The 115,343-nt window shown below is 54.5% G+C and carries 106 protein-coding genes, 2 tRNA genes, 1 pseudogene and 1 other annotated feature (1 of these 110 running past the window's edge); of the genes and pseudogenes, 88 read left to right on the top strand and 21 right to left on the bottom strand.

Annotation, left to right across the window (positions count from 1 at the left end; all coding sequences use genetic code 11):
* The 10 genes from P1S59_03965 to P1S59_03920 form a co-directional block, all read left to right on the top strand.
* Positions 1–947, top strand: the 3' portion of a protein-coding gene (locus P1S59_03965) for a sulfatase-like hydrolase/transferase (protein MDF1525413.1). 691 nt of this gene lie to the left of the window's left edge; 947 of the gene's 1,638 nt are visible here — the last part of the coding sequence; the start codon falls outside the window, past its left edge; its stop codon occupies positions 945–947.
* 276 nt (positions 948–1,223) lie between these two features.
* Positions 1,224–1,547: a metalloregulator ArsR/SmtB family transcription factor gene (locus P1S59_03960; GenBank protein MDF1525412.1), complete on the top strand. Its 324-nt coding sequence runs from the start codon at positions 1,224–1,226 to the stop codon at positions 1,545–1,547.
* A 175-nt stretch (positions 1,548–1,722) separates the two neighbouring features.
* Entirely contained in the window at positions 1,723–3,063 is a 1,341-nt protein-coding gene (locus P1S59_03955) for a permease (GenBank protein ID MDF1525411.1), read from the top strand.
* Between the two features lie 190 nt (positions 3,064–3,253).
* Positions 3,254–3,487, top strand: coding sequence for a thioredoxin family protein (locus tag P1S59_03950; GenBank protein MDF1525410.1), 234 nt, complete (start codon positions 3,254–3,256; stop codon positions 3,485–3,487).
* Positions 3,484–3,930, top strand: coding sequence for a nitrophenyl compound nitroreductase subunit ArsF family protein (locus tag P1S59_03945; GenBank protein ID MDF1525409.1), 447 nt, complete (start codon positions 3,484–3,486; stop codon positions 3,928–3,930). Before P1S59_03950 ends, P1S59_03945 begins: the two co-directional genes overlap by 4 nt.
* Positions 3,930–4,631, top strand: coding sequence for an aromatic aminobenezylarsenical efflux permease ArsG family transporter (locus tag P1S59_03940; GenBank protein ID MDF1525408.1), 702 nt, complete (start codon positions 3,930–3,932; stop codon positions 4,629–4,631). The genes P1S59_03945 and P1S59_03940 overlap by 1 nt, the downstream gene beginning before the upstream one ends.
* A 189-nt stretch (positions 4,632–4,820) precedes the next feature.
* Complete coding sequence (arsB, locus tag P1S59_03935) at positions 4,821–5,897, top strand: ACR3 family arsenite efflux transporter (GenBank protein ID MDF1525407.1); 1,077 nt, start codon at positions 4,821–4,823, stop codon at positions 5,895–5,897.
* A gap of 7 nt (positions 5,898–5,904) precedes the next feature.
* Positions 5,905–6,324 (top strand): arsenate reductase ArsC, encoded by a 420-nt coding sequence (locus P1S59_03930; protein MDF1525406.1) that lies wholly within the window; start codon positions 5,905–5,907, stop codon positions 6,322–6,324.
* A 177-nt stretch (positions 6,325–6,501) separates the two neighbouring features.
* On the top strand, positions 6,502–6,945 hold the full coding sequence (locus P1S59_03925) for a rhodanese-like domain-containing protein (protein MDF1525405.1): 444 nt from the start codon (positions 6,502–6,504) through the stop codon (positions 6,943–6,945).
* A gap of 42 nt (positions 6,946–6,987) precedes the next feature.
* The gene (locus tag P1S59_03920; GenBank protein ID MDF1525404.1) at positions 6,988–7,254 is read left to right on the top strand and encodes an aspartate/glutamate racemase family protein; all 267 of its coding nucleotides are present in this window, start codon (positions 6,988–6,990) and stop codon (positions 7,252–7,254) included.
* A gap of 117 nt (positions 7,255–7,371) precedes the next feature.
* On the opposite strand, the gene P1S59_03915 is transcribed toward P1S59_03920, so the two are convergent.
* The gene (locus tag P1S59_03915; protein ID MDF1525403.1) at positions 7,372–8,106 is read right to left on the bottom strand and encodes a response regulator; all 735 of its coding nucleotides are present in this window, start codon (positions 8,104–8,106) and stop codon (positions 7,372–7,374) included.
* A gap of 589 nt (positions 8,107–8,695) precedes the next feature.
* Here P1S59_03915 and P1S59_03910 point away from each other — a divergent pair.
* The 6 genes from P1S59_03910 (at position 8,696) to P1S59_03885 (ending at position 13,909) form a co-directional block, all read left to right on the top strand.
* A complete protein-coding gene (locus P1S59_03910; protein MDF1525402.1) occupies positions 8,696–9,094 on the top strand; it encodes a hypothetical protein in 399 nt (132 codons plus the stop codon).
* Positions 9,095–9,212: 118 nt separating this feature from the next.
* Positions 9,213–9,731 carry a hypothetical protein gene (locus P1S59_03905; GenBank protein MDF1525401.1) on the top strand — a complete coding sequence of 173 codons (519 nt, stop codon included), beginning with the start codon at positions 9,213–9,215 and terminating at the stop codon, positions 9,729–9,731.
* Positions 9,732–10,036: 305 nt separating this feature from the next.
* Positions 10,037–10,795 (top strand): response regulator transcription factor, encoded by a 759-nt coding sequence (locus tag P1S59_03900; protein ID MDF1525400.1) that lies wholly within the window; start codon positions 10,037–10,039, stop codon positions 10,793–10,795.
* A gap of 681 nt (positions 10,796–11,476) precedes the next feature.
* Entirely contained in the window at positions 11,477–12,829 is a 1,353-nt protein-coding gene (locus P1S59_03895; GenBank protein MDF1525399.1) for an ATP-binding protein, read from the top strand.
* A 251-nt stretch (positions 12,830–13,080) separates the two neighbouring features.
* Positions 13,081–13,515, top strand: coding sequence for a hypothetical protein (locus tag P1S59_03890; protein ID MDF1525398.1), 435 nt, complete (start codon positions 13,081–13,083; stop codon positions 13,513–13,515).
* 52 nt (positions 13,516–13,567) lie between these two features.
* Positions 13,568–13,909, top strand: coding sequence for a hypothetical protein (locus P1S59_03885; protein ID MDF1525397.1), 342 nt, complete (start codon positions 13,568–13,570; stop codon positions 13,907–13,909).
* Positions 13,910–14,110: 201 nt separating this feature from the next.
* Here the strand turns inward: P1S59_03885 and P1S59_03880 are convergent, their stop codons facing one another.
* The 11 genes from P1S59_03880 to P1S59_03830 form a co-directional block, all read right to left on the bottom strand.
* Positions 14,111–14,314 carry a DUF3185 family protein gene (locus tag P1S59_03880; protein MDF1525396.1) on the bottom strand — a complete coding sequence of 68 codons (204 nt, stop codon included), beginning with the start codon at positions 14,312–14,314 and terminating at the stop codon, positions 14,111–14,113.
* 70 nt (positions 14,315–14,384) lie between these two features.
* The gene (locus tag P1S59_03875) at positions 14,385–14,753 is read right to left on the bottom strand and encodes a response regulator (protein ID MDF1525395.1); all 369 of its coding nucleotides are present in this window, start codon (positions 14,751–14,753) and stop codon (positions 14,385–14,387) included.
* A 115-nt stretch (positions 14,754–14,868) separates the two neighbouring features.
* Complete coding sequence (locus tag P1S59_03870; protein ID MDF1525394.1) at positions 14,869–15,360, bottom strand: hypothetical protein; 492 nt, start codon at positions 15,358–15,360, stop codon at positions 14,869–14,871.
* A gap of 125 nt (positions 15,361–15,485) precedes the next feature.
* A complete protein-coding gene (locus P1S59_03865) occupies positions 15,486–16,226 on the bottom strand; it encodes a hypothetical protein (protein ID MDF1525393.1) in 741 nt (246 codons plus the stop codon).
* A gap of 211 nt (positions 16,227–16,437) precedes the next feature.
* On the bottom strand, positions 16,438–16,935 hold the full coding sequence (locus P1S59_03860; protein MDF1525392.1) for a hypothetical protein: 498 nt from the start codon (positions 16,933–16,935) through the stop codon (positions 16,438–16,440).
* Positions 16,936–17,218: 283 nt separating this feature from the next.
* Entirely contained in the window at positions 17,219–18,013 is a 795-nt protein-coding gene (locus P1S59_03855; GenBank protein ID MDF1525391.1) for an ABC transporter ATP-binding protein, read from the bottom strand.
* 192 nt (positions 18,014–18,205) lie between these two features.
* Positions 18,206–19,417: an ABC transporter substrate-binding protein gene (locus tag P1S59_03850; protein MDF1525390.1), complete on the bottom strand. Its 1,212-nt coding sequence runs from the start codon at positions 19,415–19,417 to the stop codon at positions 18,206–18,208.
* A 107-nt stretch (positions 19,418–19,524) separates the two neighbouring features.
* Positions 19,525–20,592, bottom strand: coding sequence for a branched-chain amino acid ABC transporter permease (locus P1S59_03845; GenBank protein ID MDF1525389.1), 1,068 nt, complete (start codon positions 20,590–20,592; stop codon positions 19,525–19,527).
* Positions 20,593–20,595: 3 nt separating this feature from the next.
* On the bottom strand, positions 20,596–21,480 hold the full coding sequence (locus P1S59_03840; protein ID MDF1525388.1) for a branched-chain amino acid ABC transporter permease: 885 nt from the start codon (positions 21,478–21,480) through the stop codon (positions 20,596–20,598).
* 9 nt (positions 21,481–21,489) lie between these two features.
* On the bottom strand, positions 21,490–23,457 hold the full coding sequence (locus P1S59_03835) for an AMP-binding protein (protein ID MDF1525387.1): 1,968 nt from the start codon (positions 23,455–23,457) through the stop codon (positions 21,490–21,492).
* Positions 23,458–23,560: 103 nt separating this feature from the next.
* Positions 23,561–24,331: an ABC transporter ATP-binding protein gene (locus P1S59_03830; protein MDF1525386.1), complete on the bottom strand. Its 771-nt coding sequence runs from the start codon at positions 24,329–24,331 to the stop codon at positions 23,561–23,563.
* Positions 24,332–24,692: 361 nt separating this feature from the next.
* On the opposite strand from P1S59_03830, the gene P1S59_03825 reads away from it, so the two are divergent.
* The 5 genes from P1S59_03825 (at position 24,693) to meaB (ending at position 28,308) form a co-directional block, all read left to right on the top strand.
* Positions 24,693–25,475 carry an enoyl-CoA hydratase-related protein gene (locus P1S59_03825; protein MDF1525385.1) on the top strand — a complete coding sequence of 261 codons (783 nt, stop codon included), beginning with the start codon at positions 24,693–24,695 and terminating at the stop codon, positions 25,473–25,475.
* 88 nt (positions 25,476–25,563) lie between these two features.
* Positions 25,564–26,097: a cob(I)yrinic acid a,c-diamide adenosyltransferase gene (locus P1S59_03820; protein MDF1525384.1), complete on the top strand. Its 534-nt coding sequence runs from the start codon at positions 25,564–25,566 to the stop codon at positions 26,095–26,097.
* Positions 26,098–26,212: 115 nt separating this feature from the next.
* Positions 26,213–26,608: a cobalamin B12-binding domain-containing protein gene (locus P1S59_03815; GenBank protein MDF1525383.1), complete on the top strand. Its 396-nt coding sequence runs from the start codon at positions 26,213–26,215 to the stop codon at positions 26,606–26,608.
* 3 nt (positions 26,609–26,611) lie between these two features.
* Positions 26,612–27,268 carry an enoyl-CoA hydratase/isomerase family protein gene (locus P1S59_03810; GenBank protein MDF1525382.1) on the top strand — a complete coding sequence of 219 codons (657 nt, stop codon included), beginning with the start codon at positions 26,612–26,614 and terminating at the stop codon, positions 27,266–27,268.
* A 77-nt stretch (positions 27,269–27,345) separates the two neighbouring features.
* On the top strand, positions 27,346–28,308 hold the full coding sequence (gene meaB / locus P1S59_03805; protein MDF1525381.1) for a methylmalonyl Co-A mutase-associated GTPase MeaB: 963 nt from the start codon (positions 27,346–27,348) through the stop codon (positions 28,306–28,308).
* Here the strand turns inward: meaB and P1S59_03800 are convergent.
* Positions 28,295–28,429 carry a hypothetical protein gene (locus P1S59_03800; GenBank protein MDF1525380.1) on the bottom strand — a complete coding sequence of 45 codons (135 nt, stop codon included), beginning with the start codon at positions 28,427–28,429 and terminating at the stop codon, positions 28,295–28,297. The genes meaB and P1S59_03800 overlap by 14 nt on opposite strands.
* 84 nt (positions 28,430–28,513) lie before the next feature.
* Between P1S59_03800 and P1S59_03795 the strand changes: the two genes are divergently transcribed.
* From P1S59_03795 to P1S59_03640, 32 genes and pseudogenes are all read left to right on the top strand, one after another.
* Positions 28,514–29,080, top strand: coding sequence for a nitroreductase family protein (locus P1S59_03795; protein MDF1525379.1), 567 nt, complete (start codon positions 28,514–28,516; stop codon positions 29,078–29,080).
* Between the two features lie 335 nt (positions 29,081–29,415).
* Complete coding sequence (locus tag P1S59_03790) at positions 29,416–31,104, top strand: hypothetical protein (GenBank protein MDF1525378.1); 1,689 nt, start codon at positions 29,416–29,418, stop codon at positions 31,102–31,104.
* A 136-nt stretch (positions 31,105–31,240) separates the two neighbouring features.
* Positions 31,241–32,455 carry a Xaa-Pro peptidase family protein gene (locus P1S59_03785; GenBank protein MDF1525377.1) on the top strand — a complete coding sequence of 405 codons (1,215 nt, stop codon included), beginning with the start codon at positions 31,241–31,243 and terminating at the stop codon, positions 32,453–32,455.
* A 733-nt stretch (positions 32,456–33,188) separates the two neighbouring features.
* Positions 33,189–34,562: an AMP-binding protein gene (locus P1S59_03780; protein MDF1525376.1), complete on the top strand. Its 1,374-nt coding sequence runs from the start codon at positions 33,189–33,191 to the stop codon at positions 34,560–34,562.
* A gap of 238 nt (positions 34,563–34,800) precedes the next feature.
* Positions 34,801–35,169 (top strand): hypothetical protein, encoded by a 369-nt coding sequence (locus tag P1S59_03775; GenBank protein MDF1525375.1) that lies wholly within the window; start codon positions 34,801–34,803, stop codon positions 35,167–35,169.
* 42 nt (positions 35,170–35,211) lie between these two features.
* Entirely contained in the window at positions 35,212–36,366 is a 1,155-nt protein-coding gene (locus P1S59_03770) for a hypothetical protein (protein MDF1525374.1), read from the top strand.
* Between the two features lie 40 nt (positions 36,367–36,406).
* On the top strand, positions 36,407–37,336 hold the full coding sequence (locus P1S59_03765) for a hypothetical protein (GenBank protein ID MDF1525373.1): 930 nt from the start codon (positions 36,407–36,409) through the stop codon (positions 37,334–37,336).
* A 171-nt stretch (positions 37,337–37,507) separates the two neighbouring features.
* Positions 37,508–37,807, top strand: a complete 300-nt coding sequence (locus P1S59_03760) for a hypothetical protein (protein MDF1525372.1) — start codon at positions 37,508–37,510, stop codon at positions 37,805–37,807.
* Positions 37,808–38,084: 277 nt separating this feature from the next.
* Complete coding sequence (locus tag P1S59_03755; GenBank protein MDF1525371.1) at positions 38,085–38,663, top strand: tetratricopeptide repeat protein; 579 nt, start codon at positions 38,085–38,087, stop codon at positions 38,661–38,663.
* A 129-nt stretch (positions 38,664–38,792) separates the two neighbouring features.
* The gene (locus tag P1S59_03750) at positions 38,793–39,590 is read left to right on the top strand and encodes an IclR family transcriptional regulator (protein ID MDF1525370.1); all 798 of its coding nucleotides are present in this window, start codon (positions 38,793–38,795) and stop codon (positions 39,588–39,590) included.
* Positions 39,591–40,041: 451 nt separating this feature from the next.
* Positions 40,042–40,848 (top strand): IclR family transcriptional regulator, encoded by an 807-nt coding sequence (locus P1S59_03745; GenBank protein ID MDF1525369.1) that lies wholly within the window; start codon positions 40,042–40,044, stop codon positions 40,846–40,848.
* 120 nt (positions 40,849–40,968) lie between these two features.
* Positions 40,969–41,523 carry a hydrolase gene (locus tag P1S59_03740; GenBank protein ID MDF1525368.1) on the top strand — a complete coding sequence of 185 codons (555 nt, stop codon included), beginning with the start codon at positions 40,969–40,971 and terminating at the stop codon, positions 41,521–41,523.
* 9 nt (positions 41,524–41,532) lie between these two features.
* Entirely contained in the window at positions 41,533–43,416 is a 1,884-nt protein-coding gene (locus tag P1S59_03735; GenBank protein MDF1525367.1) for an indolepyruvate ferredoxin oxidoreductase subunit alpha, read from the top strand.
* Entirely contained in the window at positions 43,406–43,999 is a 594-nt protein-coding gene (locus tag P1S59_03730; GenBank protein ID MDF1525366.1) for a 2-oxoacid:acceptor oxidoreductase family protein, read from the top strand. The genes P1S59_03735 and P1S59_03730 overlap by 11 nt, the downstream gene beginning before the upstream one ends.
* A gap of 532 nt (positions 44,000–44,531) precedes the next feature.
* Positions 44,532–44,933, top strand: a complete 402-nt coding sequence (locus P1S59_03725; protein MDF1525365.1) for an outer membrane beta-barrel protein — start codon at positions 44,532–44,534, stop codon at positions 44,931–44,933.
* A gap of 38 nt (positions 44,934–44,971) precedes the next feature.
* Positions 44,972–45,100 (top strand): hypothetical protein, encoded by a 129-nt coding sequence (locus tag P1S59_03720; GenBank protein ID MDF1525364.1) that lies wholly within the window; start codon positions 44,972–44,974, stop codon positions 45,098–45,100.
* A gap of 183 nt (positions 45,101–45,283) precedes the next feature.
* A complete protein-coding gene (locus P1S59_03715) occupies positions 45,284–46,834 on the top strand; it encodes an acyl-CoA carboxylase subunit beta (protein ID MDF1525363.1) in 1,551 nt (516 codons plus the stop codon).
* Positions 46,835–46,904: 70 nt separating this feature from the next.
* Entirely contained in the window at positions 46,905–48,404 is a 1,500-nt protein-coding gene (gene accC, locus P1S59_03710; protein ID MDF1525362.1) for an acetyl-CoA carboxylase biotin carboxylase subunit, read from the top strand.
* The gene (locus P1S59_03705; GenBank protein ID MDF1525361.1) at positions 48,392–48,892 is read left to right on the top strand and encodes a biotin/lipoyl-binding protein; all 501 of its coding nucleotides are present in this window, start codon (positions 48,392–48,394) and stop codon (positions 48,890–48,892) included. The genes accC and P1S59_03705 overlap by 13 nt, the downstream gene beginning before the upstream one ends.
* A 597-nt stretch (positions 48,893–49,489) precedes the next feature.
* Positions 49,490–49,835 (top strand): annotated as a pseudogene (locus tag P1S59_03700) (DUF559 domain-containing protein).
* A gap of 51 nt (positions 49,836–49,886) precedes the next feature.
* On the top strand, positions 49,887–51,545 hold the full coding sequence (locus P1S59_03695) for a methylmalonyl-CoA mutase family protein (GenBank protein MDF1525360.1): 1,659 nt from the start codon (positions 49,887–49,889) through the stop codon (positions 51,543–51,545).
* Between the two features lie 651 nt (positions 51,546–52,196).
* Positions 52,197–52,598, top strand: coding sequence for a methylmalonyl-CoA epimerase (gene mce, locus P1S59_03690; protein ID MDF1525359.1), 402 nt, complete (start codon positions 52,197–52,199; stop codon positions 52,596–52,598).
* A gap of 538 nt (positions 52,599–53,136) precedes the next feature.
* Positions 53,137–54,459, top strand: coding sequence for an AMP-binding protein (locus P1S59_03685; GenBank protein MDF1525358.1), 1,323 nt, complete (start codon positions 53,137–53,139; stop codon positions 54,457–54,459).
* 892 nt (positions 54,460–55,351) lie between these two features.
* The gene (locus P1S59_03680) at positions 55,352–56,440 is read left to right on the top strand and encodes a hypothetical protein (GenBank protein MDF1525357.1); all 1,089 of its coding nucleotides are present in this window, start codon (positions 55,352–55,354) and stop codon (positions 56,438–56,440) included.
* A gap of 932 nt (positions 56,441–57,372) precedes the next feature.
* Positions 57,373–58,128, top strand: coding sequence for a hypothetical protein (locus tag P1S59_03675; GenBank protein ID MDF1525356.1), 756 nt, complete (start codon positions 57,373–57,375; stop codon positions 58,126–58,128).
* Between the two features lie 71 nt (positions 58,129–58,199).
* The gene (locus tag P1S59_03670; GenBank protein MDF1525355.1) at positions 58,200–59,339 is read left to right on the top strand and encodes an alanine--glyoxylate aminotransferase family protein; all 1,140 of its coding nucleotides are present in this window, start codon (positions 58,200–58,202) and stop codon (positions 59,337–59,339) included.
* A gap of 179 nt (positions 59,340–59,518) precedes the next feature.
* Entirely contained in the window at positions 59,519–61,105 is a 1,587-nt protein-coding gene (gene serA, locus P1S59_03665; protein MDF1525354.1) for a phosphoglycerate dehydrogenase, read from the top strand.
* 68 nt (positions 61,106–61,173) lie between these two features.
* Entirely contained in the window at positions 61,174–62,430 is a 1,257-nt protein-coding gene (gene hisZ, locus P1S59_03660) for an ATP phosphoribosyltransferase regulatory subunit (protein ID MDF1525353.1), read from the top strand.
* A gap of 193 nt (positions 62,431–62,623) precedes the next feature.
* Entirely contained in the window at positions 62,624–63,916 is a 1,293-nt protein-coding gene (locus tag P1S59_03655) for an adenylosuccinate synthase (GenBank protein ID MDF1525352.1), read from the top strand.
* Positions 63,917–64,136: 220 nt separating this feature from the next.
* A tRNA-Lys gene (locus P1S59_03650) sits at positions 64,137–64,213 on the top strand.
* Positions 64,214–64,292: 79 nt separating this feature from the next.
* A tRNA-Glu gene (locus P1S59_03645) sits at positions 64,293–64,370 on the top strand.
* Between the two features lie 291 nt (positions 64,371–64,661).
* Complete coding sequence (locus tag P1S59_03640; protein ID MDF1525351.1) at positions 64,662–64,835, top strand: SEC-C metal-binding domain-containing protein; 174 nt, start codon at positions 64,662–64,664, stop codon at positions 64,833–64,835.
* 201 nt (positions 64,836–65,036) lie between these two features.
* On the opposite strand, the gene P1S59_03635 is transcribed toward P1S59_03640, so the two are convergent.
* The 5 genes from P1S59_03635 to P1S59_03615 all read right to left on the bottom strand — a co-directional run bounded on the left by P1S59_03635 (position 65,037) and on the right by P1S59_03615 (position 68,265).
* Entirely contained in the window at positions 65,037–65,891 is an 855-nt protein-coding gene (locus tag P1S59_03635) for a hypothetical protein (GenBank protein MDF1525350.1), read from the bottom strand.
* A gap of 90 nt (positions 65,892–65,981) precedes the next feature.
* The gene (locus tag P1S59_03630; protein ID MDF1525349.1) at positions 65,982–66,317 is read right to left on the bottom strand and encodes a glycosyltransferase family 39 protein; all 336 of its coding nucleotides are present in this window, start codon (positions 66,315–66,317) and stop codon (positions 65,982–65,984) included.
* Between the two features lie 45 nt (positions 66,318–66,362).
* Positions 66,363–66,530 carry a hypothetical protein gene (locus P1S59_03625; GenBank protein ID MDF1525348.1) on the bottom strand — a complete coding sequence of 56 codons (168 nt, stop codon included), beginning with the start codon at positions 66,528–66,530 and terminating at the stop codon, positions 66,363–66,365.
* Positions 66,531–66,712: 182 nt separating this feature from the next.
* Entirely contained in the window at positions 66,713–67,246 is a 534-nt protein-coding gene (locus P1S59_03620) for a DUF2148 domain-containing protein (protein ID MDF1525347.1), read from the bottom strand.
* A gap of 101 nt (positions 67,247–67,347) precedes the next feature.
* On the bottom strand, positions 67,348–68,265 hold the full coding sequence (locus P1S59_03615; GenBank protein ID MDF1525346.1) for an AEC family transporter: 918 nt from the start codon (positions 68,263–68,265) through the stop codon (positions 67,348–67,350).
* A 127-nt stretch (positions 68,266–68,392) separates the two neighbouring features.
* Between P1S59_03615 and P1S59_03610 the strand changes: the two genes are divergently transcribed.
* The 5 genes from P1S59_03610 to glnA all read left to right on the top strand — a co-directional run bounded on the left by P1S59_03610 (position 68,393) and on the right by glnA (position 74,603).
* The gene (locus tag P1S59_03610; protein MDF1525345.1) at positions 68,393–68,854 is read left to right on the top strand and encodes an Hsp20/alpha crystallin family protein; all 462 of its coding nucleotides are present in this window, start codon (positions 68,393–68,395) and stop codon (positions 68,852–68,854) included.
* 259 nt (positions 68,855–69,113) lie between these two features.
* Complete coding sequence (locus P1S59_03605; GenBank protein MDF1525344.1) at positions 69,114–71,777, top strand: ATP-dependent DNA helicase; 2,664 nt, start codon at positions 69,114–69,116, stop codon at positions 71,775–71,777.
* Positions 71,778–71,903: 126 nt separating this feature from the next.
* A complete protein-coding gene (gene greA / locus P1S59_03600; protein ID MDF1525343.1) occupies positions 71,904–72,377 on the top strand; it encodes a transcription elongation factor GreA in 474 nt (157 codons plus the stop codon).
* A 368-nt stretch (positions 72,378–72,745) separates the two neighbouring features.
* Positions 72,746–73,084 carry a P-II family nitrogen regulator gene (locus tag P1S59_03595; protein MDF1525342.1) on the top strand — a complete coding sequence of 113 codons (339 nt, stop codon included), beginning with the start codon at positions 72,746–72,748 and terminating at the stop codon, positions 73,082–73,084.
* Between the two features lie 100 nt (positions 73,085–73,184).
* The gene (glnA, locus tag P1S59_03590) at positions 73,185–74,603 is read left to right on the top strand and encodes a type I glutamate--ammonia ligase (protein ID MDF1525341.1); all 1,419 of its coding nucleotides are present in this window, start codon (positions 73,185–73,187) and stop codon (positions 74,601–74,603) included.
* Positions 74,604–74,997: 394 nt separating this feature from the next.
* On the opposite strand, the gene lgt is transcribed toward glnA, so the two are convergent.
* From lgt to ileS, 3 genes are read right to left on the bottom strand one after another with little or no spacing between them, the layout of a single operon-like run.
* Positions 74,998–75,789 (bottom strand): prolipoprotein diacylglyceryl transferase, encoded by a 792-nt coding sequence (lgt, locus tag P1S59_03585; protein ID MDF1525340.1) that lies wholly within the window; start codon positions 75,787–75,789, stop codon positions 74,998–75,000.
* On the bottom strand, positions 75,779–76,282 hold the full coding sequence (gene lspA, locus P1S59_03580; GenBank protein MDF1525339.1) for a signal peptidase II: 504 nt from the start codon (positions 76,280–76,282) through the stop codon (positions 75,779–75,781). The genes lgt and lspA overlap by 11 nt, the downstream gene beginning before the upstream one ends.
* The gene (gene ileS / locus P1S59_03575) at positions 76,279–79,086 is read right to left on the bottom strand and encodes an isoleucine--tRNA ligase (protein MDF1525338.1); all 2,808 of its coding nucleotides are present in this window, start codon (positions 79,084–79,086) and stop codon (positions 76,279–76,281) included. Before ileS ends, lspA begins: the two co-directional genes overlap by 4 nt.
* Before the next feature lie 211 nt (positions 79,087–79,297).
* Positions 79,298–79,526, bottom strand: a binding site (T-box leader).
* Between the two features lie 264 nt (positions 79,527–79,790).
* Here ileS and P1S59_03570 point away from each other — a divergent pair.
* The 30 genes from P1S59_03570 to P1S59_03425 all read left to right on the top strand — a co-directional run bounded on the left by P1S59_03570 (position 79,791) and on the right by P1S59_03425 (position 114,746).
* The gene (locus P1S59_03570; GenBank protein ID MDF1525337.1) at positions 79,791–80,756 is read left to right on the top strand and encodes a M48 family metallopeptidase; all 966 of its coding nucleotides are present in this window, start codon (positions 79,791–79,793) and stop codon (positions 80,754–80,756) included.
* A gap of 218 nt (positions 80,757–80,974) precedes the next feature.
* Positions 80,975–81,220, top strand: coding sequence for an exodeoxyribonuclease VII small subunit (gene xseB, locus P1S59_03565; GenBank protein ID MDF1525336.1), 246 nt, complete (start codon positions 80,975–80,977; stop codon positions 81,218–81,220).
* On the top strand, positions 81,217–82,110 hold the full coding sequence (locus P1S59_03560) for a polyprenyl synthetase family protein (GenBank protein MDF1525335.1): 894 nt from the start codon (positions 81,217–81,219) through the stop codon (positions 82,108–82,110). Before xseB ends, P1S59_03560 begins: the two co-directional genes overlap by 4 nt.
* A 3-nt stretch (positions 82,111–82,113) precedes the next feature.
* A complete protein-coding gene (gene dxs, locus P1S59_03555; GenBank protein MDF1525334.1) occupies positions 82,114–84,021 on the top strand; it encodes a 1-deoxy-D-xylulose-5-phosphate synthase in 1,908 nt (635 codons plus the stop codon).
* Positions 83,999–84,742 carry a TlyA family RNA methyltransferase gene (locus tag P1S59_03550; protein ID MDF1525333.1) on the top strand — a complete coding sequence of 248 codons (744 nt, stop codon included), beginning with the start codon at positions 83,999–84,001 and terminating at the stop codon, positions 84,740–84,742. Before dxs ends, P1S59_03550 begins: the two co-directional genes overlap by 23 nt.
* 196 nt (positions 84,743–84,938) lie before the next feature.
* Positions 84,939–85,805, top strand: coding sequence for an NAD(+)/NADH kinase (locus P1S59_03545; protein ID MDF1525332.1), 867 nt, complete (start codon positions 84,939–84,941; stop codon positions 85,803–85,805).
* A 169-nt stretch (positions 85,806–85,974) separates the two neighbouring features.
* A complete protein-coding gene (gene recN / locus P1S59_03540; protein MDF1525331.1) occupies positions 85,975–87,621 on the top strand; it encodes a DNA repair protein RecN in 1,647 nt (548 codons plus the stop codon).
* Positions 87,622–87,628: 7 nt separating this feature from the next.
* Positions 87,629–88,093, top strand: coding sequence for an N-acetyltransferase (locus P1S59_03535; protein ID MDF1525330.1), 465 nt, complete (start codon positions 87,629–87,631; stop codon positions 88,091–88,093).
* Positions 88,094–89,437 carry a TldD/PmbA family protein gene (locus tag P1S59_03530; GenBank protein ID MDF1525329.1) on the top strand — a complete coding sequence of 448 codons (1,344 nt, stop codon included), beginning with the start codon at positions 88,094–88,096 and terminating at the stop codon, positions 89,435–89,437.
* A gap of 209 nt (positions 89,438–89,646) precedes the next feature.
* Positions 89,647–90,558: a M23 family metallopeptidase gene (locus P1S59_03525; GenBank protein ID MDF1525328.1), complete on the top strand. Its 912-nt coding sequence runs from the start codon at positions 89,647–89,649 to the stop codon at positions 90,556–90,558.
* Positions 90,559–90,777: 219 nt separating this feature from the next.
* Positions 90,778–93,441 carry a preprotein translocase subunit SecA gene (gene secA, locus P1S59_03520; protein ID MDF1525327.1) on the top strand — a complete coding sequence of 888 codons (2,664 nt, stop codon included), beginning with the start codon at positions 90,778–90,780 and terminating at the stop codon, positions 93,439–93,441.
* 363 nt (positions 93,442–93,804) lie between these two features.
* Positions 93,805–95,553: a response regulator gene (locus P1S59_03515; protein ID MDF1525326.1), complete on the top strand. Its 1,749-nt coding sequence runs from the start codon at positions 93,805–93,807 to the stop codon at positions 95,551–95,553.
* Between the two features lie 2 nt (positions 95,554–95,555).
* On the top strand, positions 95,556–96,740 hold the full coding sequence (gene argJ, locus P1S59_03510; protein MDF1525325.1) for a bifunctional glutamate N-acetyltransferase/amino-acid acetyltransferase ArgJ: 1,185 nt from the start codon (positions 95,556–95,558) through the stop codon (positions 96,738–96,740).
* Positions 96,741–97,020: 280 nt separating this feature from the next.
* A complete protein-coding gene (locus tag P1S59_03505; GenBank protein MDF1525324.1) occupies positions 97,021–97,209 on the top strand; it encodes a hypothetical protein in 189 nt (62 codons plus the stop codon).
* A 139-nt stretch (positions 97,210–97,348) separates the two neighbouring features.
* A complete protein-coding gene (locus tag P1S59_03500; GenBank protein MDF1525323.1) occupies positions 97,349–97,567 on the top strand; it encodes a hypothetical protein in 219 nt (72 codons plus the stop codon).
* Between the two features lie 415 nt (positions 97,568–97,982).
* A complete protein-coding gene (locus P1S59_03495) occupies positions 97,983–98,423 on the top strand; it encodes a hypothetical protein (GenBank protein ID MDF1525322.1) in 441 nt (146 codons plus the stop codon).
* A gap of 65 nt (positions 98,424–98,488) precedes the next feature.
* A complete protein-coding gene (locus P1S59_03490; protein ID MDF1525321.1) occupies positions 98,489–99,541 on the top strand; it encodes a putative metal-binding motif-containing protein in 1,053 nt (350 codons plus the stop codon).
* Positions 99,477–99,881, top strand: coding sequence for a hypothetical protein (locus P1S59_03485; protein MDF1525320.1), 405 nt, complete (start codon positions 99,477–99,479; stop codon positions 99,879–99,881). Before P1S59_03490 ends, P1S59_03485 begins: the two co-directional genes overlap by 65 nt.
* A gap of 154 nt (positions 99,882–100,035) precedes the next feature.
* The gene (locus P1S59_03480) at positions 100,036–100,383 is read left to right on the top strand and encodes a CPBP family glutamic-type intramembrane protease (protein MDF1525319.1); all 348 of its coding nucleotides are present in this window, start codon (positions 100,036–100,038) and stop codon (positions 100,381–100,383) included.
* A gap of 194 nt (positions 100,384–100,577) precedes the next feature.
* Complete coding sequence (locus P1S59_03475; GenBank protein MDF1525318.1) at positions 100,578–104,837, top strand: acyl-CoA dehydratase activase; 4,260 nt, start codon at positions 100,578–100,580, stop codon at positions 104,835–104,837.
* A 361-nt stretch (positions 104,838–105,198) separates the two neighbouring features.
* A complete protein-coding gene (gene rpsB / locus P1S59_03470) occupies positions 105,199–106,074 on the top strand; it encodes a 30S ribosomal protein S2 (GenBank protein ID MDF1525317.1) in 876 nt (291 codons plus the stop codon).
* Positions 106,074–106,694 carry a translation elongation factor Ts gene (gene tsf / locus P1S59_03465; GenBank protein ID MDF1525316.1) on the top strand — a complete coding sequence of 207 codons (621 nt, stop codon included), beginning with the start codon at positions 106,074–106,076 and terminating at the stop codon, positions 106,692–106,694. The genes rpsB and tsf overlap by 1 nt, the downstream gene beginning before the upstream one ends.
* A 78-nt stretch (positions 106,695–106,772) precedes the next feature.
* On the top strand, positions 106,773–107,507 hold the full coding sequence (gene pyrH, locus P1S59_03460) for a UMP kinase (GenBank protein MDF1525315.1): 735 nt from the start codon (positions 106,773–106,775) through the stop codon (positions 107,505–107,507).
* A gap of 2 nt (positions 107,508–107,509) precedes the next feature.
* Positions 107,510–108,067 carry a ribosome recycling factor gene (frr, locus tag P1S59_03455; protein MDF1525314.1) on the top strand — a complete coding sequence of 186 codons (558 nt, stop codon included), beginning with the start codon at positions 107,510–107,512 and terminating at the stop codon, positions 108,065–108,067.
* 64 nt (positions 108,068–108,131) lie between these two features.
* Entirely contained in the window at positions 108,132–108,908 is a 777-nt protein-coding gene (locus tag P1S59_03450; GenBank protein ID MDF1525313.1) for an isoprenyl transferase, read from the top strand.
* Complete coding sequence (locus P1S59_03445) at positions 108,905–109,702, top strand: phosphatidate cytidylyltransferase (protein MDF1525312.1); 798 nt, start codon at positions 108,905–108,907, stop codon at positions 109,700–109,702. The genes P1S59_03450 and P1S59_03445 overlap by 4 nt, the downstream gene beginning before the upstream one ends.
* Positions 109,702–110,874: a 1-deoxy-D-xylulose-5-phosphate reductoisomerase gene (locus P1S59_03440; protein MDF1525311.1), complete on the top strand. Its 1,173-nt coding sequence runs from the start codon at positions 109,702–109,704 to the stop codon at positions 110,872–110,874. The genes P1S59_03445 and P1S59_03440 overlap by 1 nt, the downstream gene beginning before the upstream one ends.
* Complete coding sequence (gene rseP, locus P1S59_03435; GenBank protein ID MDF1525310.1) at positions 110,875–112,173, top strand: RIP metalloprotease RseP; 1,299 nt, start codon at positions 110,875–110,877, stop codon at positions 112,171–112,173.
* Between the two features lie 6 nt (positions 112,174–112,179).
* Entirely contained in the window at positions 112,180–113,262 is a 1,083-nt protein-coding gene (ispG, locus tag P1S59_03430) for a flavodoxin-dependent (E)-4-hydroxy-3-methylbut-2-enyl-diphosphate synthase (protein ID MDF1525309.1), read from the top strand.
* Between the two features lie 494 nt (positions 113,263–113,756).
* Positions 113,757–114,746: a WYL domain-containing protein gene (locus P1S59_03425; GenBank protein ID MDF1525308.1), complete on the top strand. Its 990-nt coding sequence runs from the start codon at positions 113,757–113,759 to the stop codon at positions 114,744–114,746.
* Positions 114,747–115,343 lie beyond the last annotated feature (597 nt).

The following is a 115,343-nucleotide window of genomic DNA, read 5'->3' as shown; positions in this document are numbered from 1 at the left end:
TTCTGATAGGTGAGAGTGTCACGCGGCTCAACTGGTCGATGTACGGCTATTCCCGGAAAACAACCCCTGAACTGGAATCCCTTGGTCCGCAGTTACTCCGTTTCTCTGATGTCGTCACGACTCTCGGTTCCACAGTGGGGGATATCAGACTGATGATTGGCCCCGCGACTCGCGAACGCCCCGAGCTGTATTCGGTAACGCCTGACATCCTCACCATGGCGAGTAAGGCTGGTTATAAGACCTTTTGGATAACCAATCACAGCACCGATATTTCAGGCTCGTTGGCCATTATTGCCGGCCATGCCGACGTGACGATCAACGTGAATCGGGGCGGCTCCCGAGGTGAGGGATCCCATGATGAAGTGATCTTTCCCGAGTTTTCAAAGGCGCTGGATGACCCGGCACCCCGAAAGTTTATCATTCTCCACCTGCTCCAGGCCCATCCCGCTTTCTACTTCCGCTACCCTGAGTCTTTCTCCCGGTTTAACGATGAGGATGATGTCGTTGCCAGGACTATGAGGTCTGACGGGCGCAGCCTTCGTGCCAGAAAAATGCGTAACTATTACGATAACGCCATGCTTTATTCCGATCACATCCTCAAGGCTACCATCGATCTGTGTGCGGCCCGCCCAGGCCAGCCCATCTCATGGTTGTTTGTACCAGATCATGGTGAGGACGTGGGCCACTATTCCAACTTCGTCGGGCACAACAACCGGGTCCCGGCCATGTTCGAGATTCCCTTCCTTTTCTGGAAGTCGGACCGCTTTCCCCTCGCCCTGCCGGAAAAGGACAACCTTCTTACCAGGGCCTACCAGACGGATCTTATCGACCACACTCTCCTGGGGTTGATGGAGATCGAAGGGGACTACTACGATCCTTCCCACAATGTCCTGTCGCCGGATTTTGAACCCACTCCAAGAACGATAGCCGGAAAACCTTACCCCTGAGAGACTCGTAAGTGCGTGAATGCGTGTGTGCGTTGAACCGTATATCGGTGAGTCTGTGGAGCCAAATGACCGTAAGTTCGAAGGCCGTAATTCCGTAAAGGCTTGATGCTTTAAGATCTTACGGACCCACGGACCCACAGACCCACTTACCCACAGACCCACGGACCCACAGACCCACAGACCCACCCTCACACAACACATTCATCTTGACATCCTTGGTTATTTGGCTATGTTGCCAAATAGTGCGATTTGATAGTTCATTCTGGAGGTAGGATCATGTTCAAGACGAACAGAACATATTATGAGAAGCGGTCCCAGGTCTTCAAAGCCCTGGCTCACCCGGCGCGTCTGTTTATGGTGGAGGAGCTGGCATCCGGGGAAAGGTGTGTGTGTGAACTCACCGCCATGCTGGGTCTTGACACCTCCACGGTATCGAAACATCTGTCGGTTCTCAAGAACGCGGGAGTTGTGTCTGACGAAAAACGAGGGCTGATGGTTTACTACAGCATCAAGATGACCTGTGTCCTGGGGTTTATCTCCTGTGTGCAAAAATCCCTTGATGAAGAGGCCAGGCGGCAATTGGCCGAAGTGGGAGGGTAAAAGCAGGTCCAACGTCCAATGTCCAACGGGTGAAAGAACTGGAAGTGCGATGCAAAAAGGTGATGGGCGGACTGATCAATGGAGCATGAATCAGCGCCCTGCATGACAAAGTGAAGCTTAATAAGAGATAAATTTTCGCGGACAGCGATCTGCGAGAGGGAAAGCGAAAATTTATATGGATTGGGAAAAAGAATTTCGGCCGCTGGCCTACATCCTGGGAGCCTTCCTGGTTTTCTTTTTCCTGCCTATCGAGTCGATCCGCCTTCAGGGTGCCATCGTTGAATCTTTCGCCCTGGCAAAATGGTACGCCAGGGAGCACGTGATCCTCTGCCTGGTGCCGGCTTTTTTTATTGCGGGAGCCATCACCGTTTTTGTCAGTCAGAACTCGGTGATGAAGTACCTGGGACCAGCGGCCAACAAGATCCTGGCTTACGGGGTTGCTGCCACCTCGGGGACCATTCTGGCGGTGTGTTCCTGTACAGTACTGCCCCTCTTTGCCGGGATCTACCGCATGGGGGCGGGTCTTGGGCCGGCGGCCGCTTTTCTCTATTCCGGACCGGCCATTAACATCCTTGCGATCATTCTCACTGCACGCATATTAGGACCGGGGTTAGGGATCGCCCGAGCTGTTGGTGCTATTGTTTTTGCTGTAGTGATCGGCCTCCTTATGCATTTTATCTTCCGCAAGGAGGAGGAGGAAAAAACCGCGGCTGCCGGACTTTCCCCGGATGAGGGCAGGCCCCTGTGGCAGACGGTTATCTTCATCGGGCTGCAGGTGGCCATTCTCATCTTCGCAACTTGGGGCAGACCGGATGGAGCCACTGGCCTGTGGGCAGCCATTTACAACGTGAAGTGGCCCCTTGTATCCCTGTTCACGGCGGGTCTGGGTATTGTACTTGTCCGATTCTACTCCATGAGTTGGTGGAAAATAGCTGTGGCCTTTGCGCCGGCAGCGGTTCTGATGATCATGGTCCCGGTGGCTTTATCAGTCGGGGGCGCCATCCAGGGTGTTGTGCAATCGCCTCTGTTCCCGATGCTGGTATTCACTATGGGTGTAGCAGGCCTGTCAGGTGCTCTTGCCGGAGGAGGCAGTGAAAGCAGGTATTGGCTGGAATCCACATGGACCCTTGCCAGGCAGATCATGCCCCTCCTGTTTATTGGAGTTCTCGCAGCCGGGTTTTTCCTGGGTCGCCCGGGTTTTGAAGGGATCATCCCCTCAGGTTGGGTTGCTTCGGCAGTCGGTGGCAACTCCCTGGGAGCCAACCTTTTCGCCTCAGTAGCCGGAGCGTTCATGTACTTTGCCACTCTCACCGAAGTGCCTATTCTCCAGGGTCTACTGGGAGCGGGCATGGGTAAGGGACCTGCCCTGGCACTTCTACTGGCTGGCCCGGCACTGTCTCTTCCAAATATGCTGGTGATCCGGAGTATCATGGGAACGAAAAAAACCGTGGTATTTGTCCTTCTGGTCATTATAATGGCCACGGTTTCGGGGCTCATTTTCGGGGGCCTCGTTTGAATCGACCAGGCGACGCGGAGACGCGGAGACACGGTAAGGGAGTGGGGGAGTATGGTGGAAGGTATCCAGGTATGTAGGTATGTAGGTGTGTACATACTTGGAAACGTAGACACGTAGTTACTTGGATACGTAGACACGTAGATACTTAGACACTTAGTGCTTAGACACAGCAATTTCAATGGAGGTATTCATGAAAAAATTGCAGATTTTAGGCACCGGCTGCCCCAAATGCAACGATTTGGCGGCAAAAACCGAAGAAGCAGCGAAAGAACTGGGAATAGATTACGAAATGGTCAAGGTCTCGGACATTAACGACATAATGGCTTTCGGTGTCATGATGACGCCGGCTCTCGCTGTTGATGGAGAGGTCAAGGTCTCAGGCAAAGTCCCCGGTATTGCTGAGATCAGGGAGCTTATCGGTTGATCAGCAGAAGGGATCCCGACATGCGACTGAAATATCTGGTGGTTGTTTTCATGGTGCTTGCCTTCCTGCTGCCCGTTTCAGGGCAGGCAGATAACGCAAGCGATTCTCCAAAATTCATCGCCACCTACTTCCTCACAAATGTCCGCTGCCCCTCATGCCTGACTATCGAGCGGTTAACGGCCCAAACCATCAAGGCGGAATTCGCCGGCAAGCTTGCTGCGGGTGTCCTTCAGTGGCGCACTATCAACATCGACGGGGAGGGTAATTACCACTTTGTCAAGGACTACAAACTCTACACTAAATCGGTGATCATCTCCGAGATCTCGGAAGGGAAAGAGGTCCGCTGGAAAAACCTGCCAAAGGTGTGGGAGCTCCTGGGAAACGAGGCAAAATTCAGCAGGTACCTCAAGGATGAAATAACCGCCTTTATGGCGGGTCCGTAATGGAAGGTTCTCTGGCCGCATTGGGGACTGCCGTCTGGCTGGGGATCCTTACCTCCATCAGCCCCTGTCCTTTAGCATCCAACATCGCGGCCCTGTCCTACCTCAGTAAAAACGTTCAATCGCGAGGTGCTATTCTGACCTCGGGCGCCTCCTACACGTTGGGCAGAGTGGTGGCCTATGTAGGGGTCAGCGCCATACTGGTTGCCGGTCTGCTCTCAATTTTTTCCCTGTCACACTTCCTTCAGACCTGGACGAACCGTATTATCGGGCCCGTTCTTATCCTGCTGGGGTTTGTGCTGCTTGAATGGATTCGTATCCCCATGCCCTCCATGGGATCGTCAGAACGTCTCGAACGCCTGTCTAAAGGTGGTTCTCCCGGTGCCGCTGCCCTGGGTTTTATTTTCGCCCTTTCCTTTTGCCCTATTTCCGCGGCCCTCTTCTTCGGGAGCCTGATCCCCCTTTCCGTTGAACAGGGTTCAAAGTTTCTCATTCCGTCCCTTTTCGGCATCGGTACCGCTGCCCCGGTGGCTGTCTTCGCTGTCATGATCGCCCTGGGCGCCAGGTCTATAGGAAGGACCTATGAACGGATTACTCTTTTCGCCAAGTGGGCCAAGCGGATAACGGCGATTGTCTTTTTTCTGGCGGGGCTCTATTATTTGCTGACCTACTGGCTGGGGGTGAGTGTCTGGACTGTAACGTAAGTCCCTAGGCCGTGGTTCCGTAGTACCATCAAAACGTTGTTTTGAGAGCCATGGGTCCGTGATTCCGTAAAGGAGCGATGCCTCAGGATTTTACGGACGCATGGACGAACGGATCCACCGATGCACGGACATACGGATGCACGGCCACACGGATACACGGACAAACGGCCCACGACAAGGAGTACTTACATGTCATCTGAAAGCAAACGAATGAACATCTTCGAACGCTACCTTACTGTATGGGTAGGTATCTGCATGGTGGCTGGTCTGGGGCTTGGAAAGGCAATGCCGGAGTTGACCGGTATCCTCTCCCGGATGGAGTTCGTAGGGGGAAGCCAGGTCAATGTTCCTATAGCTGTTCTCATCTGGCTCATGATCTTTCCCATGATGCTCAAGATCGACTTCGCCTCAATTCTCCAGGTGGGGAAAAGACCCAGGGGGCTGCTGATCACCCTGTTCGTCAACTGGGTGGTCAAGCCGTTTTCCATGGCCTTTCTGGGCTGGTTGTTCTTCCGGGTGATCTTCTCGGCCTGGATCAACCCTGAAATGGCCGATCAGTTTATGGCCGGTGTTATCATTCTGGCTGCGGCTCCCTGTACGGCAATGGTTTTCGTCTGGAGCCACCTCACCGATGGAGACCCAGCCTACACCCTGGTCCAGGTGGCAGTTAACGATCTCATCATGCTGGTCCTTTTCATCCCTATTGTGGGGCTGCTTCTGGGTGTTTCCGGAGTTCCGGTGGATTTTAAAGTCCTGCTCTATTCGGTTATTTTTTTCGTGGTGATCCCCCTTGTGACAGCCTATACCTTCCGTCGGTTTCTCATCGCTTCGAAAGGGGAGGGGTGGTTCAACGACAGGTTCATCGCGCTTTTCGCTCCTGTCACCGTAATCGCCCTCCTGGTGACCCTGATCCTCATCTTTGCATTTCAGGCAGAAAACATCACCCAGAAGGCGTTTTTCGTGGTCCTGATCGCCATCCCCATCCTTATCCAGGTGTACTTCAACTCTTCCCTCGTTTACGGCCTCATGAAGCTTTTCAAGGTGCCTCACAACGTGGCGGCTCCGGGTGCCCTCATCGGTGCAAGTAACTTTTTCGAATTGGCTGTGGCCACCTCCATTGCCCTGTACGGCCCGGGGTCCGGTGCGGCTTTAGCTACGGTGGTGGGAGTGCTTGTGGAGGTTCCTGTGATGCTTTCGGTGTGCGGCATCTGCAACAGGACCAGGCACTGGTTCCCGGAGGATGTTCGGGATCACGGAGATACGTAATCAGGCAATGAAACGCGTTCTATTTCTCTGCACAGGCAACTCGTGCCGCAGCCAGATGGCCGAAGGGTGGACAAGGCACCTTTACGGGGACCTCTACGAGATCTATTCCACCGGTACGGCTCCCCTCGGGATCGACCCGCGGGCAGTTGCCGTCATGGCCGAGTCCGGTGTGGATATTTCCGCCCAGACCTCCAACCACGTGGACGAATACCTGAACATCTTCTTCGACCTGGTGGTTACAGTTTGCGACAGCGCCAGAGAATCGTGCCCGGTTTTTCCCGGAGGAGGGGAAACTTTACACTATTCCTTTGACGATCCGCCTTTTCTGGCCAGGAATGCTCAGGAGGAAGAGGAGGCTTTGATCCACTACCGGCGGGTTCGGGATGAGATCAGGGAGTTTGTCGCCGGGATATCAGATCTGTTCTGATATGGGAAATCAGATCTCAATTCTCCTGTCTCCTGTCTCTGATCTCAAAGTTTCACCCTATCTAAACAAATAACATTCGTTATTTCGATCATAAGTATTGAAATATTGAATATGGGTGGTACATTACTGCTGTCCTCAATGAAACCCTGAAAAACTATTATTGTGGAGGTAGCAGTTATGACAAGGTGGAGTAATTTACTGTTCGTTCATCTGATCGTCCTGGTGGGAACTGTTGCGATGGCCGGAAATATCGTGGCGGCAGAGGATTACTTCAACTACATAACCCCTGAGAAGACAAAATCGAGGATCCAATCAGGGGAAGCCGTGACCCTTCTCGATATTCAGATCGAAGATGAGTACGCTCGGCACCACATCAGGGGATCCTTGGCGACATACGCCTATCCTGTGAAATCAGATGCCCAAAAGGCAAAACTGGACAGGGTCATCCCCAACCTGTCAGCCAACACCGATCCTATTGTTATCATTTGCCCCAGAGGTGGCGGTGGTGCCAAACGGACCTTTGAATACCTGGCCTCCAGAGGTATTGAAAGCAAGAGGATGTTCATCCTTGAAAAAGGGCAGAGCGGGTGGCCATACCCTCAGCTTGTTGCAAACAACTAGGCCCGGTTATCAAGACCGGGTTCCACGGGAGGGCGATATCTGATGTTCACCCTCTTTTTTTGCCCGGTGTATTGGTCTTTTATCCAGGATCCCTTCCTCTACGAAGAGCTTTGCCGGGGTGTTGTCGAGGACAGCTCAAAACACGCATATCTGAAGATTATGGATGAACTGGTTAGGAAAGGCGCTCAAGCCATCGTGTTGGGCTGCACCGAGATCGGCCTTCTTGTGGGGGAAGAGGACACGAAAATCCCCCTTTACGACACAGCCCGCCTTCATGCCGATGCGGCGGTGAAGTGGACGCTGGAGTGAACCAGAACGCAGCACGCAGAAGGAGGGCATTGAGATCTGAGACCGTTCTCAAACCTCAAATTCTTAACCCCAAACCTCAAACCCCAAACCCCAAACACCAAACCGCAAACTTCTTTTTTACCCTGTTTTCTTCACCGCCTGCTGCTCCCTCGGCAGGTTGTCGCTCAGGTAACTTTGTATATAGTTTGAGAGTATCGTTTTCGTCTGCGGATCCAGGTCCAGGAACTTGATCCCCATCCCCTGGGGATGCTTCTCCCTCTCCTCCTGCACAGAATAGACAACCTTGCCCTTTAGAGGCAGTGGTTCAACCAGACCCGGAAGAAGGAGCTGGGGCTCAATGATCTCTCCTTTCTCGCGAGGTTTGTCCGTTTCTATGAATATCCCGCCCTCCCCGATGCTGAGGGTTATGTAGGACCTGTAATGGGTGCCGTCCCTGCAGATGACACGACCTGCTATAGGAGCCCTGAGGTTTTTGCGCCCATTTTCAAAGGCAAGGTGTTTCTGCAGGGCATCGAAAAGGTCTCGAACAGAAACGGGTTTGGTCAGCGATTCGTTAAACAAGTTCTCCCCAAATCCGATCCTCTCACTGAATCTGCTGTCCACAGTTACGACGAGAACAGGGATCCGTCTGGTGCGTGGCCTGGTCTTGATCTCTCTGCAGAACTCCACTCCGTTCATATCTGGCAGCACCGCTTCGGTAATGATCAGGTCCGGGACACGTCCCTTAAGGATCTGGAGACCATCCCGTGCGCTTCTGGCTGTCATGCTTGTATATCCAAGGCGATCCAGCACCACTTCGACGTATTTGGTAAAAGATTGCGAAGAATCAACGATCAGAATATGCTTCAACATAACTCCTCCTTGGCAAAAAAGGTAACATTGGCATATTTGCAACATTAATGCCAAATATGACATACAGCGCTCCTATTGCAACCCACCGAAAAGTAAGGCCTTTTTAACTGCCGGGAAATGATGGATTTCAAGTTAAGATGGGAATCTGCAATTTATTCATACCTGGAGGCGGAAAAGGTCGGTGACGCGGAGAACAATTGGCCAAGAATTCAGGAGCCAGACCCCGGACCCCAGACGCGGCGACATCTCGCCTCTGGCGTGACAGGCTTCATACGCGGGGACACGACTGTATCTAGGTATCCAGGTATCGAAGTTTCTAAGTAAAAATTATCCGCATGCTGTGGAAAAAACGGCAGGTGAAAGTTTTACTTGGACAACTGAACACGCTTTGTGCTGACGTCTTTCGGGTTCCAACATCAAACCTCAAACCTGCTCTTTTTCTTTAGGACTTTGGTCATTGGACTGGTTTTTCTAGACCCCAAGCCTTCCTTCCATTAGAATAGGGCCGCTGTGAGTTCGCAGCGTAGTACATTTTGACAGAACGCAGCCAGATCAACCCCTGTTGCTCCGTGTCATCTGGAGGATTACGTTGGAGAAGCTCACCGGAAGAATAACGATCGCACTTAAGGCCCTGGGGACAGCCCAGATATTTTCAGGATTTGGCGCTTCCCTGGCCATTTTTCTTTTTGTCAGTCGCGAAACCCTGGAGATCGTTGGCGAAGAGATAATGATGCCCGGGAACGCTATCCAGTTCACAGCTTTCCTTATCATGTTCTCTGTCATTATCACCGGTGCGGTATCAGTATTTAAGGTTCGATGGGGATGGATACTGAGCTTTTCCGTCGCCACATTTGTTCTGGTCATGGCGCTCCTCATGGGGCCAGGTACGATCCCCGTGACGAAATGGTCTTTCCTGGGGCTGATGTTCCTTTCCCTGGTCAATTGGGCGGCTGCTGTGGTTTCTTATTATTACGATCTGTATACATAACAAATCAATGACTTACGGAGTGAGTCATTGATTTTGGCGCCCCGCGCGGGGCGCGTTGATGACTTTTTGCGAAGTCATCAACCTTGAATTCTGATTTTCTGCCAGGGAGGTCCATGTGATGCTTCTCAAAACCTTCGGTCCCGGGGAATCTTCCGGTGAAACGGAAGAGGTCTACCAATCCTTTATTGACGCCGTGGGTATGGTGCCCCCTCCCTTTCTGATGTACAGCGCGAGCCCCGGCATACAGTCAATACAGGCAAGGACCATCGGCTATTACAGAAAAAAGTCCAGCCTGAGCCCTTTGCTCATGGCTCTTATAAGGTATCTTACTGCCATAGCCTTCGAGATCGAACCGTGCGTTGAGTTCAACGCCAGAGCCCTGGAGGTACATGGGCTGACTAAAGAACAGATATCAGATCTTTTACTAAACCCGGCTGCCGCCCCCCTTGATGAAAAGGAAGGATGGCTGCTGGCTTTCGTCATCAAGGCCGTCCGTACCCCGCAGTCGGTCTCGGAGAACCACGTACAAAAACTCAAACAGCTGGGCTGGACCGACACAGATATTTTCGATGCGCTGTATATCTCCTGTATGATGGTGGGGATGGGAACGATGATGAAGGCGCTTAAATACGAGTAGAAAGTGGGATGTGGAAATAATAAACTTATTCGCAGCACGCAGCACGCAGCACGCAGCACACAGCACACAGCACACAGCACGCAGCACGCAGCACACAGCACACAGCACACAGCACGCAGCACGCAGCACGCAGATGGAAAGACTTTCTGATTGTCATCGCGAACCGTTGTCTGAGTGAAGCGATCCCGACAATCGAGATTGCCACGCCCGCGGGGAAAATACTGGGCTCGCAATGACAGAATGGGATCGTTACAAAACACGAGTCACAATTCCCTGCTCTTTCTGAGATATGAGATCTGAGATCCTTGTCCGCCATAGCTGAGCGATTGGCGTTAGCGGCGGCGGATGAGATAGGAGCTCTCTTGCCAGCAACCATTTTCATCATAGAGGACGACCCCAAGATCGCCAGGGTTGTCAAAGCCTATATCGAGGGTGCCGGGTTAACTGCTCGCCACTTCAGCGAGGGACTGCCCGCTCTTGAGGCGGCGCGGCGGCAGCTTCCCGACCTGGTGATCCTTGACCTGATGCTTCCCGACATTACCGGGGAGGAACTGTTTCAGGATCTGAAGGCTCTCGGGGATATCCCGGTCATTATGGTCACCTCAAAATCCTCCGAAGAGGAAAGGGTGGCTGGACTCGCCCTGGGTGCTGACGATTATGTGGTGAAACCGTTCAGTCCCCGGGAACTCGCTTTTCGGGTCCAGGCAGTACTCAAACGGTTTAAGGGCAGCGCTGACAGTTCTGGTCAGGTTCTGAGTTTCGACGGGGGCAAACTGATCATTGACGCACAGACCTTCGGTGTGAGCCTGGATGGTCGGTCGGTGACCTTGACTGCCTCGGAGTTTCGTATCCTGCGTGCCCTCGCTGCGCATCCCGACAGGATCTTCAACAGGGAGACCCTCATAGAAACGGCCCTTGATTATCACTTTGAAGGTTACGATCGCACGGTGGACGCCCACATCAAGAACATCCGTAAAAAGATCGAATCTGACCCCAGAAAACCGGAATATATTCAAACCGTTTATGGTGTTGGATACCGTTTTGGCGGCAGGAAGGATGTCTGATAAAGGGATCTCCTGGATAAGGCGAAATTGTTATAAAGGCGATGTTTTGAACCGGAGAGTTGCGCGGAGGTGATCATAAGAAACCATCGCAGAGTCACGCAGAGAAAGCCTTAAACTTGGGGTAGAGCGGTATCTAAGTATCTACGTGTCGAAGTATCCAGGATTTACAAATCACGAATCACGAGTCACGGTTTTATTACCACTGAGGGCACAGAGGACACAGAGAAGGACTTTAATCTGGGGTAAACAGCTCGTTATTCCGGGCAAGGATCCGGAATCCAGTGGCATTTCAATAATATACGATGTTTTTTACCACGGAGGCACGGAGAAAGTCGGAGAAAAGCTTAATCTGTAGGTAAATAACCATTTTCAAAAAAGTGTTGAAAGTCGTTTTAACACATCACAGCAACATGAAGTCTTCACCAATGTGTTTCGCAGGGTATGGAATATTTCCCTCACCTGACTTTTCTGAGCCTCTGCGGTTCTGTGTGAGACAGCTCATACAGTTTTTAAACAGGGTACATTGTTTACTCCGTGTCCTCCGTGCCTCCAGTGAGTCACTTTCCTGCAGTGAGTGACGAACGGGTGGTGAAAAAGAATTGAACCCAGTAATGTTGTAACCTGATTTAACCCAGTAATACCCAGTGGTGGATTAGTTTTGAGACTTTTGAAGAGGTAATTATGTTTAGAAGCCTATGGGCTAAATTTTTCATTCTACTCCTGGTTGTCTCCCTCATCGGGCTTTCGGCGGCCCTTTACATGCGCCAGATGATGCTGGGGGACTTCAAAGCCTATCTGGACGGTGAACGCCTTGACCGCGTCTACCTGGTCATGGCTAACCTGGAAGGTTCCCACGAAAGGAACAACGGCTGGGATCGAAGGGAACTCTCGCGCAGCGCTATTCAAGCATTGATGCTGGGCATGGAAGTGAAGGTGCAGGATGTCCGCGGTTCCATTGTCATGGACACCCAGCAGGCCCTGGAAGAGCTGCCTCCCTTCATGGCGCGCCGGGTTCTTTCTCGCATCGAGGGAGAACCTCTCACGGGGACTGGTGAGTTCTTTCGCTATCCCCTGTTCCTCGGTGGAAAACGTGTCGGCACCCTGGATGTGAAGATCCTCGCCCGCGATAGGGGGCTGCTTTTTGCCCAGCGCTCCACAAGGTTCATGATCATCTCCTTCCTGATGATGGGCGGTATCGCTATCTTTGCCAGCCTGTTCGTCTCCAGGAGGCTGACACTGCCCCTCAAACGGCTGGTTGAGCAGACACGGGCCATCAGGAGGGGGGAACTGGGGAGCCGGGCCGATATTGCCAGCAATGATGAGATCGGTAAGCTGTCCCACGCTTTTAACGAGATGGCCGATGACCTTGAACTACAGGAATCCCTGAGACGCAAGCTCATCGCCAACGTTGCCCATGAACTACGTACACCACTGGCTGCCATGAGGGGGGAGCTGGAGGGGATGATCGACGGAGTGCTGGCAGCAGACAAGGATCAGATGCGCTCCCTACACGAGGAAACGGGCCGACTTGGGACCATCCTGGATGGAATCGACGACCTGACCCAGGCCCAGGCAAGCTCCCTTACGCTTGAAAAGCGGGATGTGGAGTTGAAAACGTTCCTTGGAAATATCAGGGATCGATTCGGTGCCCGGGCGGAGGAGGGGGGGGTGAAGGTCGGGCTCGTCGTGGAAGATGGGGCGCTGGTGTGGGCCGATCCCGACCGCCTGAGCCAGATCGTCATCAATCTGCTCAGTAACGCCGTAAAAGCCACATCCGCTGGTGGTACTGTGACCCTGAAAGCGGGTACCGACGGGGACATGTCTTTCATCGAGGTCAGCGACAGCGGAAAAGGCATCAGCGATGAGGAATTACCTCATATTTTTGAGAGGTTCTTTCGGGGTACCGGGGGAGGCCTGGGTCTTGGCCTTACTATTGTCAGGGAACTTGTGGACGCCCACGGAGGCGAGATCTCTGTTCATAGCCGGGTAGGCGAGGGGACAAGTGTGAGGGTAACGCTGAGCGGGAGGAAGTAGACAAGGAGACCCACAGGTATCGGGGTGACGGAGTGTCGGAGTATCGGGGAAACGGCTTCGCTTCAGGGTCGATATCAGGTGATCGGGAACTTTGATCCTGAAGCTGATGGAATGTAGAAAAAAATCACTTTCAGATGAAGAAATAAATCGGTTCTTCATATTTCTTCATATTCTCTTCGAAATTCCTTCATAGGGTTCTGTTAGAAAGGATACAACAACAATTCTTCAGAACCTAACAGGAGGTAATCGAAATGAAGAAAAGAACATTGGTAGTATTAGGACTGGTCCTTTCCATGAGCATTATCGCCGCTGGCAGCGCGCTGGCTCGCCAGGGCGGAGGCTACGGCATGATGGGCAGCGGATATGATCGCGGTTACGGTGACTGTAATTGGGACGACGATGCCCGAACCGAGGTAACCCCCGAGACCATGGCAAAGTTCCAGAAAGAGACCTTGTCGATGAGGGATGAGCTGATCACCAAGAGGCTCGAGCTGAGCCAGGAGTACGATAAGGACACTCCTGATGCTGACCGCATCGCACAGCTTCGCAAAGACATGATCGATGTCCAGGCGAAGATCCAGAAGGTCGCTGACAAGTACGATATCAGTATGGGCGGCCAGGGTCGCCGTGGCTCAAGATGCGATAGAGGAAGAGGTAATGCCGATTGCAGCGGAGGCTGTAACTGATCCACACTTCCGGGGCCCGCGGGATCCGTCCCGCGGGCCTCAGGAGATGATCATGAAGAAAATTTTATTGATCACAGCGTTTCTTGCTTTGGCGTCATTTGCTGTACCGGATGACGTTCTTGCCATGATGCATGGCCAGGGCCGCCACATGGGTCCCTACGGCGGGTACTGCAAGGGACCAAGGTGGGGCTGGTACGGTGCGGGCCGCCAGGTGAAGACGGTGGAGGAGGTAAAGGAGCTTGTGGCAGAATTTTTAGGTGATACGGCTCTGACCACAGGCGAGATCCGGGATCAGGAGACCTACTTCGAAATTGAGATCAAGGACGAGGAAGAAAAAGTGATCGATCTTCTCATAGTGGATAAGCGAACCTGCAGGATAAGGTCGGCGTATTAAAGGCAGGAGCCAGTACCCGGGAGTCAGTAGCCAGTAGAGCCTTGGATGGAACGCAGAACACAGAACACAGAATTTGAACTCCCCAACCAAAACTCCAACATTAACTTGGATGCTCCAGATTCTTTTTTGACAACTTTTTACGAGGTAGCTCTGTTTTGATTTGACATGGAGTAGCGATCAAGGTTTCCTGTTCACGCTTCATCACCCTTTCTTCCCAAACAGTATCACCAGCCCCGTCATTAGCAGAACTGCCCCACCGATGAGGTAAGTCATGGTCTCGGTGGAATATCCGCCCGAGAACACCTTGGACAGCCCTCCCATGACGGACTGTGTTTTCCCGTATCCGAGGTAGAGCAGAATAGCTCCGAAGAAAACACACCCTATGGCAATGGATTTACGTGCCATGTTGATCTCCCTATTATCGGTTAATAGATTTTGTTCCTATATGGCCCCTATGTCCTTATTATCGTCATGCCTATAAGTTAACCGTTAACTGTTGATGACTTTGCAAAAAATCATCAATTTGTAAGGAAAGGGAAAACGATGCTTTTCCCTTTCCGTGGAGCGAAAAGTCCCGGACATTTTTAACACCCAGTGAAGTGAGCATGATGATGGGAACGTCGGATGCCAAATCAACCCGGATCTTCTCCGCCAGGATCAGGCCGCCCATGATCGGCATCACGATGTCTGTGACCACCAGATCATAAGTGTTGACCTTCAACTCTTCATAGGCCCTGGCGCCATTCTCCACTCCCATGATGATACAGGGAAAATTGATTTCCAAAGCGTCCTGGATGATTCTTTGAACGAGGACCGAATCCTCAACGACCAGGATTTTTTTCATAGGGCAGTTATCTCTCTTTCAGCTCCGGCCAATGCAGGGTTGTTCAGTTATTCATGAACTGCACACAAAAGGATACACCAAGTGGATAAAAAGGAAACTATCAAGGGGCGGGTTTTTAAAGGGGCAAAAGCTCCACCACTAGAGCGATATTTCGTGATTCCCGGTTGATGGTGAGCACCGTATTAAACGGGGCCAGCCCGGGGGCGGAAACGAGGAGGTCTGAGGAAAAGGAGGTGTTCTGGTCGTAGGGCTCCACGGTGCCCACGTCCTGCCCTCCACAGTCGGCAGAAAAGCCGGTGAGAAAGGAGGTGTCGTTCCAGAAAGCCTGACCTGCAGAGTTTGTTACACGGGTGTTGATGGAGTTAGAGGCACCGGTGTCGATATATACCGTGGCACCGGGTACCGGGCTGCTGTCGGCGTCCAGAAGGACTGTCACCTGGACTGTGACGATGTAGTCGCAGGGATCATCCTTATTTCCGCCAGAACATCCGAAGGCCGCAAAACCGTTGACATCCCCTGAACCGCAACCCACGAAGGTGGAACTGCTGGAACCCAGGGAGAGGAATAGTAATAGTATTAGTAATAGTAATAGTGAAGGGCGCATCATCGGTCAATGTTACCACAGAATAAATTGAAGATTACGAGTTGAGGTTTGGAAAAGAAATGAATCCGTAAGTGAACCGTGAATCGTGAAACGTGAACAGCTAAGCAAGGCAGTTCACCGTTTGCCCTTCACCTTTCACTGTTCACGTTCACGGCCTTTCTCACCGCCTCGGCGATCAGATCGCCAACCGTATCGATCTTTATACCCAGGGAGTTAAGAAGTACACCCCACGTTTTCTTCCCTTCCTTGACCTTCCTAAAAATGCTTTCCGGGGTCTGGTTCAACTGTCCAGCGAGATAGAGGCTCAGGGCTGTTTCAGCGATATTTGCCCCGGCATCCCGCATTTGGGCGAGGGTTGGTTCCGGAACAGTAAAGGCCTCTCCAAGGACAGGGTCGGCCAACGATCGGGCCATACCGTCGGCATCATCTGTTTTCCTGGCTGTCTGAAAAGCGGTTCCCAGTTTCCCGGAGTCCAGACCGACAGCATCAAAGGCAGCTGCCCAGGAAGAGCCTTTATCCCGCGCATCAAGAAGCTCATCGGCTGATCGATTGTCCACACGGGTGGACAGATAATTTGAGAGCCAGAGGTCCGTTTCGGTAGCTCCTGTCATTCTCTGTCTGACAACTGTCCCCTTGTCGATTCCCGCTGCTGCCGCCAGGAGGCTGTTTCGTGTCGTGGCAAGGATATAGGGGTCAGCCGACGCGGGCTGGGCAGGTTTGAAGCTCCGTTCCTTGAAACAGTGACAGGAGACGTTCCCATGTGCCTTCTGGGGCTGGATAGGTAACATTACCAGGAACAACAGGATCGGGACCCATCGAATGGAAGGTCTGGAATACTTTGTAAGGAATTGACACACCTTTGAACCCATAACGAATATCCCTGAATGCTTTTGATTGATAAAGCTTTAACGCAGAGGGCCGCAGTTAAACCCTAAATACATTTTTACATTATGTTGAAAAATCGCTCCGATGATAACTGCTCCTTATCCCGGATTCAGGTTCAACTGCGTAACCCCGCGGTGCAGCCTATAAATGGCTGCTCTGCGAAACCCTGCGTTAAGGCTTTCATCCCTATAATCCCTACTCCAGCAGTTCTCTTTTCTCCACGGACTCCCATTTCCCATCCACCTTCTCGAAACGAACCTGGAAGGCTCCTCCGCTGCCCTGTTCCCAAGGTTCGGAAAAGATCTGGGTGATACTCTCGGCCTGCCTGAAGAATAGATCGAACCTTGAACGGACCAGGAACGATCCATCCGTGTCTTCGGTGAAATAGTTGGGTATCTTATAAATTCGGTAAACCTGCCCCGGCACTTCGTGGCATTTGTGCCCGGCTCTATCAAACTCTGTCATGGGTTGTACTCCCGGAGGCTCGGCAAGGGTTGAGTCGCGGGTGCGGTATTCGGTGACCTGGAGAGTCTGAAAATAGGAGTTCACAGATTCTCGTAGGCCCTCCGGCCACGGTTGAGCTTCCCTGGCAGCACCGCTGACGGTAATGGGCGAGAGTGGGTTCAGGCACGCCATAAGCACTGCGGCTGCCAGCAACTTCCTTTGGGTTTTTCTCAGTTTCCTGATTAACATAACGTGACAAGGTTACCCTAATTGGGTGGTCGATAACAGTAGAGTGCTTCGGGAAAATGGAATTTCTTGATATTGGTCAAGAATGGAATGGACCGGGAAGGCAAAATCGATTGACGCGGGGAAGGGGGAACGCGGCGACGCGGGGTGCTCTTGTGACAACCATCCGACACAAGGAGGGGGGAAAAGAACTCCGAAGGTATCGGAGTGTCGGGGAAAGAATTAAATGCACTCTTGCACCAGTGCACTGATGCACATGAACCGGACCCTTATTGCTGTGTCCGGTTCAGCTTATCCATCTCTTCCTTCTGCGATAATGCTTCACGTCCCTGTAGCTTTTTTGGCCGCCCACCTTGCTCAGCCCCAGGTAGAACTCCTTCACGTCCTCGTTCTCCTTGAGCTTGTCCACGGGATCGTCCATGACGATCTTGCCATTCTCCATGATGTAGCCGTAGTCGGCAATGGAAAGGGCGATGCGCGCGTTCTGCTCAACCAGTAGGATGGTGGTGCCTTCCTCCTTGTTAATGCGGTTGATGATCCCGAAGATCTCCTTGACCAGCAGGGGAGCGAGCCCCAGGGACGGCTCGTCCAGAAGCATCAACTTTGGACGGGCCATGAGAGCGCGGCCGATAGCCAGCATCTGCTGCTCGCCGCCGGACAGGTAGCCGGCCAGGGAGTGCCGCCGTTCGATGAGTCGAGGGAAATAATCGAAAACCATCTGCATGTCTTTTTTGACATCGGCGCGGTGTTTTCTTGTATGGGCGCCTGCAATGAGGTTCTCGTCCACGTTCAGGTCGTCGAAGACCCTGCGGCCCTCCATCACCTGAAAAATCCCCATGCTGACACGATTTTCCGGGTCCACGCCGTCGATGGGTTGGCCCATATACGAGATGGAGCCGTCGGTAACCTCTCCCTCTTCGCCCTTGAGCAGTCCTGAGATGGCTTTTAATGTGGTGGATTTCCCGGCGCCGTTGGCCCCCAGCAGAGCCACGATCTGACCTGCGTGGACCTCCATAGACATGCCCTTGAGCACGAGGATCACGTCATCGTAGATGACCTCGACATTGTTGAGGGCGAGGATGGGCTGGGCTTTGTTTTTTTCAGCTGCGGGCTCGGTCATGGGTTTGCTCTATTCTACAATGATGTATCGGTGTGTCGGAGTGTCGGGAAAGATCGATCACAGCTTGGGCCCTTCCACCGTTACCCCGATACCCCCATATGCCTATACAAGGAAAAGCGCGGGAGAGCGGATCCTCTCCCGCACTTGTTGAGTTTACTGGCCGAGCCACTCAGGCCGGCGCTCAAGCGTCACGGACTTGACCGTAACGATCTTGCCTTCGGCGTCCATCTTGTTGATGTTGAGTGTCGTGTTGGGGCGGTGGTCTGTCGGTGTGTAGGTGACAGGTGCCGTCAGTCCGCCTGTGTCGAAATCCTTAATGGTCTCAATAGCGGCCTTCACGCTGGGGCCATCAAGAGATTTGGCCTTTTTCATGCCCTCCCACATGACCATCATGGAGCTCCATCCCTGGATATAGTGGACGGTGTGGGTGTCATCCGGGTGCTTGGATTTGTGCATCTCCATGGGCGCCTTCATGCCGGGCACATCGGCTCCCCACATGGCAAAGGGACCCATGCCGTAGGCTCTTTCCTTGACGGCGTCGCCGGCCAGTTTCTGCAGGTTCTCGTCAAAGCCCCACACGTTGATGAGGAACTTGGTGTCGAGACCCAGCTTGGCGGCGTCCTTGATGATGACCGCTGTGCTTGCAACAGTCCCGCCGATCCAGGCCCAGTCCGGGTTGAACTTCTTCATGTTGGTGAGCTGGCTTATGGCGTCCGTAGCGTTGAGGGCTACGAACTGGTCGGGGCCCACATCAAGGCCCAGCTCGGCGGCCATGGCCTTTCCTGCCGGGATGGGGTTCTTTCCGTAGGGGTGGTCGGGGTAGATGAAGACCACTTTAGTCTTTCCGGACTCCTTGACGAACTGCATGGCGCCCCTGATGGCTTCCCCGTAGGAGGCGCTGGCGTAGAAGTTGTAAGGGGTTTTGGCCGGATCGTTGATCAGCGAGTCGTAGGATGCGGATATATAGACGATCTCGTCCTTGGAAACGAGGGCCTTCAGCGCGTTGGTGTCGCCGGTGCCCCAGCCCATGATAAGGAAGATCCCCTTGTCCTTGTAGGTCTTGTAGAGCTCGACCGCTTTGTCAGGCTTGTAGGCGTAGTCGTTGGCGATAACCTCAACAGGCCGGCCGTTGATGCCGCCGTTGGCGTTGATGTAGTCCGCCGCGTCCACGACACCAACAGCGTAGTCCTGACCCACGTCGGATGTGGGGCCGGTGGTGTCGAAGATCCCGCCGATAACGATGGGCTCTTTGGAGACATCTGGAGCCTCTTCCTTCTTGGCACATCCCAGCGCGCCCAGGGCGACAACCAGCATCGCCACCGCGGCCAGAACGACCCATTTCGACCTGAAAATACTTCTTCTCATTTTTTCCTCCTTAAGCGAACTTTCACGTTCCCCCCTGGTTTTTGTTATTTGTTGTTTCCATCCCGTTTCCACCCGCCAGGTGAGGGTGCCGAGAGTGAACCCTAATCTTAATACGAGAAGGGCCAAAGCTTCCAGTAGTTTTTGATCGTGTGCCAGCGAGCCGCCAGCCCGTCAGGTTCGAAGATGAGGAACAGGATGATGATCAGGCCGAAAACCCCCTCCGTCAGGCTTTGGAAGATGGTGAAAACGCTCGGGTATATCTGGGTCAGGGCGTGTTCCGGGATGCGGAGAAGGATCGGCAGCATGGTCATGAAAATGGCACCGTAAATGGCCCCTAATACGGAGCCCATCCCCCCGATGATGATCATGGCCAGGTACTGGACCGAAAGCCAGATGCCGAATGCCTCATCGTTGACCACCAGAACGTAGTGTGCCCAGAGGCTTCCCGCGATGCCCACCAGGAATGAGGATATACCGAAGGAGAGGATCCGGTACAACCAGACGTTGACGCCGATGACCTCGGCGGCGAGATACCTGTCCCGGATGGCCACGAAAGCGCGTCCCGGACGAGTGCGGGTCAAGTTCTTGGTGTACAGGGTTGTGGCGATGACAAGGGTGTAGACGAGATAGTAGTAGGAGCGGTCAGTGTCCAGTTCGATACCGAAAAAATTCGGCGAACTTACCACGAGGCCGGTGCTCCCACCCGTCAGGGCGCTCCAGTTTCTCATGGCATAGCCGATAATGAATTGTGCCGCCAGTGTGGCGATGGCCAGATACAGCCCTTTGAGCCTCAGGGAGGGGATGCCGAACACCATGCCCACCAAGGCCGTTATCAGACCGGCCAGGGGCAGGGCGATCCAGAAGGGGATGCCGGCCTTAATGGTCAGTATTGCTGATGCGTAGGCCCCCACCCCCATGAAAGCGCCGTGCCCCAGGGATATCTGCCCGGTGAACCCGGTGAGGATGTTGAGCCCGTGGGCCCCGATAATGTAGATCCCGATGAGGTTCATCAGGTAGAGGGTGTTGGTGTTGAGTATGATGTTGAAGGGTTTGTTGATCCACGGGAACACAGCCAGGAAGATAAAGAACGCTACCATCCAGAACTTGAGGAAGGGAGTCTGGAAGATGGCCATGTCTTCCTTGTATGTCTCGTGGAATATTCCGCTTGGCTGCATGCCCTAGACCCTCTCGATTTCTTCAGTTCCAAAAAGGCCGTAAGGCTTGATCATGAGGATGACCACCAGGATCACGAAGGGGGCAACTTCCTTGACGCCCCCACCGAAGAAATGGTCCAGGTAACCACCCGACAGGTTCTCCAGGATGCCGATGATGAGTCCTCCGATCACCGCGCCCGGGATGGAATCCAGTCCCCCCAGGATCACGGCGGGGAACACCTTCAGGCCGACACTGCCCAGAGTGCTGTTCACACCGTTTATGTTACCGATGAGGATGCCCCCCACCGCCGAGACCACTGCGGCCACGCACCAGGAGATGGCGAAGACCTTTTTGACGCTTATTCCCATGGACAAAGCCACCTGGTTGCTGTTGGCCGTGGCCCGCATGGCGATACCCATGCGGGAGTACTTGAAGAAAAGGGCAAAGAGGAGGAGAAAGACCATGGATGCCAGAAAGGTGTAGATATACACCTGTGAGACCATGATCTCGCCCAACTTAATAGGTGTCTGAGGGAAGATAGGAGGAAACACCTTGATCTGAGTACCCCAGATAGCCGCGATGCTGGACTTGAGTACCAGGGAAAGGCCGATGGTGATCATGATGATGGAGATAGCCGGTTCTCCGATCATGGGCCGAAGCACCAGGCGTTCAATGACCAGGGCTAAAATCACTGAGAAGGCCATGGTCAGGAAGAAGGCGGCCCAGAACGGCACCTGGAAGGTGGTCAGAAGCACCAGACAGATGTAGGCGCCCACCATGAGCAGCTCACCCTGGGCGAAGTTGATGACGGAGGAGGCCTTGTAGATGAGAACGAAACCGAGGGCCACCAGGGCGTAAACGCTGCCGACGGCGAGCCCCTGAATAACCAGCTGTAGAAAGAACCATATCTCCTGCATTTAGTCGCCTTTCCCGTTGTCCAGTTGACGAATGATCACTGTTGTCTTGATGCAGGCTGTGCGCCCGTCCTGGTATTTGATGGTTGTGTCGATGGGGATATCACCGGCATCGGTGTACATGGCGTCGATAACCTCTTTGTACCTCTCGCTGATGAAACCCCGCCGGACCTTCTTGGTCCGCGTCAACTCGTCGTCGTCCGCATCCAGTTCCTTGTACAGGAGAACAAACTTCCTGATGATAGACGCTTCGTTAATGCGCATCAGGTCCTTATTGACCTTCAGCACCTCGGCCTCAATGAAATCGTAAACCTCCGGTTTGGCGGAGATATCGGTGTAGGTCGTGTAGTTGATACGGTTCTTTTCGGCCCATTTACCAACGATGGCCATGTCGATGTTAATGATGGCGGTAATGTAGGGGAGGTTGTTCCCGAGGCAGACCGCTTCCTTGATGTAAGGGGAAAATTTCAGTTTGTTCTCGATGAACTGAGGGGAGAACATGGTGCCATCGGCCATTTTCATGACGTCCTTTACCCTGTCGATGACTACCAGGTGACCGTCGTCGGTAAAGTGACCGGCATCCCCGGAGTAGAGCCATCCGTCCTTAAGGGTCTGTGTGGTGGCCTCCTGGTTCTTGTAGTATCCGAGAAAGACGCAGGGGCTCTTGGAGAGGATCTCCCCTTCATCGGAGATGATGATCTGAGTTTCCGGGATCGGTTTACCTACCGAGTCGAAATTGATGTCCCCGTCGTAGTGGATACAGGATATCCCGGAAATCTCCGTCTGGCCGTAGATCTGCTTGAGGTTGACACCCAACCCATGGAAAAACCTGAAGGTATCTGGACCCAAAGCCGCGCCTCCGGTGGAGGCAGACCGCAGGTTGGTAAAGCCCAGCCGGTCCTTCAGAGCACGGAATACAAAGATGTAGGCCCACAGGTACTGCAGCTTGAGCCAGAATGAGGGAGTCCGCTTCTCGAATTTGCAGTCTGCCATGAGGTAGCCGATGGGCAGCGCCGTGTCGAAGGCCTTGCGCTTGAGCCAGGAGGCGTCCATTACCCTTACCTGAATAGAGGCTGCCATGTTTTCCCATATCATGGGCGGGGAGAACATGACGTTGGGTGCGATCTCTCTCCGGTTTTCCGTTACGGTTTCCGGTTCCTCGGGAAAGTTGACCGTGAAGCCAACGAGGAGGGCAGAAGCCACACCCATCATTTGTTCACCGATCCAGGGCAAGGGAAGGAAGGAAACGAACTCGTCGTCCTCGAATTTCGGGTCCACCTGGATCAGGTTGTGGGCCATCCGGAGCATGTTGTTATGTGAGAGCATGGAACCCTTGGGGAAACCGGTTGTCCCTGAGGTGTAGGCGATGAGGGCAAGGTCCGCTCCGGTAGTCCGTTCCACCATCTCCTTGAAAAGCTCTGGCTGCCGGCTGTCCAGGTCTCTGCCCATGGCTTCGACATCCGTAAATTCGAGGAGCATCTCATCGTCGTAGTTTCTCATCCCTTTCGGGTCTGTATAGATGATTTTCAAGACCTTGGGGATGCTCTCCTTGAGCTCCAGGACCTTGTCTACCTGCTCCTGGTCTTCCGCCACTACAAACTTCGCATCGGAGTGGTCAATGATGAAACCCACCTCTTTGGAGGTGGAGTCCTGGTAGATCCCCAGGGGGACTGCCCCGCAGCTCTGGGCCGCCAGCTCCGCGAAGACCCATTCCGGCCGGTTATCTCCCACGATGGCGACCTTGTCGCCCTTTTCAAGTCCCAGGCTGACGAGGCCAAGGCAGAAATAGCGAACGTGGTCGATATAGTCCTGCCAGGAAAACGATTGCCAGAGTCCGAACTCTTTTTCCCGCAGGGCTACTTTGTTGTGGGTGAACCTTTGAGCGTTACGCACGAGCAGCTTGGGGAGAGTGTCGGAATCCACTATCGCGGGGAGGGGAATTTCTATGTTTTTATCCTTTTTAGAAAGCATAACTGTTGATTTCCGGGAATAGTGAAGGGGGAAGGAGGGAGGAGGAATAAAAAAGTCTGGTGCCTAATTCATCCTTCATCCTTCTTCATTCATCCTTCCGAATTCAGATCTCCTCATCCTCTCCAAGATAGGCGGCAATAACTTTCGGGTCGGCCTGGATCTCCTCAGGTTTGCCCATGGAGATACGTTCGCCGAAATCCAGTGTGCAGATACGGTCGGATATGTCCATGACAACACCCATGTCGTGCTCGATGAGGATGACGGTGATATCTCTCTCCTCGTTGATATCCAGGATGAAACGGGCCATGTCCTCTTTTTCCTCGGCGTTCATCCCGGCCATGGGTTCGTCCAGGAGCAGGACCTTCGGATCCAGTGCCAGGGCGCGTCCGAGCTCTACCCGTTTCTGAAAGCCGTAGGACAGGGTGCCAACCGGTTTTTTTCTGATTTCCTGGATCTCAAGAAAATCGATGATCTCCTCTACAACCTCCCGGTGCTTGATCTCCTCGCCCCTGGCCTTACCGAGCCAGAAGCCGCCCGTGAAGAGGTTGGTCCTCATATGTAGATGACGACCAAGCATGAGGTTATCGATGACAGTCATTCCCCGGAAAAGCTCAATGTTCTGGAAACTTCTTGCGAGTCCTAACTGTGCCCGTTTGGAGGGAGAAAGCCTGCTGATCTCCTTCCCTTTGAACAGGATCTCACCTTTGTCTGGTGAGTAGAGGCCGGAGATGCAGTTGAATATACTTGTTTTACCGGCGCCGTTAGGCCCGATAATGGCGAAGATCTCACCTTCCCGGACATCCAGGCTGACGCCGTTCAGGGCCATGATCCCACCGAAGTGAAGGTAAATGTCCTTGAGTTCCAGAATGGTCAAAAGTGTGGTCTCCCTTGTATCCGGGAAGAGTTAAAACGTCGTTTGATTTTATTGGACAAAAAAGACCTATACAGTTACTCTATTTGTCGGTTTTCTGTCAAGAAATAAGCCGTAAAAATAAATCAAGTTTTCCCGTATCCGCTATCTGTTCGTAACTCCATCGTGGTCGATACGTTGACACGGCTGATGGTGAGTTGGTAATAATCGAAATGCAGAATGCAGAATGCAGAACGCAGAATAACCAGCCGGATGCCGCCAATTTTAGACGACTTGGTTCTGCGCTTAAATGTCGATGTTCAAGATTTCACCCCGATACACCATTACTTCGATACCCCGTCGCATATTATGAGGAAGCGAACATATGAGTAAACCGAATATGGGCGAAGTCAGATATGAGGTAAGTGGCCAGATCGCTACCATTACCCTCGCCAGGCCGGGGAAGCGCAACTCCCTGACCCAGAAGATGTTCGACGATCTCAGTTCAGCGGTGGATAAAGCTGCCGAGGAAGAGGGTCTGCGGGTCCTTGTTATCAAAGGCGAAGGGAATACCTTTTGCGCCGGGGACGATCTTGCTGAACTCGTAGCAATGGACGTGGTCCAGGTGAGAGATTTCCTTATCAGGGCCCAGAGCACCTTTACCCGCCTTGAGGCCCTGCCCATTCCGGTTGTAGCCGCTGTCGAGGGCCATGCCCTTGGAGGCGGTCTTGAACTGGCGCTTGCTTGTGATCTGATCCTGGCGTCATCTGACGCTGTACTGGGACTGCCGGAGACCAACCTGGGAGTGATCCCGGGGCTGGGGGGAACCATCCGGCTGCCCCGAAGGGTAGGGTTTGGCCGGGCAAAAGAGATGGTCTATTCGGGCAGGATGGTTAAAGCCGATGAAGCTAAAAATATAGGACTTGTTGAAGCCGTTTATGCGACCCAGGAGTTCGAAATAAAGGTTATGGAGTTTGCGCGGTTCCTGGCTTCGAAGTCCCCCACGGCCCTCGCCCTTGCCAAATCCACCATCAACAGGGGTATGGATGCCAGTCTGGAATCAGGCCTGGCCCTGGAAAGGGAATCCTTCGCCTACTGTTTCGCCCTTCCGGATGCGAAAGAAGGGATTAACGCATTTCTCGAAAAACGGAAACCTGTTTTCGAATGAAAACAAATATGACGCGGCGACGCGGCGAGAAAGCATTTTCCCCGTGTCCCCGAGTCTCCCCATCTCCGTGTCTCGGGAGGCGAACGAAGTGAGCAGCATCGGACTCGGCTACATCCATGTCTATACCGGAGACGGCAAGGGTAAGACCACAGCCTCCCTGGGGCTGGCCCTGAGAGCTGTGGGCAATGGTCTGAAGGTGCTGGTCATTCAGTTCCTGAAGGGGTCTGAGATGACCGGTGAACGCCAGGCTGCCCTGAACCTTTCACCAGGTTTGGAAATAAGGCCCCTGGGTAGAAATGGGCTGCTGCATCCTGGGTTAATTATGGAAAGGGATCGTGTTCAGGCTGAAGCGGCCCTTGATGAGGCTATCGGCGAAATGACAAGCGGCCGATGGAACGTGCTGATCCTGGATGAGTTAAACACGGCCTGTTCCCTCGGAGTTGTGCCGGAGGAGCGTGTGCTCCAATTGATGGATCAAAAGCCCGATGGTATGGAACTTGTCCTTACGGGTCGGGGAGCGCCGGAAAAAGTGATCGAAAAGGCTGACCTTGTAACCGAAATGAGAGAGATCAAGCACTACTTCAAACAGGGAGTGCCAGCGAGGGAAGGTATAGAAAAATGAATGGAAGAGGAGAAGAGGGAAAAAGGGGAAGAGGGGTCGAAACCGAACTTTATGCAATGCTCCTCTTCTCCTTTTCCCCTTTTCCAGTTTGGCTGAGCGGGACGAGGAGTAATCAATGAAAAAGATCCGAGTTTTAATTGCGAAGCCAGGATTGGACGGTCACGATCGTGGGGCCAAAGTTGTGGCCCGCGCTCTCAGGGACCGTGGTTTCGAGGTTATTTACACCGGGCTTCACCAGACCCCGGAACAGATCGCCATAGCCGCCGTCCAGGAGGGGGTGGATGCGGTAGGCTTGTCCATCCTCTCCGGATCCCACGGTACTCTGGTACCGAGGGTCGTTGAACAGCTCAGGAAGGCAGGGGGTGACCGGATCCTGGTTTTCGTGGGCGGGATCATCCCTGCCGAGGACATTAAGCCCCTTAAGGATGCCGGCGTCATGGAGGTCTTTACACCGGGTTCTTCCACATCCCAGATCGCCGATGCCCTCATTCAGGCGGTGGAAAAGGTATAGAGCTTGCCCTTGACCAGCGTGACGGCTCAAAAAGGAGACGGTTGGGCACTCATCGAATTGTCCTCTTCTGCGGGTCTTAACAAACTCGGAACAGACACCCTCGTCCCACTCCTGGCTGAGATCAGGACAAATCTGTCCAACGGGTGCCGGTGCCTGGGCATCACAGGCGTTGGGGACTCTTTTGCAGTGGGAGCTGATTTGAGAGAGATCGCCGGACTGACTCCAGCCGCTGCCCGCAAGTTCTCCGATCTTGGAAACTCAATATTTCGACTTCTGGAAAATGCGGATACGATGATCGTGGCGGGGATCGACGGTTTCTGCCTGGGAGGCGGCCTTGACCTCGCTCTCGCTGCGGACTGGCGTCTTGCCACTTCCCGGTCTGTTTTTGGCCACCCGGGAGCAGACCTGGGCCTTATCACAGGTTTTGGGGGGACTCAACGCCTTCCAAGGCTCATTGGCGCCAAAAGAGCAGTCAAAATTTTATACACCTCCGAAAGGATTGGCGCCTGGGATGCCTACGCTGCGGGCCTTCTTCAGGAGGTATATTCCGAGGGTGAATTTCGGGATACCCTGAAGGAGCGGATTCGTAAATTTGCCGCTTTGTCACCGGAGTGGGTCAGGGATATAAAGCAGGGATTCAGATCTTTCATAGATGGCTGAGGCGATGAAAGGATGAGTGGTGATGATTTGGCAAAAAGTCACGAACGGACTTTTTGCGACCCTGATTAGGAGAGTATGTGTCAGAGCATGATGATCTTATAAGGGGCATCCTTCAGAAGGACCCCTGGTCTCTTGGAAGGCTGGCCCGCATGATCGATGACGGTCTTCCAGGGAAAAATGAAACCCTGACTCAGCTCCATGCCATGGGAGGACATTCCCGGGTTGTGGGCATAACCGGCCCCCCTGGCGCAGGCAAAAGCACCTTTATCAGCAATCTGGTCCGGGAGGGCAGGAAACGGGGTCGGACCATAGCCGTCCTCGCAGTCGATCCCACAAGCCCCTACTCAGGGGGAGCGGTTCTGGGTGACCGGGTGCGTATGCAGGAGCATGCCACCGATCCCGGTGTGTATATCCGGAGCCTCGCAACACGGGGCCATATGGGAGGGCTCAGCAGATCGGTCCAGCAGCTCGTAAGGCTTCTGGATGCGGCCGGTTTTGATCTCATTATTCTGGAAACGGTAGGTGTCGGTCAGGAGGAGGTCGAGATCAAGGACCTTGCCCAGACAGTAGTTTTCGTTACGGTTCCCGGTCTCGGTGACGGGATCCAGGCCATGAAAGCGGGGGTCCTGGAGATCGCTCACATTTATCTCGTCAACAAGGCGGACCAGCCCATGGTCGATTCCACCGTCAAGGACCTTCAGACCATGCTCTCAATGTCAGAGGTTAAGAACGCCTGGGTTCCTCCGGTGCTCACAAGCGTGGCAACGGAGGGAGCAGGTGTGGCTGAGGTCCTGGCTGAATTGGACCGGCACTTCAGGCATCTGGAGACCTCAGGGGGCCTGGAAACGTGGCGAAAGTCGGTTGCCCAATCCAGCGTTACCGAGGCGATCCGGGGGGGTATCGAGGAGTCTTTAGCCCAGCTCCTCGACGAGAGCTGTTCCAAGTTCGAGATGGACGTCGAGAGAGTCAGCCGGAAGGAGGAGGACCCGATGTCCGTAGCTCGCCGATGGCTCGCGAAGCTCGAATTCAACCAGGATTGAATTCGAGCGTATCGGGGTAACGGGGTATGGGGGTGTCGGCGTAACGGAGAAGTTCAATAGCCTCTGACTTCAGGCTCAGGTTATGGGTAACGGAGTGATGGGTAATGAGTAATACAAACATGACACCCGGCACTCCCATTCTCCCATATTCCCATACTGTCCCTTCCCCGATACGCCGATACAAATTACATCAAAGGAGGATATCGTGGACTTTTACGATGTCATAAAATCCCGCCGCAGTTGCCGGGTGTTCAGCGATCAGCCGGTGGAGCGGGATAAGCTCGAGCGCATCACCGAGGCTGCCACCTGGGCTCCCTCCGGGAAGAACCGGCAGAATTTCAGGGTCTTCGTTGTGGCGGGAGAAAAGAAAGAGGAACTTGTTGCCATCGCAGACAGGTCCTTTCCCCTCATCGAAAAGAGTCTGCAGGAAATGTACGACGAGAAGATCGTGAATTTCACCCGGAACTTCTTCAAAACCCTCGGGGGGGCGCCGGTACTACTGGTTTTTTACTCCGCCCCTACCGAAGAGGGGCAGTTCGTGGACACGCAGTCGGTGTCCGCTGCGGTCCAGAACGCCCTGCTTGCAGCCACCCACGAAGGCCTGGGAACCTGCTGGATGACCAACCCGGTGCATCTCAAGGATGAGGTCAACGAAATCCTGGGTGTGGAGGGTATGGATCTGATCGCTTTTGTGCCCATCGGTTACCTGGGCAAGGAACCGCCGACACCTCCGAGGAAAGAAGGGAGAGTTCAATGGGTTGGTTTCGAATGAAACCTCTCGAAACCAACCACTGGACACGGAGAAGGGGAGACACGGAGACACGGGGTGAAAATAGCAATTCAAATCCGATCCACAGTGAGAGCGTGCGTGAGTAATTGCGTAGGTGCGAAATTGTGCGGGTACGAATAAATCTTGCTTTTTCATTTCCTTTCGCATGTATGCAGTTACGCCCGACGCACACACGAGGGATCTAATCCAATCTGCCGTTGTTGCATTCATGAGTTAATGTTAAAATGGCCAAATACGTATTTATGTTAAAAGTAGATAGAATGATGATTTGCCTTTCGCACGTACGCTTTACGCAATTACGGACGCACGGCGGCTGTTTGCGGGAGCGCACCCACGAAATTTTTCAAGGTGAGGTGTTCGATCCCGGATTTCTTGGTTACCAGGATAGAGATTATGGCGTATCGGCACTGTACGCCCGCAAAGACCTGACCATAGACGCCTCAGACCTTCCTGGCGGTATTACCCTCAACTGGACGGGTGGCGAGGTTGACCCGGCCCGCGTACTGGCCGTGTACGGCGATCTGACCATGGCGAACGTTAACATCTCCTCCGGTGTCGCCAGCGCTGTATTCCTTACCGCCTGCTATCCCCTCGGGATGTGTTTCGATCAGGCTTTCACTCTCGCCCGGGGCGGCGGTGTTGCAACCTGGGGCGTGGCGCGCCTGACCAACTGCGAGATCAGCGGCAATATGCTCAAGGGTGAACCTCTTCACTGGCGGGATCAGGGCGCCTTCGGCGGCGGTATCTACGGTGACGTCCTCATTCTCGAGGATTGCGTCATCAGCGGCAACTCTGGCAAGGGGTACGGTGCGGCCGGCGGTGGCGTGTCTTCCACCGGGGGCTGGGATTCAACGTTGGACTTAAGCATCACGAGGTGCGCCGTCACCGGCAACAGGGTCGCCGGCCAGCACACCTACGGTGGGGGAATATATACCGATGGAGGGGGCCGCACCAATACGGAACCCATCACCATTACCAGCAGCACCATCGCCCGCAACAAGGTCATGCACAATCCGGATATCCCGGGCTTCGGAGATACAGACCCGAAGGAGCGTTACTACAGAGGCGGTGGCGTATATATGTCCAATGGTTACCTCAGGATCGACGGATGTACCATCGCTGAGAATGAAGTGACCGGTTATGCGGCCACCTTCCACGGGGAGCCCAACATGAGCGGGGGCGGCGTGGGGGCCACGGTTGGCGATGCCCACGTCGTTGAAGACATGCAGATCCAGCAGTCCATCATCGCCGGCAACACAGTGGATGGCGAGGCCAGCGATCTGTTTACCGGATCACTCATCTATTTTTACAGCTGGGGCTACAACCTCATCGGGAATCTGAATTTCGATTACATCCACGTGCCGGTCCCATGGTGGAGTTATTATCTCAGCCGGAAACACTATCCCAAGGAGGGGGATCAGGACGGTGTGCAGGTCTCGGACGTTCTTTTTCTGGGAACCATCCAGTACCATCCGACCATCCAGTCGGTGGGAGTGAGCCCCGGGCAAGACACGGTCCTTTGGTATCCCCCTGCGGGGGATGCTCTGGACGCCATACCGGACGCCGGATACATGGTGACATATATAGAGGCGGGCTTTTCCACCCAGATACCCTTTGGCGAGGGTGACGGTTTCCTCTTGGATGTTCTTAATGAGATCGATTCTCGATATGATCAGAATTACAGTGCCTTGTTCGATACCACGGCGCTGTCAGGGGTGACTTTCTATGGCCCGGTTGTCACCTGGCCGGACCCCGATGACCACCCTGAAAACCAGCCATGGATCACGTTCTGGAGGGATCTGGATGCCGCCATCGCCGCCAGCCCGGGACCTTTGGGTACCGAGAAACTCGCCGACGACTTCTGGGAACAGTTCTACGAGAGCGGTAACGGACCGACAGTTATAAGGAGAAGAACCAGCTCTGTAAGCCTAATCAACACTGATCAGCTGGGTAATACCCGCCCGGCGGGTGCCATGGGGGATATAGGGGCGATAGAGGTACCGTAAAAGACGTGTGTGCGTAAGTGTGTACGTGCGTGTGTGCGAAGGTCGGCAGGTCCATAGGTCGACCGGGAACTTACGGATTCACGCTCCACGCATACACGCGCGTACGAATCTTGAAATCTGTGAACGGAGAATTACCATGCCCGATTATGATTCAATAGCCCTAACGTATAATACTGTCCCTGAGGAAGAGATCCGTTCAAGGATTTCAAGATTCCAGTCCCTCCTCCAGCGCCAGGAGATCAAGGCTGCTCTCATCGTGCAGCTTATCGACCGGTTCTATTTCTCCGGCACGATCCAGGACGGCGTGCTTATAATCCCTGCCGAGGGAGATCCCCGCTACCTGTGCCGCAGATCGTTGGAAAGGGCAAAGGCAGAGACCCCCCTTCAGTTGATCCCGTTCAAGAGTTTCAAGGAGATACCTCTTTCACTTGAGGACCTCGATGCCCTGCACGCTACCAGGCTTGGTCTCGAGCTGGACGTGATCCCGGCTGCCCTGTACCAGCGCTTTTCCTCTATGGTGGAGGGAGCGGACTGGGTCGACCTGGGCCCTCTTGTCCGGGAGGTCCGGGCCATCAAATCTGCCTATGAAATAGAGAGGATAAGAGCGGCGGGTGTCCAGGTGGGAAAGGTCATCGACACGGCAAGGGAGACCCTGACGGAAGGGATGAGAGAGGTGGAGTTCGCCTCGATCCTGGAAAAGCGGGCCCGGGAGTTAGGCCACCAGGGGATCCTCCGAATGCGGGGTTTTAACCAGGAGCTTTTCTACGGTCACATCATCACAGGGGAACATTCGGCTCTTATGTCCCACATCGACGCACCCTCCGGCGGCAAAGGGGTCAACCCCTCCATCGCCCAGGGCGCCGGGTTCAGGACCATAAAGCGTAACGAGCCGGTGAGTGTGGACTTCGTAGGCAACGTTGGTGGTTACCTCATCGACCAGACGAGGTTGATGGTCATAGGTGATCTGGATGAAGGGCTGGAAGAGGGGTTCAACCAGGCTCGTGATATTCAGGGCCGGGTGGTCCTGGAAGCCCGGCCAGGGGCTGCCTGGAGCAGCCTGTACGATACCGCTGTTTCAGCTGCCGGGGAAATGGGGATCGCGGATCGCTTTATGGGTCCTCCGGGAGAGCAGGTTCGCTTCGTGGGCCACGGCGTTGGACTTGAAGTGGACGAATACCCTTTCCTGGCTCCCAGACTGGACTGCCCCCTCGCAGTCGGGATGGTTTTTGCTTTGGAACCCAAGGTCTTTCACCCGGGTAAAGGGATAACAGGAATTGAAGACACTTATCTGGTAACCGACGATGGGCTGGAGAGGCTTACCGTGACGGAGAGGGAAATAATAAAGGTCTAGAATGTAGAACTCAGAATGTAGAACTCAGATGAAGATCAAAAGCTGAAAATCACAACTAAAGGCTGAAGCTGGTTTATTATTCTACGTTCTACATTCTTCATTCTTCCCCAGTCCCTCCGGGATCTGGCCCAAATTCCGTTTTACTGCAATAAACGGATCTGAATAGTCCCCTAAAATAAAACATCGGTTATCAAAATGTTCGGCTGAAATCTCCCCACTCTGCATTTTGGCCGTTTTGGTCTGCAAACCGCTTGTGCGTGCAAAATAATGCACTCTGCAAAATAATGCACTCTAATGTCGCTCCAAAAGCCTCTTGGAAACCCCATAATATCTATTTTTTAGGTTATTATCCTTGTTGACTGAACCCCCAATAACGTTATTGAAACTGCTGGAATGTTCTTTTTTCCCCTTTTTTCTTGACACACTTAAAACGGTGTTATAAAACTCCGTTATATCGCACAGTAAAACAGCATATTAAATCATTGAATAGGCTGATTGAGGGGGTGGCGAAGAAGTTCACCCGCTTCTTTTTCTAGAAAAGTACACCTGAAAAGAACGTCAGTTTGTTCTTAATAACCAAACAGTTCGCCAATCTGCTCAAAGTCGCCCGAACGGGGGGGCAGATATCTGAAATAATGGGGCTTCATGCCCGGGCGTGACAACGGTTCCTTTAACCCGTGGGTTCTGGGGGCAGTTGGTCCGCTTTGATTACCAGGGAGGAGAAACAGGAGCTATGCAGGTCAAAACGAGAACTCAGGATCCTAAGAGCCCATACTTTCAGCCAGAGATCGAGACCATGCCGGTCGAGAAGCTCAAGAAGCTTCAGCTTGATCTCCTTAAAAAACAGGTAAGCTACATTTATAACACGAACCCTTATTTCAAGAAGGTCTACGATGACGCCGGTTTTAACCCGAGCGACCTGAAGACCCTTGACGACATCAGCAAGGTGCCTTTCATGGAGAAGGGGACCATCCGGGACGGTTATCCCACAAAGATCGTCACAGGCGACATGTCTGAGATGAGGGAGATGCACAGTACATCCGGAACCACAGGTAAGCCGGTTCTCATCTTTGCCAACGAGCACGATATCGACCTGTGGGCCGACCGGAACGCCCGGGAGCTCTGGATGGTTGGTGCCCGCCCGGGAGACATCTTCCTGAACTCCTTCGGGTACGGGCTTCCCACAGGCGGTTTCGGATTCCATTACGGCGCGCAGAGAATGGGCGCCGCACCCATACCGCTGTCCGGCGGCCAGTCGGACCGAATGGTAGACATCCTGGTGGACCTGCCGGTTCATTCATTCTGCGCCACACCGTCCTTCGCCCTTTACGTTGGACAGAAGGCTCAGGAGAAGGGTTTTGATCTGGCCAAGGACTCCACATGCAAGGTCAGCCTTCACGGTGCCGAGCCTTGGCCCTGGGCCACCCGCGTCAAGATCGAAGAACTGTTTGGCGTCAAGGCCTTTGATGAATTCGGTATGACCGAGTTTCTCGGGCCCGGCATGACCTGTGAGTGTGAAGCACGTACGGAGGATATGCCACAGAAGATGCACGCCTGGGCCGATCACCTCCTGGCTGAGTGCATCAACCCTGATACCGGGGAGCCTGTGGGCGACGGCGAGGATGGGGAAATGGTGTGGACCAACCTGGTTAACACGGGGACCCCTCTCATCCGCTACAGGAGCCGGGACCTTGCATCCCTGACCTGGAAAGTCTGTGCCTGTGGCAGGACCCATCCCAGGATGGCGGCCATCAAGGGGCGCTCCGATGACGCCGTGTCCATCTCCGGCCTCATTGTTTTCCCGAGCCAGGTTGAAGAGGCTCTGTCGCCCTTCCCCGAGATGGGGGCCAACTTCCGTATCGTCGTCGAGACCGACAAAAGGGGCATGGACTTTTTCACCCTGAGGATCGAGCTCAAGGACAAAGCGTTCCTCAGCGACAGCGCCCTTGTGGACCGCTTGAAGGTCGAGATGAAGAACGCTGTCAAGGGTGTCACCGATGTGAACCCCAAGGTCGTGGATCTGATCGGTCCCGACGAGCTGCCCCGTGCCACATCCGGAGAGGGAAAGACTGCCAGCGCCCGTGTTGATGACAGGCGCAAGAAGTAATATCAGAGCGTTGATGACTTCGTAAAAAGTCATCAACGCGCTCCAGTGGGGCGCCCAAATCAATGACCAGCAATGTCAGTCATTGATTTGTAGGGAAAACGGAAATGACACTTTTCGTTTTCCGTGGAGCAAAAAGCCGCGAATGGACTTTTTGCGACTCTATTAACAAATAGATTGATGCTCGAATCAGCACACTGAATGAAAAACAAAAAGTCCTATAACGGAAGGAGGTGTAAATATGGAGCAACGCAAACGCATGCGGGCCCAGATATCGGAAGAGGAATTTAAACTTTCTCCGAGTGTTGAGCCCAAGGAATCGTTGGAGACCTGGCAGAAGGTTATCTCCGCGGCATGGGACATGACTATTGTCGCCGTGGCCTACAACGACATGCGCATCCCTCTCAGGAGGGTGCCCGAGACTCTCGAGACGCTGGAGACGGAGATCAACAAGATCAGTGACAAGATGACGCTGGACGTTATTGAAGAAGAGATCAAGACCGGTATTCGTCATTTCTCCGACATCCTGGAACACTCCAGGAACAGCAGAGACCGGATGGACCGGATCCTTCGTGCGACCTGGAATCGCAGGTTGGAGCTCAAGAGTTAAACGGCTTTATCAGCCAAGATCAGGATGAAAGGAGAATAGGTTATGGCAGAGGCGACTATCCCCACTTTTATGAGGGGAAAAGACAAGATCATGTCCCTCTCTGATGCGGTCAAGACCTTCGTCAAGAAGGGAACCTGCATCTGCCCCGGCGGCTTCAGCTATACCAAGAAGCCAATGGCGCTGGCACGTGAGGTGATCCGTCAGGATATCAAGGACCTTTTCGTTACCATGAACGGCGGTGCCTCCATTTGTGAGTTCTGGGCCGCAGCCGGACTGGTTAAACTTCTGGACACGACGTATATCGGACTGGAAGGCATCCAGCCGGTGGCATACAGTGTCCGCCGCTCCATTCAGGACGGCACCATCGACGTAGAGGATTACTCCAACTACGGCTACGGTCTCCGGACGGTGGCGGGACGCTACGGCTGGCCCTTCGCTCCCTGTATGTCGGAGTTCGGGACCAGCATGATGGATAATGACACCTTCAAGAAAATGGGCCTCCGCGGCAAGAAGGCCGATGGGTCCTGGATCCATCCATCCGTCGCTCCCCATCGAATGGCAGTCATCGAAGATCCATTCGACGGGTGGGGCCTGCGCCCCCATGCCTTTGAAGACGGCGACGGTACTTCCAACAAGACCAACGCTCTCGATCTGATCCGCGAGTCAACCGCCTACACCGGCAACAAGGGTGTCAAGGTTATCCTGGTTCCGCCCATCCTTCCCGAGGTGACCATCATCCTCGCCCAGAGGGTCGGCGAGAAAGGTACTACCCGGATCGAAGGTATCCTGGGACCTGACGCCGAGCAGGCTATTTCAGCCAAGTACTGCGTTGTTCAGACTGAGAAGGTTGTTACGGAAGAAGAGCTCCGCGCTCAGCCGTATTCCAACACCATCGCCATGCAGTATATCGACGCCATCGTCGAAGTGCCCTACGGCGGTTTCCCCGGCCAGGTCCCGTATTACTACGACTACGACTGGGATTTCTGGAGAGCCTACACTCAGGTCAACCGGAAGGAAAAGGCCGAGGTCAACAAATACATTAAAGACTGGGTCATGGAAGACGAGTGGACCTTCCTGTCCACGCGCCCGGGTGACGGCTACCCCACGATCACCGGGACAAAAGGTCTCCAGAGGCTCTTCGAACTTCGTGCCGATTCTACGTATGGCTACAAGCCTGGTCTGGCCAGGCCTCTGTAAGGCTTTGGCTGAATCTTCTTGCCCAATGAGGAGGTAAGATATGTCCGTTATTAGACAATCCGATCCCAAGGCCTGGACTCATGTGGATGACACTGAGTATGAGGCGTATTGCAAGGAAAAGGGGATCGATCCAGAGAAGTATACGACAATGGAGCTGCTTTGCATCGCGGCTGCCCGGCAGACCTATGACTTTTCGTTCATCTTTGCCGGCACCGGTCTTCCCATGATCGGATGCATGATGGCCCAGCACACCTACGCCCCCAACGCCCTCATCATCATGGAGGCCGGGATCCTCGATCCCAAGCTTATCGAAGTCCCCATCTCCGTTTCCGAGGCCAGGGGTGGCTACATGTGTTCCACCCTCTCCAACATGGCCGATACCTTCGGCACCTTCGCCCAGCGCGGTTTCTGCACTTTCGGAATGCTGGGCGGGGCGGAGTGCGACAAGTACGGGAACCTGAACTCCACCGCCATGGGCGGCTACTACTCCAAGAGCGCCCGTGACGATGGCAAGACCGGTCCCGCAGTGCGCTTTGCCGGTTCCGGTGGCGCCAACAACATCGCCTCCTACGCCGACATGGGTCTCGCCATGATGGTTCAGGAGAAGAGGCGCTTCCCCGAGGTGAACGAGTACGTCACCTCAGTTACCGGAAGCAGGGGCCCCCTGGGCACCGCCGAGGACCGCTGGCACATGGGTCTTTTCCGCGGAAGCGGGACCACCATCGTGTCCGACCTGTGCATCTTCCGCTCCAGCCCTGAGACCGGCGAACTCGAGATGTCGGAGATCTACCCCGGCATCGACGAGTCCCTCGTTACGGAGAACGTAAGCTGGCAGCTCAAAAAAGCAAAGGACTTCAAGCCTTTCGCGGCTCCCTCTCACGAGGAGATCAAGATCGCGCGGATGGTTTGCGATCCGAACAGGATCTACCTTGGCCGTAAGACCAAGAGAGATCTGGCTGCAGAGAAATAAATTGCTTTACCGGCGGGAGGGGACATACCGTCCCCTCCCGTTTCCTTATCCTCCGCTCATTGTGCCCTGGGTATTTTTTGCGGATCATTGAAGAAAAGCATCCTTTCACCAAAGAAGCGTCGGTGGAATGCTGACACAGAACAGTTTACTGAATGAGGGGGCACCACAGCCATGTACGATGACTTTAGTTACAAAATATGTGAATTTGAAAAAGAGCAGAAATTGGACGAGATCAAAACCAAACTGGAAGCATGGAGTGATAAACCTGGTACTTACACCCTTTTGGGCGAGCGGGGAGCCAGGTTCAGCCCGGATAGCTGGGGCTTTCCAACGGTGTATTTTGCCATAGACGGGAAAACACTTGAGGTGGTGACCAAGGACTGCGACCTGGGCGATGTGGAAGACTACCTTTGCAGTCTTGCCCAGGTTCTGGGATGCAAAATTTTTACGGAGTATATTGAGTACAGCTAACTATGACAGGGTCGCAAAAAGTCCGTTATCGGCTTTTTGCTCGTCGGAAAGTGAAAAGCGTCGTTTCCCCTTTCCTCACGAATCAATGACTCATATACCACGCCATTGATTCGGGCGCCCCAAACGGGGGCGCGGTGATGGACTTTTTACGAGTCCACCAACTATAAACTCAACCTCAAATCGCAAATCGCAAATCTCAGAGATGCTGTGCAGAAGCTTTTTTGAGATTTGAGATCTTGGATCTGAGATTAGATTAATACCCGGGGGGGTACAGCATATGAAAGATCGATTTACGAGGAACCCCGCAGCGCACGACTACTGGGTCAAGGGGAACGAACTTTTCGACCAGGGCAAAATATTGCCGGCCATTGAATATTTCAAAAACGCCGTCAGGGCGGATTCTAATTTCGCGGAAGCTTACAGCAATATGGGTATTGCCTACTTCGACATGAAAGACTACAGCAACGCCCAGGATTGCTTTAAGAAGGCGGTTCTCATCAAACCTGATTTCGTGGAAGCGCTTCTCAACCTCGGTTCTGCCTTCCTTTTCGATGAGCAGCCGGTTAAGGGGTTGGAGGTGCTGACAAAAAAACCGAGGCTTCAGGATGCTGCCATGGCCTACGAACAGGTGATCCACCTGAAGCCGGAGATGGCAGAAGCCTATATGCATCTTGGCCTCGTTTACGAGCAGATGGATCGGACTGATGACGCCCTCAAAACGTACAAGCGCTTCAAAGAACTGTGGGACGGAACAGGGCGTTATCTTCACGCAGTTCAGGAAAGGATCGACCGATTGGGAATGGGTCGCAAATCAGGAATCGGTGAGGCGCCCCGTGACGAGAAGCTTGGTGAGTGAACTGACTGATAATCTTAAGGTTCCCAGCGATGGGAAAGGGGATGCTCCTCTGGTTTGCCCCCCCTCCTGGAGGGGCATCCCCGTTTTTTATAACAGAAAAGTATCGAACGCCATGATTTTGAGGTTAGGATGATCAAGAGGAAAAAAAGTGATTATATCATCCACTCCGTGGATCATGCGTTTGATGTTTTGGAGGCGTTCAGGGCTGATGAACCTGAACTTGGGGTGACGCAACTGGCCAAGCTGCTTAAACTGCATAAAAATAACGTTTTCCGTATTCTGGCTACCCTGGAGAGCCGTGACTACGTTGAGCAGAACCCTCGTACCGGAAACTATCGGCTGGGTCTCAAGGCTTTCGAGGCCGGGCAGGCCTACCTGAGGCACACCAGTCTGGTGTCTGTAACCCATCCGCAGATGGAGGCTCTCTCATCTGAACTAAGAGAGAACAGCTATCTGGCGGTTTTACGCGGTGGTTACGTTTTTTATCTGGATGAGGTTATTGCTGACCAGACGATCCAGGTAGTCTCACGCCTTGGAACCAGAGTGTCCCCCCATTGTACGGCCACCGGCAAGGTGTTTCTCGCCTTCCTGGGAAAACCCATGGTGGATGAACTGTTTGAGACCATGATCCTCGACAAAATGACACCACACACGATTACTGACGAACGTAAGCTGAAGACCGAGATCATCAAGGTAGGGGAGAGTGGGTACGCGGTAGACAATGAGGAGTGGACAATGGGGCTGAAGTGTGTCGCGGCTCCCATACTGGATTATTATGGAAAGATACAGGGTACCATATCTGTCAGCGGGCCGGCTGACAGGCTTCCTGAAGAGAAAATTGTTGAAGAGATTGTCCCTGCAGTTCTTGATCATTCCAAAAAGGTTTCAAGGAAAATGGGGTATCTCACAGGTAAGGGGCAAGAATAAATAAATCCCGTGGTAGAGCCCCGGGATTTATTTATCTGGGAAATTAATGGTCAAAGTACTGTTTTCCTTTCCTGAGGTGTCTCCCATCCGCATCTCATGGTTCTAAGCTACCTTCATACGCGAAATTCAGTGTGCACATATTTATTGAACAGTTTTTCACGATGGATTTCGCGTTCTTGACTTATCTTCCTGCCACCAATACAATTCCTGATTGTCAAATTATGATTTGATCCAAAGTTGATGGATTTAAAAAAAGTCCATCAAGCAGTCCTGCCGTCGGCGGGACCGGGGTGGGGGCCACGCCTGCGGCGTGGGACGGATTCACTTCGCTCCATTGATCCCGCCATCGGCGGGACTGGCAGGGGATCACACCTTAGGCGTGACCGCCCTTCAAAAGTTTCGAAGAGACTTCTTGCGAGGTTATGGATTTTGGTCCTGTACGGAGGCAGATATGACCCAGACCAAAAGGAAAAAAACCGATTACATTATCCAGTCGGTGGATCATGCTCTGGATGTCCTGGAAGCGTTCCACTCGGAAGCGGATGAACTGGGCATAACTGAACTGTCACGAAGACTAAAACTTCACAAAAACAACATTTTTCGTATTCTTGCGACCCTTGAGAGCAGGGGATATATCGATCAAAACATGGCAACGGACAACTATCGTCTGGGCCTCGGAACTTTGGAGTTGGGGCAGACCTATATCCGCCATACGGGCCTGCTGCGGGTAGCTCGATCTGTAATGGAGGAACTCAACAATAAGGTTAACGAGAATGTGTATATCGGGATATTGAAGGACCGGTACGCTTTCTACCTTGACGTGGTCGAATCCAACCACACTGTGCGTGTTCTCTCCCGCGTCGGGTGCCGTGTGCCCACCTACTGCGCCGCTATAGGAAAAGCGCAGTTAGCTTACGAGACATCGGAAACGATCAATGAGGTTCTGGGCAAAAAAGAGCTGAAAAAGTTCACGCCCAACACGATCGCCGATCGGAAAAAAATCCTGGAACACCTGGTCCTCGTCAAGGAACTCGGGTACGCGTTGGACGACGAGGAGTGGGATGAGGGTGTAAGGTGTGTCGGTGCTCCCATTTTCGACTATACACGCAAGGCTGTGGGAGGCATTTCCATATCAGGTCCCTCGGTCCGCATGAGTATGGAAAAGATAAGGAAAGATTACGTCCCCTTGATCAAGAGGGCGTGCGAGGAGATCTCCAACCGCCTTGGCTACGATTCACTTGAAGCGAAAAGCGAGTAAAAAATAGGTGTTTAGGATCTAGGGTCTGGTGTCTAGATTTTAAAACGCTAAAGCAATGATCTGGGATTTGAGGTCATTTCCGAATCACGAATTACGAATCACAAATCACGGGGTTTAACAATGATCGATAAAATGAGGTTCAAAGCGTCCGAAGCCGTTCTGGTAGTAGTCGATGTCCAGGAGAGGCTGGCCAGGGTAATGGATAGGCGTCAGCAGGTTGAGGCCGCTATCGGTGTTCTTATCCGCGCTGCAAAGCTGCACGATATTCCCATTATCCTGACCCAGCAGTACACGAAAGGTCTTGGCCCTACGGTAGAAGCTCTTGCATCAGAGCTTGCGGGTGTTGATCCGGTGGAAAAGATCCATTTCTCCTGTTGCGGCGAAGAACCGTTCACCCGCGCTCTCGATGCACTTGGCCGGCGCAAGGTTATCCTCACCGGCATGGAGGCTCATATCTGTGTGCTTCAGACCGCCACCGACTTGCTGGATATGGGCTACACCGTTCATCTACCATGGGATGCTGTCTGCTCCCGCATTGATGGAAACCGTGACGCTGCGATGAGGTTCATGGAGCGGGCGGGCGCCATTGTAACATCCTCTGAGACCGTCGCTTTTCAGATCCTTGAAAAGGCAGGAACAGCAGAGTTCAAGGAAATTTCCTCTCTTCTCAAGTAACCCTCTTATATGAAATCCTTCATCACCATTGACAGTCCAGGTACCGACGTTCTTTTCTCCGGGAATGAATCCATTGCACGTGGTTGTATCGAGGCAGGTGTTTCTCTCGTCACCGGGTATCCCGGTACTCCCACCACCCCGGTCATCGAGATCCTCAAGTCTGCCGATTCCCCGATCCGGGCCAGGTGGGCCATAAACGAAAAGGTTGCCTTTGATATTGCAACAGGCAATTCCTGGGCGGGCCTCAGATCTCTCGTTACCATGAAGATGTCAGGGCTGAACGTAGCCTCCGACTCAATCCTTTCGGTGGCTGCTTCCGGTACAGTCGGGGGGTTGGTCATCTACGTTGGTGATGATCCCAATGTCTATTACGGGATGGTTGAGCAGGACTCCAGATACTACGCTCTTCTGTCTTCAGCTCCCATGCTGGTTCCAGCTAATCCACAGGAACTGCTGGATTTTACCAGGTATGCTTTTGAGCTTTCGGAAGAGATAGGCGGCCCGGTTTTCCTTCGCAGTACGACGGTTTTGTCCAACACCTACAGCAAGGTGACCCTGGGCGAGGTCCGCCGCATGCGCCAGAAGGCCCACTTCGAATTCAATATTGATAAATACACCAAAGCGGGATCCATCAGGTGCCGGAAACAGCATCAGGAAGCTCTGGACCGGGTGGAGAAAACTGCCGCTGTCGCGGACCATCTCAATATCCTCACTGAAAAAGGGACCAGGGTAGGTGTTATTGCGTCCTCTCTTGCCTGGGACTACCTGATGGAGACCCTGGAAAAACATGACCTTGATCTGACACGTCTCAAGGTTTCAACGGCCCATCCGGCTCCCCTGGGCAAGATAATTAAGGCTCTGCAGAGTACTGAACGGATCCTGGTATTGGAAGAACTGGAACCCATCATTGAGAGAAGGGTCAGGGTCCAGGCAAGCATGATGGAGAACCCCCCTCGGGTGTTCGGCAAGGAAGACGGCCTGGTCTCCAGGGTGGGGGACCTCTCACCCGACCAGGTCCGTGAAGCACTTTCAGAGGTTCTCGGCGAGAAAATAGAGGCCTGCCACGGTCTGGATATTGATGAAAAGGCCGAGTCCCTTAAGGTCCATCGTCTGCTTACCTTTTGTGCCGGCTGCCCCCACCGCAACTCATACTACGCCATGATCAAGGCCATGAAGGAACTGGGGATGGATCCTTCCGAGATCGTGGTCACCGGAGACATCGGCTGCACTGTTCTTGGCATCAACGAACCGTTCTCTATCTGCTGGACGGAAGTTTCCATGGGCAACAGCATAGGTCTTGCGGAAGGTTTTATTGGGGCCGGCATGAAAAAACCGGTTGTCGCCACCATCGGCGATGGGACCTTCTATCACTCAGGTGTTTCCCCTTTGATCAACGCGGTGGCTACGGGGCAGGATCTGCCTGTTGTCGTCCTGGATAACAACTGGGCGGCTATGACCGGTTACCAGAGCAATATCGGCACCGTGGGCGGCGATGAGATCCGTATCCCCATCGAAAAGATCTCCCGGGGACTCGGCGTGAACTCTGTGAAGGTGGTCAACCCCTACAGGCTGAAAAAGTCTATTCGCGCATATAAAAAGATGTTAACCGGCCGTGGAGTGAACGTACTGATACTCCGGGGACCCTGTGTAGCCCGTCAGCCCCGAACCTGGGATCTTGCAATGCGCATCAATCCTAAAAAGTGCCCTGGATTTGAAGGGTGTGAACGTACCTGTATCGAAGCGTTGGCCTGTCCGGCCATAATCCGGGATGGTGACGATGTCAGGATCAACCAGGAGGACTGCCAGAGCTGCGGCCTGTGTGTCAACTTTTGTCCCAGCTCCGCGATCAGCAGTAATCCCCTGAAGATCAGGAGGAAGAGGTTTGGAATTTAACGTTGTTGCCGCCGGGATCGGTGGACAGGGGATCGTACTTTTTTCGGAGATCCTTGCCAAATCCATGCTGGCAGAAGGTCTTAACCCCAGCTTCTATGTCCACTCCGGGCTGGCTCAACTGGGGGGATCTGTGAGCAGCCACATCCGTGCCGGAGACCGTATCTGTCCCAAAATAACCCACGGCTGTGCCGATGTTATCCTTTCTCTGGAGCTTGGTGAGATCCTCCACACCGTGCCCTATCTGAAGAGGGACGGCAAGGTCCTTGTCAGCCAGGCAACCAGGATGCCTTATCATTCCACCATTGCGCCGGAAAAGTACCCCACCATCGATACCCTCACTGAACTGTTCAGGGAGGGGGGAGTGGAGCCTGTCTTCATACCTGCCGATACGATCGCGCGGGAAGTCGGGCATATACAGGCCCTGAACATGGTCATGCTGGGGGCTCTGGTAGCTGTTTCCAATATCGTTGATACGGAGTCTGCAGTCAGGACCATCCGGGAGACGATCGGGAAGGGGGCGGATATAAACGTAGAAGGCTTCTGGAAGGGGTATGAATTTATCTCCGGTAGGGATTACAACTGAAACCTTTTTTGGGGGAGGCTTCCAATAAGGGGTCATCTACTGCGTTATCGTCCTTCGGAAATCCTCACCGTATGTCCCATATACGCCTTCCGCCGTCGCTCTTCGAGCTATGGCGTGACAAGCTGGTCCCACCCTCCCTCGGGCCTTGCATTCACAAGACCCTGAGACTTGTCGAATGGGCTCACCCATTCTCCTGGGCCGATAAGCGCGGTCCATCCAGGTGCGACAATCTTCCACCTTCCACCTTCCACATTCCACCTTCACCGACGTATGCTCGTATCCGGCGCACTCTTGGCAGCCGATAAGCATTGTCCATCAAGTGCGACAACCTGCCCCGCAGATCACGGGATTATCGCCCCTTGGAAATCCGCGATGTATGTCATCGAAAACCGGTGCCTGGTACCTGGTTCAGGTGCCTGGAACAATCCAGGAACCAAAAACCAGGAACCTGGAACTTGGCACTGATTTTTCCTGCCTTCTTCTGCTATAATTCGCAGACAAGAATTTTTGGCCTATTTCAAAGGGGGATAAAATGAAAGCGCTGAAAGTTGGAACGATCCTGTTGGCCGTTCTGCTCCTGGCTTTTACTCTGCTTGCCGCAGTACCGGCCCAGGCAGGACAATGGTATGTGGGTGGCGGGATTAATACGGTTGATCTGGGCAAGGATTTCAGCGACATTGAATCGGGTCAGGGGCTGACCTTCAACTTCGGGTACTATTTTCAGCCGACCTTTGCCCTGGATTTTGTCCTCGGCTTCAGCGGTCATGAGGACCCCTTCGGTGACGACTTCTTATATTCCCGTTTTGACATAGGCGCCGAGTTCGCCTTTGGCACAGGGAGTGGACTGTCACCCTACCTGGTTGTGGGTCTGGGCAGTCACACCATGGACTATGACCTTTTCACAGACTCCTTTACCGGCACCTCTCTTTTTTAGGCGGAGGGTTTGATTACTATATCACCCCGGGGCACAGTGTGGATTTCGGGCTGCGTGTTCATGCCTGGGACATCGATGTGGAGTCGGGCGGAGTTAAATACCTGAATGTGGGTGACGCTACGACCACTGTGCTGAGCGTCATGTACAATTACCACTTCATCATGTAGCCAGGACCGGGAACCTGGAGCTTGAACCAGATCTCTTTATGAGTTCCACCTCTTGAAGCTTCATACCTGATACGTGATTAAATTTTCGCTGGTTATTGTCCAGCGGAGGTTTAATTTGTATACTGTGTTTTTCGCTCAATCCCAGTTCCAGGACAATAAAAGATATTAACCGGAGGATAGGTCATGTCCCTTGAAAAGAAGTTCGAACTGCTTAAAGAGAAGGATGCCCAGGCCGAGCTTGGCGGTGGTGAAACCCGCATAGCCAAGCAGCACGAAGCCGGTAAACTTACCGCCAGGGAGAGGGTCAACCTTTTTCTCGATGAGGGCAGCTTCGTGGAGATGGACAAGTTCGTGACTCACCGCTGCAACGATTTCGGGATGGAGAAGCAGAAGATCCCGGGTGACGGTGTCATTACGGGGTACGGGAAGGTCAACGGCCGCAAGGTGTTCGTCTTCGCCCAGGACTTTACCGTTTTCGGCGGGTCCCTCTCCGGCGCCTACGCGGAGAAAGTGGTCAAGATCATGGACCTGGCCATGAAGTACGGCTGCCCTGTGATCGGTTTCAACGATTCGGGCGGGGCGAGGATCCAGGAAGGGGTCGTCAGCCTTGGGGGTTACGCAGATATCTTCCTTCGCAACACCCTCGCCTCCGGGGTGGTTCCGCAGATCTCCCTCATTATGGGACCATGCGCGGGAGGGGCGGTTTACAGCCCGGCCATCACAGACTTCATCATCATGGTGAAGAACACGAGCTACATGTTCATTACCGGACCGGAGGTGATCAAGGCGGTGACCCACGAGGAGGTTACCAAGGAGGAATTGGGCGGCGCCGAGACCCACGCCTCGAAGAGCGGTGTGTGCCACCTGGCCGCAGAAGATGAGAAGGAAGCCCTCGGAATGGTTCGGGAGCTCCTGTCCTTCGCTCCCCAGAACAACGCCGAGGATCCGCCCTTCGTTCCCACGGAGGATGATCCCCTGAGGGAGGATGAGTCCCTGAATGACATCGTCCCTGACAACTCCAACAAACCTTACGACATCAAAGAGATCATCACCACAGTGGCCGACGACAACTACTTCTTCGAGATCCAGGAACACTATGCCGGGAACATTGTCATCGGCTTTATACGTCTGAACGGGCATTCGGTGGGAGTTGTGGCCAATCAGCCGGCGAACCTCGCGGGGGTTCTGGATATCAACGCCTCCATCAAGGCGGCCAGGTTCGTCAGATTCTGCGACGCGTTCAACATCCCCCTTGTGGTTTTCGAGGACGTCCCCGGGTTCCTCCCGGGGGTGGACCAGGAATACGGAGGGATCATCACCCATGGCGCCAAGCTTCTTTATGCCTTTTGCGAGGCCACCGTTCCCAAGCTCACCGTCATTACCCGGAAGGCTTACGGTGGCGCCTATTGCGTCATGAACTCCAAGCACATCAGGGCCGATTTTAACTTCGCTTATCCCACCGCGGAGATCGCCGTCATGGGACCGGATGGCGCGGTGAATATCATCTTCAGGAACGAGCTCAAAGAATCAGCCGATCCGGTGGCCCGAAAGACGGAACTTGTGGACCACTTCAAAGAAACCTTCGCCAACCCCTACAAGGCGGCGGAGCTGGGGTACATCGACGAGGTGATCTTGCCCCAGAAGACAAGACCCCGGCTCATCAAGGTTCTGGAGATGTGCCTGTCGAAGAGGGATGAGAATCCGCCCCGTAAACATGGGAATATTCCGCTTTAGAAATCTGGCAGGGAAACATCCAGATTTCTAAAGAAAGTTTTTTCAACGAGATCAGACGAGGGAAAAAACGATGTTTAAGAAAGTACTCATAGCAAATCGCGGTGAGATCGCTGTAAGGCTCATCCGGGCCTGCAAGGAGTTGGGGATCCCCTCCGTTGCCATTTACTCGGAGGCCGACCGCGATGCCCTTCATGTCAGGTGCGCCGACGAGGCCTACTGTGTCGGCCCGCCCCCTTCGGCCGAAAGCTACCTGGTGATGGATCGCATCATCGATGTGGCGAAAGTCGCCGGGGTGGACGCAATACACCCGGGATACGGTTTTCTGGCGGAGAATCCGGCCTTTGCCAAGATGTGCAACGCCAACGGGATCATCTTTATCGGTCCTTCGCCGGCCGCCATCGAGATGATGGGGCACAAAACGATAGCCCGCAAGACGATGATGGAGGCCGGGGTACCTGTAGTGCCCGGCACCGAGCTCATCGAGGATGACGCTGAGCTGGCCAGGAGAGCTCTTGAGATCGGGCTGCCGGTGATGATCAAGGCGGCAGCGGGCGGCGGTGGTAAAGGCATGCGGGTCGTAAACGAAGAGAAGGAGATCGAGGGATCCATCCGGGCGGCTCGCTCTGAGGCCCGATCCTCCTTTGGTGACGATGCCGTGTATATCGAGAAGTATGTCGAGGATCCCCGGCATATTGAGTTTCAGGTCCTCGCTGATCGTCACGGCAACGTGGTCCACCTCTTTGAACGTGAGTGCTCCATCCAGCGTCGCCATCAGAAGGTCATCGAGGAGGCCCCTTCCATGGCTCTTGACCAAGAGCTCAGGGAACGCATGGGCAAGGCGGCGGTGGATGCGGCCAGAGCAGCCGGTTACTGGAGCGCGGGAACGGTGGAGTTCCTTGTGGACCGGCACAAGAACTTTTTCTTCCTCGAGATGAATACACGCCTGCAGGTGGAACACCCGGTAACAGAGATGATCACCGGTGTGGATATTGCCAAGGAGATGTTCCGGATCGCCTCCGGTGAGAAGCTTTCGATCACCCAGGATGAGGTGAAGATGAACGGCTGGGCCCTCGAGTGCAGGATCTACGCGGAGGATCCCTATAACAACTTCCTGCCCTCCCCCGGGAAGATCCTCGCCCTGAGAGTTCCCAGCGGCCCCGGAGTCAGGGACGACTCGGGAGTCTATGCCGGGTACGAGGTCCCGCTCTTTTACGACCCCATGATCTCCAAGCTGTGCACCTGGGGGAGGGATCGGACGGAGGCTGTGAACCGCATGAAACGGGCTCTGGCTGAATATATTGTAAAAGGGATCAAGACCACCATTCCGTTCCATCTGAAGGTAATGGAAAATAAGGCGTTTCTCGACGGGAACATCACCACCGGTTTCATCGGGGATGCCTTTGTACTGGAGGCCGATGCGGAGAATAAAGAACTAAGGGATGTGGCCATCGTCGCGGCTGCACTGCAGACCGCCAGGCGAAAAAGGGAAACGGCAGCTCCCGAGGGGCAGGGGGGCGGCGCAACGGATCTTTGGAAGATGGCCGGCAGGAGGTCCAGATGGCTTACATAGCGATTATTGAGGGAGAGCAGAGCCCGGTCAGCATAGGTAAAGACAAAGAGGGCAGCACCACAGTCACTATCGGCGACAGGGAGCACGTGGTGGACCTCCGGTGGACCCAGAGTGATCTGTTGTCCATCCTGATAGATGGCCGTTCCTACCAGGTAGACATCCATAGCGACAAAGATGTCCACAAGGTGCTCATCGAAGGGGAACACTTTGATTTTGAACTTTTCGATGAACGGAAAGCGCTCCTTAAAAAGAGTGCAGCTATGGGCGTTGAAGGGGTCCAGGAGATCAAATCCTCCATGCCCGGCAAGATCGTCAAGATCCTGGTGGGAGAGGGGGACGAGGTCGAGCAAGGGCAAGGTCTTATCGTGGTCGAGGCCATGAAGATGGAGAACGAGATCAAATCGCCAAAGGCGGGTTTGATTAAAAAGATCGGAGTTGAAGAAGGGGCGACGGTTGAATCGGGAGCGCTCCTGGTGGTGGTGGAGTAGCGTGAAAACGGCTGCCAATAGCACATCATCTGTCCCGCTGATGGCGGGATTATCGCCCCTCGGCAATCCTCGACATACGATAAAAGCTTTAACGCAGAGTTCCGCAGAGCGGCCACCAAAAGGCCGCACCGCAAAGGGCCGCAAAGTAACCTTTAGTCCGGGGAAAAAGCGGTTAACAATACTTCCGTCATTCCGGACACGGCCGGACGCCGTGAGCCGGAATCCAGTCGCACTTACCTGCCACGGCGACTTGTCGCGGTGAAGCCAAAGGCGAAAAGGGAGGCTGAAAGCGAAGACCGGTCATTGCGAGGACCCTGAGTTTGTCGAAGGGGAAATAAATCAGACATGTTCCCAATTCTTCTTCCCCTCCCAGTAGTCCATTTCCTTACTCTCCCTCTCCCCTGGGGGGAGAGGGCAGGGGTGAGGGGGAAAGTGTTTACCGAGGGGGGAAGATCCGCCGTCGCTAAAGCTATGGCGGGACAAGCCGAGGTGGGGCATAAAATAAAACACTTTCAGTATTCTTCCTCCCCCTGCCTGGCACGGCGTAGCTTGATGCGAAGACGGCTTGAGGGAGGAGGATTGAGGTGGGGGTGAACTATAACAACCCACAAAACACCAAGATCAAGAACCCTTCGCAAAAACTTGACCGATGCCGAACAATGTCTTTGGTCACGCATACGATCACGTCAGATGTTGGGTCTGAAGTTCCGAAGACAACATCCTATTGGAAAATATATTGTGGACTTTAGTATGTCTGGATAAGAAACTCATCATTGAATTGGATGGTGGGCAGCATCTGGGCGATGAAAATGATAGAGTGCGAGATTCATGGCTCAAGGAAGAGGGTTGCATCGTCTTAAGGTACTGGAACAATCAGGCATTAAATGAAACCGAAGATGTGATTGAGGATATCATGCGAAATGCCGACTCACCCTCCCCTTGATCCCCTCCCCTCAAGGGAGGGGAGAATATATAATATTTGAGGTTCTTAATTATGAGTAAAGACATGAAAAAGCAGTTGGAACTCTGGGAATCAGAAACCTACCGTCCCGCCGTCGAAAAAAGGCCCGAGCGGAAAGATATCTTCACCACGATCTCCGGGCAGGAGGTCAAACCCCTCTACACTCCGGCGGACGTTCAGGACCTCGATTACACGACAGATCTCGGGTTCCCGGGGGAATTTCCTTTCACAAGGGGTGTGCGTCCAAGCATGTACCGGGGTCAGTTCTGGACCATGCGCCAGTACGCCGGTTTCGGGACGGCCCAGGAGTCGAACCTGCGTTACAGATACCTCCTTGACCAGGGCCAGACGGGGCTTTCCGTGGCTTTTGATCTTCCTACCCAGATGGGGTACGACTCGGACCACCCTATGGCGGAGGGAGAGGTGGGCCGGGTGGGTGTGGCCATCGATTCCCTTGACGATGTTGAGACCCTCTTTGACCAGATCCCCCTCGACAAAGTCAGTACCTCCATGACGATCAATTCAACGGCTTCGACCCTTCTATCCTTTTATGCGGAGGTTGGGGCGAAGCAGGGGGTGGCGTCGGCAAAGCTCAGGGGAACCATCCAGAACGACGTCCTCAAGGAATACATCGCCCGGGGTACCTACATCTTTCCTCCCGCCCCATCCATGAGGATCATCACCGATATCTTCGCCTACTGCATAGACCAGATGCCCCAGTTCAATACGATCAGTATAAGCGGTTATCATATGAGGGAGGCGGGCAGCACGGCAGCCCAGGAGGTTGCTTTTACCCTTGCCGACGGCATCGCCTACGTCCAGGCAGCCATTGAAAGCGGTCTTGATGTTGATCTTTTTGCCTCACGGCTGTCCTTTTTCTTCAACGTGCACAACGATTTTCTGGAGGAGGTGGCCAAGTTTCGGGCGGCCCGGCGCCTGTGGGCCGGCATCATGCGGGACCGGTTTGCCGCGAAGAACCCCAATTCGTGGATGCTCCGGTTTCACACCCAGACGGCAGGCTGTTCCCTCACCGCCCAGCAGCCGGAGAACAACGTGGTCCGGGTGGCCATCCAGGCCCTGGCCGCTGTCCTGGGCGGGACCCAATCCCTGCACACCAACTCCAGGGACGAGGCCCTGGCACTCCCCACCGAGGACTCGGTGCGAATCGCCCTCAGGACACAGCAGATCATCGCCAGTGAAAGCGGTGTCGCCAGCACCATCGACCCCCTTGCAGGTTCCTACGCCATTGAAGCCTTGACCGGCTCCATCGAGGCTCAGGCCGGACAGTACATTGAACGCATCGACCAGTTGGGCGGCGCGGTGAAGGCTATTGATGCCGGTTTCCAGGCCAGGGAGATCGAGGAGGCGGCCTACCGGTACCAGATGGAGATAGAATCAGGGGACCAGATCGTGGTAGGAGTCAACGCCTTTACTGTGAAGGAAGAGGGGTTCGCCGGTGAGCTTCTCAAGGTGGACCCGGAGCTGGAAAAATCCCAGGTGGAGAGGGTCCGGGCTGTGCGGAGCCGCCGGAACCAGGCGGAGGTGGATGCCAGGTTAAAAGCCCTGGAAGACGGGGCCAAAGGTCATTCCAACCTGATGCCCCTTATCCGGGAATCAGTGAGTGCCTATGCGACCCTGGGGGAGGTTTCTGATTCATTGCGGCGTGTTTTTGGAATCCATCGGCCGCAGTGAATCACAGGAAAAGGAGAAGAGGGGACAAGGGGAAAAGGAGAGATAAGGCTGTAACTAGGTATCTACGTATCTAGGTGTCGAGGTAATATCTGAAACCCGAAACCTGTAACATGGAACTTGGAACCTGAGGTGCGGTAGTGGCAAGCGTTCAACATTGATGACTTCGCAAAAAGTCCCGGATTGGATTTTTTGCGACTCTATCAACATTCAAAAGCAAAACATAAAGGCGAGTTTAACAGGGATGAAGGGAGTAAAGGGGATAAGGAAAACCCCAAACACTCCTCCGTCCTTCCGGGCCGAGTAGCTTGTCGCGGCATAGTCCTGAGTTGAATCGAAGGACGACGACGGAAAACGAGGATCCGGAATCCAACAGTGCTTGTCATCGCGAACCATAACCCATGTGAAGCGATCCCGGTTTCCATGTAAGCGGTTATTTTTACCACGGAGGCACGGAGACTGGCGGAGGGAGGTCTCAATCTGAACGAAGGCACGGTTAGGCGATGCTTTTTTACCACAGAGGTCAGTGAGGGCATTGAGAAAACCTTAGTCAAGGGGAACGGAGCGACGCTGAAAAAATTTTTCTCCGTATCCCCGGGCCTGAAGCCTGTCACGCCAGAGGCGTGATGTCCCCGTGTCATGTGCGAGGTGTTTATGAAAAAGCCCAAATTAGACCACATCGGCATAGCGGTAGAAGACCTTGAAGCCTCCATCGAGGTCTATCGGAACCTCGGTTTTGAGGTCGAGAGCGTTGACGACGTTCCCGGTTTCGGGGTGAAGGTGGGCTTCCTGCCCATGGAAACCGGCAGCGTGGAGCTGGTCCAGCCGGTCAAAGAGGACAGCGCCATGGCCAAATTCCTGGAGAAAAAGGGAGGGGGGATCCACCACCTGTGCTTCGAGGTCTACGACATCCGGGCGGAGCTCAAAAGGCTCGAGGCGGCTGGAGTTGAGCTGGTGGATAAGGTACCGAGGCACGGTGCCCACGGGACGCTGGTTGCGTTCCTGCATCCGAAGAGCACAGGAGGGGTGCTCATAGAATTAGCCCAGAAGGGCTAATTCTATGAGTCCAACGTCCAAAGTCCAAGGTCCAAGGTCCTTACTCTACACGCTGCACATTACACTTTGCACTGCCCTTTTTAAAAGGGATGAAGGGGATAACTGGGATAAGGAGTAGGTACTCCGCCTGCCACGGCGAAGTCCGACTTGTGAGGGCACAGCTATAGGCGACGCCCAAGGACGAAGACGGGTCATTCCGGGTAAGGCTGTGTCTACGTATCTATGTATCAACGTATCGAGGTGAGAACCTGGAACGTGTAACGACCTGGCACCAAGAAGTTCCTCGCACCTGGCAGATCTATCTCCGTGTCACCGCGTCCCCGCGTCCGCTCTCCCCCGCGTCCCCGCGTCTTAGTGTCGAGCGGTTTTTTTCACACCTTCACCGATATCCCGTTCCACCGGTATACCTGATACTGTATAATCAACTCCCGTGAAGCTGTTTCTGGCCAAGAGACTGGCTTCCTGTATCAGGCAGTTGGATAGCCCTGATCCTTAACCGTCACCTGTAAACTATAATTTATAAACTGGAAACTTCCTTATGCCCGACGGTACCTACTGGAACCAGGAAATAGAAACCATGCCCCGTGAGAGGCTCGAGGAGATCCAGGCCCGCCTGCTGCGGGACCTGGTGGACCGCGCTTACCACAACTGCCCCTTCTACCGGGATCTGTACCGTAAAGCGGGGGTCAGCCCCGGAGACATCCAGACCCTGGCCGATGTGAGGCACCTGCCCTTCGTGGACAAGCGCGTTCTGCAGGAAGCCTACCCCCATGGGCACCTCATGGCCCCTTATTCCATGGTCCGTGAGTTCCACGCCTCCACCACTCTTACGCGCCACATATTCCCAATATTCGCTACTGAAAAGGATATCGAGAGGTGGGGGGAGCGGTGCGCCCGGATCCTCTGGATGGCGGGATTGAGGTCCGGGGATATTGTGCAGAACGCCTTCCGGTTCGGCATGTCCACCGGAGGCTTCGGGTTCCACTACGGGGCCATGACCGCCGGAATGACCAGTATCCCGGCCAGCATAGGCAGTACTGATCGGCAGATCGACCTCATCCTGGATCTCGGGGTCACCGGACTCACCATGATGCCCTCCTACGCTTTCTACCTCGGGATGAGGGCCCACGAACGGGGGATCGATCTGGCCAAGGAGTCCCAGCTGCGGGTGGGTCTTTTCGGTGCCGAACCCACAGGCACCCAGATGAAGGAACGCCTCGGAGAGCTGCTTGGACTCAACGCCTTTGGCGAGTACGGCATGAACGAGTTCCTGGGTCCGGGCATGGCCTGCCAGTGCCGGGTGGAGAGGGGCATGCACTCCTGGGCCGACGATTTTCTGTTGGAGTGTGTGGACCAGGAAACGGGGGAACCTGTTGCCGAGGGGAACCAGGGGGAGCTTGTGTGGACCTGGCTGTCGGCCGAGGCCACCGCGGTCATCCGCTTCAGGAGTCACGACATGTCCCGTGTCACCTGGGACCGCTGCATGTGCGGACGCACCCACCCGAGAGTCCGCCGCATTTTTGGAAGGTCGGACGGCGCCCTTTCCATCGGCGGCTTTATTATCTATCCTTCCAGGATCCAGGACGTGATCCATCAGATGCCCGAACTGGGGCCCTTCCATGTCCTCCTGGACTCCCTCCGGGGGCTGGACCGGCTGCTCATCAAGGTGGAGGTCAAAGACGGGGTCCGCACACCTTCATCTGAACTCGCTCACCGTCTTACCAGCACCATCCGATCCTACCTCACCGTTACACCCATCGTGGAGATCATGCCTCCCGGCACTCTCGCTATGGGGGAGGGGACCTCCTACAGGATCCTCGACTACCGTCGGGGCAGCGGGCGCTATGGGGCAGCGGACTGAACGCGGCCTCAATGGGCAGGCATCTGTAACGGGGTGTCGGGGTAACGGGGTGTCGGGGAAGAAGTTGGGAAAGTCGCTGGACAGGGAGACACGGAGACGCGGGGACCCGCCTTTGCTGAAGCTACGGCGTGGCAAGCACGGGGACAGGGCGAGGGATGTGCCTGCGGGACAAAACGGGGAAGGGAAGAATCGGAGAGAGAATGATGATACGGTAGGACATTGGACCCCTGTTCAAGCCAGGGGCAGGCATTGGACATTGGACGTAGGGCGTAGGACTATTTTCCTCAAACCTCAAACCTCAAACAATTTCTACCGAACACCGGCAAGTGCCACTTTAAACTGGGCGGTTGGATCCCCAAACCCCGCCACCCACATTTTTAAATAAGGTTAGTTCTGGTCTGACAACCTTAACCACTTGATTTAAAACAGTTATTGTGGTTGTCAGACAGTTCTGGCCGAGGGGTAGAACCTGATAATAAAATAGCATTCTACCCACGCAAACCTCTTGCAAACAGTAGGGTCTGGTTGTATACTGCATGGCAGATACGACCTCCCCGAGGGACCCCCGCTCGCCCCTTAACCCTTGGGGAATAACGGAAAAACCGACAAAATCGGCTTGACAAGGGATGAGGTGTAGTGCTAACTTCTCACGAAATCAAGATGCGATAAGTGTCCACCGGGTAGGGAAAAGTCCAGGTTCCCACGCGGGATCCGCCTTTTGGTGTGGACGCCCGGTTTCAGTTATAGAGAAAGGAAACCAAAAGAAAGGAGGGGATATCCGCAGAATCATACCCTAGGTACCAGGTATTACCCGGAATAATTTTGGTTGCAATCGAATTGACTTTTTAACAAACTTTAACAACAAACCCTTAAGAAATTTAAGGAGGGAAAAATGAAGAAACTTTCAATCATTCTGCTGGCTCTGGCCCTTGCTCTTGTTTTCACCGTTCCGGCCATGGCCATCCACATCGGTGATGATGACTCCCCCGAGGGATCCATCGGCTTCACCGGTAGGTATCAGTTCGACGGCGAGTCAAGGGATTATAACGATGTCAAGAACGACTTTTTCGATGATGACCTTGATGTCTCCATTACCATGATACAGGGCGGCGTTAAGGGTTTTGTTGGCCTGGAGATCGCCGACACGCCTGACTTTGCGGGCAACAGCCACGTTAATGCTAACGTCAGCAACATTGTTGACAACTACTACGTTGAGTGGTCCGCTATGGATAATCTCAAGGTCAAGATCGGTGAGTACGGTCTTGCCTTTGGCCGCGCTATCGGTACCGACAGTGCAGGCGAGAGACAAATCCAGGTGACCTACAGCATGGACGCCGTTTCCATAAGCGGTGCCCTTATGAAGGCCGTTGATGGTGGCGAGGACGAGGATGACACGCTGTATCTTAAACTCAGCGCCAAGGAGGCCGGACCATTCACCAAGCTGGATGTGGTCAGCTACTCCGAGATGAACGATGTCACCGTTCCCGAAAACAGCTACACCGGTCTTGATCTTGCCGTTCCCGTCGGGCCCGTGGGCGTGGCCTTTGAGTACGGCGCTAACGGCGGCGACCTCGATGGTAACTTTATGCTCCTCGAGCTTGCTCTCGATGACTTGGTAGGTTTTGAGCTTGGCGTCAACTACTTTGCCTCCAGTGATGATTATAGTGCCGCCTACGACGGCAGCGACTGGTCGCCAGTGGCCATCTACGGTGACAACATCAACAGCGTATTGGCAGACGCCACCGCCCTCTGGCTGACCTTTGGCTACAGCGTAAACGACAAGCTGAGCCTCAACGCCGCTGCGCTCCTGATGACCGAGAACGATGTCGGCGACGACCTTGGTACAGAGTTTGACGTAGGGCTGAAGTACAAGCTCGCCGACAACGTCAGCTATGCGGCCAAATACGGCAGCTACACCGAAGGCGACGCTCCCATAGGTGATTGGACCGAAATGTGGCACCGCATTGAGTTCAAGTTCTAGGATCCTTTAGAGCTGAACAAGCAGTAAAGATCGCAAAAGGGCCTCCTTCGGGAGGCCCTTTTTTTTGGTCCCAAGCAAGGACCTAAAATCCAGCATTAAAACCGATGGAAGCTTAACCGCTGGGTAGGCAGCTCGGCCACCTGAAGGCCGCATCGCAGGGTAAATTCCCGAAACCTGGGGCAAGCACGATTACTATAAAGGGCGACGTCTTTTTAACCGCAGAGTACGCCAAGGAACGCAGAGGAAAGTGCGGTATCCAAGTGTCTAAGTATCTACGTGTCCAGGTGAATAGATACGCTTGGAATTCAGTCATGTTTGTCATCGCGAGCCGATACCATGCGAAGCTATCCCGGGTAAATCCCGATTTACATATAAATCATCTAAAGCTTTAACGCAGAGGGCCGCAGAGAAAATCACAAGTAACCATCGCAGGGTTACGCAGCGTAAAATATGCGCAGCCGTTTGAAACGAGACAGATTACGTGCATTATCTGCACGGTTATGCCTGGGATATAAATCAGTAGTTTTATTAAATTCAATTATAAAATCAAACACTTATGCGTTGTTTTCTGAGTTGGCACGGTGGTTGCTAATAAGGGAAGTGAAGGCTCCTTTCTCATCCCCGGTCGCCGGCAGCGGCAAACCCTTTCTCCCCTCCTTAACCCTGCCGGCGATCGGGACTTTTTATTTTAAAATAGCCGTCCCATTGTTGAAGCTACGGGTGGTTATTTTAAAATCTGTAAACTGAAATACCCTGGATCTGAATAATCCAACACTAACCAGATTCTAAAGGTTTTGTTATAGACTCGAAATTCGCCGGCGTTTTTTAGGTGAGTGAATTTCGAGTTTGACATCAGAACTCCCTTTCCCATAATTTCAAACTGCTGTATTCTGTCATCAATTATGGAGTGACATTATAAAAAGGAGGAACATATGGGCAAGGTGAGGGTTTATTTGTGCATTTCGGTAATGGCAGCGGTTCTTGCCGTGGGCGCCGGATCGGCTATGGCAGCTCCGCTGAAGACCAACCTGTACGGGCTCGACGGCCTGTTCATGGCCACAGGCGGAACGGTTATCCCGGCGGGTGCTCTGGCTGTGGGAGGTTCCGCACTTATTCTCAGTGATGACAACCGTGACATAACCAGCGTACCGGTGACTGTCACCTTCGGCGCCAGTTCGAAAGTTGAGATCGCAGCAGCCTTTGAAGTCTACAAGAGCGTCGACTACGGCGGAGGCGTCGACGACACCGGCACAGGTGACCTCTATCTGGCCGCGAAATACGCGCTTCTGGAAGAGGACGCGGATTATCCCGGCACCGCTGTGGGCCTTCGCATCAAACTGCCCATGGCTGATTATCCCCTCAGCTCGGAGGAGTCGGACGTCGCTATTTTCGGCGCCGCGGAACTGGATATGAAGGGTGTCCGGGGCATCCTCAACGTGGAATATCTCATGCCGGGGGGGGATGCAGATAACCAGATGATCTATGTAGTGGGTGTGGGGATCCCCTATTCGGACACCACGGAGTTCACCCTGGAGATCATGGACCAGTCCCTGGTCAATGATATTTTTGCCGCTGGCGCCACTTTTGATTTGGGTTCCTCCCTGAACTTCGGCGTGGCGGTCGGGTTCGGGCTCAATGATTTTTCAGCAGATTCTGCAGTTATGGGCAAACTGAATTTCATTTTCTGATAACCTCAGGGGCCGCCGCGGACGAAGTGGCCGCCTTTTTCACTTTTAACCACCCTGACAGGAGAGTGGCGATGATCAAGAAAAGGATCTATTCACCCGGCCCGGTAGATGTTTCTCCCTACACTTCTCTCGAAATGGCTCGGCCCATCCTGCACCACAGGACGAAAGAGTTTGAGGCCATCGTCGCGGAGGTGGTGGAGGGTCTCAGGTACGTATTTCAGACAAAAGGCGAGGTGCTTATATTCGCCTCGTCCGGGACTGGCGCGATGGAGGGGGCTGTCTGCAATATCCTGAACCCCGGTGACAAGGCCATCTGCGTGCGGGGCGGCAAGTTCGGCGAGCGCTGGTCTCAACTGGTGGCAAAGTTCGGCGGTCAGCCCATAGACATCGACGTCCCGTGGGGACAGGCTGTGGATCCTTCTATTATCGCCGAAAAGCTTAAAGCCGATCCCTCCATACGGGCGGTCTACATGCAGGCCAGCGAAACCTCCACCGGGGTTGCGGGTCCTGTCAAAGAGGTGGCCGATATCGTCAAGAAATACGATGACACCATCATCGTAGTAGACGGTATCACCGGTGTCGGGGTCATGAACCTCCCGGTGGACGAGTGGGGGCTGGATATCGTTGTAGGAGGCTCACAGAAGGCGTGGCGCCTGCCGCCGGGCCTTGCCTTCGCGTCGGTGAGTGAAAAGGCATGGGGCTTTGTGGAAAAGTGCACCCAGCCGAGGTACTATTTTGATTGGAACAAGGAGAGAAAGGCCCTGGGCAAGAACACAACAGCCTATACACCGGCCGTTTCCCTCATCGTTGGTCTCAGGCAGGTCCTTTCCGAGATCCGTGAGGAAGGCCTTGAGGCGCTTTTTGCCAGGTCCGCTTCCTACGCTGATGCTTTCCGCGCGGGTATGAAGGCACTGGGACTCAGGCTTTTCGCACCTGATTCACCGTCGGATTCCGTCAGTGCGGTCATGGGACCGGATGGGATGGATGCCGGCCTTATCGTCAAGCATCTGGCGACCAGGTACGGGATCACCATCGCTGGCGGTCAGGACGATGCCAAAGGCAAGATCTTTCGTGTTTCCCACATGGGTTACCTGGACGCACTGGACATGATCACTGTAGTGGCGGCCATCGAGATGACCTTGAAAGAGCTCGGACAGCCGGTAAAACTGGGAACCGGTGTCAAAGCCGCCCAGGAGATACTGGTATCATAACAAAGGACCTCATTGAGGTCCTTTGTTATGAATAATAGTGATCACAGCGTAAAAGAGAACGAATAGCCTGAGGGGGAACAACGGCAAGGGTCAAGTTTGAAATATTCCTTTTGCCCGGTATTACAAGACACGAAACGTAGTGCCTTTTTGTTCAAACGTTTCGTGCCAGGAGGGAATGAATGAAGGTACTAGTAAGCGACAAACTGTCTGTAGCTGGTGTGGAGATCCTCGAGAGGGCACCAGGGCTCTCTGTCGACGTCAATACAGGTCTGGCTCCTGAGGAACTTGCGAAGATCATCGGCCAATACGATGGCCTGGTGATCAGGAGCGCCACCAAGGTTACGGCTGAGATCATCGAAGCGGCCTCCAGACTCAAGGTGGTTGGAAGGGCCGGTATCGGAGTGGATAACGTGGACATCCCTGCTGCCACAAAAAGGGGAATCGTTGTAATGAACACCCCCGGCGGCAACACCGTGACTACGGCTGAGCATGCCATCTCCATGATGTGCGCCCTGGCCAGGTATATCCCCCAGGCCGATGCCACCATGAAACAGGGGAAGTGGGAAAAGAAACTTTTCATGGGTGTCGAACTGATGAACAAGACCCTCGGTATCGTGGGTGTGGGCAACATCGGTTCCATTGTGGCCGATCGCGCTCAGGGGCTCAAAATGCAGGTTATCGCCTACGATCCCTACATGAGCGAAAAAGCCGCGGTCAACCTGGGTATTGAACTAGTGGATCTCGACGAATTTTACAAACGATCGGATTTTATCAGTATTCATGTACCCAGGACCGATGAGACCCAGAACCTGCTGAACATGGAGGCGTTCAAGAAAATGAAATCGGGCGTCAGGATCATCAACTGCGCTCGTGGAGGGATCGTTAATGAAGCCGACATGGCTGAGGCTCTCAAGAAGGGGCTGGTGGCAGGTGCGGCCTTTGACGTGTTCTCCAAAGAACCCATGGAAGCTGACAACCCCCTCCTTGGCCTGGATAACGTCATACTGACGCCCCATCTTGGCGCGTCCACGGGAGAAGCACAGGAGAACGTGGCCATCGCGGTGGCAAATCAGATAGCAGATTACCTCGTGACCGGAACCATCACCAACGCCGTAAACGTTCCCTCGGTGAGCGGGGAAATACTCCCCAAGGTCCAGCCCTATTTGGAACTTGGTGAAAAACTGGGCTCTCTGACATCCCAGCTGGGCGATTTCGCGCCTGAGATGGTCCAGATCAGATATGCCGGGTCAGTAAGGGACTTGCCGACCGAACCCATCACCATCAGTGTTCTGAAAGGGGTTATGGAACCGGTACTGGGAGTCGGGGCTGTCAACTTCGTCAACGCATCGGTTCTGGCCGAGGATCGGGGACTTAAGTTCAATGAGGTGAAGAGTTCCGATAAAGAGGACTACAGTAACCTGATTGAGGTGACCCTTACCGCAAAGGGTCAGGAGATATCAGCGGCAGGCTTTATCTTTGAGGGACGTGAGCCCAGGATCATCCGTATCGGGCCGTTTTCCATGGAGGCGATCCCTGTTGGCAACGTTCTGGTCCTCTCCAACGAGGACCGACCCGGTGTTATCGGCAACCTGGGGAGTACTCTGGGTGCCCATGGTATAAACATCGGCAGCATGCAGATCGGCAGGGACAAACCGGGCGGTGAGGCCCTTTCCTTCCTGCAGATCGATGATGAACCAGGTGAAAAGGTGCTGGAGGAACTTTCCCAACTGCCTCACATCAAGACGGTGACCAAGGTCAAGTTCTAGACGCATACCGGGCGCAGGTCTGTTTAATGGTGCAGGCCTGCGCCTATCTGTGTTTACAGGTGGAGAAATTGAGTAAGCAGAGTATCGATAATATGTTATTTCTTCCTGCCGGTGTTTTCGAGATGACACCGTCAAGAGCGGCTTTCGTTCGTAAAGTTGAGGAGGTCGTTCTGGGGGTATTTCAGCTGTGGGGATACCAGGAGGTCAGGACCCCTTCCCTTGAGTTCGTGGATGCCATGTCCCGCGGGCTTGACAGTGATGAACTTGACATGGCTTTTAAACTTGTAGACCGGGGCACCGGTAAGATGATGCTGCTCCGGTCGGATGTAACGCCCCAGGTCGCCAGGATGGCTTCTCTGGCCCTCTTACGGACCCCATTACCTCTCAGGCTATCCTACCTGGCTGATGTCTTCAGGCATCCGGAAGATCCCAGTCATCCAAGGCGCGAAATGATCCAGGCCGGGGTTGAGCTGATGGGGATCGATGATCCACAGGCCGACGCCGAAGTACTTGCGGTAGGGATGGAAGCTCTCAGGAAAATGGGGTTGTCCGGTGTCCGCATGAGCGTCGGGCAAGTCCAGTACGCAAGAGGTCTTTTCGAAGAGACCGCATTTGGTAAATCTGTTGAAGACCTCATCGTTGAGGCGGCGTGCCGAAAAGATCGCAGCGAAATGGAAAGGATCCTCGAGCAGACCGACACTTCTGCCGGGGTCCGGGAGGGCATCCTGGTCCTCACGGAGCTTACCGGGACTGTGGATGTCCTTGATCGGGCCTGGGCCGTGGCACCCAACGACACTTGCCGCTCAGCCATTGAAAACATCAGGGAGATTTTTTCTCTTGCTGGTTCCTATGGTGTTAAGGTCGATCATCTGTCTGTGGATCTTGGTGAACTGGCGGCCTTCCGTTACCACACAGGGGTCGTCTTTACCGGTTTCGTTTCCGGTGCTGGTCGGGCTGTACTCAGAGGGGGCCGGTACGACAACCTGGCAGGGAAATACGGAAGACAGGCACCAGCCACCGGTTTTGCCATCGACCTTCTCGAGGTGGTGGAAATCCTATCCGGGCATGGTACAGTAGTAACTGCCGTGGATTACCTCCTGGTCAACAGGACCACGGACCGGGAGAAGGGTCTGAAACTTTCGGTAGAGCTTCGCGGTCGGAACAGGAATACTCTATGCTTGATAAGGGATATCCCTGATGAGGAGCTTGGCGCGTATATTGAAGCCCATCATATTGGGCAGGTGCTCCTCCTTGATGAAGATGGACTTTCTATCTTCGATACTGCGAACAACGTGAAAATACCTTGTAAGATTAGGGATTTGTAGCTTTTTATAAACAAGAAACCAGACCTGAATTATCAATTCGGAATCGTACTTCCTGGCGTCCTCGGCCGTTGCCTGTCCGTCATATCTTTAGCGACGACGGAAGGGAGTCATCACGCCTGCGGCGTGATCGGTGTGACAAGGAGGCGTGCGATACAGACCTTATCCGGGAAAAGAAAAAATCGGAGGTCCTGACATGTTCAATGTGGTTGTGATTGGAGCTCAATGGGGTGATGAAGGCAAAGGGAAGATCGTCGACGTCTATACCGAAAGAGCGGATCTGGTTGTCCGCTACCAGGGTGGGCATAACGCGGGACACACAGTGGTTATCGGTGATGAGAAGTTCGTTTTGCATCTGATCCCCTCGGGGATACTCCACAAGGGGAAAAAGTGTTTCATCGGAAACGGTGTTGTGGTCTCACCAGAGGCTCTCGTCACGGAGATGGACAACCTTGTTGCTAAAGAGATCGATGTTAGTGGACGACTTTTTATCAGCGATCAGGCCCACGTCATCATGCCTTACCATGTGGCACTGGACCTTGCCCGTGAAGAGAAAAAGGGCGAAAATGCCATCGGAACCACCGGCCGGGGGATCGGTCCTGCTTACGAGGACAAGGTGGCCCGTTCCGGGATCAGGGTCGGTGATCTACTGAACCCGGCAGTTTTCATGGACAGGCTGCATAACGCACTGGATTACAAGAACTTTATCCTTACCAGATATTTCGGCAAGCAAGCCTTCGATGAGCAGGAGGTCTACGATTCCACTCTCGCCCTGGTAGAAAGATTCAAACAGCATGTGGCTAACACTTCCAACCTGCTTCAAAATGCATTGAGTTCCGGTGAGAGGGTTCTCTTTGAAGGAGCCCAGGGAAGCCACCTTGATATTGATCACGGAACCTATCCCTTTGTGACATCCTCTTCAACGGTGGCGGGAGGTGCCTGTACCGGTTCCGGCACAGGTCCGGGTAGTATCGACGCGGTTGTTGGGATTACCAAGGCCTACACGACAAGGGTCGGCGCAGGCCCATTCCCTACCGAGCTGAACGATGAGATGGGTGAATTGATTCGTGAAAAAGGCGGGGAGTACGGAGCGACTACGGGCCGACCCAGGAGGTGCGGGTGGTTCGATGCGGTGGTACTGCGCCAGAGCGCAAGGATGAACGGGCTCACGGGATTGGTGGTTACCAAACTTGATGTCCTGGACGGTATAGACCCCATAAAGATCTGCGTTGGCTATACCTGCGGCAGCAGCACACATGATGTGCTACCCTCCGGTCTTGAAGAGTTGGAGGCATGTGTACCCATCTATGAAGAACACCCCGGATGGAGCTCCTCCACAGCCGGCTGCAGGAACTGGGATGACCTGCCCGCTGAGGCCCAATCATATATCCGGCGGATAGAAGAACTTACTGCGGTTCCAGTGGCAGTGATCTCAACCGGGCAGGAGCGGACAGAGTACATCGAACTCATAGACCCCTGGAAAGGCTAGAAACTCAGTATGGGGGCTGGGGAAACCGCCTGACGCGGTGACAGGGTGACTCGGAGACGCGGAGACGCGGAGGGAAAGACCAACGAATCACGACCAGGCGACCTGGCGAAAGAGATATCAGGACCTGAGTCACAGCATTGTCTTTGAAATTTGGAATTTGAGAATTGATGCAGTTCAGCTTGACAATAGAGCATATATTTAATAAGAATTACCGTTTCCCGAGCCAGTAGCTCAGCCAGGTAGAGCACCTGACTTTTAATCAGATGGTCGAAGGTTCGAATCCTTCCTGGCTCACCATATTTTTTCCTGCAGGAAAAAATATCTGGAAGAACTGATTTCTGAAATTAAGATAAATTTTTTCGCAGAAAAAATTTATGTCCCCATCGTCTAGCCCGGCCCAGGACACCGGCCTTTCACGTCGGCGACACGGGTTCAAATCCCGTTGGGGACGCCAATATTAAAAAGCCTCGGAGATTATTCTCCGAGGCTTTTTCGAGAGAGGGAGAGAGGGAGTATGGGGGAAAGATCGTAAGGTCATTATCCGCTTCGCCGGTTCCCCGTTTCGAAATTTGCCCCACACTTGACATTCCGACAGGTGTGCTGTATTTAGAATATTATAAAAACATGGTGATTGGGTCTTGTTTTCCTGTCACCACCCACTGCCTGCCCCGCCTGCCCCGAGTCACGCCGGCGGCGTGATCGAAGGGTTCACACTTCATATTTCACTGCTTTTCAGGAGGTTCATGTGATCAGCGCAATAAAGAAACTGTTCAGTAACGGTACCCAGCGTCCGGCCCATCAGCTGGCCAGGAACGACGACTGCTGGTGCGGGAGCGGGAAGAAGTACAAGAGGTGTCATATCGATAAAGATAGAACCCGGGACCGTATTAAAGCGGATGCCTGCAGGACAAGTTCGTGAGGGTGATTAATGGCCGGGAGGTTCCCGGCCGTTTGTAAAAGCCCCTGGAGATGAACCTCCAGGGGCTTTTACGTATGGGGTTATCGGGGTGTCGGGGTAACGGAGTATCGGGGAGAAATCTCATTTCACAGTTCACGGTTCACAGTTCACGGATCACCGAACTCCCTTATACCCATAACACTTTATGATCGATATCAGGCTTTAATCCGGCCCATCGGCTTCAATCACCGCTTCCCAGATTTTGAACCGCTCTTCAATAAAGCCTTTTTCAGCTGAAGCAGGCTTGTAGGTGACGAAAAGGGCATTTGTGCTGGTGTGTTCCGTAGGGTTGAACCAGAGTAAATGATTTCTTCCGTGAACGCTGCCCCTTCCAAGTACCGTTACCTGGGGGTGATCAGGCACATAGAAAGCCAGCAGGGATGAAAGAGCAGAGGACTTTGTGAAAACAAAAAACTCTCCCTCCTGGCTCAACTCCTTCAAAACCACTCCTGCCATTTTTCCGTAATCTGTTGGCGAACTCATTATTTTTCTTAACTGTGCCGTATTTATTCCAGGCCCCAGGGGATAGGCCCAGTCCCTGGGAAGTAAATAGGGAGCAAGGGGTACCATGAAAATAATCAAGGTGATGACCCATGCTGTCGCAGTGGTGGCAATGAAGGTTTTTGTTGTTTTCGTTCCAGCAGACAACTTCGCTCCAAGGGCAACTGTGAGAAACGGCACCGCCACACCCGGCCAGTGGGCACCTATTTTTGTGATAAGGCTCAGAGGGAGGAAAGCGGCAAGGGGGGCTAAGGCGAGGAAAGCAGCAACCTTTCTCCCCTTCTCTCCATCATCTTTCCATACCAAAATTGCGGCAGCAAGGAGTGGTATTGCAAGCAGAAATACAAGGGGACTCAATGCAAGGGCCTGCCCCGCCAGATAATCCAGAACGCCCATCAGGTTCAGGGACGGCGAAGAGTGCCGAGAGGCAAAGTTAAAGGTATAGGTGGCCCATTCATTAGAGGCGTTCCATATGACAACCAGTATGATTCCAAGAAGTGATAGTGCCGCTGCCACATAAGGGCCGGGGGTCTTCAGGTGCTTCCTGCCTCCGGGGTTGAGAAGTATGTAAAGCGCGGCGGCGCCGAGGAGAGGAATGCCCAGAAACTAGCTTCCAAGAACGATGGCGAAGCACAAACCGGTCCAGAGCCAGGCCCTTTTATCACCCCGGTTGACGGCCCTGTGAAAAAAATATCCGCCCAGTGTGCCGGCAGCCAGGACAGGGGTGTCGGTGCTGTAGAGGACGCCCGGGACACTGATGACAGGTATGCCCATGGCAAGCAGCCCTGTTAGCGCCGCTGATCTCTTGGATCTGGTGATATCCAGGGTGAATCTGTGAATGACGGCCACCACCATGGTTCCGGTGAATACCGCTGGAATACGGATGGCCACGATGGTGTCCCCCAGGATCTGCCTGGTAAACCAGAGGATCCATCCGGCTATCGGCGGGTGGTCATAATAGCCAAGGGCGGGGTGTCGTCCCCACTCCTAGAAATAGGCCTCGTCTCCTGTGAGAGGCAGCTTCAGGGCATAAGCGAGACGGATAAGAGTGGTAATTCCCAAAACCGACCAGAAAATAACGGTCAGCCTGGACTTTCCATGTTCGATAGTTCCAGCAGGGGGGTCCGAGAATTGTTCCGTGGCTTGTTCCAGCATGGGGGTATAATAGCGGGAAATTGGAGAATAAAAAATAATCGATTTAATTGCGTATTTCACATTGAGGATTGAGAATTAGAGCGAAAGCGTACGTTTTAAATCCCTCAATTATCAATTCGGAATCCTCAATCGGTGGTTTCCGTTAACCGTCCACTTTTCACGGTTCACACTTCACTGACCCTTTATTTTCTGTCAAAAAACGGATTCTTTCCCGTTGCGGAAAGTGGAATACCAAAGGCCACCTTTACCGGTCCAGGAAAGCAGCCCAGTTCCAGGGAAGCTTTGCCGGCTGAGAACATGATCCGGTTGTCGATGTGGTTCCGCGCAGCATAAGCTGCTGCTGACCCTACGGCGATTCCCAGATCACCAATAGAAAAAGCGCAGGGCACAGAATCATTCTCACGGTTTTCCTGGCAGTCAGCGAATTCGCAGAACCCGCAATGGGGGATCTCCAGTGGACTCACCTCCGTTCCCAGAAGCAGTATCACAGGGGCGCTTCTCAGATTTTTGGCGTCGCGAATGAAAAATTCAATGTTCTCCTCCTCTCCGATCCGGTTCATCTGGTCGGAGAGTGCGTCCTTGTCATCGTCTGTGAGGATCAGGATGTGAAGTTGATCGCGCCCCCGAGCCTTGGGGGCCGTCCTCGCAGTCAGGGCCATCTCTTTGGCAGCCTCGATGAGTTTGTCTTTGTAATAATCGTTCCATTCGATGCGCATAGGATCCTCCGTGATTCAGGATTCCGAATTGAGCATTGAAAATTAAGAGCCAGAGCGCACACCGTGATTCCTCAATTCTTAATCCTCAATCCTGAATTATATTAAACACCCAATACCGCTATCCACACTGTAAAGGTGGCGATGGAAACAATAGTGCTGATAGTCACCGATGCTGCGGCAAGTTCGGGTTCTCCCCCCATTTCCGATGCCATAATATAGGTCACTGTTGCTGAAGGGGCGGCGAGAAGGATGACAGCGGTCTCGGCCTGGACCGGTCCTACTCCCATACCTCTGAAAAGAAAAAAACCGATCAAGGGCAGAAAAAGCAGCTTGAAGGTGGTAGAAAAAGTCACCAGTTGAATCCTTTTGCCGGGGGCGGTTTTCAGAGATCCCCCAATGATAAGGAGAGCCAGGGGCAGTGCCATGTCTCCCACAATGCCAAAAGAGCGTTCCAGAAAATGAGGTACCCTGACCCCGGCTGCAGACGAGAATAGTCCCAGCAGGGTGGCCAGTATGATGGGGTTGCCCAGGAATTTGCCCATCGCCTTGAAATCGATCTTCTGATCACCCGATGCCACGAAGGTGAACATTCCGATGGACATCACGTTCTGGAAAAGGATGAGGAAGCCAGCCAGAACACTGGCCGCCCCCCGGCCTTCCGGCCCCAGAGTATAAAAGACGACCGCAAGGCCTACGTAGCCCAGGTTCCCGTGAAAGGAAGTCTGGACAAAGGTGGCGGTTCTGTCAGGGGCCAGTTTGAGGGTTCTGGCCAGTAGATAGGCAGCTGTTCCCACAGCTCCTACTGCCAGAAAGGTGCCGCCGATCTGCCGCAGGTCGAAGCTCTCGGAGAAGGTACCCATGGAGATCTCATTGTAAACGAGAAGAGGAATGGCGACGAAATACACCAGCCTGTTGGCGGAACTGATGAAGATATCCGGTAGAAACCCCAATCTTCGCGACCCAAAGCCAAGCAGGATAACCAGGAATACCGGGGATATGTTCTCGAGAATAGATAACATGACCAGAGGGATAATACTCCATGAGGTTTACCTGTAGCAAGGGTAGGGTATCTTGACATGCACCAAGTGTGAGTTAAATTTTAACTGTAGTAAAAAAAACCTGAATATAGAAAGGAGGTTCTAAACTATGCAGATCGAGCGATACAGAGGTGGGCGTCCTGTATACTACAGGCCCTTCTTTGGGCTGAGAGGTCTTCAGGACGAAATGAACAGGGTCTTTTCTGATTTCTACGATGATACCGGTGAGAAAACCGTAGCTGCTTTCAACCCGGCCGTAGATATCGTTGACACTGTGGAGGATCTTCAGGTAAAGGTGGAGCTCCCGGGTGTCAAGAAGGAGGACGTGGAGGTCACCCTCAAGGACGATGTTCTCAGTATCAAGGGCGAGAAGAATGAGGAAAGGGAGGAAAAGGGCGAGAACCGGTACTATGTGGAGAGAAGCTTCGGAAGTTTCTCCCGGTCCGTGACCCTTCCTTCCAATGTCAAGACCGACAAGGTCAAGGCAACTTTCGTGGATGGCGTGCTTCGGATCATCCTGCCCAAGGCTGAGGAAGAAAAGGAAAAACTGGTCCAGATCAGTGTGGATTAATATACGGACTGGCCACGCAGAAAGCCCCGCGTTTAGCGGGGCTTTTTTTGTCTAATAACCTGGGATTTGAGGTTCTATGTCCATGATCGCCGTTTACAAAATACAGGTAACACATCACTTATCATGGCCCTTTTCCATCCATTGGTCTACTATCAGGAACTTAAACAACAGTGGGTGAAGCGAGCTGACCATAGACACAACCTGACGGTGAGGCTCGAATTCATTTCACATCGCCGCACCCTAAAATAGGATCACTGCATTGAAATTATCCAAAGGACCCGGAGCACCTGTTGCAGAAAGGATCTCGGATGAGTCCCGTGAGGCTGTTGCCGGGGAGATAGAAAAAGCCGGCGGGAATGAGGTCTTTTTCCTCGGCCGTCTCGGCGAAGAGGATATCGTGGAGGCGGTGGAGGTCCTCGCCAGAGGCAACTCCGGAGCTGTCCCGGCTGCCGCTGCCATTGCCCAGGCAGGAGATGTTGTTATTCATAATCACCCCAACGGGCTTCTCGTCCCTTCAGGAGCGGACCTTGAAGTCGCATCCAGCCTCGGGGCTCAGGGGATCGGGTTTTACATTGTCGACAACATGTGTGAGCGCGTCTACGCCGTGGTTGAACCACACATGGCCGTCAAACGCCCGGACCCTCTTGATCCCATGGAGGTGGCAGCCCTTTTCGAGCCTGGTGGAACGCTGGCCAGGACGCACCCCAACTACGAGGAGCGCCCGGCGCAGGGCCAGATGGCCTCCGACGTGGCAGGTGTCCTGGAGTCGGGGGCTGTGGGGGTTCTGGAGGCCGGGACTGGAACTGGTAAAAGCCTGGCGTATCTGGTCCCGGCAGCTCTCTGGGCCCTTCGAAGCAACCGGCGTGTTGTTGTGGCCACAAGAACGATCAACCTGCAGGAACAGATACTGGATCAGGACCTTCCCATTCTGGAAGAAGCCCTCGGAGTTACCATCAAGGCAGTTCTTATCAAGGGCAGGGGAAACTACTGCTGTCTCCGAAAGAGGGATCTGCTGGAAGGGGATGTCGGCAATACCCTGCTGGAACTGGATGATCTCAAGGAAATTCAGCAGCTTCTGGCCTGGAGTCGGACAACAGCGGACGGCACCTTGTCCGATCTGCCCTTTGTCCCTGCAGATGCCAACTGGTCCAATTTCAGGGCCGAGTCGGATTCCTGTACCCGGGCCAGGTGTTCCAACTTTTCCGATTGTTTCTTCTACAGAGCCCGCCTGGAAGCCTCTTCGGCCCAGCTTCTATTGGCAAACCACCACATCCTGTTCGCAGATCTCTCCCTCAGGGAAGGGGGACACGAAAGCGCCGCTATCATGCCCCGCTACGAGGCCGTCATTCTGGACGAGGCTCATAACGTGGAGGATGTGGCCATATCCTATTTCGAGGAAGGTCTGAGCAGGCGGGGTTTGATGGCCCACCTGGGGCGCCTGGTGAACACGCGCAACCCGGAGCGCGGCCTGGCACCGTTCCTGCGGAAACGTATCGGGAATCTGAAGGGCTCAAACAAAAAAGGCAGGGAGGATCTTGCAGAACTGGTGCGGAAATTGACCGAGGAAGTCGGGCGGGCCCGCGGCAGCCTTGATACCCTCTTTGAGGATATCGGTGAGGATCTGGTGTCGTGGCTCTCTGGAGAACCACGAATCTCAGATCTCAGATCTCAGATCTCAAAGAAAACCAGGCAAGGATCAAAGGTCCAAGATCCAGGGTCAGGGTCCATGGCAGAATATTCGCGCTCCCCATCCACGGATGGGGGAGGGGATTACCGCTGGAGAATTCCTCTGGAGCGACGAGAGGAATTGCCATGGCAGGGGATCCAGGGTCTTCTGAAGGAGATGGTCTCCCTTATCGGCAGCGTTGTGGCCCCCCTCAGAAAGGTCAATAGCCGCATCAGGGAACTGGTGGATGAAGGCCATGACGATTTCGAGCACGTCTGGGGTGACCTTGCCGCCGCTTTCAGCCGTATGGATGCTGCGGCACAATTTTTAAAGCGCATACTTGAAGGGGAAGATCCGGAAGAGGTCTTCTGGGTCCAGGTCAGGGGGCGCTCCGGCAGACAACAAGTCAGTCTTCATCTGACGCCCCTTGATGTGGCACCCATTTTGGAGCAGACTCTCTTTACCCAGGTGGGAGCGGTGGTAATGACATCGGCGACTCTTACTGTCTCGGGGAGTTTCAATTTTTTTGATCGTCAACTGGGCCTTGATTGTCTCTCCGACCGCGAGATCAGGCACTGGACATATCCAACACCCTTTGACCTTGGCAAGCAGATGCGCCTTGCTGTGCTGGATTCACTCCCCGACCCTGGAAGTTATGGGTTCACCGATGCTCTCTCGGGGGCCATCAGGGATCTGGTTCTGGCTGCAGGTGGTGGAACCCTGGTCCTGTTTACCTCCTATAAAACCCTTTCCGCTGTTCACGAAAGTTGCTCCGGGCCGTTCGAAGAGGCAGGAATACATGTCATGCGGCAGGGTGAAGCCCAGAGGAGCGTTTTACTTGAACGTTTCAGAGCCGATCCCGACTCGGTTCTTTTTGCCACGGACAGTTTCTGGGAAGGGGTCGATGTGGTGGGAACTTCATTGCGTCTTGTCATTATTGCCCGTTTGCCTTTCCCGGTTCCTACCGATCCGATCAATGAGGCCAGGAGCCAGATTCTTATCCAACAGGGGCGAGAACCCTTTTATGAGGACTCCGTTCCTCGGGCGGTCATTCGTTTCAGGCAGGGTGTGGGGAGGTTGATCCGACACCGCTTTGACAGGGGATATGTTGTGATCTGCGACGGGCGTGTGGTGCGGCGCTCCTATGGGCGGATTTTTTTAAACTCGGTGGGGGCTGTGGATGTATCCAGGGTCCAGTTGGAAGATCTGACACGAGATATTGAACAGTTCCTGTTCCCTGTTAACCCAAAAAGCTGAAAACAGTTGACATTTCGGTAGTTTCGGGGTATCTACTATTTTATGTTTCCACCTGTGCAGTGTGCAGGTGGTTGCTTTTTTTTTGGCCTATTAGGGTAGTCATCATAAATCAGGAGAGTAAAATTCATGTCCAAGTACCCCATCACCCCAGGTGGATTAAAGAAACTCCAGGAGGAACTCAAGAGGCTAAAGTCGGTTGAGCGTCCGAAGGTGATCGAAGCCATCGCCGTAGCCAGGGGGCACGGGGATATATCAGAGAACGCCGAGTACGACGCCGCCAAGGAGCATCAGGCTTTTCTTGAGAGGAAGATCCGTGATCATGCGAACAAGATCGCCAATGCCGATGTTGTGGACCCCGCTGCCATGAGCACAGAAAGGGTCGTGTTCGGTCTGCAGGTAACGGTTCAGGACCTGGATTCGGGTGAAGAGATCTCCTATCAGATCGTGGGCATGGACGAGGCGGATATCGCAGAACAGCGCATCAGCATAAGCTCTCCCGTCGCCAGGGCTCTTATTGGAAAGACTGTGGGAGACGTGGTCCAGGTGCAGATCCCCCGGGGTATGCGCGAACTGGAGATACTTGGTATTTCAAATCCGTGAGATCCTGGTAACTCTTATCTCTCGGATTTGAAATATAGAGTTTATTCCTGAAATACATTCAATCGCCTGATTTTTAGGCATAAAAATTTCCCCTGTTCCTTTTCTGTGCAAAATCTTTTGCACCCTTCACGTCTGTATCAGCCCCATGCTCCTTATTTTTTTTATTTATCTTCAGGTTACGTGGATTAATTCTGAAACCTGAAGTTTGGTACGGCTGTTGCTCTTTAAAGGCCAGCGGTTGATGGACTTTTGTCTAATCCATCCTGCTTCGTTCTGCGCTATTAGCTGTTTAAGCGAAGATTTCGCTACATATGCAATTGGCTTTAGCCCATTGCATATTCTGAGACGGCACAAGGGAGGTGTTTAACATGAAGAAAGTTGAAGCGATCATCAAACCGTTCAAGCTGGAGGAAGTCAAGGAGGCGCTCAACGCCCTGGGGATCCAGGGTATGACCGTAAGTGAGGTCAAGGGTTTCGGTCGGCAGAAAGGTCATACTGAGCTGTACCGGGGCGCTGAGTACATCGTTGACTTTCTACCCAAGGTCAAGATCGAGGTTGTGGTCCAGGATGAGATCCTGGACAAAGTCCTCGATGCAGTGGCCAAGGCGGCCAAGACTGGAAGGATAGGAGATGGCAAGATCTTCGTCATACCTGTTGAGGACACAATACGGATTCGCACCGGGGAGACCGGGGAAGAGGCTATCTGATCTTTAACCTGCTCGCAAGACAGCAGGTTAAAGATAATATCCCGGGAATTGATCAAGAACTGCCCTGAGCATAAGGGACAATTAAAAGACGGAGGTAGATATGACACCCAAAGCGGTACTGGAATTAGCGAAGGAAAAAGGCATCAAAATGGTAGATCTCAAGTTCATGGATCTGCCTGGTACATGGCAGCACTTCAGTGTGCCCATCCAACAGCTTGAGGAGAGCAGCTTTGAAGAGGGGTTCGGTTTCGATGGTTCCTCTATTCGTGGGTGGCAGCCCATCCACGCCAGCGATATGCTGGTCATCCCGGATGCGTCCACCGTAATGATAGACCCCTTCCTGACGTATGTACCTACCATGTCCATGATCTGCAACATCTTCGATCCCATCACCAAGGAGCCCTATTCCAGGGATCCTCGTCACGTGGCCCAGAAAGCAGAGGTGTACCTTAAGTCCACGGGGATAGGCGACACGGCCTTCTTCGGTCCCGAGGCCGAGTTCTTTATCTTCGACGGCATCCGTTTCGACCAGAACGCTCACTCGGGGTACTACTACATCGATTCGGTGGAGGGCTGTTGGAACACCGGCAGTGAGGAAGGCCCCAACCTGGGTTACAAGGCCAAGCACGGCGGCGGTTACTTCCCCGCCCCTCCAAACGACAGCCAGACCGACATCAGGATGGAAATGGTCCAGATCCTCCAGGATACTTACGGGATCGAGATCGAGGCAGAGCACCACGAGGTGGCCACCGCCGGGCAAGCGGAGATCGACATGAAGTACGCTCCCCTCGTCCAGTGCGCTGACAACCTCATGAGGTTCAAGTATGTGGTCAAGAACGTTGCCAGGAAGCACGGGAAAACGGCAACCTTCATGCCCAAGCCCATTTTTGGGGACAACGGCTCCGGGATGCACACGCATCAGAGCATCTGGAAAGACGGCAAACCCCTCTTCGCAGGTGACAAGTACGGCGGGATCAGCGAGATGGCAATGCACTACATGGGCGGATTACTGAAGCACGCTCCGGCCCTGTGTGCCCTGACAAACCCCACGACCAACTCCTACAAGCGGCTGGTTCCCGGTTACGAGGCACCCATCAACCTGGTTTATTCCTCTCGCAACAGAAGTGCTGCCATAAGGCTCCCCATGTACTCGGCAAGTCCGAAGGCTAAAAGAGTAGAATATCGGACCCCTGACCCGACATGTAACGGTTACCTGGCATTTGCAGCCCAGCTCATGGCTGGCCTGGACGGCATCGAGAACAGGATCGATCCAGGTGAGCCTCTGGACAAGAACATCTACGGGCTGTCTCCCGAGGAAATGGCAAATATCCCCTTGGCCCCTGGATCCCTGGCTGAGGCCCTGGACCACCTTGAGAAGGACCACGATTTCCTCCTCAAGGGCGACGTATTCACACCGGATCTCATCGATATGTGGATAAGCTACAAGAGGGAGAACGAGGTGGACGCAATCAACATGAGGCCCCATCCTCACGAGTTCGCACTGTACTTCGATAGTTAAGGGGTATCGTCACCGCGCCCGGGAAAGGCGCCCGGATCAATGATTGAAAGGGATCTCATTGATCCGTGAGGAAACCGGAAACCACGCTTTTCGGTTTCCGTAGAGCGAGAGTCCCGCACGGACTGTCGCGACCATTACAATAGTTTCCTGGCCGTCTCAGGGACGGGAGGGGGGGTCGCGCAAGCGGCTCCCCCTTCCGCTATTTAAAGTCGACAGGTATTGGAGTATGGGGGTGTCGGGGTAACGGAGAAAAAAACGCAAAAAGCATTAGGAAACGGCGATTCTGTGAACGGGGACAGAAGAAGTTGGCGAGAAGATTTCAACTATATTGCCGAAAACCAACTCTCCGATACGCCGATACACCGACACACCGATACGAAAAGCCTCCAATAGGTTATACGGAGGCTTTTCTTTGTTTTAGCTGGCTAGATAAAAGTATGTAGATAAGCACGCCGGTAAAAACAGATACCAGGCTGATCCACTGGCTCGTGGCGAGGGTGGTGTTCATGAAGGACCAGGTTCCCCTGGGGTCAGACCGGAGAAACTCCACACTGAAACGGAAAAGACCGTAAAGGATGAGGTACGCAGCAGCGCCCTGACCGGGGAACTTTTTCCTGGGATGAAGCCAGACGAGGAACACGGTCAGCCCCATGAGGAAGAAGAAGGAATAGAGCTGGGTTGGATGGACGGGGAGGTTCAGAACCTCCACCGCCAGGCACCTTGGATCGGTAAAGGTCACTGCCCATGGAAGGTCCGAAAGTCGTCCATAACAGCACCCGGCTGTAAAGCAGCCCAATCTGCCCATGGCGTGCCCCAGGGCAATGGCGGCGGCACCGATGTCCAGCATAGGCCAGAGGGGCAGACGGTAAAACCTGATACATCCCAGAAGGGCCAGTATTCCGCCCAGCAGGCCGCCGTAGAAGACCAGCCCCCCTTTCCACACCATAATGGTTTCCATGGGGTTTGAGGCGTAATATCCGAAGTTTATGAGGATGAAGAGGATCCTGGCGCCGATGAGACCGCATATGACGACGATGAGCGCCATGTCAACGACACGGCCCGGTTCGCCTCCGGAACTGCGATGCAGGTATTCGGCGAGCCCGACGCCTGCCAGGATGCCAAGGGCGACCATCAGTCCATAGGTGTGGATAGTCAGCGGTCCTATCGAAAGAAGTTCAGGAAACATCAGGATCCTGTCTGCCGTCAAGCATTTGGGCCTCTCCGGTGAAATAGCAGTAGGCCAGAAGTACCGCTCCCAGGCTGATGGCAGAGTCGGCGATGTTGAAGGCTGGCCAGTGGTAGCTGCCTACGTAAAGGTCCAGAAAGTCCACCACCCCACCGGATACAGCTCTGTCATAAAGGTTACCGAAGGCTCCCCCTCCGATGGATACCAGAGAGATCCTGAGCATCCGGGAAGAGCTTGAAGCGGCCTGTCTGTACAGGAACCATAACAGCACGATGGCAGCTAAAGATGCAATGATGAAAAAGCCTCTTCGCATGGGACTGTCCCAGGAGGCCAGTATCCCAAAGGCGCCGCCGGTGTTCTTTACGTAGGTAAAGTTGAACAGGTTGGGGATCACCGGTATGGATTGGTTCAGGTCCATGAAATAGGGAACGATCACCTTGGTTATCCGGTCAGCCGTGATAATCGTTATGAAAAGGATGGTGTCCCGGATCATCCCTGCTCCAATACCTGGGTACATCGCCCGCAGATCGTCGGGTGATCCTGAGAATCTCCCACATCCGCTGTGAACTTCCAGCATCGCTCGCATTTTGCCCAGGAGGTTCTCGCCACCTGGACCCCTACGCCCTGGGTGCGTTCATCCTGGATGGACCCCTCGGGGAGAACCTCCGTTAGATTAACCACAGTTTTGGAAACAATGAAGAGGTCTGCCAGGGCCGGTCCAAAGGAGAGGAGAAAATCCACTGTCTCAGGCTTCACACAGTGAATTGTCACCTCTGCCTCGAGGGAGTTGCCTATTTTCTTGGTCTGTCTCATCTCCTCCAGGGCCTTGGTGGCCACATCCCTGATCCGGAGAAGTTCCAGGTACCGATTCTCCAGAGCGGGGTCTTCCCACTTGTCCTGGGGAGTGGGGAACCGCGAAAGGAAGACACTTTCAGGACGAATGCCCGGCAGGTATTCCCAAACCTCTTCGGCGGTAAAGGAGAGGATCGGTGCCATGAGCTTCACGATGCCTTCTGTGAGATGGAAAAACACTGTCTGGGCCGAACGACGCAGTTGTCCTCCCTGAACCGAAGCGTACATCCTGTCCTTGAGCACGTCGAGGTAGAAGTTGGAAAGATCCACAACGCAGAAGTTGTGCAGTGTGTGGAATACCGTGTGGTACTGGTATTTGTCGTAGGCTCCCAGGATCCGTCTGGTAACCTGGGAGAGTCGCAGCATGGCCCAGCGGTCCATTTCCTCCATATCTTCGAAGGGGACCGTGTCTTTTTCCGGGTCGAAGCCTTCCAGGTTCCCCAATAAATACCGGCATGTGTTACGAATGCGTCTGTAAGCCTCTGACAGGCGCTGAAGGATCTCCTGGGAGATCCTGATATCGTCCCTGTAATCTTCAGCTGCGACCCACAGGCGGATGATCTCCGCGCCGCTTTTGTCTGCGATGTCCTGGGGTGAGATGACGTTGCCCATGGATTTGGACATTTTCCGTCCGTTGCCGTCCACAACGTAACCGTGGGTCAGGACCTCTTTGAAGGGAGCTTTCCCCCTGGTCCCGACAGAGGCGAGAAGAGAACTGTGGAACCACCCCCGGTGCTGGTCGGACCCCTCGAGGTACATATTGCTCGGCCAGGTCAGGTCATCGCGATCCTCGAGCACTGCTGCGTGGCTTACTCCTGAGTCAAACCACACGTCCAGAATGTTCATATCCTTGCGGAAGGATGTGCCCTGGCAAGAGGGGCATTGAGTACCGGGAGGCAGCAGGTCGATAGTTTCCCCGGAGTACCAGATGTCGGCCCCGCTCTTTTCCATGAGGTCGGCCACATGGTTGCAGATATCCTTGCTCATGAGGGTCTCTTCGCAAGATTCGCAGTAGAATATGGTGACAGGCGATCCCCAGGACCGCTGCCTGGAAATACACCAATCCGGGCGGTTCTCGATCATGAAGTAAAGACGCTGCTGTCCCCACTCCGGGATCCAGGAAACGTTGTTGATCTCCTCCAGAGCCTTTGTTCTGAGATCCCCCTGATCCATAGAGATGAACCACTGTTCCGTCGCACGGAAAATGATAGGTGATTGACAGCGCCAACAGTGAGGGTAGGTGTGCTTGATGGTCGATGCAGCCAGCAGGGCACCTGTCTCCTCGAGCTTCCGGATCACATCCTTGTTGGCATCGAACACCGGTGTGCCAGCGAAGAATTCCACTTCCTGGGTGAACCGGCCATTATCGTCAACCGGAGCGTATACCTCCAGGTCGTATCTCAGCCCTGTTTCGTAGTCGTCCTGTCCGTGCCCGGGAGCCGTATGGACACAACCTGTTCCCGCCTCGAGGGTGACATAGTCCGCCAGAACAATGATCGACTCCCTGTCATACAGGGGGTGTCTGGTCTTGAGCCCTTCCAGGATACGGCCCTGGAAGCGGGCAATGGGTTCAGTGTGCTCAAGCCCCGCGGCCTCGGCGACGCTCGCCGCCAACTCCTCGGCTACGATGAGAGCTTTATCGTTCACACAAATGGCTACGTAGGTGAGATCAGGGTGAAAAGCGATGGCGAGGTTGGCCGGGATGGTCCAGGGCGTTGTCGTCCAGATGACAACCTCTGTCTGTATACCGGCAAGTTCCGGGATCAGCCCGGATGGGTCGTCTATGAAAGGAAATTTAACGTAGATGCTTGGAGAGGTATGGTCGTGGTGCTCCACTTCCGCTTCAGCCAGGGCTGTACTACAGGTAGAGCACCAGTGCACCGGTTTCTTGCGTTTGTAAACGAGGCCCTTTTCGATGAAGCTGCCAAACTCCCTCGTGATCCTGGCTTCGTAGTGGTGGGCCATGGTGAGGTAGGGGTTTTCCCAGTCACCGAAGACACCAAGACGTTTGAACTCTTCCCGCTGTATGTCGACGTATTTATGGGCATATTCCCTGCAAGCACGCCTTATCTCAACGGCCGAGAGGCCCTTTTCCCTGGCTTTTAGCTCGGAATCCACTTTGTGCTCGATGGGCAGACCGTGGCAGTCCCAGCCGGGAACATAGTGGGAATACATGCCTGACATCCACTTGGATTTGACCACAAAATCCTTGAGGATCTTGTTGAGGGCCGTTCCCATGTGGATGTTGCCGTTGGCGTAGGGTGGTCCGTCGTGGAGGGTATAGACGGGAGAATTTACTCTGTCGGCCAGTATCTTTTTGTAGAGGTCCAGTTCCTTCCACCTGCCCAGCCTCTCAGGTTCCTTGACCTGAAGGTTGCCCCGCATGGGAAACTCCGTCTTGGGCAGGTTGAGGGTGTCTTTGTAACTCTTTTTCTCGTCGGTCATTATTAACTCACAATCTCAGATCTCATATCCCAGATTTCAGATTGAATTTAAAATCCAGGGTCCAAAATCCAAGAATGTCCAGTTGACAGCTGTCAGTATATGGTTTTGTCTTTTCTGCGTCCTGCGTCCTGCGTCCTGCGTCCTGCGTCCTGCGTCCTGCGTCCTGCGTCCTGCGTCCTGCGTCCTGCGTCCAGAAATAAAAATCCGCCCCTCCAGGGACGGATTATTCCGCGGTACCACCCCGGTTGCCCGGGCACACTGTCAGTGCGGCCGGACCCCTCTGGCGCTGTAACGGGCGCACCCGGTCACGCCTACATCAAACTTTCGGCGTGACGGCTCAGGGGTGATCTTCTCTGTCCCACCGGTTTCCGGGCTTTCACCGCCCCCGGATCGCTGGGAACCTGGGTCGGAACAGGTACTGTCCCCTTCATTGCCGCAAAATCCAATTTGAAGGGGAAGAATATGCGTAAGATACGTGGATGTCAAGAGATGGGCAGAATGTAGAACGTAGAATCGAGAACGTAGAAGAAAATCGCCTACTGACCCTGACAACTAAACGAGATGAAATGATCTCTTTCTACATTCTACATTCTGCATTCTGTTTTTTGTACCTCCGGTATATTTCATGTTACCTTGCCCGGATGGTGATCACCTTTACTGGCACATACTTTGACGGTAAGAGTTCCAGGGCTCACGAGGTGACAGTGAGCCTGACGGGTGGGTCGTTGAGGGTGCGGGGTGAGACCCTGCATCTGGATATCGACCTCGGAAACTGCACAATAGAACCGGCACTTGGAAACACCCGTCGTACACTCTATGCGCCAGGGGGAGGCCGCCTGGATACGGAGGATCGGCAGGCGTTCGCTGCCCTGGAAAAATTACGGGGAGGCACGGGGGGGTTCAGGTTCGTCCATTGGCTGGAAAGTCACTGGAAGCTGGCTGCCGTCGCGGTGGGGGTCACTATTGTTATGGTCGTATGTTTCTCAGTCTGGGGGATCCCCTACCTGGCCCGGGTGGCGGCATTTTCCATGCCGGAAAATGCGAACCAGGCAATGGGAAAAGGAGTCCTGGAGACCGCCGACCGTCACTTTTTTAAGCCCACGGAGCTTGCCGAAGAAAAACAGGAACATATCCGGGCCATGGTGGAAGAGTTCGTTCACCAAACCGGCGCACCCGAGCCCCGTGCTTTTGAATTCAGGAAAAGCCCCTTCGGTCCCAACGCCTTCGCCCTGCCAGGGGACACCGTGGTTTTAACCGATGAACTGGTCTTTTTTGTCCAGAGCGATGGAGAGATCCTGGGTGTTGTTGCCCATGAACTGGCACATCTCCAGAAGCGCCACGCTGTGCGGACCGTTCTTCAAAGTGCCGGGGTGTTTATGCTGATTTCAGTGACCGTGGGGGACGTGATCTCAATCACGTCGGCGGCAGGAGCGCTCCCGGCCCTGCTTCTGAAATCCACCTATTCCAGGGGGTTTGAACAGGAAGCGGACGACACGGCTTTCCGATGGATGGTTGATACAGAACACGGTGTCAGGCCCATGATCGCCTTTCTGTCACGGGTTGAGGAGAAAGGACTGGACGGGGGCGGACCCGAATTCCTGTCCACCCACCCGGCGCCGGAAAACAGAATAGCCCGGTTGCGCGAACTTGCCGCAGAGTCAGGCGAATAAATCCCCTCTACTCTGAGGTACAGGTGCTTGTAGAAGGTTCAGGAGGGTGAACTTTTCAGAGCAGGAAATCAATTCTGGCTCCTAGATTCCGGCTCCTGACTCCTGGCTCCTGACTCCTGATTTTGACACAGTCCTGCTTCCCCGTTGACGTTGTTTCATGATACCGTTACTGTTCTTCATCTTCAGACAACAATCCATTTCCAGAGAGGTTGATATTGGTGAGTTCGGGTAAGGATGACAAAAAGTTCGAAAAAAGGCTGACAGATCTTGAAGAGATCGTGGCGAAACTCGAATCGGGTGAAACCCCTCTTGAAGATTCTCTCGTACTTTTTGAAGAGGGTACCAATATCCTCAAGAAACTCACCCATATCCTTGAGGAGGCAGAACGCAAGGTGGAAGTTCTGACCAGGGATATGTCGGGCAGTTTGGTGACCGAACCCTTCGAGGAGGAAGAGGACAAGTGAGTACGGCCGGATACCTGGACGAATCCAGGGAAAAGGTGGACCAGGCCCTCAATGCACTGATGCCCCGGGAGGGGTCCCATCCGGCACGTCTTGTGTCGGCCATGCGGCATAGCCTTTTTGCCGGGGGAAAACGCATTCGTCCCATCCTGGTGCTTGCCGCAGCCGCGGCCGCGGGCGGGAAAGATGATGACGCCTTGCAGCCGGCCTGCGCAGTGGAGCTGGTGCACACTTATTCTTTGATCCACGATGACCTGCCGGCCATGGATGATGATGATTTCCGCCGGGGACGCCCCACCTGTCACAGGGCTTTCGATGAAGGGACCGCCATACTGGCCGGAGATGCTCTCCTTACCATGGCTTTCGACCTGCTGTCAGTTGAGAATAAGGGGGAAGGTGAAGGGATAGAAGCTTACCTGCGGCTGCGCATGGTACAGGAACTCGCACGTGCCGCTGGCTGGAGAGGCATGGTGGGCGGACAGCAGGTGGACATGGACAGTGAGGGGACAGAGCCCGACCTTCCCCTCCTCGAGTACATTCACACCCACAAAACGGGTGCCTTGATCCGGTGTTCCCTGCTCCTGGGCGGGCTTGCCGCCAATGCTGATGAGAGAACGTTAAGGGCCCTGGCAAGCTTCGGGGAAAAGGTGGGATTGGCCTTTCAGGTTGTGGATGACATCCTGGACGTGACCGCCACCACTGAGGAGATGGGCAAGGATCAGGGAAGCGATGCCGAAAGGGGGAAGATCACCTACCCCGGCATCTTCGGGCTTGAGGGGGCCCGCGAAAGGGCTATTAAGCTGGTGGATGATGCAAAGACTGTGATGGACGATGTTGACTCTACGGGCCGGTTGGCCGAGATCGCGGATTATGTCCTTCTCAGGAGGTTGTAAGGTTTGAGCGGCAAGGTTTTGGAAATAAACCCTATTCTTCCCACCATAAACTCCCCTGCCGATCTATGGGGCCTGGATGTCAAGCAGCTTGAACAGCTGGCAGCCGAGGTGCGTACAGTTATCCTCGATGTGGTCTCCACCAACGGCGGTCACCTGGCATCGAACCTCGGGGCTGTGGAACTGACCCTGGCTCTTCATCACGTCTTCCGGATGCCCCAGGACAAGGTCATCTGGGATGTGGGGCACCAGGCGTACACCCACAAGCTCCTCACGGGTCGAAGGGACAGGTTCACCACCCTGCGCACAAAAGGCGGCATCAGCGGTTTTCCCAAGAGGAAAGAAAGCCTTTACGATGTTTTCGATGTCGGGCACAGCGGCACCTCCATTTCGGCAGCTCTCGGTGTAGCGGAGGCGATGAGACACCAGGGCGAGGAGGGTAAAGTAGTGGCCGTCATCGGTGACGGGAGCATGACGGCCGGTCTGGCTCTGGAGGGCCTCAACCAGGGCGGGGAACTGGGAAATAAACTGGTGGTGATCCTCAATGACAATGAGATGTCCATAGCCCCCAACGTGGGAGCTATGTCCTCCTACCTGTCCCGTATGCTCACTGGAAATCCTGTGAACAGGGTCAAAAAGGTGACAGAGAACTTTCTGAAGAGCATCCCCAGGGTGGGAGAGCATTTTCTCCACATTGCTCAAAGGGCGGAGGATGCATTCAAGGCCCTCATTTATCCCGGCATGGTATTCGAAGAGCTGGGGTATGAATATATCGGTCCCATAAAGGGGCACAGGCTGGACCGCCTCATCGAGGCGCTGACAAACGCAAGACGGATGGATGGTCCAGTGTTGGTCCATGTGGAAACGGAAAAGGGCAAGGGTTATGAACTGGCGGAAAAAAACCCCATGGCCTTTCACGGAATCGGGCCTTTCGATCTCGAAACAGGTTTGGCCTTCAAGAATGACGGCCCCCCGTCCTACACCAGTGTGTTCTCCAAGGCTCTCGTCCAGGCAGCCGGAAGGGACGACAGGATAATAGCCATTACGGCGGCAATGCCGGAAGGCACGGGCCTTGACCTCTTCGCCAGAGAGTTTCCCGACCGGTTCTACGACGTAGGTATCGCCGAACAGCACGGGGTCACCTTTGCCGCAGGTCTTGCCACGAGGGGTTTCAGGCCTGTAGTGGCTATCTACAGCACCTTCCTCCAGAGAGCCTACGATCAGATCGTTCACGACGTCTGTCTCCAGGATCTGCCTGTTATTTTTGCCATGGACCGGGGCGGATTGGTGGGAGAGGACGGACCGACTCACCACGGAACCTTCGACCTGTCCTATCTGAGGCACATACCCAACCTGACCTTCATGGCTCCGCGAGACGAGGCAGCTCTCGTTCAGGCTCTTGCGACCTCCCTGTCCCTGGACGGACCATCAGCGTTCCGCTACCCGCGGGGAACAGGCGAAGGGGTGACTATTCCCGAGCCTGCACCGTGGGAGGTCGGTACGGGGGAACTTCTCCGTGAAGGAGCCGATGTCCTTCTGGTGGGTGTGGGGTCAACGGTTCATCCATGCATGGCGGCTGCAGAGGCTCTGGAGGCCGAAAGAATATCGGTTGCGGTCATCGATGCCAGGTTCATCAAACCCCTGGATTCCGATCTGATATTCCAGTGGGCCAGAGAATGCCGTGTAACACTGACTGTAGAGGAGAATGTGCTCCAGGGCGGTTTCGGGTCTGCTGTTATTGAAGCGGCATCTGACAATGGTGAAACTTTCACTATCCACCGCCTTGGTTTGCCGGATTCTTTCCTGGAGCAGGCCACTCTCAAGGAGTTGAGATCGGAGCTTAAGATCGATGCCGACGGGATCGGCGCAACTGTGAAGGAAGTTCTTTCCGGTGGCGAAATCCAAAAGAGCTGATCTCCTCCTGGTTGAAAGGGGGCTGGCGGAAACGAGAACCCGGGCCCAGGCGCTCATTCTCTCCGGCCGTGTCTATTCGAAGGAATCAAGGATCGAAAAGGCGGGTACCCGTCTGGACCCCGATGTTTCCCTTACCGTCAGAGAGACGCTTCCCTATGTCAGCCGGGGAGGGCTGAAGCTTCACGCTGCCCTTGCGCATTTCGGGATCGACCCCACCGGAGCCAGGTGCCTCGATGTGGGAGCGTCCACCGGTGGATTTACTGACTGTCTCCTGAAGGCCGGCGCAGCTGAGGTTTTCGCTGTTGACGTTGGCTATGGGCAGCTGGACTGGAAGCTGAGAAACGATGACAGGGTCACTGTCCTGGAAAGGACAAACTTCAGGAATATCGACGATGAAGCGCTTCCCCACGGCCTGGACATGGCGGTAGCGGACGTTTCATTTATTTCCCTCCGGCTTATCCTGCCCCGACTGGGGATTTTCCTGAAGGCGGGGGCTCGGGTCGTGGTGCTTATCAAACCTCAGTTCGAGGCAGGCAGAGAGAAGGTAGGGAAGGGGGGGGTCGTAAGAGATCCGATGGTTCACAAGGAAGTTGTTCACGATGTTCTCGAGGCGGCTGCCGGAGAGGGGTTTACCTCCAGGGGCAGTATGGAGTCACCCATTAAGGGCCCCAAGGGGAATGTGGAATTTCTTGCCTATCTGATCTGGCAAGGGGAGGGTTAGCGGGGGAGTAAGGGAGTATGGGGGTAACGGGGAATAACCGGACACGGAGACGCGAGGACACGGTGTAAAGGGCGATTTGAGAGTATGAGGCAACGGGGTGAAAACATGTTAGTATTAAAATTTATTTCATCGATACTCCGACACACCGAAACTCCGAAACTCCGAAACTGTTGTTTTTTGGTTAAGGGAGCTTCCCATGCCTGAAATGAAGGAGATCGGGATCATAACGAAAACCACCAGTGTCCACGCTGACGAAGTCATGGGGAAGCTCGTTCCTTGGCTCACCGGCCGCGGGGTGAAGGTTCGCATTCAGGAGGATTACAGGGGGTTGGCCGATGGAGATTCCATCGCTGTCCCGAGAGAGCATGTTTCGGACGGGGTTGATATGGTTCTTGTCCTCGGGGGAGACGGCACTCTTCTTTCCGCCGCCCGGCTACTGGAAGGAACGAACGAGCCCATCCTCGGGATCAACCTTGGGTCCCTTGGTTTTCTCACTGAACTTGGACTGGATGAGCTTTTCGAGGCCCTCGAAAGAGTTCTGGAGGGGGAGTATACCATTGAGTCCAGGGTCCGCCTCGAGGCATCCCTTCATCGTGCAGGTGAGCAGATCGGCCAATACCAGGTCCTGAACGATGTGGTCATCAACAAAGGCGCGTTAGCCAGGATCATCGATCTGGAGACATTTGTTGACGGCCATAAGGTGACGAACTATCAGGCGGACGGCCTCATTATCAGCACTCCGACCGGATCGACAGCCTATTCTCTGGCGGCAGGAGGACCGATCATAGAACCCACACTGGATGCGTTCGTGATCTCTCCCATTTGTCCTCACACCCTGACCAACCGCCCTCTGGTAATTTCTGGCCGATCCAGAGTGGCGTTGTGTCTGCTCAGCGATTCCGGTGCGGTGTTTCTCACCCTCGACGGGCAGGAGGGGACAAGACTCAAGCAGGGGGATTGCGTCCGAGTCAGGGCTTCGGACCAGAAGGTCAACCTTATCCGGACCGGGGTCAGAAACTTCTATGATGTTCTGGGTGCGAAGCTGCATTGGGGACATCGATGATGTTTGTCCGAGTGAAAAAGTATCGATGTGTGAACGGTGAACGGTGAACAGTGAACGGTAAAAGGTAAAAGGGTGAAAACATTGTAGCTGTTGGTTTTGTCTATTCACGGTTCACGGTTCACTTTTCACCATTGGTGGACTAAATGAATTTGGAGTAAAGAGGAACACATTGCTCGAATTTCTTTCAATAAAAGGTTTCGCCATCATCGACGAACTGGCTTTGCCCTTCAATCCCGGGTTGACCGTACTCACGGGTGAGACCGGGGCCGGGAAGTCGATCATCGTCGATGCCCTTCAGGCCGTCCTTGGTGAAAAGGTGTATGGGTCCGTAGTGAGGTCCGGGGAAGATTCTGCCAGTGTACAGGCGGTCTTCCGGGACCCTGGAGCCAACCTCCCTGAAGGGATCAGCTGCGTGGACGACGAGATAATGATCCTCCGGGAGATCCGCAGGGAGGGGCGAGGACGGGCTTCGGTCAACGGCACGATGATCACGATCCCTCATCTCAAAGAGATGGGGGATCACATGGTGGACCTGCACGGCCAGCATGAGCACCAATCTTTGCTCAAAACCGCTGTTCATCTGCAGGCTCTGGATTCCTTTGCCTCCCTTGAAAACAAGAAGCAGGAGTTTTCCCTGGTTTTTCGGGAGCTTGTGAAGACCAGGGAACGACTCGACACCATAGAAAGGGACAAAAAGGACCGTCTGGCCAGGTTGGATTACCTGCGTTACGTTACTAAAGAACTCCAATCCGCGGAACTGGATCCGGATGAAGAGGAGAGACTTTGTGAGGAGGAAGGCATCCTGGGGGCTGCTGAAAAATTGCTGCATACAGCCTCTACTGCTCTGGAGGAGCTTTATCAGGGTGAGGGTTCCGTCGTGGAAACGGTTCGCGGTTCTGCCGGAAATCTGAAACAGATGATGGAGACAGACGGCAGGCTGCGTGAAGTTGTGGAATTGATCGAAGGTGCAGGGGCACAGCTGGAGGAGGCCGGGCATTTTCTGAGGGACTACACGGGAGCGGTCCAGGCCGACCCTCACCGTCTCCAGGAGATCCATGAACGCCTGGCTGTTATCTCGACCCTCAGGAAAAAATACGGTCCCTCCATGAAAGAGGTCCTGGGGACCCTGGAAGAGGCGAGACAGGAGCTTGCTCTCATCGAGGAGGGAGACACTGATCTCGAGACGTTGCAATCCCGGGAGCTGGATCTGGCAGCCCGTGCCGGGAAGCTGGCTTTTGGCCTGAGCCAGGACAGGAAAAAAAAGGCTCTATTGCTGGAAAGCTCGGTCAAGACGGAGCTGCAGGATCTCGCCATGGAGAAGGTAAGGTTCTCGGTCGCTTTTCAGGAAAATGATATGAGCGAAACGGGGATCGATGAGGCCGAGTTTCTCATTTCTCCCAACCCTGGAGAACCTCTGATGCCTCTGAGGAAGATCGCGTCAGGGGGGGAGTTGTCAAGGGTGATGCTGGCCTTAAAAAAGATCCTCGCCGGAGCTGACGGGGTGGGGACACTGGTCTTCGATGAGGTTGATGCCGGCATCGGGGGCAGAGTGGCGGCTGTTCTCGGCCGCAAGCTGCAGAACATTGCCAGCCACCACCAGGTCCTTTGTATTACGCACCTGGCTCCTGTGGCAGCCTGCGCCCATCACCACATCGTGGTAGAAAAATCCGAGGAAAGAGGCAGGACGGTGGTCAGGACGCGGTATCTGGACGATGATGAGCGGGTGGACGAACTGGCCCGGATGATGGGTGGAATTGAGGTGTCCTCGGGGATCGTCAGATCGGCGAGGGAACTTTTGGAGGGGGCTCGTGGCTGAAAATAAGATGAATTTAAGGAAGGCGAGGATGGGGGATGTCCCCGTGATCCACACCCTGGTGAACTCCTTTGCTACCCGGGGCGAGATGCTGGGCCGGTCCCGCAGCGAACTTTACGAGGGGCTACGGGACTTCTTCGTGGTCGAACAGGACGGTGGGGACGGTAGGGTAGTAGGATGCTCAGCCCTCCACATCAACTGGGAGGATCTTGCCGAGGTGAGATCCCTTGCCGTGGCACCGGAACTGCAGGGAAAGGGTATAGGAAAGACCCTTGTTAACGCATGCATTGAGGAAGCAAGGTCCCTGGGCATCGCCCGTATATACGCCCTGACTTACAGACCCGGGTTCTTCGAAGGGGTAGGTTTCTCAAAGGTTCCCAAGGAGTCTCTCCCCCAAAAGGTTTGGAGGGACTGCCTTAAGTGCCCACAGTTTCCCAATTGCGATGAGGATGCCATGATCATGGAGCTTTTCTGAATGTATAATCATGATATTGAAAAAATAGCCTCCCAAATAGAAGAAACAGCCCGCAGGAACGGCGCCGATGAAGCGGAGTGTATGGTCCGCCGAAGCCACTCCCTGCGTATTGAGGTAAAGGAAGGCAAACCTGAGGGAGTAAGGCGCAGCGAAGAGACCTCAGCTGCCCTTAGGGTTTTGCTTGACGGTAAGCGGCAGGGGTTCGCCTTCACTACAGCTCCCGATGAGGCAGGTTATGCTGACCTGGCCCGGGATGCCATTGACGCCGCCCGTCTTTTGCCCCCAGTGGAGGAGAACCGCTTCTCCAGCTCAGGGGAAATAGGGTCGACAGAGGGCCTTTACGACGCCGGGGGGGTTGAAATGTCCTTCCAGGACAAGCTCCTCCTCGCCTCGGAAGCAGAGGCGGCGGTCATGGATACCGATGACCGCGTCGAACAGGCCCACAAACCTGCCTACCAGGAGCAGCGCAAGGGCACCGCCATCGCCTCGGGAGGGCGTGTCTGGTTTTATGAGGATTCCATCTTTTCCCTGTCCGTGCAGGCGGTGGCCAGGGAGGGGGAAGAATCCCAATCGGGGCACGATTTCATGGTGTCCAGGAGGCTTGCCGACCTGGCACCCGGACAAGTGGGGCAGAACGCTGCTGCCGAAGCGGTACAGCTGTTGGGCGGGTTGCCGCCAGAAACGGGGACCTACCCGGCCCTGTTCCCCCCCAAGGTCGCTCTTGATCTCCTCGGGGCCCTGATCTCTTCTTTTTCTGCCGAGGAGATGCAAAAGGGTCGGTCCCGATTGGTCGATAAAAGAGGGGAAAGGCTTTTTTCGGAAGTTCTCACCATTGTTGACGATGGAACCATACCCTGGAGGACAGGTTCGGTGCCCTTTGACGACGAGAGAGTGCCTCCTGTGCCGAGAAAACTTGTGGACAGCGGTGTCGTTACTGGCTGTATGCACACCCTCAAGACGGCGGCAAGGTGGTCTGAAGAGCCCACGGGAAACGCTTCCAGAGGAGCCCTAACCGGCGCTCCTGTGCCGGGACCTTCCAACCTCTATATCCAGAAGGGAACCCGTTCTATTGATTCGATGGTGCCTCCGGGCCTCTCGGTGAAGTTCAATAGCCTGCTGGGTGCTCACACGATGGACAGCGTCTCCGGGGATTTTTCCCTTGGCGCTGCTGGCTATATCCTTCATGATGGGGAACCTGTACGGCCTTTCAGGAACGGCACGGTGAGCGGGAATCTGTTCGATCTGATGGCCTCCCTTGCAGGTGTCGGAGATGACCTTTCCTTTTACGGGTCTCTGGGCTCACCGACTCTGCTGTTCGAATCGGTCATTGTCTCGGGCAGTTAAATGGAAAGCAGAAAAGAGCTGCAGATCAAGGCCACTGTCCCTGTATGTTTAAAAGATTTTTTATGATCCCTGGAAATGGGATTGTTAATTACCCGGTTTCCGGCATAATGAAGGTATCTTGCAATTGCCAATCGGATATGTTAGTTTTTTCAAAAATTTATTGACAACAATAGGGGAGCGAACCAGCTTCCACGGGGAGAGTTTGTATCGTGAATAAAAAGAAATATACGATCATGATCCTGCCCGATGAGACTACGCGGGTAAGGAAATACAGGGTTCCCAGATCCATGGTCAGGGGATTTATAGTGATCCTCGCTATCTTTTCCCTTGGCTTGGGATATCTGGTTACTGACTATTACGGTGTCAAGAAGATGGTGGCTGAACTTGACAGGCTGCGCCTGGAGGCACGCCAGCAGCAGCAGCAGCTGGTCACTTTCGCCAAATCCTTTGATGATCTCCAGGGAGAAATGACCAGGCTCAGGCAGTTCGATATGAAGCTGAGGGTCATGGCTGATCTGGACGGTGTGGTCTACCCCGAGCAGATCATGGGTATTGGCGGTGAGAACCCGGAACCGTTCAACCCTCTGGAGGGAGAACTTTCCTTCCAGGACCAGACCATCATCAGCAGCATGAACAGGAGCATGGACCGTTTCAAGACAGAGGTCAGTATCCAGGAGAGAAGCTTCCAGGAACTTGTGGAGTATCTGGAAGATCAGAAGTCACTCCTCGCTTCAACACCCTCTATCTGGCCGGTCAAAGGATGGTTGACCTCTATTTTCGGCTACCGTTCCTCTCCCTTTACCGGCAGGCGTGAATTGCACAAGGGGCTCGATATTGCCACAAGAAGTGGTACGCCTATTATCGCACCCGCTGACGGTCTCGTCGTATTTGCCGGCCGCGAGGGCGGTTTTGGCAACATGGTCATCCTCGACCACGGTTATGGAATAACCACCAGGTTCGGCCACTGTTCCTCTCTTGATGCCAAATTGGGACAGAAGGTCAAGAGGGGTGATGTGATCGCCCGTATCGGCAGTACGGGGAGGAGCACCGGTCCCCACGTTCACTATGAAGTGGCTGTAAACGGAGTGTCAGTCAACCCGTCCAGATACATACTGAACTGAGTCGGGCAAAGCTGAAAAAAGACTTTTCCAACGGCCCCGGGGGTGATGCCACCGGGGCCGTTTTCTATGAGGTTGCTCCCGGTTTTTGTTTGCAACACAGGAAACAGATGTTAACTTACGCGATTGGCGCCAAGTCGATCGGTATTGAAGAAATGTTCTTAACCCGAAACCCGAAACCTGAAACTCAAAGCTGAGTTCAAACTCGCAGGAACCCCATCAATGATCAAACTTATCGCTCAAAAAATATTCGGTACTACAAACGAAAGGGAGCTTAAACGGATCGTTCCCATTGTGGAGAGTGTAAACAGCCTGGAACCTTCCATGCAGGCCCTGGATGATGCTGCCCTGAAAGGAAAAACAGGTCAGTTCAAGGAACGCCTGAAGCAGGGAGAAACGCTGGACGACCTGCTTCCGGAGGCTTTCGCTGTGGTAAGGGAGGCATCCGTAAGGCTTCTGGGTATGAGGCATTTCGACGTTCAGATCGTGGGCGGGGTAATTCTTCACCAGGGAAAGATCGCCGAGATGAAAACCGGGGAGGGAAAGACCCTTGTTGCTACTCTTCCGGTATATCTCAACGCCCTTACAGGGGCCGGTGTTCACGTGGTGACAGTGAACGACTATCTGGCTGGCAGGGATTCCGAATGGATGGGGACTATCTATAGATTCCTCGGCCTGGAAGTTGGTGTTATTCAGCACGACATGGGAGACCTGGAGAGAAAAAAGGCTTACGGGGCCGATGTGATCTACGGGACAAACAACGAGTTCGGCTTCGATTATCTCAGGGACAATATGAAATTCTCCCTGGAGGATTATGTCCAGAGGGATCTGGTCTATGCCATCGTGGACGAGGTCGATAGTATCCTGGTGGATGAAGCCCGTACCCCTCTCATCATATCCGGTCTGGCGGAGGACTCCACTGACAAGTACTACAATATTAACACCATCATGCCCCGCCTGAAGGAGGAGATTCACTTTACAAAGGACGAGAAGGCCAGGAGCGTTGTTCTCACCGAAGAAGGTGTTGAGCGCGTAGAAAAGCTTCTGGGCGTCGATAACCTCTATGATCCGGCAACTATCGAGATCAATCACCACGTTCAACAGGCGTTAAAGGCCCACGCTCTTTTCAAAAGGGATGTGGATTATGTCGTCAAGGACAACCAGGTGCTCATCGTGGACGAATTTACCGGTCGTCTCATGCCTGGAAGACGTTACAGCGATGGGCTGCATCAGGCTTTGGAAGCTAAAGAGGGGGTCAAGATCGAGAGCGAAAACCAGACCCTTGCGTCCATCACCTTCCAGAACTACTTCCGCATGTATGACAAGCTGGCAGGTATGACTGGGACAGCGGATACGGAAGCGGCTGAGTTCAAGAACATCTACAATCTGGATGTGGCTGTGATCCCTACCAACATGCCCATGATCCGCGTGGATAACCCGGACCTCATTTATCGCACCGTGAAGGAGAAGTACAATGCGGTTGTTGACGAGATAGCCGACTGCCAGCACCGGGGCCAACCTGTTCTGGTGGGCACCGCCTCCATCGAGAGTTCCGAACTTCTCTCCAGGATGATGAAAAGGGAGGGGATCGCTCACAACGTCCTCAACGCCAAGCACCATGAACGAGAGGCTGATATTGTGGCCCAGGCGGGAAGGGCGGGTGCCGTAACCGTGGCCACCAACATGGCGGGACGGGGAACGGATATCGTGTTGGGAGGCAACCCGGGCTTTCTTGCAAAGCACAAAGTCAAGGACACCGATTCGGAGGAGTACGTGAAGGTCCTGGAAGAGATGCAGAAACTTTGCGACCAGGAGCGCATCTCCGTCCTGGAAGCGGGAGGCCTGCATATCCTGGGGACAGAACGACATGAGAGCAGGAGGATCGATAACCAGCTGCGGGGACGGTCTGGTCGTCAGGGGGACCCGGGCAGTTCCAGGTTTTTTCTGAGCCTGGAAGACGATCTCATGCGCATTTTCGGTTCCGAGCGGATCTCCGGACTCATGGAGCGGCTGGGGATGACTGAGGGGCAGGAGATCGAGAACAGGATGGTTTCCAAGGCCATTGAGAACGCCCAAAAGAGGGTCGAGGGCCACAACTTCGACATCAGGAAACACATCCTCGAATACGACGATGTCATGAATATGCAGCGCGAATCGGTTTACGGGCAGAGAAGGGAGATCCTGGGAACGGAAAATCTGTCTGAATGGATCGATGATCTGGTCCAGGAGACGATCGAGGAAATGGTCCAGTTCCATATCGACCCCAAGGCTCACTACGACGAATGGGATCTGGATGGGCTGGGTGATCGCTTCTTTGCCGTTTTCGGTTTCAAACCCACGATGAGCTCTTTCGAAGCTGATGTGGATGCCTTTGAAGAGGGGCTCCTGGCCCTCACCAGGGAGAAATACGCGGCCAGGGAGGCTGAGTTTGGTCCCGAGACGATGCGGATCCTGGAGAAAAACTTCTTCCTGCAGGTCCTGGACGGGCAGTGGAAGGATCATCTGTACGGCATGGATCAGCTCAGGGAGGGGATCGGGCTGAGGGGATATGGCCAGAAAGACCCTCTTTCAGAGTACAAAATGGAAGGTTACGCAATGTTCGAGGCCATGATGGACAGGGTCAGGGAGGATACGATCCGTATCCTTTTCCTTATCCAGATGGCTGAGGAGGAGAATATCCCCCAGAGGCGACAGCAGCACTTCTCCATGACGAGGGGCCCCGTGGAGGATGCCTTCTCCCCGGGCCAGCCCAGGGCGCCGGCTCCGGGGCAGGGGCAACCGGTACAACAAACGGTAAAAAGGGACGGCCGCAAGGTGGGCAGGAACGAACCGTGTCCCTGCGGCTCGGGGAAGAAGTACAAGAAGTGCTGTGGAGTAAATGCCTAAGAGCAGGAGCCGGAATCCAGGAGTCAGTAGCCAGGAGAGAGCTGGAACGCAGAACACAGAACGCAGGAGAAAATCAAAAGTAATAAACTGACAATAGCTTTTTTAATATTGATGACTTTGCAAAAAGTCATCAATGCGCCCCGCGCGGGGCGCCCAAATCAATGACTCTCACTGTAAGTCATTGATTTGTAAGGAAAGGGAAAACGACGCTTTTCCCTTTCCGTGGAGCGAAAAGTCCCGGATTGGACTTTTTGCGATTTTATCAATATTGAACCTTGGGTTGAATCTGAGATCTGAGATCTGAGATTTGAGATTTGAGATTAACATGGATCTCAAGCGAAGCGAGTGAGTGAGCCAGCAAGTATGACCGAATCAACCGACAACAACAGACCCAGCATTCTCGTCGTGGACGACGACCGGTTCTTCCTGCGGCAGATGGTTGACATCCTGTCCGACGGCGGTTTCGAGGCTCAGGGAGTGACCAGCGGCGAGCAGGCCCTTGAGCTGCTGAAAGGTAACAGGTTTAAGGTGATCGTTACCGATATTGTGATGGGGGAAATGTCAGGTATTGAACTGCTTCAGAAGGTGCGCATGCACGACAGGCTGACCCCTGTGATCTGTGTCAGCGGCGTGCGATCCTTTGATAACGTGGTGGAGATGATCCGTAACGGAGCCAGCGATTTCCTTTCCAAACCGTTCAAACCCGTGCAGTTGCTGTCTGCGGTCAGCAGCGCGGTCATCGACCATGAGATCTCCACGGAAAAAGAGAAGATCGTAGCCCGTTCCGACAGGTGGGCCAGGGAACTTCTCACTCTCCGGATGCTCGGAGAGGCATCCAGCAAGGAAATTCTCCAGAGCCTGTTCAAAAGAACCATCGCGGCGATCTCGGATACTCTTAAGGTGGAAACAGCCTCCCTCATGGTGATGGAGGGGGAGGTCCTCAGGCTTGTTGAGGCGATGGGGCTGCCGGAAGAGGTTATCGGGAAGGTCACTGTCCCCCTGGGTAAAGGGATCTCCGGCCATGTTGCCCAGACCGGTGAACCTCTTCTTATCAACGACATCAGCAAGGACGAAAGGTTCAGGCCCTCCTCCTTCAAGGCTCAGTACACGACACAATCGGCGCTGTGTGTGCCTCTCGTAAGGGGTGACCGCGTTCTGGGTGTTCTCAACGCCAACAATAAGATAAACGGAGAGTCTTTCACGGAATCGGACCGCGATCTGCTCTACACCATGGCCTCCCAGGTTGCCATGTCCATGGACAACGCGAGACTTTTCCTCGATCTGGAGCAAAAGGCCGAGGCGCTCAGAGATGCTCATGAAGAGCTGGTGCGACTGGACAAGGACAAGACGGAGCTGATCCTCAACCTGTCCCATGAGCTCAAGACACCCCTCACATCCATCATTGGCTTCGCAAGTCTTATTCCCACCCTGGATCTTGAGGGAGAGACCGACAGCCTTGCCGAGTTCATAGGCCGCCTGGAAGGTTCAGCGAACCACCTGAACTATCTTGTGGAAAGGATCCTGGAGCTCTTTCGTCTTGAGGCAGGGCGGGTTCCATGGAAACTTGAGCCTAACCCCGCGAAGATCCTTGTTGAAGGAACGGTCCAGGAGTTTGACGGCAGGTTGAAGGACAGGAACGTTTCGATGGTTCTGGAAGAGGTTCAGGATGCCGAGTTCATTTGCGACGTGAGGTTGTTTAAACGAACAATGGGACTCATCCTGGAAAACGCCGTCAAGTTTTCACCGGAGGGTTCTTCTGTGGAGATCAACGCTTTCTGGCACGGCAGTCTCCCCCATGTTCCTGATTACGCTGTGGGCAGAGAATCCCTGGCACTTACGGGAGAGATGCGAGGGTGGGTGGAGTTGACGGTCAGGGACCATGGCAAAGGCATGAAGGAGAGGGATATTCCCCTGATCTTTGAGAAGTTCAGGCAATTGGGCGATATCTTGACCGAAAAGCCTGAGGGGATCGGGCTGGGGTTGTCCATCGCAAGAGCCATCATGGAGAGGCACCACGGTGCCATCTGGGCTGATCTGGCCGAAGGTGGCGGGACCAGGCTGCACCTTCTCTTTGGAGGCAGGAAAGCTGAAGAGGGTGGAGGGGATGAATAAAAATGCTCAAGGTTAATGGATTTTCAGCCGGGGCCGTATCTGCGGATATCAGGAATAAGGGGAACGGCCGCCTTGATCTGGGGCTTATCGTAGCCGATAGCGACGCCACGACAGCCGCTGTGTTTACCCGGAACGCTGTTGTCGCTCCCCCTGTGGAAATCTGCCGGGAGAGGGTCGGCCGGAAGGGCAGTGCCCGGGCGGTGCTGGTCAACAGCGGGAACGCCAACTGCATGACCCTGTCCGGCGGCCGGGCGGATGCGCTGAGGCTTTCGGAGAGGGTGGCCAGACTTCTGGATATTCCGGAAGAATCGGTGCTTCCGTGTTCCACCGGGGTCATTGGACAAAGGCTTCCCATGGACAGGATGGAAGCGGCCCTGGACCCGCTGGTCCGGGAGCTTTCCCCGGAGGGCCTGGAGCTGGTTTCCCAGGCCATCCTTACCACTGACTCGGTGACGAAAACCGTGGTTCAGGAAGTTACCCTTAAAAACGGGAAGGCCCGCATTGTGGGGATGGCCAAGGGGTCCGGGATGATCGCCCCCGACATGGCTACCATGCTGGCGTTCATCCTCACTGACGCTGGGGTCGGCAAATCCGATCTTTCCCAGGTCCTGGCCGATGCGGTGGCCGATACTTTCAACTCCATCACTGTTGATGGAGATATGAGTACCAACGACACGGTGATCCTTATGGCCTCGGGCAAGGGTCAGGAGGTTAAAAGGGCCGATGACCTTGCGGTGTTCGGTGAGGCTGTTCACAAGGTTTGCGAAACCCTGGCGGATATGATCGTTGGGGACGGGGAAGGTGCCACGAAGGTGGTGAACATCAAAGTGACTGGTGCGGCGGACAACGGGGAAGCGAAAATGGCTGCCAGGGCCATTGCCGAGTCACTCCTGGTAAAAACGGCCTTCGCCGCGGCTGATCCCAATTGGGGCAGGATCGCTGCTGCTGCCGGGTACTCTGGCGCGGCGGTAGACATGGCAAAGATATCCCTTTTCATCGGCGAGGTGAAGGTCCTCGAGGGGGGGGAGATCGTCCCCGGTTACGATGAGGCCGAGGCGGTGAAAGTCATGAAGCTGGACCGATATGAGATCACCCTTGGTATCGGGGACGGAGAGGGACGAGCGACCATGAAGACGTGCGATTTAACGGAGGAATACGTTCGCATTAACTGTGAATATCGAACGTGAGATTTCAGTTGCCAGTAGTCAGTACCCAGTACCCAGAAAAGACACGCTTAGCCGTCCGTTGGACGGCTTTTTCTTTGTGCGCCCGTCAGGGCGCACCCACAAATAGGGGGTAGCTCCAGAAAATGGGTAAAAATTTACCCAACAATGTTTCCACTCCGTCATCAATTTTTACCTAACATACTGAAATATAAGGGATTGCATGTTCAGGCAAGGGAATTGCTATAGATATATACGTTAGCAGTTTCGATTCACAAGAAAGAGCTGTGAAAGGAGTTTTCGCATGCAACTGACGACCCACTGTCCCAACTGTAAGGCCGAGATCATAAGCAAACGGTTTGAAAACCAGGACTGGTTCTTCTGCCAAACGTGCCAGTCCCAGTTTTTCTCTCACGAAAGCCTGCGTAAAAATTGGCCGTCTCTCTACCAGACAGTCAGGGACTGTGAGGAAGAGGCAGCGGTTCAAGTCTGACATTTGCCCATAAGCGCCATCCAGAGCGCTGACGATGCCCATGGGGTATTTAATGCTTTCCGAATCTGGGAAGGTTACCGCCTTACCAGGTTAATTTCGCATTTCAACAGCAGGGAAGAAACAGTTGGAGTTAATGACAATGTGCGCTCACGCTGAACATCTTGAAACCTGTCCTTTGTGCGACTACCGGACCGTTTTCACCAGGACCCAGGTCGCCTTTCTGGAGGACCTTCTCATCAACGTCTGTTGTATGAACGCCCTGGAAAATGAAAAACGTTCTGCCGAACCGGAAAAGTGCCGGCAATGCGCGGAGAACATCGTTGATGTCGTTGAAGTGATCCGGAAGTTGAAGGAGTAGGAACTTCAGCTGTCAGCTGAAGTTCAGGACGCAGCACACAGAACGCAGGACGCCAAATGAAATCATGAAGCCGCCCAAAGGGCGGTTTTTTTTGTTATTCCGGGCAAAGACCAACAAAGTGCTCTGACACTAGGGAGTTCATGTCCCCGAAGTGCTTTGACACACATAAACACGAAGTACCTTCCTAGCCTGAAAAGTATTTTATCACCGGAAAATGACGGGACTTTTGCCTTTTATTCGAACTTTGCCATATTTTTCACAATGTAGTTTTGAAGGGGAGGATCAGGGGTGGTCCAGGGGAAAGGGCGCCTAATCCATTTCAGAGCGGGGTCCGGTCCCGTAAGGGGAGTGGACCTTTGTGTTTTTTGCACATGTTTTTGACCGGAAAAATTCGCTTTCGGAAAGGGGTGTGCCAATGAACGGGATAAGAAGAGCTTTATTGTGGCTTACGGTTACCGCCGTTCTGATTTTCCTTGGAGGAAGCGGAGCCTTCGCGGGGCTGCCGGGGGATCTTCCTAAAGCGATAGCGATGGAGAAGATCCAGGTCCCCTTCATCGAAAACAGGGGTCAGGCTCCCGAAGGGGTGGCCTATTACGCCCAGACCTTCGGGGGGCTTTTCTATGTGACTGGAAAGGGGGCCATGGTACTGCTCATCCCTGGAAAGGAGGATCCCGCCCTAGGCGCCATACTTACCGAGCGGCTGGAGGGAACTGCCAGGATCAGGCCTGAGGGTCTGCAAAGGGCCGAAACCATTGTGAATGTATATTCCGTATCCATCCCGGGGCCGACGTCTCCGCGGTACGGGTCAAGGTCGAGGGTGCAGTTAAGCTCACAACCGGAGAAAAGGGCGATCTGATCGTTCACACTCCTTACGGTCCTGTCACCTATTCTCCCCCGGTGGCCTTTCAGGAGGTTGGGGGGATGAGAAGGCCCGTTAAGATCGCCTACGTGGTTCAGGGCACTTCCTACGGTATGAAGGTGGGTGATTACGATCCCGACTTTGAACTGATCATTGACCCCCTGCTTCAGTCCACCTGCGTTGGGGGGATGGGAGGCGATTCCGTCCAGGCAGTGCAGATCCATCCGGTAACGGGGAAGGTGTACATCTGCGGTGCGACCAGTTCCACCGGTTTCGGGCCTTTGCACCTGAGTCAGGCGGATAGTGACGCCTATGTCGCGCGGTTGGATGCCGCCCTGACCTTCTTCTCGTCCTCCCTCACCACCCTCGAGAGGAAGGTCTGCGTGGGCGGCTACAACGGTTCAGGACTGCAGATGCACCCGGCCAACGGGGACCTTTACCTGGTTGGGGACGCGAGAGCCGGGCTGCCCGGAACCTCGGGGGGCGCCCAGAAAACCCATGGTGGTTCCATCAACGGGTTCGTGGCCTATTTTGACACCACCCTGACGGCTGGCACCGGGACGACGTGCACCGATAACGACGATGACGGATACGGAGCTGCCGGGACGGAACTTTCGCGGTGTCCGAATTCCACAACAGTGGCGGACTGCGATGATAACAACTCGGCCAAATATCCCGGAAACATGGAGATTTGCGATGGCCTGGACAACGACTGTGATGGTGGAATCGACGAGGGCGTGGACTACGCTTACCACCCCGATGCCGATGGAGACGGCTACGGGGCTTCCAATACTCAATCTTTCTGCGACGATTCCCCCTCACCGGGCTATACCACGGACGGGTCCGACTGCAACGACAACAGCGCCGACATCAACCCGGCAGCCACGGAGGTTTGCTACAACGGCAAAGACGACGACTGCGACGCTGGTGAACTCGGTGGGGGCACCGACTGTTGGGACAACGACTGCCTTGGCAGTATGTTCATGCATCTTTGTCCTGGATCCAGACAGTTACAGTTTCGGCCAGGTCGAGATCGGCCAGACCAAGACCGTGACCGCTACCTTAAGGAATCAGAGCGCCGTTGCCTACACGGTAACGGACATTTACACGACTGATTCCACAGGGTCCCCGGACAACTGGAGCCTGGCAAACTTTCCCTATTTGCCCTTCCTGCTGCCCGCGTTCGGGGAGCGCACTGTCGACGTCACCTTCATGCCCCAGGAGGAGCTCACCTTCCGGACCAGGATCGCCATCGACTTCGGCGCGGGTCTGACCTACACCTCCCCCGGATATATGAAAGGGGAGGGCATCGCCCCCTCCGGCGGCGGGGGTGGAGGTGGCGGGGGCGGTTGCAGCCTGTCGAGCCTCGATGATGAAGGCGGTATCGGGCCGGAAGCTCTTTTTATCCTTTTCATATATAGTCTTTGCCTATGGAGGAGAAAGCGAAAAGCCTGATTCCGTCGAACATGGGAAAGATCATAATTAACAGGGGGTCCGCCAGGGCCCCCCTTTACTGCCTGCTCCTTTTCGCTGTCCTAACCGTGGCTGTGCCTGGATCCGTCGGTTCGAAATCCCCTACGGCTCCATCCTCATTCCGGCTTTATGGGGCTTGGGGGCGGTTCTTCCGTTACGTGCCGCAGATGCTGACCTGCTGTCCCTGGGGTTGACTCCACCGCAGCTCATAAAAGGTTTAAAATACTTCATCCTTTCTTCAGTCGTCATTTTTTCCCTTTACAGCGGTGTCAGGACAGCTTTCTGGCTCCCTATTGTGGTCACAGTGCTTCTTTTTTCCCTGGCCCATGTGGCTGTTGACCTGGATCCGGCAAGGTTGGCAGTCTTCTTCCCCGGCCTTCTCTTCGGCTGGCTGAGGGCTAAAACAGGGACGCTCCTCGCCCCCATCCTGTCCCATGGGTCCGCCAACCTACTTTCAATGCTTCTGATAAATACGGTATCGTGAAGAGCATTATCTTTGGCAGCGCTGGTGTGCATCCCTGTCCAGGATTTCCTGCAAGGCTTGGAGTATAAAGCTTCGGTTCCCCTTCTGGTGCAGGGACGCTATAATCCATATAACGAACCAGGTGGGACCAGACACTTCCATCGGTTCTTCATCTAAAATCCATCACTCTGATAACAGACACAAAGGAAGTATGCATGTCCGGAGCCGTCGGCATATGCGTGGGAGCGGTGACCCTTTCCATAGCAGAAGGGGTTGACGGCCACATCTCTTTCGAGAGTGTCCCCCACGATGGAAAGGTTGCCGAGGCCATGGAGGCTCTGCTTGACACCCGACCTGGAGTCAGGGTGGGCATCACGGGGCAGAAATACCGCAAGTCGGTGCCATATCCTACCATCGCAGAACCGAAGGCTGTGGAACTTGCCTTCGGCCACGTTCGTGACAGGTATCCCGATATCGACACTATCGTATCAGCCGGAGGGGAAACGTTCCTGGCCTATTCCCTGGACCCCTCCGGGCGGGTGCGGTCTGTTCACACAGGCAATAAATGCGCTGCCGGTACAGGCGAATTTTTCCTCCAGCAGGTACGCCGTATGGGGCTGTCCGTGGAGGAAGCTGTGACGATGGCCGCGGCGGCCGAACCGTATCAGCTGGCATCGCGCTGCTCGGTGTTCTGCAAAAGCGACTGCACCCACGCCCTTAACAAGGGAATCGGGAGAGGGCGCATCGGTGCTGGCCTGTGCCGGATGCTTTCCGGAAAGATCACCGAACTACTTAAGGCGGCCAGGGCGAGAAGGGTCCTCCTCGTAGGGGGCGTCAGCCGGAACGGCCTTGTAATGGATCATGTGCGTACTGCGTATCCTGAGACCTTTGTGCCTGAGGAGGCGGGCAGTTTCGAAGCCCTGGGAGCTCTCCTCTGGGTCAGGAACAACGGTGCCGGCACTGTTGCTCAAAGGGAAAACGCTGGCATTTCTCCAGCCTCCTTTCCGTCCCTTCCGCCCCTTTCAACCGGCAGGGGACAGGTAAGTTACCTCAAGGGGAGCCGGACGGGATACTACGAAAGAGATTATGTTCTGGGACTCGATGTGGGGAGCACCACCACCAAGGCGGTGCTTCTTCGGGTTGACAACCGGACAGTGGTGTCCGATGTCTACCTGCGCACGGACGGCGATCCAGTTGGAGCCAGCAGATCCTGTTACCAGAGCCTGTTGGATCAGGTGCCGGGCGGCCTGTCTCCATCCATCATTGGTCTGGGTGTGACCGGTAGCGGCAGGCAGATCGCAGGGCTGCACGCGCTCACCGACGGGATCTTTAATGAGATCGTGGCCCACGCCCACGCCGCTGTTCATCACGATCCGGAGGTGGACACCATTTTCGAGATCGGCGGGCAGGACGCCAAGTACACCTTTCTGGCGGGCGGGGTTCCCGTGGATTACACCATGAACGAGGCGTGCAGTGCCGGGACCGGCTCATTTCTGGAGGAAGCCTGCTCGGAATCTCTGGGCCTTGATGTGGAGTCCATCGCGGGCACGGCCCTGCAAGGGCTTTCTCCCCCTGATTTCAGCGACCAGTGCGCGGCTTTTATCGGCAGCGATATCAAGACGGCCATCCACGAGGGGATGGCTCTCCCGGATATCACAGCCGGGCTTGTGTACTCGGTGTGCCGTAACTACCTCAACAGGGTTCAGGGCAGCCGCCGCACCGGCGAAAAGGTCTTCATGCAGGGGGGTGTGTGCTACAACCGGGCCGTACCACTTGCCATGGCAAACCTTTGCCGGACGCAAATAATCGTCCCTCCGGATCCTGGGCTCATGGGGGCTTTCGGCGCGGCGCTGCTGTCCCTGAACCGGATGGAAGAGGGGAGGATCCAAAAGAGATCCTACGATCTAAAGGAACTTGCTTTTCGCCAGGTGCATTCCCTGGAGCCTTTTATGTGTAAAGGGGGCAGAGAAAAGTGTGACAGGAAGTGCACTATCGCGCGTTACCGTATCAACGGTGATATTTATCCCTTCGGCGGTTCCTGTGACAGGTACTACAACCAGAGGCAGGACAGGGAGGCGGCAAGGGGAAGCCTGGATCTTGTGACCAGAAGAGAAGAACTTTTGTCCGGGAAGGTCGCGCGGGACGACTCTACCGGTAGATCCGGGCGGGTGGGCATCCCGGTTTCACTCATGACCAACAGCTATTACATGCTGTACGAGGGGTTCTTTACCGGTCTGGGGTTTGAGGTTGTCAGGGGTGAGGAGGAGGATCCCGAGGGGATAGAGGAGGCCGGGTCGGTTCTTTGCCAACCTGTCCTCCAGTCCCACGGGTACCTGATGAGCCTCCTGAAACAGAAGGTGGATCACATTTTTATCCCCCACGTAAAGGACCTGGCTGCTGCGGATGGGAAGGGTGGAACCAGCTGCACCTGCCCCCTCGTCCAGGGGGAGCCGTATATCCTCAACGCAGCCTTTAAAAACGAACTGTCCCATAAGCTTATCACGGAGGTCCTGGACCTGGGGGATCACGGTAAAGCCCGGGAGGCCTTCGTCAGGTTGGGTGAAAAACTGGGTTTTACAGGCCGTCGCTCAGCGGGGGCCTTTGAAGATGCCTGGAAAGGTTTTGGGGAAACGGGAGAGAGGCTCCTCGATACCGGCAGGAATTTTCTGTCAGAACTTAAAGATGACGAGCCGGCCCTGGTCCTTTTCGGTCGACCCTACAACGCTCTTACGCGCAAAGGGAACATGGGGATACCGGGGAAATTCACAAGCCGAGGACACAGGATCGTCCCCTACGACATGCTCCCTCTCGAAAAAGATCACCAACCCACCTCAGAGCGCATGTACTGGGCTTCGGGCAAGGGGATCCTGGGGGCGGCAAGGATAGTCAGGAACACACCCGGCCTTTTCGGGGTCTTCATCACAAGCTTCAGCTGCGGACCGGATTCCTTCATCATGGAAAGCTTCCGGTCCATTATGGGTGACAAACCGTATCTCATCCTGGAGCTGGACGCCCACACCGCTGATGCCGGAGTGGACACCAGGATCGAGGCTTTTCTGGATGTTATCCAGGGCGGTAGAAATGGGGGGACGCCGTCGGGGCTCAAGGGCTCCTTTAACCCTGCCAGGCTGGCCATGGAAGATGGGCACCTTCAGATCCATACGAGTGCTGGTGACCAGCTCTCCCTGACTGATCCCGATGTTAAAGTCCTGATACCATCCATGGGTCAGATCGGCGCCAGGGGTATGGCGGCAGCGCTCCGCTACGCCGGCATCGGGGCCACGCCTGCCCCGCCACCTGGTCGTGAAGAGCTTGAAATGGGGAAAAACAACGCTTCCTGCAAGGAGTGTCTTCCGTACCTTCTGTCCTCCGGTTCTCTGAAACGATATGCCAATAACAGGGACGATGAGAACGAGGTATTGCTGTACTTTATGCCTGAGGCGGACGGGCCCTGCCGTTTCGGGCTTTATGGGCAGGCCCTCCAGAACATGCTTGAAAAAGACAGGTTAAAAAACGTTGCCATTTTGTCCCCCACTTCCAACAACAGCTACAGCGGCCTTCCGCCGGCCTTCAACCGTCAGGGACTTCTATCCATAGCTATGACGGACGGCCTTGCCGACGTTCGCACCGCGATCCTGACCCTGGCCCAGGACACAGCCGCGGCCATGGAACTTTATGACCACGTAGAGGGGCGTATCATCGAGAGCCTGGCGGTGGACTCTGAAAAGAAGGTCATGGAAGTTCTGAGGAGGGGCATGTCCGAGCTGTCTTCCCTGACACGGACAAAATCTCTTGAGGAGGTAACGAAAGTCCTTCTCACAGGAGAGATCTACGTCAGAAGGGACGTCTTTTCCAGTTACCACCTTCCTGATCGGCTGGCACGAGAGGGGGTCTGGGTGACCACATCCCCTGTTTTGGAGTGGCTCTTTTATATTGACCACGTAGTCCTCACCGGTCTGCTGGACCGCGCGTCCTGGAAGGAGCGGTTCGAATTGCGACTGAGAAACCGTTACTGCAGGCGCATGGCCGGCAGGGTCCAGGATGCTCTCGCGCTTTCCGGGTTCTATCTCAGGCACAACCTGGACATGGGGTTCCTGATTGAGAAGGGACGGCAGCTCATGAGCCCGAAACTTACCGGCGAGGCCATCCTCACAATAAGTTCAACCCTCGTCGAACTGGGAGACAGCGTACACGGTGTGATCAGCGTCAGCCCCTTCGGCTGCATGCCCGGCAGGATCGCGGAGTCCATCATCACCAAGCGCCTCGTGCAGGACAAGCACCTCTTCTCCAGAAATAACGGTGAGTTCTGGCGTGAACACAGCGGTACCTTGCCCCTTCCCTTCCTTGCCCTTGAGACTGACGGGAACCCCCTGTCCCAGATGGTGGAAACGAAGCTCGACAGCTTTGTGATGTCGGCGCATCGACTTAATAAGGAACTAAAGGAAAAGGCAGGTAGAAGCGGCAAAAACATTTAACGCAGAGGACGTCCTTCGACGCGCTACGCTTGCTCAGGACGTACTCTGCGTTCAAATCCGACGCCTAAACAGGAACTGCGCTCTTCTACTGCGTTCTGTGTGCTGCGTCCTGCGTTCTGCTTAACAAACTCGGCAAAGAACTCGGCAAAGAACTGCAAAGAACTGCAAAGAAAGAACTGCAAAACAAAACTGTCAAAAGAACCTTGCCACTATTGCCGATTTCTGTTAAGCAAAACTGTTTAACTATTACGCACGCCCCAGGTCCGGTGGGTGGTGCCCGTCTCCCCATGTGGTGGAAGCGGGCTCCCGAGGGAATCGAAGGGGCGGAGGGTAACAAAAACCGTACGAGGAGGTTAGGAAAATGGCAGTCATTACAATGAAACAGCTATTGGAGGCCGGTGTTCACTTCGGTCACCAGACCCGCAGATGGAACCCCAAGATGCAGAGGTATATCTTCGGGGCTCGCAACGGGATCTATATCATCGACCTGCAGAAAACCCTGCGCCAGTTCAAGGAATCCTACCGTTTCGTCCGTGAACTGTCTGCCAGGGGAGGGAACGTCCTCTTCGTGGGTACCAAGAAGCAGGCTCACGAATCGATCTTTGAGGAAGCCCAGAGATGCGGGATGCCCTATGTCAACCACAGGTGGCTCGGCGGTATGCTCACCAACTATGCCACCATCAAGAAAAGCATAGGTCGGCTGAAGAAATACGAGATCATGGAAGAGGAACAGAGCTGGGGTAACCTGACCAAAAAGGAAATCCTGAACATCACCAAAGAGAGGGAGAAGCTGGGCCAGTTTCTGGATGGGATCAAAGACATGGGTAAGCTCCCCGATGCCCTCTTTGTGGTTGACCCGAAACGTGAGGAGATCGCTATCAAGGAAGCCAGGAAACTGGGTATACCCATTCTGGCTATCGTGGACACGAACTGCGATCCGGACCTGATAGATATGGTTATCCCTGGTAACGACGATGCCATCCGCTCCATCCGCCTGTTCACCTCCAAGATAGCTGATGCGGTTATCGAAGGACAGCAGCTGGTTGGGACTGCTGAGGTTGGCGTTGTGGAGGCTCCGGCTTCAGTTAAGAAAGAGGCGCCTGCCGCCCAGGAGCAGGCAGCCGAGGAAACTGTCTCCCAAGAGCCAGCTGAAGTTGTCCAAGAAGCAGCGGAAGTAGCAACTGAAGAGGCAGCCAATGAAATAAGCGGCGAAAACAACGCCGAGGAGGATAAATAATGAGCATAAGCGCATCTTCGGTCAAGGACCTCAGAGAAAAGACCGGTGCCGGTTTTATGGATTGCAAAGAGGCCCTCAAAGAGTGTGAGGGCGATGCCGAAAAGGCGGTGGACTACCTGCGTACAAAGGGCCTTTCAGCTGCAGCCAAGCGCTCCGGGCGACAGGCCAGCGAAGGAGTTGTGGGTTCCTACATCCATATGGGCGGTAAGATCGGTGTCATCGTAGAGGTGAACTGCGAAACGGATTTTGTTGCGAGGACCGACAATTTTCAGGAACTGGTGACCGATCTTGCCATGCAGATTGCCGCAGCCCGGCCCCTGTACGTCAAGCGCGAAGAGGTTCCGGCCGATCTCCTGGAAAAGGAGAAGGAGATATACAAAGCCCAGGCCCTTGAATCCGGAAAGCCCGAGAACGTGCTGGACCGGATTGTTGACGGCAAGGTTGAGAAGTTCTTCCAGGATGTCTGCCTGGAAGAACAGGATTTTGTCAAGGTGAGCAATACCAAGGTTCTCGACCACGTCAAGGCTGTGGCAGCCACCCTGGGTGAGAACGTTCAGATCAACAGGTTTGCCAGGTTCGAGATCGGTGAAGGGCAGGAGAAGAGCAAATCGTGCGGATAAATCAGGGCCTGGGGTCTAGGATCTTGTGTCTAGACCCTGGAACCTAGATCCTAGAACCTGTATTTCCAGGGGGTGTTTTTGACAAAGGGAAAATCTCCCAAGTACAACCGTATCCTCCTCAAGATCAGCGGCGAGGCCCTGCTGGGGTCCGAGCCCCTGGGTCTGGATTTCGACGTTGTAAGCTCCATCGCCTCCGAGTTGGCTCAAGTCCATGCCATCGGCGTTGAGCTGGCGGTGGTCATCGGCGGCGGAAATATTTTTCGCGGCGCCAAAGATGGCGGAACAACCATCGAACGTACCACCGGCGACTATATGGGCATGATGGCTACGATCATCAACGCCCTTGCTCTCCAGAGCGTGCTGGAAAAGGAGGGCGTTCCCACAAGGGTCCAGTCAGCCATTTCCATAAGCCAGGTCGCCGAGCCCTACATCCGACGAAAAGCTATCAGGCATCTTGAAAAAGGCCGGGTCGTTATTTTCGCTGCCGGTACAGGCAACCCCTTTTTTACAACGGATACAGCCGCTGCATTAAGAGCTATGGAGATCGGGGCTGGTATCCTCATGAAGGCCACCAAGGTAGACGGAGTCTACACCGCTGATCCCATGGTCGACCCGGATGCCATAAAACTGGACCGGGTCACCTACAAGGATGTTCTGGAGCGGGACCTGAAGGTGATGGATGCAACTGCCATTGCCCTGTGCATGGACAACGACATGTCCATCATGGTATTCAACCTGAAGACCAGGGGCAATATGATGCGGGCTGTCACCGGCGAAACGGTGGGGACAGTAGTGACAGGAGGAGACCAGTAAAGGTGATCAAGGAACTCTACCAGGATATGGAAAAGAAGATGGAAAAAACCATTGAGTCCCTTGGAAGGGATCTGGCAACCATCCGCACCGGCAGAGCCTCCCTGGCCATCCTTGAGGGGATCACCCTGGAATATTACGGTTCCCAGTCACCCCTGAACCAGGTTGCCACCCTGTCGATCCCGGAGAGCCGCCTTATAGTCATCCAACCGTGGGATCCCACCGCGATCAAGGAAATTGAAAAGGCGCTTATGCGTTCGGACCTGGGGCTCACCCCCAACAACGATGGCAAGGTCATCAGGTTGCCTATCCCGGCTCTCACTGAGGAAAGAAGGGTCCAGCTCGTCAAGGTGGTGAAAAAAAACGGGGAAGAAGGAAAAGTGGCCATTCGCAATATCCGTCGTGATGCCATTTCTGAAGCCAAGGATTTTGAAAAGGAAAAAGTGCTTTCCGAAGATGAGCTGCACCGGGCACAGGATGAGATCCAGAAAATTACCGACAGGTACATCCAGAGGGTGGACGAGCTCATTGAGAAAAAGGAAAAAGAGGTCCTCGAGGTCTGAACCCGAATCCCGCCCGCCCAGTTATAAGTACTCATCGATTGATGGACTTGCACAGAGTTCATCCATATCCAATAAGCCTCGAAGAGATGTTTTACGAAGTAACCATCAAATGAATCAGAACCTTCCCACTCACATTGCCATTATCATGGACGGCAACGGACGGTGGGCCGCCGATCGCAACCTCCCGCGCATCGCCGGTCATCGGGCCGGTGTTGATGCTGTTCGCAGGGTCGTAGAGGACTGTGCCCGTCTCAAGGTCCCCTATCTCACCCTGTTTGCTTTTTCCACAGAGAACTGGAACCGCCCCCAGAGTGAGGTTGGCGGGCTGATGGCTCTTCTGGGCCAGTATCTGAAAAAAGAACTGCGTACACTCATGAAGAACAACGTGCGCCTGAGTACCATCGGGCAGATTGATAATCTGCCCGCCAACGTTCGGCAGACCCTTCGTGAGGTGGTGGAGCAGTCGGCTGGAAATGACGGGTTGACCCTCACCCTTGCCCTGAGCTATAGCGGGCGGGACGATATCCTGGAGGCGGTGCGCAAAGTCGCGGCGGCGGTCCAAAGAGGTGATCTCAATCCTGATGACATCGAGCCGGGGACCTTCTCCTCCTTTTTGGACACTGACGGTATGCCCGACCCTGACCTGCTTATCCGCACCAGCGGTGAACAGCGTATCAGTAATTTTCTCCTGTGGCAGGTCGCCTACACGGAGTTTTACGTAACCGACAAGCTTTGGCCCGATTTTGAAAGTGTTGATCTCCTTGAGGCTATCGAGACGTTTAACTCAAGGGAACGCCGCTTCGGGAAGACCTCAGAACAGATCAGGGGAGAAGAAGCGTGATCAGAATCGTTCCCGCGGTTGTGCTCGGAGCTCTGGTGATCTACCTCATCACAGCGGCTCCCCTGATACTGGGTGTCCTGGCTATTTCCATAGCGGTTCTTGCGGCCGCCCACGAGACGGCCGCCTTGCTGGAGGCCGCCGGCAGTACTGTTGCCAGGGTGCCGGCGGTTACGGCCAGTTTTCTTCTGCTGGCAGGTGCCTGGGGTGGAGGGGTCCAGGGCCTGGCCACCGGATTGGCGGCAGGTTTTACTTTAACCTTTGCCTGGGTGGTGCTCATTGGGAAGGTGGAGGGTTCTGCATTACAGCTGTCAGGGGGGACTCTTTTGCTTTTTTATCCGGTGTGGTCCCTGGCGCACCTGATCCTCTATCTGGATTCCGGGTCCGGCCGTCGCGCTCTGTTGTTCCTGCTCCTGTGCGTCTGGGTCTGCGATTCAGCCGCCTACTATGTCGGATCTACCCTGGGCCGCCGTAAACTGGCCCCGGAAATAAGCCCCAACAAGACGGTAGCCGGGGCAGTAGGTGGTACATTGGGCGCCGCCGGGGTTTCAGTCCTGTTAAAGATGCTCAGTCTGGTCCCCTGGTCGATACCGTTTGCCCTGAGTGCCGGCCTGTGCATCGCCGTACTCGCCCAAATGGGAGACCTGGCGGAATCGATGCTCAAGAGGGATGCCGGTGTGAAGGATTCAGGCTCTTTGATCCCCGGTCACGGTGGGATGATGGACCGTGTTGACGCCCTTCTGTTCACAGTTCCGGTTTTCTATTACATCCTGTCTTTATCCGGCGGTTTGGTGTGATGTCCGGGGTCCGAAGGGTAAGCATCCTGGGTTCCACCGGATCTATCGGCCGCAATACCCTTGATATCATTTCAGGGCATCCCGGTGATTTCGAGGTTGCAGCCCTTGCTTCGGGCTCGGATTGGGAGACCATCGTCAGCCAGGCAAAGCTTTTCAAACCTGCTTTTGTGGCCATACATAAGGAAGAAGCCGCCTCCAGGGCCAGGGATTTGCTGAAGGGCTCGGATATCGGCGTACTCGCTGGAATAGATGGGATCCTGGAAGCCGCCTCCACTGACAGAGCCGACATTGTTGTTTCTTCCATCGTAGGTGCAGCGGGGATCATGCCTACCTATGCCGCTGTGGCGGCGGGGAAGATCCTTGCTCTGGCCAACAAGGAGGCACTCGTCGCTGCCGGGAGGCTTATTACCGAGGAGGCGAAACGCACCGGTGCCAGAATCATCCCCGTGGACAGTGAGCACTCCGCGGTATTCCAGGCCCTTATGGGGCAGGATCGTTCTGCCGTACGCAAGGTGATCCTTACCGCTTCCGGAGGTCCGTTCTTCGGAAAAGATAAGGACTTCCTGATCGGGGTCACATCCGAAATGGCTCTTAACCACCCTCGGTGGAAAATGGGACCCAAGGTCACAGTTGATTCGGCCACCATGATGAACAAGGGTCTTGAGGTCATTGAGGCGAGGTGGATCTTTGATCTCCAGGCTGAAGAGATCGAGGTCCTCATCCATCCCCAGAGTATCGTTCACAGCATGGTGGAATATGTGGATGGTTCCGTTCTTGCCCAGATGGGGATCACCGACATGCGCGTCCCCATAGCCTTTGCCTTGAGCTATCCGGATCGCCTGGACCTCCCCCTCGATCCCCTTGACCTGGCGGCTGTGGGCAGGCTTGATTTTCACAAGCCTGATAGGGAGATGTTCCCATGTCTGGGTCTTGCCTACGAGGCACTTGAAAGAGGGAACGGCATGCCGGCTGTTTTGAACGCCGCCAACGAGATCGCTGTTGAATCCTTTATTTCAGGGGACCTGCCTTTCACCGGGATCGCCGATGTGGTACGGGCTGTGATGGACGATCCGCCGGATTTTGACAACCAGACCCTTTCCGGGATCCTTCGGGGTGATCAGTTGACCCGTAAGGCCGCCCGGGCTGTTATCGAATTACATGGAGAAAATTAAATGACTACCACGATATCGTTTATTTTAGTCCTGGGCATTCTTGTCACAGTCCACGAGCTGGGACACTTCCTGGTGGCCAAGGCTCTCGGGATTGGAGTGGAAACCTTTTCCATAGGTTTCCCGCCCAGGATGTTCGGTTTTAAATGGGGGGAGACAGAGTACTGTATTTCATGGATCCCTCTGGGAGGCTACGTGAAACTCAGGGGGGAAGGGCCCGATGAAGTTGTGGAAGACCCCGATGACCCCACGTTATTTTCGTCCAGGCCGCCCTATCAGAGGGCGGGGGTGATCCTGGCCGGTCCGGTGATGAACCTCATCCTGGCTTTTATCGTCATGCCTCTGGTCTTCATGGTGGGCATGGCAGTTCCTTCCTATCTTGATGATCCCCCGGTGGCCGGTTGGGTCGAACCAGGATCTCCGGTGGACAAGGTCGGGATCATCCCCGGGGATCTCATCCTGAACGTTAACGGCGAAGAAACAGCCACCTGGGAGCAGTTCCTTGAAAAAACTTCCCTGGCCAGGGACAACAAACTTGAGATCCAGGTCAAAAGCCTGGCCGGTATCCGCTCTGTGAATCTGGATCTGACGGATGCCGAAGATGGGCGGATCGGCGTTCAGCCGCCCATGCCACCTACCATCGGGGCCCTGACAATGGGGTATCCTGCTCAGAAGGCGGGAGTTGAAGAGGGGGATCGGATCCTTTCCATGGGTCAGATTCCAGTGAACCACTGGAGCGAGATGGCCCAGATCATCCACGCCAGCGCCGGGAAATCGCTGACTCTGAAGGTCCTCAGGGGAACGGAAGAACTCAGCCTTTCGGTGACTCCTGTTCTCGACGAGAAATCGGGAAGGGGGCTCATGGGGATCTCTCCCAGGAGCGAAACCGTTGTTCGACGTTTCGGCCCGGTGGATGCTGTGGCAAAAGGGTTTGAGAGGAACGTGGAACTTCTTGGAATGACCTTTTCCTTTGTCTGGGAACTGCTCACCGGTCAGTCGTCCATTAAAAACCTGGGCGGGCCCATTATGATCTTCCAGGTCACCGGTGAGGCTGCAAGAGCAGGCCTGGCACAGTTCCTCGGCTTCATGGCTTTCCTTAGCCTCCAGCTGGGAGTTCTCAACCTGTTCCCGATACCGGTGCTCGACGGAGGACACCTGGTGTTCCTCACTGCCGAGGGTATCCTGAAAAGGCCCCTGGATGTGCGCACCAGGGAAATGGCCCAGAAGGTGGGTTTTTTCCTCCTGATCCTTCTCATTGTGGTGATCTCCTACAACGATATCCTCCGGATCTTCGGGGGATAATGATAAATGTCAGCCGACTTTCCCATTGTCAGGAGGCCTACGAGGCCGACCCAGCTGGGGCAGTTGATCGTCGGGGGTGGTGCCCCCGTATCGGTTCAGTCCATGACCAATACCCCCACGGCTGATATGGAGGCAACCCTCGATCAGGTGAGGGCTCTTGCTTCGGCAGGGTGCGAGATCGTGAGGGTGTCGGTTCCCGACGAGGATGCCCTTACGGGGTTCGATGCTTTGAGGAAAAATGTTCGTTTGCCTCTGGTGGCGGACATTCACTTCGATCACAAGCTTGCTGTGGGGTCCCTCCTTGCCGGTGCCGATGCCGTACGTATCAATCCGGGGAACATCGGCGCCTCCTGGAAGGTCCGGGAGATCGTCGAAGCTGCATCGGACCGTGGAGCTTCAATCCGTGTTGGTGTCAACGCAGGTTCTCTTGAGAGGGATATTCTCAGGGCCCACGGGCATCCGACGCCGGAAGCTCTGGTCCAGAGCGCCATCCGTTCCGTCAAGCTGCTGGAAGGGATGAACTTTTTCGCCATCAAGGTATCGGTCAAGGCATCAGACCCGGTTCAGAGCGTACAAGCGTACCGCCTTCTCTCCGAGGAGATCGATTACCCCCTCCACCTCGGCGTGACCGAGGCAGGCACTCCCCTGACCGGATCCGTAAGGACCGCAGCGGCGCTCAGCCTCCTGCTGGCCGACGGCATCGGGGACACCATACGGGTTTCCCTTTCAGGGGATCCGCTGCCTGAGGTTCACTCGGGGTTCGAACTTCTCCGATCCCTCGGGCTCAGGACAGGTGCCCGGGTCGTGGCCTGCCCCACCTGTGCCAGGGCCGAGATCGACGTGGCCGAGTGGGCAGGCCAGATCGAAGAAAAGGTCCGGGATATCCGGATCCCCCTGCGCATTGCGGTTATGGGATGTCCCGTCAACGGTCCCGGAGAGGCGAGAGAGGCTGATGTGGGGTTGGCTGGGGGTAAGGGGAACGCCATCCTGTTCGTTAAGGGACAGGTAATAAAAAAAGTCAGCCCGGATGAGGCGGTTGAGGCTCTTATGGAAGAGGTGGAGAAACTGGTTAAAGAAAGTGAAGGGTGAAGGGTGACCGTCATTCCGGAAAGCGACGCCCGGGCGCGGTTATCCGGAATCCAGGGGTTGCCTGCCCCGAGCCGGTCGAGGGGTCATCGCAAGCTGATACCCGGGCGACTTGTCCGTCGCAGCTCGAAGAGCGAAGTCGGAAGCGATCCCGGGATTTATTGCCAGGACGCTGCAGGGCGGTCTCGTGGGAGGGGGTTTCCATAAATCATCTCGCGAAACGGCTCGAAAAAACTTTTCGCTGGATCATCAAACGCAAAACCGGGCTGCACACGCCCATGTGCAATTTTCTTTTTAAAACAGGACCTTGAAACGAGTACCCATCGTGTAGTAAGATGATCAGATCTGGGGAAAAGAGCCGCCGCGCGGCTGTCTTGATCCGCCCCGGCGACTTTCGGCGGGTAACCAACTTGAGAATGTCGTAATAACCGCCCTTTCCAACGCTGGAGGGCGGTTTCTTTTTTCCGTAAGTAGAACTTCCAGTCAAGCGAGGCTGAATGGACAGGACCGAACGGTTCTACAGGATTGAAAGGCTGCTGCAGGCCAGGCGGGCCGTCCCGGCGAGCGTGTTGCTTGATGATCTCGGGGTGTCGCTGGCTACCTTCAAGCGTGACGTCCAGTACATGCGCGACCGTCTCAACGCCCCCATCATCTGGGACCGGGAGGCCGGCGGCTACCGTTTGGCTGTACCGGAATACGGCCCAGTGTACGAACTCCCGGGGCTCTGGTTCTCTACCTCCGAATTGTATGCCCTGGTCGCCGCCCACGAATGTTTTGCCGCAATCGATGCTGGTGTTTTGGCTGCACACATTGGACCCTTGAAAAACCGCATCAGGAAGATCCTGGAGGTTTCCGGTCACTCTTCCTCAGATATTATCCAGCGGGTGCGGTTCCTTCCCATGACGAAGCGGGAGGTAGAGCCGAAGTTCTTCGCCACTATCGCCGGTGCCCTTTTCAAGCGTCGCAGGATACAGGTTGAGGCATACAGCCGAGTAAGGGACGAGGTGATCACACGCATCGTCTCGCCCCAGCGCCTCGCCTATTACCGGGACAACTGGTTCCTGGACACATGGTGTCACTTGCGTGAAGGGTTGCGAAGCTTCTCTGTAGATACCATCCGCAGCGCTATTGTGGTTGACGGTACTGCCCTGGATATTTCAGAAGAAAATCTGGACGCTCATTTCGCCTCCTCTTATGGAATCTTTGCAGGTGAGATTAAAAACTGGGCCATACTCCGGTTCTCCCCGATGCGCGCCCGGTGGGTCGAGTACGAGCAGTGGCACCCGGAGCAGACCTGCGAACATCTGGACGACGGCGGGTGCCGCCTGAGCTTGCCCTACTCCGATGAGCGCGAGATCCTCATGGACATCCTCAGGCACGGCGCTGAAGTCGTCGTCGAGGCACCCGAATCGCTGCGGGAGCTTGTGGCGGCCGAGTTAGGAAAGGCGGGAGATCTCTACCGGTCGCGAGAGGAACGGTTCCTGTAAAGGCGGTGTTTTCACCACGGAGGCATCACGCCGCTGGCGTGACAGGCATCGGACACGGAGAAAGGCTGAATCCTGGGTTAAGGCGCCGGTTGCTATTAAAGCGATGTTTTTTACCACTGAGCTCACTGAGGGCACTGAGAAGAGCCAAGCCTGGGGGAAAGAACGTTACCTTATGCCGTCATTCCGGAAACCAACGCAAGGGGCGGGGTTGTCCGGAATGCAGTCGTTTTTGCCGAGGCGTAGTTCGAAGAACGAAGATGGGTCGCTTTTGCCTTCCAGCCGAAGCCTTGGCGAAGGTTGGTCATTGCGCTTGTCCGCCATAGCTTTAGCGACGGGTGAAGGCCCGTGTATTGACATGGCCGAAGCAATCCCGAAGTTCAAAAGCTGACTCACCACAGCGCGGCCGGCTGAAGGCCGCTCCATCAACCTTCGCCAAGGCTACGGCTGACAAGCAGGGTTTCACAGGGTAAACCTGGGAAGAGGGTTAAACGGTCGTCATTCCGGGCAGAGCCGCACAATAAGGTCCATTCCGTATTCTTCCTCTCCCTCCAGGCACGGCGAAGCTTTATGTGAAGACGGCTGAGGGGAGGGGATTGA

This window comes from bacterium, assembly GCA_029210965.1.
Taxonomy (GTDB): Bacteria; BMS3Abin14; BMS3Abin14; order BMS3Abin14; family BMS3Abin14; genus JALHUC01.
This window is presented reverse-complemented; position numbering and strand designations above follow the sequence as displayed.

Bases quoted from the DNA above. Each gene is read 5' to 3' on its own strand.
- P1S59_03760 (MDF1525372.1), top strand. From the start codon at position 37,508: ATGTACGATGACTTTAGTTACAAAATATGTGAATTTGAAAAAGAGCAG.
- P1S59_03950 (MDF1525410.1), top strand. From the start codon at position 3,254: ATGAAAAAATTGCAGATTTTAGGCACCGGCTGCCCCAAATGCAACGAT.
- P1S59_03765 (MDF1525373.1), top strand. From the start codon at position 36,407: ATGTCCGTTATTAGACAATCCGATCCCAAGGCCTGGACTCATGTGGAT.
- P1S59_03530 (MDF1525329.1), top strand. From the start codon at position 88,094: ATGTATAATCATGATATTGAAAAAATAGCCTCCCAAATAGAAGAAACA.
- P1S59_03920 (MDF1525404.1), top strand. From the start codon at position 6,988: ATGTTCACCCTCTTTTTTTGCCCGGTGTATTGGTCTTTTATCCAGGAT.
- P1S59_03735 (MDF1525367.1), top strand. From the start codon at position 41,533: ATGAAATCCTTCATCACCATTGACAGTCCAGGTACCGACGTTCTTTTC.
- P1S59_03850 (MDF1525390.1), bottom strand. From the start codon at position 19,417: ATGAGAAGAAGTATTTTCAGGTCGAAATGGGTCGTTCTGGCCGCGGTG.
- P1S59_03475 (MDF1525318.1), top strand. From the start codon at position 100,578: ATGTCCGGAGCCGTCGGCATATGCGTGGGAGCGGTGACCCTTTCCATA.
- P1S59_03655 (MDF1525352.1), top strand. From the start codon at position 62,624: ATGTTCAATGTGGTTGTGATTGGAGCTCAATGGGGTGATGAAGGCAAA.
- ileS (MDF1525338.1), bottom strand. From the start codon at position 79,086: ATGACCGACGAGAAAAAGAGTTACAAAGACACCCTCAACCTGCCCAAG.
- P1S59_03545 (MDF1525332.1), top strand. From the start codon at position 84,939: ATGCCTGAAATGAAGGAGATCGGGATCATAACGAAAACCACCAGTGTC.
- P1S59_03675 (MDF1525356.1), top strand. From the start codon at position 57,373: ATGGGCAAGGTGAGGGTTTATTTGTGCATTTCGGTAATGGCAGCGGTT.
- mce (MDF1525359.1), top strand. From the start codon at position 52,197: ATGAAAAAGCCCAAATTAGACCACATCGGCATAGCGGTAGAAGACCTT.
- P1S59_03825 (MDF1525385.1), top strand. From the start codon at position 24,693: ATGAGTAAACCGAATATGGGCGAAGTCAGATATGAGGTAAGTGGCCAG.
- P1S59_03610 (MDF1525345.1), top strand. From the start codon at position 68,393: ATGCAGATCGAGCGATACAGAGGTGGGCGTCCTGTATACTACAGGCCC.
- P1S59_03860 (MDF1525392.1), bottom strand. From the start codon at position 16,935: ATGTTAATCAGGAAACTGAGAAAAACCCAAAGGAAGTTGCTGGCAGCC.
- P1S59_03425 (MDF1525308.1), top strand. From the start codon at position 113,757: ATGGACAGGACCGAACGGTTCTACAGGATTGAAAGGCTGCTGCAGGCC.
- rpsB (MDF1525317.1), top strand. From the start codon at position 105,199: ATGGCAGTCATTACAATGAAACAGCTATTGGAGGCCGGTGTTCACTTC.
- P1S59_03905 (MDF1525401.1), top strand. From the start codon at position 9,213: ATGCTTCTCAAAACCTTCGGTCCCGGGGAATCTTCCGGTGAAACGGAA.
- P1S59_03495 (MDF1525322.1), top strand. From the start codon at position 97,983: ATGAACGGGATAAGAAGAGCTTTATTGTGGCTTACGGTTACCGCCGTT.
- serA (MDF1525354.1), top strand. From the start codon at position 59,519: ATGAAGGTACTAGTAAGCGACAAACTGTCTGTAGCTGGTGTGGAGATC.
- P1S59_03515 (MDF1525326.1), top strand. From the start codon at position 93,805: ATGACCGAATCAACCGACAACAACAGACCCAGCATTCTCGTCGTGGAC.
- P1S59_03490 (MDF1525321.1), top strand. From the start codon at position 98,489: ATGAGAAGGCCCGTTAAGATCGCCTACGTGGTTCAGGGCACTTCCTAC.
- glnA (MDF1525341.1), top strand. From the start codon at position 73,185: ATGACACCCAAAGCGGTACTGGAATTAGCGAAGGAAAAAGGCATCAAA.
- P1S59_03835 (MDF1525387.1), bottom strand. From the start codon at position 23,457: ATGCTTTCTAAAAAGGATAAAAACATAGAAATTCCCCTCCCCGCGATA.
- P1S59_03870 (MDF1525394.1), bottom strand. From the start codon at position 15,360: ATGATGCGCCCTTCACTATTACTATTACTAATACTATTACTATTCCTC.
- P1S59_03930 (MDF1525406.1), top strand. From the start codon at position 5,905: ATGAAACGCGTTCTATTTCTCTGCACAGGCAACTCGTGCCGCAGCCAG.
- P1S59_03815 (MDF1525383.1), top strand. From the start codon at position 26,213: ATGAAAAAGATCCGAGTTTTAATTGCGAAGCCAGGATTGGACGGTCAC.
- P1S59_03440 (MDF1525311.1), top strand. From the start codon at position 109,702: ATGTCCGGGGTCCGAAGGGTAAGCATCCTGGGTTCCACCGGATCTATC.
- P1S59_03625 (MDF1525348.1), bottom strand. From the start codon at position 66,530: ATGCTGGAACAAGCCACGGAACAATTCTCGGACCCCCCTGCTGGAACT.
- lgt (MDF1525340.1), bottom strand. From the start codon at position 75,789: ATGTTTCCTGAACTTCTTTCGATAGGACCGCTGACTATCCACACCTAT.
- P1S59_03885 (MDF1525397.1), top strand. From the start codon at position 13,568: ATGAAGAAAATTTTATTGATCACAGCGTTTCTTGCTTTGGCGTCATTT.
- P1S59_03695 (MDF1525360.1), top strand. From the start codon at position 49,887: ATGAGTAAAGACATGAAAAAGCAGTTGGAACTCTGGGAATCAGAAACC.
- P1S59_03680 (MDF1525357.1), top strand. From the start codon at position 55,352: ATGAAGAAACTTTCAATCATTCTGCTGGCTCTGGCCCTTGCTCTTGTT.
- P1S59_03800 (MDF1525380.1), bottom strand. From the start codon at position 28,429: ATGTTTGTATTACTCATTACCCATCACTCCGTTACCCATAACCTGAGC.
- P1S59_03670 (MDF1525355.1), top strand. From the start codon at position 58,200: ATGATCAAGAAAAGGATCTATTCACCCGGCCCGGTAGATGTTTCTCCC.
- P1S59_03750 (MDF1525370.1), top strand. From the start codon at position 38,793: ATGATCAAGAGGAAAAAAAGTGATTATATCATCCACTCCGTGGATCAT.
- P1S59_03715 (MDF1525363.1), top strand. From the start codon at position 45,284: ATGTCCCTTGAAAAGAAGTTCGAACTGCTTAAAGAGAAGGATGCCCAG.
- P1S59_03925 (MDF1525405.1), top strand. From the start codon at position 6,502: ATGACAAGGTGGAGTAATTTACTGTTCGTTCATCTGATCGTCCTGGTG.
- P1S59_03955 (MDF1525411.1), top strand. From the start codon at position 1,723: ATGGATTGGGAAAAAGAATTTCGGCCGCTGGCCTACATCCTGGGAGCC.
- ispG (MDF1525309.1), top strand. From the start codon at position 112,180: ATGTCAGCCGACTTTCCCATTGTCAGGAGGCCTACGAGGCCGACCCAG.
- P1S59_03535 (MDF1525330.1), top strand. From the start codon at position 87,629: ATGAATTTAAGGAAGGCGAGGATGGGGGATGTCCCCGTGATCCACACC.
- accC (MDF1525362.1), top strand. From the start codon at position 46,905: ATGTTTAAGAAAGTACTCATAGCAAATCGCGGTGAGATCGCTGTAAGG.
- P1S59_03880 (MDF1525396.1), bottom strand. From the start codon at position 14,314: ATGGCACGTAAATCCATTGCCATAGGGTGTGTTTTCTTCGGAGCTATT.
- P1S59_03940 (MDF1525408.1), top strand. From the start codon at position 3,930: ATGGAAGGTTCTCTGGCCGCATTGGGGACTGCCGTCTGGCTGGGGATC.
- argJ (MDF1525325.1), top strand. From the start codon at position 95,556: ATGCTCAAGGTTAATGGATTTTCAGCCGGGGCCGTATCTGCGGATATC.
- P1S59_03595 (MDF1525342.1), top strand. From the start codon at position 72,746: ATGAAGAAAGTTGAAGCGATCATCAAACCGTTCAAGCTGGAGGAAGTC.
- P1S59_03770 (MDF1525374.1), top strand. From the start codon at position 35,212: ATGGCAGAGGCGACTATCCCCACTTTTATGAGGGGAAAAGACAAGATC.
- P1S59_03960 (MDF1525412.1), top strand. From the start codon at position 1,224: ATGTTCAAGACGAACAGAACATATTATGAGAAGCGGTCCCAGGTCTTC.
- P1S59_03620 (MDF1525347.1), bottom strand. From the start codon at position 67,246: ATGCGCATCGAATGGAACGATTATTACAAAGACAAACTCATCGAGGCT.
- P1S59_03705 (MDF1525361.1), top strand. From the start codon at position 48,392: ATGGCTTACATAGCGATTATTGAGGGAGAGCAGAGCCCGGTCAGCATA.
- P1S59_03915 (MDF1525403.1), bottom strand. From the start codon at position 8,106: ATGTTGAAGCATATTCTGATCGTTGATTCTTCGCAATCTTTTACCAAA.
- P1S59_03745 (MDF1525369.1), top strand. From the start codon at position 40,042: ATGACCCAGACCAAAAGGAAAAAAACCGATTACATTATCCAGTCGGTG.
- tsf (MDF1525316.1), top strand. From the start codon at position 106,074: ATGAGCATAAGCGCATCTTCGGTCAAGGACCTCAGAGAAAAGACCGGT.
- greA (MDF1525343.1), top strand. From the start codon at position 71,904: ATGTCCAAGTACCCCATCACCCCAGGTGGATTAAAGAAACTCCAGGAG.
- P1S59_03685 (MDF1525358.1), top strand. From the start codon at position 53,137: ATGCCCGACGGTACCTACTGGAACCAGGAAATAGAAACCATGCCCCGT.
- P1S59_03845 (MDF1525389.1), bottom strand. From the start codon at position 20,592: ATGCAGCCAAGCGGAATATTCCACGAGACATACAAGGAAGACATGGCC.
- P1S59_03890 (MDF1525398.1), top strand. From the start codon at position 13,081: ATGAAGAAAAGAACATTGGTAGTATTAGGACTGGTCCTTTCCATGAGC.
- P1S59_03740 (MDF1525368.1), top strand. From the start codon at position 40,969: ATGATCGATAAAATGAGGTTCAAAGCGTCCGAAGCCGTTCTGGTAGTA.
- P1S59_03780 (MDF1525376.1), top strand. From the start codon at position 33,189: ATGCAGGTCAAAACGAGAACTCAGGATCCTAAGAGCCCATACTTTCAG.
- lspA (MDF1525339.1), bottom strand. From the start codon at position 76,282: ATGATCCGGGACACCATCCTTTTCATAACGATTATCACGGCTGACCGG.
- P1S59_03505 (MDF1525324.1), top strand. From the start codon at position 97,021: ATGCAACTGACGACCCACTGTCCCAACTGTAAGGCCGAGATCATAAGC.
- P1S59_03615 (MDF1525346.1), bottom strand. From the start codon at position 68,265: ATGTTATCTATTCTCGAGAACATATCCCCGGTATTCCTGGTTATCCTG.
- secA (MDF1525327.1), top strand. From the start codon at position 90,778: ATGATCAAACTTATCGCTCAAAAAATATTCGGTACTACAAACGAAAGG.
- rseP (MDF1525310.1), top strand. From the start codon at position 110,875: ATGACTACCACGATATCGTTTATTTTAGTCCTGGGCATTCTTGTCACA.
- arsB (MDF1525407.1), top strand. From the start codon at position 4,821: ATGTCATCTGAAAGCAAACGAATGAACATCTTCGAACGCTACCTTACT.
- P1S59_03865 (MDF1525393.1), bottom strand. From the start codon at position 16,226: ATGGGTTCAAAGGTGTGTCAATTCCTTACAAAGTATTCCAGACCTTCC.
- P1S59_03775 (MDF1525375.1), top strand. From the start codon at position 34,801: ATGGAGCAACGCAAACGCATGCGGGCCCAGATATCGGAAGAGGAATTT.
- P1S59_03875 (MDF1525395.1), bottom strand. From the start codon at position 14,753: ATGAAAAAAATCCTGGTCGTTGAGGATTCGGTCCTCGTTCAAAGAATC.
- P1S59_03500 (MDF1525323.1), top strand. From the start codon at position 97,349: ATGTGCGCTCACGCTGAACATCTTGAAACCTGTCCTTTGTGCGACTAC.
- P1S59_03785 (MDF1525377.1), top strand. From the start codon at position 31,241: ATGCCCGATTATGATTCAATAGCCCTAACGTATAATACTGTCCCTGAG.
- P1S59_03895 (MDF1525399.1), top strand. From the start codon at position 11,477: ATGTTTAGAAGCCTATGGGCTAAATTTTTCATTCTACTCCTGGTTGTC.
- P1S59_03725 (MDF1525365.1), top strand. From the start codon at position 44,532: ATGAAAGCGCTGAAAGTTGGAACGATCCTGTTGGCCGTTCTGCTCCTG.
- P1S59_03755 (MDF1525371.1), top strand. From the start codon at position 38,085: ATGAAAGATCGATTTACGAGGAACCCCGCAGCGCACGACTACTGGGTC.